This is a genomic window from Hyunsoonleella sp. 2307UL5-6 (assembly GCF_047345485.1).
Lineage (GTDB): Bacteria > Bacteroidota > Bacteroidia > Flavobacteriales > Flavobacteriaceae > Jejuia.
In genome coordinates this window covers 480002-595344 of sequence record NZ_JBLFEN010000002.1, presented here as the reverse complement: position 1 = coordinate 595344, position 115343 = coordinate 480002, and the positions used below count along the sequence as shown (strand labels likewise).

The 115343-nt window shown below is 32.8% G+C and carries 114 protein-coding genes, 1 pseudogene and 1 riboswitch (2 of these 116 running past the window's edge); of the genes and pseudogenes, 57 read left to right on the top strand and 58 right to left on the bottom strand.

The genetic code is table 11. The features are described from left to right. Positions 1–1093: the 3' portion of an Ig-like domain-containing protein gene (locus ACKGJY_RS06115; protein WP_413972974.1), read on the top strand. The gene continues 515 nt to the left of window position 1, outside the view; the window shows 1093 of its 1608 coding nt (coding positions 516–1608); the start codon falls outside the window, past its left edge; the stop codon is at positions 1091–1093. Positions 1094–1187: 94 nt separating this feature from the next. Then, positions 1188–1628, top strand: a complete 441-nt coding sequence (locus ACKGJY_RS06110; RefSeq protein WP_413972973.1) for a hypothetical protein — start codon at positions 1188–1190, stop codon at positions 1626–1628. A 54-nt stretch (positions 1629–1682) separates the two neighbouring features. Here ACKGJY_RS06110 and ACKGJY_RS06105 read toward each other — a convergent pair whose 3' ends face one another. Then, the gene (locus ACKGJY_RS06105) at positions 1683–2768 is read right to left on the bottom strand and encodes an endonuclease/exonuclease/phosphatase family protein (protein ID WP_413972972.1); all 1086 of its coding nucleotides are present in this window, start codon (positions 2766–2768) and stop codon (positions 1683–1685) included. A 115-nt stretch (positions 2769–2883) separates the two neighbouring features. Between ACKGJY_RS06105 and ACKGJY_RS06100 the strand changes: the two genes are divergently transcribed. From ACKGJY_RS06100 to ACKGJY_RS06090, 3 genes are all read left to right on the top strand, one after another. Next, positions 2884–5685, top strand: coding sequence for a carboxypeptidase-like regulatory domain-containing protein (locus ACKGJY_RS06100; protein WP_413972971.1), 2802 nt, complete (start codon positions 2884–2886; stop codon positions 5683–5685). Between the two features lie 210 nt (positions 5686–5895). After that, positions 5896–7329 (top strand): DUF5689 domain-containing protein, encoded by a 1434-nt coding sequence (locus ACKGJY_RS06095; RefSeq protein WP_413972970.1) that lies wholly within the window; start codon positions 5896–5898, stop codon positions 7327–7329. Positions 7330–7431: 102 nt separating this feature from the next. Next, entirely contained in the window at positions 7432–7734 is a 303-nt protein-coding gene (locus ACKGJY_RS06090) for a hypothetical protein (protein ID WP_413972969.1), read from the top strand. On the opposite strand, the gene ACKGJY_RS06085 is transcribed toward ACKGJY_RS06090, so the two are convergent. Beyond that, positions 7735–8703: an endonuclease gene (locus ACKGJY_RS06085; RefSeq protein WP_413972968.1), complete on the bottom strand. Its 969-nt coding sequence runs from the start codon at positions 8701–8703 to the stop codon at positions 7735–7737. A gap of 91 nt (positions 8704–8794) precedes the next feature. Here ACKGJY_RS06085 and hflX point away from each other — a divergent pair, with 91 nt between their 5' ends. Next, the gene (gene hflX / locus ACKGJY_RS06080) at positions 8795–9994 is read left to right on the top strand and encodes a GTPase HflX (RefSeq protein ID WP_413972967.1); all 1200 of its coding nucleotides are present in this window, start codon (positions 8795–8797) and stop codon (positions 9992–9994) included. 194 nt (positions 9995–10188) lie between these two features. Here hflX and ACKGJY_RS06075 read toward each other — a convergent pair whose 3' ends face one another. From ACKGJY_RS06075 to ACKGJY_RS05995, 17 genes are all read right to left on the bottom strand, one after another. Then, positions 10189–11115, bottom strand: coding sequence for a DUF3078 domain-containing protein (locus ACKGJY_RS06075; protein WP_413973003.1), 927 nt, complete (start codon positions 11113–11115; stop codon positions 10189–10191). A 117-nt stretch (positions 11116–11232) separates the two neighbouring features. Then, positions 11233–11742 (bottom strand): DUF2480 family protein, encoded by a 510-nt coding sequence (locus tag ACKGJY_RS06070; protein ID WP_413972966.1) that lies wholly within the window; start codon positions 11740–11742, stop codon positions 11233–11235. Position 11743: 1 nt separating this feature from the next. Next, a complete protein-coding gene (locus tag ACKGJY_RS06065) occupies positions 11744–12202 on the bottom strand; it encodes a hypothetical protein (RefSeq protein WP_413972965.1) in 459 nt (152 codons plus the stop codon). Between the two features lie 12 nt (positions 12203–12214). Continuing rightward, the gene (locus ACKGJY_RS06060) at positions 12215–12538 is read right to left on the bottom strand and encodes an SUF system Fe-S cluster assembly protein (RefSeq protein ID WP_413972964.1); all 324 of its coding nucleotides are present in this window, start codon (positions 12536–12538) and stop codon (positions 12215–12217) included. A 71-nt stretch (positions 12539–12609) separates the two neighbouring features. Beyond that, positions 12610–13032, bottom strand: coding sequence for a SufE family protein (locus ACKGJY_RS06055; RefSeq protein WP_413972963.1), 423 nt, complete (start codon positions 13030–13032; stop codon positions 12610–12612). Between the two features lie 40 nt (positions 13033–13072). Then, positions 13073–13867 carry an META domain-containing protein gene (locus ACKGJY_RS06050; RefSeq protein ID WP_413972962.1) on the bottom strand — a complete coding sequence of 265 codons (795 nt, stop codon included), beginning with the start codon at positions 13865–13867 and terminating at the stop codon, positions 13073–13075. A gap of 46 nt (positions 13868–13913) precedes the next feature. Further along, the gene (locus tag ACKGJY_RS06045; protein WP_413972961.1) at positions 13914–15128 is read right to left on the bottom strand and encodes an aminotransferase class V-fold PLP-dependent enzyme; all 1215 of its coding nucleotides are present in this window, start codon (positions 15126–15128) and stop codon (positions 13914–13916) included. Between the two features lie 112 nt (positions 15129–15240). Further along, complete coding sequence (sufD, locus tag ACKGJY_RS06040; RefSeq protein ID WP_413972960.1) at positions 15241–16554, bottom strand: Fe-S cluster assembly protein SufD; 1314 nt, start codon at positions 16552–16554, stop codon at positions 15241–15243. A 140-nt stretch (positions 16555–16694) separates the two neighbouring features. Further along, positions 16695–17447: a Fe-S cluster assembly ATPase SufC gene (gene sufC, locus ACKGJY_RS06035; protein WP_413973002.1), complete on the bottom strand. Its 753-nt coding sequence runs from the start codon at positions 17445–17447 to the stop codon at positions 16695–16697. A 92-nt stretch (positions 17448–17539) separates the two neighbouring features. Beyond that, a complete protein-coding gene (locus ACKGJY_RS06030) occupies positions 17540–17959 on the bottom strand; it encodes a hypothetical protein (RefSeq protein WP_413972959.1) in 420 nt (139 codons plus the stop codon). 12 nt (positions 17960–17971) lie between these two features. Next, positions 17972–19420, bottom strand: coding sequence for a Fe-S cluster assembly protein SufB (gene sufB / locus ACKGJY_RS06025; protein ID WP_413972958.1), 1449 nt, complete (start codon positions 19418–19420; stop codon positions 17972–17974). A gap of 15 nt (positions 19421–19435) precedes the next feature. After that, positions 19436–19765, bottom strand: coding sequence for a HesB/IscA family protein (locus ACKGJY_RS06020; protein WP_413972957.1), 330 nt, complete (start codon positions 19763–19765; stop codon positions 19436–19438). A gap of 616 nt (positions 19766–20381) precedes the next feature. Continuing rightward, positions 20382–20588: a hypothetical protein gene (locus tag ACKGJY_RS06015; protein WP_413972956.1), complete on the bottom strand. Its 207-nt coding sequence runs from the start codon at positions 20586–20588 to the stop codon at positions 20382–20384. A 90-nt stretch (positions 20589–20678) separates the two neighbouring features. After that, on the bottom strand, positions 20679–21743 hold the full coding sequence (locus ACKGJY_RS06010; protein ID WP_413972955.1) for a cytochrome-c peroxidase: 1065 nt from the start codon (positions 21741–21743) through the stop codon (positions 20679–20681). 6 nt (positions 21744–21749) lie between these two features. Next, positions 21750–22511, bottom strand: a complete 762-nt coding sequence (locus ACKGJY_RS06005) for an MbnP family protein (RefSeq protein ID WP_413972954.1) — start codon at positions 22509–22511, stop codon at positions 21750–21752. A 2-nt stretch (positions 22512–22513) separates the two neighbouring features. After that, positions 22514–23857, bottom strand: a complete 1344-nt coding sequence (locus ACKGJY_RS06000) for a hypothetical protein (protein ID WP_413972953.1) — start codon at positions 23855–23857, stop codon at positions 22514–22516. 20 nt (positions 23858–23877) lie between these two features. After that, positions 23878–25236, bottom strand: coding sequence for a choice-of-anchor B family protein (locus tag ACKGJY_RS05995; protein WP_413972952.1), 1359 nt, complete (start codon positions 25234–25236; stop codon positions 23878–23880). Positions 25237–25387: 151 nt separating this feature from the next. On the opposite strand from ACKGJY_RS05995, the gene thiL reads away from it, so the two are divergent. Continuing rightward, positions 25388–26434, top strand: a complete 1047-nt coding sequence (gene thiL / locus ACKGJY_RS05990) for a thiamine-phosphate kinase (protein ID WP_413972951.1) — start codon at positions 25388–25390, stop codon at positions 26432–26434. On the opposite strand, the gene ACKGJY_RS05985 is transcribed toward thiL, so the two are convergent. The 3 genes from ACKGJY_RS05985 to ACKGJY_RS05975 form a co-directional block, all read right to left on the bottom strand. After that, complete coding sequence (locus ACKGJY_RS05985) at positions 26424–26675, bottom strand: hypothetical protein (RefSeq protein WP_413972950.1); 252 nt, start codon at positions 26673–26675, stop codon at positions 26424–26426. The two genes, thiL and ACKGJY_RS05985, sit on opposite strands and share 11 nt — an antisense overlap. 75 nt (positions 26676–26750) lie before the next feature. After that, entirely contained in the window at positions 26751–27020 is a 270-nt protein-coding gene (locus ACKGJY_RS05980; protein ID WP_413972949.1) for a hypothetical protein, read from the bottom strand. Between the two features lie 71 nt (positions 27021–27091). Then, entirely contained in the window at positions 27092–27865 is a 774-nt protein-coding gene (locus ACKGJY_RS05975; protein ID WP_413972948.1) for an alpha/beta fold hydrolase, read from the bottom strand. 35 nt (positions 27866–27900) lie between these two features. On the opposite strand from ACKGJY_RS05975, the gene brnQ reads away from it, so the two are divergent. After that, the gene (brnQ, locus tag ACKGJY_RS05970; protein WP_413972947.1) at positions 27901–29172 is read left to right on the top strand and encodes a branched-chain amino acid transport system II carrier protein; all 1272 of its coding nucleotides are present in this window, start codon (positions 27901–27903) and stop codon (positions 29170–29172) included. On the opposite strand, the gene ACKGJY_RS05965 is transcribed toward brnQ, so the two are convergent. Further along, positions 29169–29825: a hypothetical protein gene (locus ACKGJY_RS05965; protein ID WP_413972946.1), complete on the bottom strand. Its 657-nt coding sequence runs from the start codon at positions 29823–29825 to the stop codon at positions 29169–29171. The genes brnQ and ACKGJY_RS05965 overlap by 4 nt on opposite strands. Positions 29826–29923: 98 nt before the next feature. On the opposite strand from ACKGJY_RS05965, the gene ACKGJY_RS05960 reads away from it, so the two are divergent. Further along, positions 29924–31246, top strand: a complete 1323-nt coding sequence (locus tag ACKGJY_RS05960; protein ID WP_413972945.1) for an aspartate kinase — start codon at positions 29924–29926, stop codon at positions 31244–31246. A gap of 36 nt (positions 31247–31282) precedes the next feature. Here ACKGJY_RS05960 and ACKGJY_RS05955 read toward each other — a convergent pair whose 3' ends face one another. Next, positions 31283–32575, bottom strand: coding sequence for an aminopeptidase P family protein (locus tag ACKGJY_RS05955; protein WP_413972944.1), 1293 nt, complete (start codon positions 32573–32575; stop codon positions 31283–31285). Positions 32576–32678: 103 nt separating this feature from the next. Between ACKGJY_RS05955 and ACKGJY_RS05950 the strand changes: the two genes are divergently transcribed. The 4 genes from ACKGJY_RS05950 (at position 32679) to ACKGJY_RS05935 (ending at position 38132) form a co-directional block, all read left to right on the top strand. Continuing rightward, positions 32679–34520, top strand: a complete 1842-nt coding sequence (locus ACKGJY_RS05950; protein ID WP_413972943.1) for a T9SS type A sorting domain-containing protein — start codon at positions 32679–32681, stop codon at positions 34518–34520. 174 nt (positions 34521–34694) lie between these two features. Next, positions 34695–35372 (top strand): succinate dehydrogenase cytochrome b subunit, encoded by a 678-nt coding sequence (locus ACKGJY_RS05945; protein WP_413973001.1) that lies wholly within the window; start codon positions 34695–34697, stop codon positions 35370–35372. A gap of 11 nt (positions 35373–35383) precedes the next feature. Continuing rightward, the gene (locus ACKGJY_RS05940; protein ID WP_413972942.1) at positions 35384–37381 is read left to right on the top strand and encodes a fumarate reductase/succinate dehydrogenase flavoprotein subunit; all 1998 of its coding nucleotides are present in this window, start codon (positions 35384–35386) and stop codon (positions 37379–37381) included. A 10-nt stretch (positions 37382–37391) separates the two neighbouring features. After that, complete coding sequence (locus ACKGJY_RS05935; protein WP_413972941.1) at positions 37392–38132, top strand: succinate dehydrogenase/fumarate reductase iron-sulfur subunit; 741 nt, start codon at positions 37392–37394, stop codon at positions 38130–38132. A 276-nt stretch (positions 38133–38408) separates the two neighbouring features. On the opposite strand, the gene ACKGJY_RS05930 is transcribed toward ACKGJY_RS05935, so the two are convergent. After that, positions 38409–41831, bottom strand: a complete 3423-nt coding sequence (locus tag ACKGJY_RS05930; RefSeq protein WP_413972940.1) for a hypothetical protein — start codon at positions 41829–41831, stop codon at positions 38409–38411. A 203-nt stretch (positions 41832–42034) separates the two neighbouring features. Between ACKGJY_RS05930 and ACKGJY_RS05925 the strand changes: the two genes are divergently transcribed. From ACKGJY_RS05925 to ACKGJY_RS05910, 4 genes are all read left to right on the top strand, one after another. Next, positions 42035–42796, top strand: a complete 762-nt coding sequence (locus ACKGJY_RS05925) for an exodeoxyribonuclease III (RefSeq protein ID WP_413972939.1) — start codon at positions 42035–42037, stop codon at positions 42794–42796. Positions 42797–42826: 30 nt separating this feature from the next. Continuing rightward, a complete protein-coding gene (locus ACKGJY_RS05920) occupies positions 42827–43789 on the top strand; it encodes an OmpA family protein (protein ID WP_413972938.1) in 963 nt (320 codons plus the stop codon). Positions 43790–44041: 252 nt separating this feature from the next. After that, the gene (locus ACKGJY_RS05915) at positions 44042–45079 is read left to right on the top strand and encodes an aldo/keto reductase (RefSeq protein ID WP_413972937.1); all 1038 of its coding nucleotides are present in this window, start codon (positions 44042–44044) and stop codon (positions 45077–45079) included. Positions 45080–45133: 54 nt separating this feature from the next. Further along, positions 45134–45601: a hypothetical protein gene (locus tag ACKGJY_RS05910; protein WP_413972936.1), complete on the top strand. Its 468-nt coding sequence runs from the start codon at positions 45134–45136 to the stop codon at positions 45599–45601. Between the two features lie 179 nt (positions 45602–45780). Here ACKGJY_RS05910 and ACKGJY_RS05905 read toward each other — a convergent pair whose 3' ends face one another. Both ACKGJY_RS05905 and ACKGJY_RS05900 read right to left on the bottom strand, forming a co-directional pair. Next, the gene (locus ACKGJY_RS05905) at positions 45781–47328 is read right to left on the bottom strand and encodes an Rne/Rng family ribonuclease (protein ID WP_413972935.1); all 1548 of its coding nucleotides are present in this window, start codon (positions 47326–47328) and stop codon (positions 45781–45783) included. A 318-nt stretch (positions 47329–47646) separates the two neighbouring features. Continuing rightward, a complete protein-coding gene (locus ACKGJY_RS05900; RefSeq protein WP_042242127.1) occupies positions 47647–47937 on the bottom strand; it encodes an HU family DNA-binding protein in 291 nt (96 codons plus the stop codon). 140 nt (positions 47938–48077) lie between these two features. Between ACKGJY_RS05900 and mutY the strand changes: the two genes are divergently transcribed. From mutY to gldD, 4 genes are all read left to right on the top strand, one after another. Then, complete coding sequence (gene mutY, locus ACKGJY_RS05895) at positions 48078–49124, top strand: A/G-specific adenine glycosylase (protein WP_413972934.1); 1047 nt, start codon at positions 48078–48080, stop codon at positions 49122–49124. Positions 49125–49322: 198 nt separating this feature from the next. After that, positions 49323–49772, top strand: coding sequence for a single-stranded DNA-binding protein (locus tag ACKGJY_RS05890; RefSeq protein ID WP_413972933.1), 450 nt, complete (start codon positions 49323–49325; stop codon positions 49770–49772). Between the two features lie 28 nt (positions 49773–49800). Beyond that, positions 49801–51105, top strand: a complete 1305-nt coding sequence (locus ACKGJY_RS05885) for a gliding motility-associated protein GldE (RefSeq protein ID WP_413972932.1) — start codon at positions 49801–49803, stop codon at positions 51103–51105. 1 nt (position 51106) lies between these two features. Beyond that, the gene (gene gldD / locus ACKGJY_RS05880; protein ID WP_413972930.1) at positions 51107–51697 is read left to right on the top strand and encodes a gliding motility lipoprotein GldD; all 591 of its coding nucleotides are present in this window, start codon (positions 51107–51109) and stop codon (positions 51695–51697) included. Between the two features lie 71 nt (positions 51698–51768). On the opposite strand, the gene ACKGJY_RS05875 is transcribed toward gldD, so the two are convergent. After that, on the bottom strand, positions 51769–52167 hold the full coding sequence (locus tag ACKGJY_RS05875) for a heavy-metal-associated domain-containing protein (protein WP_413972929.1): 399 nt from the start codon (positions 52165–52167) through the stop codon (positions 51769–51771). A gap of 101 nt (positions 52168–52268) precedes the next feature. Between ACKGJY_RS05875 and ACKGJY_RS05870 the strand changes: the two genes are divergently transcribed. The 6 genes from ACKGJY_RS05870 (at position 52269) to ACKGJY_RS05845 (ending at position 58893) form a co-directional block, all read left to right on the top strand. Continuing rightward, a complete protein-coding gene (locus ACKGJY_RS05870) occupies positions 52269–53144 on the top strand; it encodes a DMT family transporter (protein WP_413972928.1) in 876 nt (291 codons plus the stop codon). A 151-nt stretch (positions 53145–53295) separates the two neighbouring features. Further along, a complete protein-coding gene (locus ACKGJY_RS05865; RefSeq protein ID WP_413972927.1) occupies positions 53296–53748 on the top strand; it encodes a DUF4199 domain-containing protein in 453 nt (150 codons plus the stop codon). Between the two features lie 96 nt (positions 53749–53844). Further along, entirely contained in the window at positions 53845–54534 is a 690-nt protein-coding gene (gene rplU / locus ACKGJY_RS05860; protein ID WP_413972926.1) for a 50S ribosomal protein L21, read from the top strand. Positions 54535–54574: 40 nt separating this feature from the next. Beyond that, positions 54575–54835, top strand: coding sequence for a 50S ribosomal protein L27 (rpmA, locus tag ACKGJY_RS05855; protein ID WP_413972925.1), 261 nt, complete (start codon positions 54575–54577; stop codon positions 54833–54835). A 221-nt stretch (positions 54836–55056) separates the two neighbouring features. Further along, positions 55057–57885 carry a TonB-dependent receptor gene (locus tag ACKGJY_RS05850; RefSeq protein WP_413972924.1) on the top strand — a complete coding sequence of 943 codons (2829 nt, stop codon included), beginning with the start codon at positions 55057–55059 and terminating at the stop codon, positions 57883–57885. Further along, positions 57886–58893, top strand: coding sequence for a phytase (locus tag ACKGJY_RS05845; protein WP_413972923.1), 1008 nt, complete (start codon positions 57886–57888; stop codon positions 58891–58893). Between the two features lie 51 nt (positions 58894–58944). Here ACKGJY_RS05845 and ACKGJY_RS05840 read toward each other — a convergent pair whose 3' ends face one another. Then, positions 58945–59259 (bottom strand): DUF1569 domain-containing protein, encoded by a 315-nt coding sequence (locus ACKGJY_RS05840; RefSeq protein ID WP_413972922.1) that lies wholly within the window; start codon positions 59257–59259, stop codon positions 58945–58947. A 251-nt stretch (positions 59260–59510) separates the two neighbouring features. Between ACKGJY_RS05840 and ACKGJY_RS05835 the strand changes: the two genes are divergently transcribed. Continuing rightward, positions 59511–59780: a hypothetical protein gene (locus ACKGJY_RS05835; protein WP_413972921.1), complete on the top strand. Its 270-nt coding sequence runs from the start codon at positions 59511–59513 to the stop codon at positions 59778–59780. Positions 59781–59850: 70 nt separating this feature from the next. Here ACKGJY_RS05835 and ahcY read toward each other — a convergent pair whose 3' ends face one another. After that, complete coding sequence (gene ahcY / locus ACKGJY_RS05830; RefSeq protein WP_413972920.1) at positions 59851–61167, bottom strand: adenosylhomocysteinase; 1317 nt, start codon at positions 61165–61167, stop codon at positions 59851–59853. A 131-nt stretch (positions 61168–61298) separates the two neighbouring features. Here ahcY and ACKGJY_RS05825 point away from each other — a divergent pair, with 131 nt between their 5' ends. The 6 genes from ACKGJY_RS05825 to arfB are packed head-to-tail and all read left to right on the top strand — an operon-like array spanning position 61299 to position 65809. Then, the gene (locus tag ACKGJY_RS05825) at positions 61299–61925 is read left to right on the top strand and encodes a 4'-phosphopantetheinyl transferase family protein (RefSeq protein ID WP_413972919.1); all 627 of its coding nucleotides are present in this window, start codon (positions 61299–61301) and stop codon (positions 61923–61925) included. Further along, positions 61922–62647, top strand: coding sequence for a geranylgeranylglyceryl/heptaprenylglyceryl phosphate synthase (locus tag ACKGJY_RS05820; protein ID WP_413973000.1), 726 nt, complete (start codon positions 61922–61924; stop codon positions 62645–62647). Before ACKGJY_RS05825 ends, ACKGJY_RS05820 begins: the two co-directional genes overlap by 4 nt. A gap of 42 nt (positions 62648–62689) precedes the next feature. Continuing rightward, positions 62690–63322, top strand: coding sequence for a nicotinamide riboside transporter PnuC (pnuC, locus tag ACKGJY_RS05815; protein ID WP_413972918.1), 633 nt, complete (start codon positions 62690–62692; stop codon positions 63320–63322). Then, a complete protein-coding gene (locus ACKGJY_RS05810; RefSeq protein ID WP_413972917.1) occupies positions 63283–63852 on the top strand; it encodes an AAA family ATPase in 570 nt (189 codons plus the stop codon). The genes pnuC and ACKGJY_RS05810 overlap by 40 nt, the downstream gene beginning before the upstream one ends. Next, positions 63852–65399 (top strand): DUF4301 family protein, encoded by a 1548-nt coding sequence (locus ACKGJY_RS05805; RefSeq protein ID WP_413972916.1) that lies wholly within the window; start codon positions 63852–63854, stop codon positions 65397–65399. The genes ACKGJY_RS05810 and ACKGJY_RS05805 overlap by 1 nt, the downstream gene beginning before the upstream one ends. Continuing rightward, on the top strand, positions 65399–65809 hold the full coding sequence (gene arfB, locus ACKGJY_RS05800; protein ID WP_413972915.1) for an alternative ribosome rescue aminoacyl-tRNA hydrolase ArfB: 411 nt from the start codon (positions 65399–65401) through the stop codon (positions 65807–65809). The genes ACKGJY_RS05805 and arfB overlap by 1 nt, the downstream gene beginning before the upstream one ends. Before the next feature lie 36 nt (positions 65810–65845). Here the strand turns inward: arfB and moeB are convergent, their stop codons facing one another. From moeB to ACKGJY_RS05755, 9 genes are all read right to left on the bottom strand, one after another. After that, positions 65846–66910: a molybdopterin-synthase adenylyltransferase MoeB gene (moeB, locus tag ACKGJY_RS05795; RefSeq protein WP_413972914.1), complete on the bottom strand. Its 1065-nt coding sequence runs from the start codon at positions 66908–66910 to the stop codon at positions 65846–65848. 4 nt (positions 66911–66914) lie between these two features. Further along, the gene (thiH, locus tag ACKGJY_RS05790; protein ID WP_413972913.1) at positions 66915–68084 is read right to left on the bottom strand and encodes a 2-iminoacetate synthase ThiH; all 1170 of its coding nucleotides are present in this window, start codon (positions 68082–68084) and stop codon (positions 66915–66917) included. Positions 68085–68120: 36 nt separating this feature from the next. Then, entirely contained in the window at positions 68121–68891 is a 771-nt protein-coding gene (locus ACKGJY_RS05785) for a thiazole synthase (protein WP_413972912.1), read from the bottom strand. A gap of 12 nt (positions 68892–68903) precedes the next feature. Beyond that, positions 68904–69560: a thiamine phosphate synthase gene (thiE, locus tag ACKGJY_RS05780; protein ID WP_413972911.1), complete on the bottom strand. Its 657-nt coding sequence runs from the start codon at positions 69558–69560 to the stop codon at positions 68904–68906. Position 69561: 1 nt separating this feature from the next. Beyond that, the gene (locus tag ACKGJY_RS05775) at positions 69562–70344 is read right to left on the bottom strand and encodes a hydroxymethylpyrimidine/phosphomethylpyrimidine kinase (protein ID WP_413972910.1); all 783 of its coding nucleotides are present in this window, start codon (positions 70342–70344) and stop codon (positions 69562–69564) included. 6 nt (positions 70345–70350) lie between these two features. Next, entirely contained in the window at positions 70351–70941 is a 591-nt protein-coding gene (locus ACKGJY_RS05770; RefSeq protein ID WP_413972909.1) for a thiamine phosphate synthase, read from the bottom strand. Positions 70942–71162: 221 nt separating this feature from the next. After that, entirely contained in the window at positions 71163–73025 is a 1863-nt protein-coding gene (gene thiC, locus ACKGJY_RS05765; protein ID WP_413972908.1) for a phosphomethylpyrimidine synthase ThiC, read from the bottom strand. A gap of 88 nt (positions 73026–73113) precedes the next feature. Then, positions 73114–73317, bottom strand: coding sequence for a sulfur carrier protein ThiS (gene thiS, locus ACKGJY_RS05760; protein ID WP_413972907.1), 204 nt, complete (start codon positions 73315–73317; stop codon positions 73114–73116). 41 nt (positions 73318–73358) lie between these two features. Next, a riboswitch (TPP riboswitch) is annotated at positions 73359–73453 on the bottom strand. 48 nt (positions 73454–73501) lie between these two features. Continuing rightward, positions 73502–73930 (bottom strand): hypothetical protein, encoded by a 429-nt coding sequence (locus ACKGJY_RS05755; protein ID WP_413972906.1) that lies wholly within the window; start codon positions 73928–73930, stop codon positions 73502–73504. Positions 73931–74078: 148 nt separating this feature from the next. Between ACKGJY_RS05755 and greA the strand changes: the two genes are divergently transcribed. Then, positions 74079–74552, top strand: coding sequence for a transcription elongation factor GreA (gene greA / locus ACKGJY_RS05750; protein ID WP_413972905.1), 474 nt, complete (start codon positions 74079–74081; stop codon positions 74550–74552). 5 nt (positions 74553–74557) lie between these two features. Further along, complete coding sequence (locus tag ACKGJY_RS05745; protein ID WP_413972904.1) at positions 74558–74947, top strand: HIT family protein; 390 nt, start codon at positions 74558–74560, stop codon at positions 74945–74947. Between the two features lie 5 nt (positions 74948–74952). On the opposite strand, the gene ACKGJY_RS05740 is transcribed toward ACKGJY_RS05745, so the two are convergent. Together ACKGJY_RS05740 and ACKGJY_RS05735 are read right to left on the bottom strand one after the other, a co-directional pair. Continuing rightward, a complete protein-coding gene (locus tag ACKGJY_RS05740; protein ID WP_413972903.1) occupies positions 74953–75303 on the bottom strand; it encodes a hypothetical protein in 351 nt (116 codons plus the stop codon). Further along, a complete protein-coding gene (locus ACKGJY_RS05735) occupies positions 75303–76457 on the bottom strand; it encodes a sensor histidine kinase (protein ID WP_413972902.1) in 1155 nt (384 codons plus the stop codon). The genes ACKGJY_RS05740 and ACKGJY_RS05735 overlap by 1 nt, the downstream gene beginning before the upstream one ends. 293 nt (positions 76458–76750) lie before the next feature. Here ACKGJY_RS05735 and ACKGJY_RS05730 point away from each other — a divergent pair, with 293 nt between their 5' ends. After that, positions 76751–77128 carry a DUF3127 domain-containing protein gene (locus ACKGJY_RS05730; protein ID WP_413972901.1) on the top strand — a complete coding sequence of 126 codons (378 nt, stop codon included), beginning with the start codon at positions 76751–76753 and terminating at the stop codon, positions 77126–77128. Between the two features lie 160 nt (positions 77129–77288). Further along, positions 77289–77918, top strand: a complete 630-nt coding sequence (aat, locus tag ACKGJY_RS05725) for a leucyl/phenylalanyl-tRNA--protein transferase (protein WP_413972900.1) — start codon at positions 77289–77291, stop codon at positions 77916–77918. Between the two features lie 22 nt (positions 77919–77940). Here aat and ACKGJY_RS05720 read toward each other — a convergent pair whose 3' ends face one another. The 3 genes from ACKGJY_RS05720 to ACKGJY_RS05710 are packed head-to-tail and all read right to left on the bottom strand — an operon-like array spanning position 77941 to position 79739. After that, positions 77941–78621: a DUF2490 domain-containing protein gene (locus ACKGJY_RS05720; RefSeq protein ID WP_413972899.1), complete on the bottom strand. Its 681-nt coding sequence runs from the start codon at positions 78619–78621 to the stop codon at positions 77941–77943. Then, on the bottom strand, positions 78608–79207 hold the full coding sequence (locus ACKGJY_RS05715) for a hypothetical protein (protein WP_413972898.1): 600 nt from the start codon (positions 79205–79207) through the stop codon (positions 78608–78610). The genes ACKGJY_RS05720 and ACKGJY_RS05715 overlap by 14 nt, the downstream gene beginning before the upstream one ends. Further along, the gene (locus ACKGJY_RS05710; RefSeq protein ID WP_413972897.1) at positions 79173–79739 is read right to left on the bottom strand and encodes a DNA-3-methyladenine glycosylase I; all 567 of its coding nucleotides are present in this window, start codon (positions 79737–79739) and stop codon (positions 79173–79175) included. The genes ACKGJY_RS05715 and ACKGJY_RS05710 overlap by 35 nt, the downstream gene beginning before the upstream one ends. Positions 79740–79910: 171 nt before the next feature. Between ACKGJY_RS05710 and ACKGJY_RS05705 the strand changes: the two genes are divergently transcribed. Both ACKGJY_RS05705 and ACKGJY_RS05700 read left to right on the top strand, forming a co-directional pair. Then, positions 79911–80531: a thioredoxin family protein gene (locus tag ACKGJY_RS05705; protein WP_413972896.1), complete on the top strand. Its 621-nt coding sequence runs from the start codon at positions 79911–79913 to the stop codon at positions 80529–80531. Positions 80532–80684: 153 nt separating this feature from the next. Continuing rightward, positions 80685–81305, top strand: coding sequence for a thioredoxin family protein (locus ACKGJY_RS05700; RefSeq protein WP_413972895.1), 621 nt, complete (start codon positions 80685–80687; stop codon positions 81303–81305). Here ACKGJY_RS05700 and ACKGJY_RS05695 read toward each other — a convergent pair. The 3 genes from ACKGJY_RS05695 to ACKGJY_RS05685 form a co-directional block, all read right to left on the bottom strand. After that, the gene (locus ACKGJY_RS05695; protein WP_413972894.1) at positions 81289–81921 is read right to left on the bottom strand and encodes a hypothetical protein; all 633 of its coding nucleotides are present in this window, start codon (positions 81919–81921) and stop codon (positions 81289–81291) included. The two genes, ACKGJY_RS05700 and ACKGJY_RS05695, sit on opposite strands and share 17 nt — an antisense overlap. Positions 81922–82056: 135 nt before the next feature. Further along, complete coding sequence (gene truB, locus ACKGJY_RS05690; protein WP_413972893.1) at positions 82057–82749, bottom strand: tRNA pseudouridine(55) synthase TruB; 693 nt, start codon at positions 82747–82749, stop codon at positions 82057–82059. A gap of 125 nt (positions 82750–82874) precedes the next feature. After that, complete coding sequence (locus ACKGJY_RS05685) at positions 82875–83669, bottom strand: undecaprenyl-diphosphate phosphatase (RefSeq protein WP_413972892.1); 795 nt, start codon at positions 83667–83669, stop codon at positions 82875–82877. A gap of 79 nt (positions 83670–83748) precedes the next feature. Between ACKGJY_RS05685 and ACKGJY_RS05680 the strand changes: the two genes are divergently transcribed. Further along, positions 83749–84876: a glycerate kinase gene (locus ACKGJY_RS05680; RefSeq protein WP_413972891.1), complete on the top strand. Its 1128-nt coding sequence runs from the start codon at positions 83749–83751 to the stop codon at positions 84874–84876. A 13-nt stretch (positions 84877–84889) separates the two neighbouring features. Here ACKGJY_RS05680 and ACKGJY_RS05675 read toward each other — a convergent pair whose 3' ends face one another. From ACKGJY_RS05675 to ACKGJY_RS05665, 3 genes are all read right to left on the bottom strand, one after another. Beyond that, positions 84890–85144 (bottom strand): DUF3098 domain-containing protein, encoded by a 255-nt coding sequence (locus ACKGJY_RS05675; protein WP_413972890.1) that lies wholly within the window; start codon positions 85142–85144, stop codon positions 84890–84892. 280 nt (positions 85145–85424) lie between these two features. Next, positions 85425–86303 carry a cell division protein FtsX gene (locus ACKGJY_RS05670; RefSeq protein WP_413972889.1) on the bottom strand — a complete coding sequence of 293 codons (879 nt, stop codon included), beginning with the start codon at positions 86301–86303 and terminating at the stop codon, positions 85425–85427. Between the two features lie 84 nt (positions 86304–86387). Then, positions 86388–87305, bottom strand: coding sequence for a DMT family transporter (locus ACKGJY_RS05665; RefSeq protein WP_413972888.1), 918 nt, complete (start codon positions 87303–87305; stop codon positions 86388–86390). A gap of 473 nt (positions 87306–87778) precedes the next feature. Between ACKGJY_RS05665 and ACKGJY_RS05660 the strand changes: the two genes are divergently transcribed. The 6 genes from ACKGJY_RS05660 (at position 87779) to mgtE (ending at position 95004) form a co-directional block, all read left to right on the top strand. Then, a complete protein-coding gene (locus ACKGJY_RS05660) occupies positions 87779–91267 on the top strand; it encodes a leucine--tRNA ligase (RefSeq protein ID WP_413972887.1) in 3489 nt (1162 codons plus the stop codon). Between the two features lie 19 nt (positions 91268–91286). Then, positions 91287–91685, top strand: a complete 399-nt coding sequence (locus tag ACKGJY_RS05655) for a DUF302 domain-containing protein (protein ID WP_413972886.1) — start codon at positions 91287–91289, stop codon at positions 91683–91685. 17 nt (positions 91686–91702) lie between these two features. Continuing rightward, on the top strand, positions 91703–92029 hold the full coding sequence (locus ACKGJY_RS05650; RefSeq protein ID WP_413972885.1) for a DUF4286 family protein: 327 nt from the start codon (positions 91703–91705) through the stop codon (positions 92027–92029). A 16-nt stretch (positions 92030–92045) separates the two neighbouring features. Further along, positions 92046–92705: a hypothetical protein gene (locus ACKGJY_RS05645; protein ID WP_413972884.1), complete on the top strand. Its 660-nt coding sequence runs from the start codon at positions 92046–92048 to the stop codon at positions 92703–92705. Positions 92706–92737: 32 nt separating this feature from the next. Then, positions 92738–93517 (top strand): 16S rRNA (adenine(1518)-N(6)/adenine(1519)-N(6))-dimethyltransferase RsmA, encoded by a 780-nt coding sequence (rsmA, locus tag ACKGJY_RS05640; RefSeq protein WP_413972883.1) that lies wholly within the window; start codon positions 92738–92740, stop codon positions 93515–93517. A gap of 104 nt (positions 93518–93621) precedes the next feature. Next, positions 93622–95004 (top strand): magnesium transporter, encoded by a 1383-nt coding sequence (gene mgtE / locus ACKGJY_RS05635; protein ID WP_413972882.1) that lies wholly within the window; start codon positions 93622–93624, stop codon positions 95002–95004. Positions 95005–95402: 398 nt separating this feature from the next. Here mgtE and ACKGJY_RS05630 read toward each other — a convergent pair whose 3' ends face one another. Further along, positions 95403–95744, bottom strand: coding sequence for a hypothetical protein (locus tag ACKGJY_RS05630; RefSeq protein ID WP_413972881.1), 342 nt, complete (start codon positions 95742–95744; stop codon positions 95403–95405). Between the two features lie 551 nt (positions 95745–96295). Here ACKGJY_RS05630 and ACKGJY_RS05625 point away from each other — a divergent pair. The 8 genes and pseudogenes from ACKGJY_RS05625 (at position 96296) to ACKGJY_RS05590 (ending at position 103140) form a co-directional block, all read left to right on the top strand. Further along, a complete protein-coding gene (locus ACKGJY_RS05625; RefSeq protein ID WP_413972880.1) occupies positions 96296–96661 on the top strand; it encodes a cupin domain-containing protein in 366 nt (121 codons plus the stop codon). 35 nt (positions 96662–96696) lie between these two features. After that, positions 96697–97632, top strand: coding sequence for a 2-hydroxyacid dehydrogenase (locus tag ACKGJY_RS05620; RefSeq protein WP_413972879.1), 936 nt, complete (start codon positions 96697–96699; stop codon positions 97630–97632). Between the two features lie 588 nt (positions 97633–98220). Continuing rightward, positions 98221–98592, top strand: a complete 372-nt coding sequence (locus ACKGJY_RS05615) for a VOC family protein (protein WP_413972878.1) — start codon at positions 98221–98223, stop codon at positions 98590–98592. A gap of 232 nt (positions 98593–98824) precedes the next feature. Further along, entirely contained in the window at positions 98825–99283 is a 459-nt protein-coding gene (locus tag ACKGJY_RS05610; protein ID WP_413972877.1) for a DUF1801 domain-containing protein, read from the top strand. Positions 99284–99751: 468 nt separating this feature from the next. After that, entirely contained in the window at positions 99752–101005 is a 1254-nt protein-coding gene (gene metK / locus ACKGJY_RS05605; RefSeq protein WP_413972876.1) for a methionine adenosyltransferase, read from the top strand. A 172-nt stretch (positions 101006–101177) separates the two neighbouring features. Further along, positions 101178–101603, top strand: a complete 426-nt coding sequence (locus ACKGJY_RS05600; RefSeq protein ID WP_413972874.1) for a hypothetical protein — start codon at positions 101178–101180, stop codon at positions 101601–101603. A gap of 45 nt (positions 101604–101648) precedes the next feature. Next, positions 101649–102206: pseudogene (locus ACKGJY_RS05595) on the top strand (REP-associated tyrosine transposase). A 283-nt stretch (positions 102207–102489) separates the two neighbouring features. Further along, positions 102490–103140 (top strand): helix-turn-helix domain-containing protein, encoded by a 651-nt coding sequence (locus tag ACKGJY_RS05590; protein WP_413972873.1) that lies wholly within the window; start codon positions 102490–102492, stop codon positions 103138–103140. A gap of 118 nt (positions 103141–103258) precedes the next feature. Here the strand turns inward: ACKGJY_RS05590 and ACKGJY_RS05585 are convergent, their stop codons facing one another. The 3 genes from ACKGJY_RS05585 to ACKGJY_RS05575 form a co-directional block, all read right to left on the bottom strand. After that, complete coding sequence (locus tag ACKGJY_RS05585; protein ID WP_413972872.1) at positions 103259–105964, bottom strand: carboxypeptidase regulatory-like domain-containing protein; 2706 nt, start codon at positions 105962–105964, stop codon at positions 103259–103261. Positions 105965–106097: 133 nt separating this feature from the next. Then, a complete protein-coding gene (locus ACKGJY_RS05580; RefSeq protein WP_413972871.1) occupies positions 106098–106967 on the bottom strand; it encodes a GLPGLI family protein in 870 nt (289 codons plus the stop codon). Between the two features lie 118 nt (positions 106968–107085). Then, positions 107086–107925 (bottom strand): GLPGLI family protein, encoded by an 840-nt coding sequence (locus tag ACKGJY_RS05575; protein WP_413972870.1) that lies wholly within the window; start codon positions 107923–107925, stop codon positions 107086–107088. 280 nt (positions 107926–108205) lie between these two features. Between ACKGJY_RS05575 and ACKGJY_RS05570 the strand changes: the two genes are divergently transcribed. Next, a complete protein-coding gene (locus tag ACKGJY_RS05570) occupies positions 108206–108985 on the top strand; it encodes a hypothetical protein (RefSeq protein ID WP_413972869.1) in 780 nt (259 codons plus the stop codon). Positions 108986–108992: 7 nt separating this feature from the next. Further along, positions 108993–109607 carry a deoxynucleoside kinase gene (locus ACKGJY_RS05565; RefSeq protein WP_413972868.1) on the top strand — a complete coding sequence of 205 codons (615 nt, stop codon included), beginning with the start codon at positions 108993–108995 and terminating at the stop codon, positions 109605–109607. A gap of 7 nt (positions 109608–109614) precedes the next feature. Here ACKGJY_RS05565 and ACKGJY_RS05560 read toward each other — a convergent pair whose 3' ends face one another. The 4 genes in view from ACKGJY_RS05560 to ACKGJY_RS05545 are tightly spaced (at most 8 nt apart) and all read right to left on the bottom strand, a layout consistent with a single transcriptional unit that may run on beyond the window. Continuing rightward, the gene (locus tag ACKGJY_RS05560; RefSeq protein WP_413972867.1) at positions 109615–111357 is read right to left on the bottom strand and encodes a hypothetical protein; all 1743 of its coding nucleotides are present in this window, start codon (positions 111355–111357) and stop codon (positions 109615–109617) included. Positions 111358–111365: 8 nt separating this feature from the next. Further along, the gene (locus ACKGJY_RS05555; RefSeq protein WP_413972866.1) at positions 111366–112559 is read right to left on the bottom strand and encodes a DUF4249 domain-containing protein; all 1194 of its coding nucleotides are present in this window, start codon (positions 112557–112559) and stop codon (positions 111366–111368) included. Position 112560: 1 nt separating this feature from the next. Next, on the bottom strand, positions 112561–115332 hold the full coding sequence (locus ACKGJY_RS05550) for a TonB-dependent receptor (RefSeq protein WP_413972865.1): 2772 nt from the start codon (positions 115330–115332) through the stop codon (positions 112561–112563). 4 nt (positions 115333–115336) lie between these two features. Continuing rightward, on the bottom strand, positions 115337–115343 hold the final stretch of the coding sequence (locus ACKGJY_RS05545; RefSeq protein ID WP_413972864.1) for a hypothetical protein. 731 nt of this gene lie beyond the right edge of the window; 7 of the gene's 738 nt are visible here — the last part of the coding sequence; the start codon falls outside the window, past its right edge; its stop codon occupies positions 115337–115339.

Below are 115343 nucleotides of genomic sequence, written 5' to 3'. Positions count from 1 at the left end.
TGAAATTGTGATGTATATACCTAAAACTGATTTCGTTGGAGAAGATATTTTTACTTATACCATTTGTGATGATAACGGTAATTGCTCTTCAGCGCCTGTTAGGATAACCGTAGAAGATGGTATAAACGCCATAGATGATAATTATAATGCTTCAAATACTATGGCGCTTACAATTTCAGATCTTTTAGATAATGATGTTGTTATCGCTGGAACCACAATTTTGGAACTTGATACAAATACTATACAAGGTAGTGCAATATTGCAAGCTGATGGTAGTGTAGTATATACGCCTAGTAGTAATTTTATAGGAGAAGATACTTTTACCTATACAATATGCGATAATGATACTCAAAATCAAACATGTGCTACAGCTAATGTAACTATAAATGTAGTTGCAGGTATTAATTTTAATATCCCAATAGCTCTACAAAATTATTATAATGATGTTTTATTTGTAGAAGATGTAACTATAATGTTTGACGAAATAGAAAGTTTAACACAAACAAAACACACCACAATATTAACTTATGGGCAACGGCATAATTTCTTATATGATGCTGATGAAGATTTAAGTAATACGGCAAATGTTGTTTTAATGTATACTGGAGAGAGTAGAGATGAACGAGAATGGACGTCTGGTTCTAATTCTCATACGCCACAAACATTTAATACTGAGCATGTATATCCTCAATCACTATTAGCCGAAAGGGATGAAGGTGAAGCTTTTTCAGATTTACATCATTTAAGAGCTTGCGATGCTGCTGTAAATAGCAGTAGGTCTAACTTTAGATTTGTAGATAGCAGTGGTAGCAATGCCTTGATAAATGAGAATTCTTGGTATCCAGGAGACGAATGGAAAGGTGATGTAGCACGAATGATACTGTATTTAAATATAAGATATGGAGAAACGTTTACAAAAGTCGGTTCAATAGAGCTGTTTCTAAAATGGAATAGAGAAGATCCTGTGTCAGATTTTGAAGTACAGCGAAATACTGTAATTTTTGGTGCTCAAGGTAATCGAAACCCATTTATAGATAATCCTTTTATAGCTACTCTTATTTGGGGCGGTGATGCTGCAGAGAATAAATGGTAATAATTTATTGAATAATTTAAACCGCTTCTTACTAAGAAGCGGTTTTTTTATGAATTAAAATCATTATTTTTGAACTTCTAAAAACTATAAAATCATGTACGAAACTATTCAAGTATTACATTCCTATTGGGCTTATTTAGTGCTTTTAATACTTATTCTTGCAACTGGTAATGCGTTATTTAAATCTGTTACAGGAAAAGAATATAGCCCTAAAGACTTTAGAATTTCTTTATTTACTTTAATTGTTTCGCACATTCAATTATTAATTGGCTTGGTATTATACTTTGTTTCACCAAGATTAGCTTTATTTAGCGAACTAGGAATGGGCGGTGTTATGAAAGATGCTATTAACAGATTGTATCTTGTTGAGCACCCAACTATAAATATTATTGCCGTAGCTTTAATTACGATTGGCTACTCAAAACATAAAAAGAAGCTAACATCAGGTCCTAAACTAAAAATCATTGCTATTTTTTACACCATAGCACTAGTCTTATTTTTATCAAGAATTCCGTGGAGTGCTTGGTTAGGGTAAGACGTTTTTAAATAGTTTTAGACCTCACAGGTTTTTAAAACCTGATAGGTCTTTTTAATTTCTCCCCTTAGGGGAGATGTCCGATAGGACAGAGGGGATCTCTTTTATAACATACACATAAACAGGAAAGTGATCGCTATAGCCATTACTAAAACCACCATCACTCCAACTTCTAAAAGGGTAACCTTTATATTTCCCATTTGAAGTAATTAAATAGTTCTTGTTAAAAATACCAGCTTTATAGTATCTAAAGGATGAATACTCTTTTTCAAGAAGCGGTTTAGATACGATAATTTGGTCAAATAAACTCCAATTATCTCTGTAGGCAGTTGTGCCTAAGCCCTCCCGATAAAAGTTTTCGTAAGGATTATAAAGCTCCTTAAAATCGACTTTTTTGCGTTTCCTTTTAGTTTTTAAAGCATCCTTTAAACTTGGATTATTAGGGTTGTCATTCATGTCACCCATAATAAATATTTTAGCATAAGGGTCTTCGGTTTGAAGCGAATCTACAATTCGTTTATTCAATTTTGCAGCGGCTACTCGTTTAGGACTGCTTCTTGCTTCTCCACCGCGTCTTGATGGCCAATGATTTACAATAATATGAATCATATCATCCTCCAACTGGCCACTTACCACCAATTGGTCTCTAGTCGTGATACGTTTTCCATCTTGGTCGTCGTATATTTTTAATTCATAAGTATTAGTATGCGTGGGTGTAAATAGACTTTTCTGATATAATAGTCCTACATCAATACCTCGCGCATCTGGAGAATCATGATGTATAATACCATAATCTTTTTCAATCAAAAGGGAATCATTTACAAGATCTTCTAAAACAGTTCTATTTTCAACCTCACAAACACCAAGAATTACGGGAGTATTATGTGTATCTTTTTTACCAATTTCAGAAATTACACGTGCCATATTTCTTGTTTTTTGATCATAAGCTTCCGCACGATTGGTTTTTAATTCCATTATAGGGCTATATTCATCAAATTTTAAAGGATCGTTTATAGTATCAAATAAGTTCTCTAAATTGTAAAAGGCAATGGTGTGTATTTTAAATTTTTTTTCTTGAGCATTCAAGTGTATTGTGATACTCAAGAAAATAATAAATGTTGTAAGTTTAAAAAAATTCATCAATAAAGGATTACAGTTTGTATATTACAAAACCTAAGCCAAAGTTATAGTATTGACTCAAGTTTTTTAGAATCAATCAGTTACTTTTTGGTATTTTGGTGTCGTAAAGGTAAGTATGAATAAAATAACCCTCATTTTTTTATTCGGATTTTTTTCCATTTTCAGCTTTTCTCAGCAGACTATTGTAAGAGGAAGCGTTAAAGATGCCGTGTCTTTTCAGCCTATTTTGAATGTGACTGTTGAATTAGAAGGCACACAATTAGTAATGCTTACAGATGTTCAAGGGGAGTTTCTTTTTGATACAAATATGCCTTTTGGAGAGCAAATTCTTAAAATTTCAAAAACAGGATATACTACCAAACGTTTTCCGATTGTTATAAATGAAGCACAAACGGTTGATATAAGTGATATGACTTTAGAGCGGGATATATCTCAAAGTCAAGATTTATTTACTATTACACTTTCTGATGATGAGTTAGATAATGACGCCGTTGGAGCTGATAATATTACAGGTTTATTATCATCATCTTTAGATGTATTTCAAAGAACTGCTGCATTTGAATTTAGTCAGTCGTTTTTTAGATTACGAGGCTTAGATTCTGAAAATGGCTCTGTGCTTATCAATGGCATTCCAATGAATAAATTGTTTAATGGCAGACCACAATGGAGCAATTGGGGCGGTTTAAACGACGTAATGCGTAATCAAGAATTAACCACAGGTTTAGCGCCATCTGATTATAATTTTGGAGGTATTTTAGGAACTACAAATATTAACGTAAGAGCCTCTCAGGCTAGAGAAGGTGGGCGGTTAACGTATTCGTCTTCAAATAGAAGTTATACCAATCGTTTATTAGCAACGTATGCTTCAGGATTACTAAAAAATAATTGGGCATATACCATGTCTTTAGGAAGACGTTGGGGAAATGAGGGGTATCAAGATGTTACGATTTATGATGCTAACTCTTTCTTTTTATCTGTTGAAAAAAAATTGAATGATAGCCATAGTTTAAATTTTACAGCAATTTACGCGCCTAATCGTAGAGGAAAATCATCACCTAACACCCAAGAAGTTTTTGATTTAAAAGGCATTAGATATAATGAGTATTGGGGGTTTCAAAATGGAGAACAACGCAATTCGCGAATTAAAGAAGTTGAAGAACCAATTTTTATGCTGAACCATTATTGGGATATCTCTTCAAAAACTACGTTGAATACAAACGTAGCTTATCAATTTGGAAAACTAGGGAATAGCAGATTGGATAACAATGGTACCGATTTGGAAAATGGTGTGCCAGAAGGTGGTGGTGCAAACCCAAGTCCGGCATATTATCAAAATTTACCAAGCTATTTTGAACGGAACTTCCCTAACGATTTACAATTTGCATTTTTAGCCTTACGTGAATTTCAAAATGATGGTCAGGTAGATTGGAACACATTTTACGAAGCGAATATTTCAAATGCCCAAAACGGTGGTAACGCGAGATATGCATTATATGAAGACAGAGTAGATGATACTCAATTAACGTTTAATTCTATTTTAAATTCAGCGTTAAATGATAACATCATTTTAAACGCGGGTTTGAGTGTACAGGCCTTAAAATCAGAGAATTTTGCCGAGGTTTTAGATTTACTTGGGGCTGATACGTATTTAGATATCGATCAGTTTGCTGAAAATGTAACTGAAGCTCAAAACGATTTGCAAAATCCAAACCGACTGGTGGGTGTTGGCGATACATTTAAGTACAATTATAACCTGTTTGCCAATGTGATTAAAGGGTTTGCCCAAGCACAGTTTAGATATAATAAACTAGATTTTTTCTTGTCTGCTAGTGTTACCAATACGCAATATCAAAGAGAGGGTTTATACCAAAATGGAGCGTTTCCTGATAACTCTTTGGGTAAAGGTGAAAAACTAAACTTTACAGGTTTTGGAGCAAAAGGTGGTTTAACGTACAAAATATCGGGAAAACATTTATTGACGGCAAATGCTGGATTTATTACTAGAGCGCCATCGTTAAGAAATACATTTTCTAATTCTAGAGAAAACCATAATGTAGTACCAAATATTACAGAAGAAAAAATATTGTCTACAGATCTGAGCTATATATTCAGGTCGCCAATTATTAAGGCAAAAATTACAGGGTATTATACTAAAATTCAAGATGCAAATGAGATATCATTCTTTTTTGCAGATGGTATTGGTGGCGATAATGTGGCGTTTATTCAAGAGATTTTACAAGGAATTGATAAGCAACACATTGGCGGCGAATTGGGTATTGAGGCACAAGTAACACCAACAATTAAATTGAAAGGTGTGGCTTCTGTGGGGCAATTTACCTATGCCAATAATCCAAATTTATTTTTAACCACAGAAGCTGATGATGAATCGGTTGCTGCGGGTTTTGTAGATGGCTTTAAGGATTTTGGAACGTCGAATTTAAAGAATTACAAGATTGCGGCTGGACCACATAGGGCATATTCCATGGGATTTGAGTACCGCGACCCTGATTTTTGGTGGTTTGGAGCAACCGTAAATTTCTTTACTAATACGTATATTGATGTGAGTCCGCTAACACGTTCGTCAAATTTTACAACCGATTTTGATGGCAATACGTTTAATGATTATGATGAAAATTTGGCTAGAGAATTATTACGACAAGAACGTTTTGATGATTATATGGTGGTAAATTTAATAGGTGGTAAATCTTGGAAAATAGGGAATAAGTATATAAGCATTTTTGCAAGTGTGAATAACCTGTTGGACGCTGTGTTTAGAACTGGAGGTTTTGAACAAGGGCGAAATGCGAACTTTAGACAATTGCGAGACGACCAAGCTTTGGATATACCCGTTTTTGGCTCTAAGTATTGGTACGGACGCGGTGCTACGTATTTTTTAAATGTGAATTATAGGTTTTGACAATTCTGTGAATTGTCATCCTGAACTCGTTTCAGGATCTCAATACTACAGATAAGTTATTATAAAATGAATAAAAAAGCACTGGCGGATGAGACCGCGTTAGGGATTGAACGGCATGTTTGAAATCCCCGACGCAGGAGGGATTGAGTAGTGAAAGCCCGACCCTTTAGGGTAACGCCCAAAATATAAAATGTATTAAAAGTATATGTTATGAAAAAAGTGAATAACATTTTGATTGGAATATTGGGATTTTTAGCAATTTCCTGCGTAAACGACGACGATTTTGGTGTGCCAAATATTGAGACTGAAGATCCTGTAATTCCCAGAGAAAAGCTAACCACGTTTAAGGCTGTAAAGTCACTTTTTGAGCAAGCGGTAAACGGTGGAAATGGGATTGCGGTAATTCGAGATGATATTTATATTGAAGGTTATGTAGTGTCTTCGGATAAAGGTGGGAACTTTTTTGAGGAATTGATTATTCAGAATAAAATTGATGATAGCAGTCCTGATAATGATCCGCGTTTAGGTTTTAAAATTGATATTAATCAAAGTAGTTTGTCAGATACTTATCAATTTGGGCAAAAAGTACTTGTGAAATTGCAGGGATTGGCTGTGGGCGAATCTAACGGTGTGGTTACTATTGGAAGTGAAAATGGTGTAAATGTAGGGCAAATTCAGGCTTCAGAATATCGTGATATTGTGTTAAGAACCAATACTATTGCTGAGATACAGCCAAAAGTTGTGCGTATTCCTGAATTAACCCAAGCAGACGAAAACACTTTAATTCAGTTAGATAATATGCAACTGAATAGGTTTGAGTTAGGTGCTACATTTGCTAGTGAATCTTTTGATGAGTTTGATGGGTTGCGCTTAATGGAGAGTTGTAATTCTGGCGCACAAATTATCATGCAAACCAGCACATTTTCCGACTTTAAAACCTTGTTAGTGCCACAAGGAAATGGGAGTGTGATAGGGATTTATAGTCGAGATTTTAGGGATGATTTTAGTGTGTTACTTCCAAAAAGTTCATCGGATTTAAGTTTTGATAATACAGCGCGTTGCGATCCATTAGAGTTTTCATGTGGCATAGCATCTAGTTTTGGTACAGGAAACTTATTTTTTGAAGATTTTGAATCGCAGCGCAATAACCGCCCAATTGAAGGTAATGGTTGGACAAATTATATTGAAGTAGGCACAGAAGCATGGGAAGCGTGGACATCAACATCTACAGCCGTAAATTCTTCTTTAGGACGCTCGTGTAGATTTCAATCTGGAGGTTCCAGTGATGTGAGTAATATAGGTTGGCTTATTACTCCAGAATTTGATTTGGATGCTCAAGACGGTGAAACCTTACGTTTTAAAACCTCAAGTAGTCGTGCCGATAGTAGTTTTATGGAAGTATTTTATGCTGATGATTGGGATGGTACTGAAGATGGGGTTACAAGTGCCACATGGCAAATTTTAAGTGATGCCTATGTGGTAAAAGATTCAGATTCTTTTGTAGAGTGGTTCACCTCTGGAACTGTGGATTTGTCTTGTATTTCAGGAACTATTCATGTCGCTTTTAAATATACTGGTGGCGGGCAAGATAGTTTTGATGGGATTTATGAGTTGGATGATATTAGTGTGGATTTTGTAGAATAATGATACCTTTACAGTAACTTCAACTATATGACACTATTCGACTCTTTTTTTCTTAATATATTTCAATATTACAAAAAGAAGAAAAGCAAAAAAGCTATTAAAATGGCTACAGTATATGTTTCAGTATTGCAATGTAGTTTATTATTACTCTTAGGTGTTTTTTTTGCCGGCTTTTTTAGGCAAATGCATGTGGATACGATGTCTTCTTACAAAGCTTGGACACTATTAGTACTGTTAGCAGTCGCTACATTTTTTAAAAACTGGATGCAATACAGTGGCAAAAAGCGAAACTTACTTAACGCAAAACGATTACAACAAAAAAAACAAGCTTATAGTATTTGGATACTTTGGTTACTCCCTTTTACTGTTTTAGCTTTAGCATATATTCTATTTCAATCTATATAATTATTTTTTCAAAATAGTATAAACAGGAAAGTGGTCGCTATAACCACCTTTATATTTTTTTCCAGCATAAGTTCTATACGGCGCACCTTTATAATGCCCTTTAAACGTCTTTAAAAAATCTGCATCAAAAATATTTGCTTTAAAGAATTCAAATTCTTTTTTAGAACTTTTAAAAAAGTTAGTAGATATTAAAACTTGGTCGAATGTAAACCACTGTCTTCTGTGTTTAACTGTACCACGTGTAAAAGAGCGTAAGGTTTCAAAAGGATTAAATAAACCGTGGTCTGCTACTAAGCGTTTTAAGCTTTCATTTTGTGGCGTATCATTGAAATCGCCCATTACCATAATTTTTACGTTTTCATCTTTTTGAGTTAAGGCGGAAATAATTTCGCTCACCTTTTCTGAAGCTGCTAACCGTTTGGGCTCAGATTCTTTTTGTCCTTCACGTCTAGACGACCAATGATTTACTATAAAATACATTGTTTCACCATCTAAAATTCCTCCAACGAGTAAAATATCACGCGTGTAATCAGGTGTGCCGTTATCATCGGTTAAAGGCACAGTAAAAGTTTCAGTATGCGAAACTTTGAAAACAGAAGTATCATATAACATGGCAACATCAATACCGCGTTCGTCTAAAGAATCAAAATGCACATATTGATAATTACAATCTTCAAGGTGTTTAGAGTCTATCAAATCTTGTAACACTTTGGCATTTTCTACTTCAGCTAAACCAACTATCGCAGGATGTTTTCCAGTGTCTTGTTTCCCAATATTTGAAATAGCATACCCTAATTTACGTAACTTATTTTTATAGCGTTTTGGCGTCCATCGCTTTACCGATTCGGGTAAAAAATCGTTGTCATGCGTTAATTTACTATCTTTTAAATCAAATAAATTTTCAATATTATAAAACGCTACAGTTTGCATATCGTGGCGTATGGGTATATCATTAAAATCGTCTATCATGGGTCAAAAATAGGTTTAAATTTAGAAACTTTAAAATGCCAGCAATTGCGTAACTTTGTTAACGTAAAATTTTTATAATCGTAAGGCATATATGGGATTAGAGAAGGCAGTTTTAATAGGCATTGTAACAAAAGATCAAGACGAAACTAAACTTAAAGAGTATTTAGATGAGTTGGAGTTTTTAACATTTACAGCAGGTGGTTACGCCGTAAAACGTTTTACTCAAAAAATGGATATGCCTAATGCTAAAACCTTTATTGGTTCTGGAAAAATGGAAGATGTTCTTAAGTTTATAAAGGAAAATGATATCGATACTGCCATTTTTGATGACGAATTATCTGCAGCACAAGAACGTAATATTAGTAAAATATTAGATGTAAAAGTTTTAGATCGTACTAACTTAATACTCGATATTTTTGCGCAACGTGCCCAAACTAGTTATGCCCGAACACAAGTAGAATTGGCGCAATGTGAGTATTTATTACCACGATTAAGAGGTATGTGGACGCACTTGGAGCGCCAAAAAGGGGGGATAGGCATGCGCGGACCTGGAGAAACCGAGATAGAAACCGATAGACGTATTGTACGCGATAAAATTGCTTTATTAAAAAAGCGTATAAAAACTATTGATAAGCAAATGGCGGTACAACGTGGTAACCGTGGTAAAATGGTTCGTGTGGCACTTGTGGGTTATACTAATGTTGGAAAGTCTACTTTAATGAATGTTGTAAGTAAAAGTGAAGTTTTTGCAGAAAATAAGTTATTTGCTACCTTAGATACCACAGTGAGAAAAGTAGTCATTCAAAATTTACCATTTTTATTAAGTGATACGGTTGGATTTATACGCAAGTTACCAACCCAATTGGTAGATAGTTTTAAAAGTACGCTAGATGAGGTTAGAGAAGCTGATTTATTATTACATGTAGTTGATATTTCGCACCCAAATTTTGAGGAACATATAGCTTCTGTAAATAAAATTTTAGGTGAAATAAAAAGTAGCGACAAACCCACAATTATGGTGTTTAATAAAATTGACGCCTACCAACCTGAACCTATAGATGAAGATGAGCTAGATACCGAAAAAACCAAACGCCATTATACATTAGAGGAGTGGAAAAGTACCTGGATGAGTAAAGTTGGTAACAATGCCTTGTTTATTTCAGCTATTAATAAAAGCAATTTAGAAGATTTTAAAAAACGTGTATATGATGAGGTTAGAGAAATACATGTCACCCGTTTTCCATATAATCACTTCTTATATCCTGATTATAATTACGAGGATATGAAGTAATTTTACTTCGAGTATTTTATCTAAATTAGATACTTATCAAAATTTTGAGGTTGCTAGCTTTGTTTTTACAAGGGTTTTAAAAAGGATAGGTTTTATGCTAAGCTTAGAGAAGATCTACAATTCTAAACGCAAAAAAAAAGCACTTTCCATTTTTATTGGAAAGTGCTTTTTTTTTAAATTTTAGTTAAGCAAAATTAGAAATTGTAGCTTAAACCAAATGTGTAATATGTTTGTAAATCGTTATCTACAGAATCAAAAGTTTCACCAGCATTACCTAAAATATTTCTAGAATAGTTTAATGCTTCTTGCTTGTTATTTCTTAAACCAAAATCAAACCCAACACCAATCATTTTCCATAACGTGTAGCTAAAAGAGTTAGTCCAGGTCCAGTTTGATAAATCGCTAGATTCATAACTTTGGAAAGCTGATAAGTTAGTTTTAAACCCAACAGCACCAATTTGTCTTGTATAATCTGCAACAATTTTAGCACCAAGAGATGAGTTAAAAATAGTATTGTCATCAGCAAAAACAAAGTTGTAGTTTAATGGGTGTACTACTACTATTAAGTTTTCAATAGGCGTCCATGTAGCACCAATACCAACATCTAAATATCCAGGATCATTAAAGTTATTTAAAATAGTTGTTCTGTATTCCGCTAATGCTGATGCAGCAAGTGTTTTAGAAATGTTTCTACCATATAAAGATGAAATATTAAATACATCTGTAGTAGGCTCAAAACTATCACTATCCGTAGCGATATCTTTATTGTCTAATTTTACCCAGTTTAGGTTAGTTGTTAAACTGTTTCTCCAAAAGAATTTCTCTTGAATCAAGTTAGCAAATCCATTAACGGTAAAACCAATATTACCAGAGTTATTGTTTGGTGCACCTTGTGCAAACCAGTTATTAAAGCCAGATAAGCTACCACCAATAGTACCAAATGCACCTTTTCTCCACCCTGGAAGCGCATCTATTTTAGCTTGTAATGCATCAACTTCTGCTTTTGCAGCATCTGCAACAGCTTGTTTCTCAGCTTTTTGAGTTTCTAACTCTTCTTTTGTTTGTGCTTGAAAGGCAGAAACACTAAGTAATAAAATTGCGAAAAATAATAGTTTTTTCATCATTGTCAGTTTTTAAAATGTTGGCAAATATAAATTAATTTTTAACAAATGTTTATTGAATTCTTTTTAATAGAATTTTAAATAATACGTTTTTAAGACCCCGTAAATATATAAAGGTCACTTATTTTTTTTGTAAAGCGGTACAGAAGAACAAGCTTCACCATACATAATAGATTTTGCTATAGGTTTTAGCTTGGTAGACAGCATGATATATGCGTTTTGTGGTACAGGTTTATTGGCACACCCTTTAATTATTATGGGCTTACCTTCATATTCTAAAACCTCTAAATTATTAATAATGTCTTGGTAAATAGATGTTTCCAACTGTTTTAAATTACCAATAATTACTTTTTTAACATAAGGCTCTAGTTGAATGCTTAATAGCATATATGCCCACCCAGGAATAATAGCATCACTACTGCAAGTTAGTGCTACATATGCATTTTTATAGGTACTCCAATCAAAATCTAAAACGTTCTGTCTAAATTCTTTTTCTCTAAGTACAAAACCCTCAAAGAGCCAATCTTTAATATCGAATAACACACGTTTGCCCTCGGGATAATAATCCTCAAGATTTAAAGTAATTAGTTTACTTTTCGCTACGCGATTTATGATTTCGTCTGGCATTTTATTCTATAACAATTTTATTTCTTACACCAATATAAGTTCGTTTATCGAATTCAAAATCAAAGTAATTTGCTTCTCCATTAATTCCAGAAATATGCAATTTTGATCGTCCTATTTCTAAACCTTTTTTATCGAAAGCTTTAGCGTAAACTATTTTGTCAAAATCTTTATTAAAAATTAAATACAAGGTTAGTAGATTATTTTCTCCACCAGAACTCTTATTTTTAATAGCATAAGATCCTGTTTTTAATCCATCTTTAAGTAGATTTGAGGAGAGAATAATATCACACTCAAGTGTTTTATCAACTCCCTCTGTAACACCCTCAAAAAATTCTGTAGCAGTTTCGCCAATAACTTCACCACCTCTATTTACAGTATTTTTTGTTTTATGGGCAATTCTATTACAAGATATAAAACCTAATAGTATTATAATTAAAAAATAATTAATAGAAATTTTCATAATATGATAAAATTACAGCATTCCTAATTCCAACTTCGCCTCTTCACTCATTAATTCTTGTGTCCAAGGTGGATCAAACGTAATTTCAACTTCAGCATCTTTCACATCGTTTAAAGATTTCACTTTTTCTTCGACCTCTAAAGGTAATGTTTCAGCGACAGGGCAGTTTGGTGTTGTAAGCGTCATTAATATTTTTACATCATAATCTTCGTTTACAAAAACATCGTAAATTAATCCTAGTTCGTAAATATCGACTGGTATTTCTGGATCGTAAATCGTTTTTAAAACGTTTACTATTTTTTCGCCTAATTCGGCAGTATCTATAGTTTCACTCATTTTTTTAAATGTTTAATGTTTAGTGTTTAATTCGCTAGTCGCATCAACGATTACACGAATCAACAGATAAACTAATTGAGTTGTGTTTGGTATGCAATGGCATACATTTTTAATTGCTTCACCATGCTTACTAAGCCATTAGCCCGTGTTGGTGATAAATGCTCTTTTAATCCAATTTTATCAATAAAATCAGTGTCTGCATCAATAATGTCTTTTGGATGTTGGTTTGAAAACACGCGTATTAAAATAGCAATAATACCTTTAGTGATTATAGCATCACTATCTGCAGTAAATGCTACTTTATTTTCGTCCATTTCAGCATGTACCCAAACTTTACTTTGGCATCCTTTTATGATGTTGTTATCAGTTTTATAGTCATCGTTAATTAAGGGTAAATCTTTCCCTAAATCAATCATATATTGGTAACGTTCTTCCCAATCTTCAAACATTGAGAATTCGTCTATTATTTCATTTTGAATTTCTTCAATACTCATACATTCTTAATTTTACACAAAAATACAACAAGAAAAAATGCTATTCAATATTTTCGACTATTGATAAGATTTCTTTAACTAATCTAGCAATTTCTTTTGGAGGGTTTCCATGATCAAAAGGAGAAGATTCATAGGTAGTTCCATTTGATGTTATTTTGAAATGTGCTAAGTCTGCACCATCAAATAAAAATTTTTTGCTAGGTGCTTTTATATCAAATAGATTTTCAATTTCAATAGCATTTGATAGTTTTACTAATGTTTCCCATTGTATAACATTGCATGGTATTTCTAGTGATTTAGTACCTCTTTTTTTTGAAAGAGTAATAGTGTTCTCATCAACTTTTATATATTTATAAGCACTCCTTGAAGCGGTAGAATATTCAAAACTCATTTGAGGTGATTTAATATCCTTAGTTGCTAAGAGTAAAGGTCTTTTCTTATAGAATAATGAAAATCCGTTTTCTACAAAAAGAACACTATCGGCTTTATCAATGGCTTTAAGAAGTTTACGTTCTATTTCATTTTTATCTTCAGAACATAGTTTTTTAGTTGTACCTAAAGCATCAAATTTTAACGAATTTTCATTTAAAATATATGAACCAAAAAAGCGATTACAGCCAGAGAATCCTGATATTTTTTTTTGTGTATTATCAAAAGTAATGTTAAGTTTAAAAACGGATACATCTTCTTGATTTAATTCTGTTATTTTATAGGTACCGTTAAGTGTTTTCAAAATAGTATCATCGTTTTGTAGACTTTGCATTAATTGGTATTCTGTTGGTCCCCAACAACAACGTAATACAATCATGCTAAAAATGAGTAGCATTGTTTTCATGTAGTTTATAATTTACAATGAAATATACAAAAAGAACGCCAAAGTTTTAAGACAGCATCATTTTAGCTTTCTTAATACCTTCTACTAGTGTATCAATTTCTGCTTTGGTATTATAAAAGGCGAAAGATGCTCGGATAGTGCCAGGAATTTTATAGAAATCCATTATGGGTTGTGCACAATGATGTCCTGTTCTTACAGCTATTCCTAATTTATCTAAAATAGTACCAACATCATAAGGATGTATACCCTGTAGATTAAATGAAATGACTGATGTTTTGTGTTTTGAAGTGCCGTATATTTTTAATCCTTCTATTTCTAAAAGTTTTTTTGTGCCATACTCTAAAAGCTCATTTTCATACGTTGCAATATTATCAAAGCCAATACTGTTCATATAATCTATAGCTGCACCAAAAGCAATACCGCCGCAAATGTTTGGTGTTCCAGCTTCAAATTTATGAGGTAAATCTGCGTATGTGGTTTTTTCAAAAGTTACCTCTGCAATCATTTCACCGCCACCTTGATAAGGTGGTAACTTTTTAAGCCATTTTTCTTTACCATATAACATACCAACTCCTGTTGGTCCGCAGATTTTGTGTGCTGATGTTACGTAAAAATCTGCATCTAAGGCTTGCACGTCTGGTACTAAGTGTGGTGTTGATTGTGCACCATCTATAAGTACAGCTGCACCAACATCATGAGATTTATCGATGATATATTCAATAGGATTTATAGTGCCTAATGCATTTGAAATATGATTAACAAACACTAATTTTGTGGTTTTAGAGAGTAGTGCATCAAATTCTGAGAGCAGTAGTTCTCCATCTTCATTCATTGGGATCACTTTTAAATGAGCACCTGTGCGCTCGCATAACATTTGCCATGGTACAATATTACTATGATGCTCTAAAGCTGAAACAATAATTTCATCACCTTTTTTTAATAGTGATGAGAAACCGTTTGCTACAAGATTTATACCGTGAGTAGTACCCGATGTAAAAATAATTTCATGCGTATGTTTCGCATTAAAATGGGTTTGGATTTTTTGTCTTGCAGCTTCGTATAAATCAGTAGCTTCTTGACTTAATTTATGAACGCCACGATGTATGTTTGCGTTGTAATTTGAATAATAATCTACAATAACATCAATAACTTGTTGTGGCGTTTGTGATGTTGCAGCATTATCAAAATACACCAAAGGTTTTCCATTTACTTTTCTAGAAAGTATTGGGAAGTCTTGTCTTATGGTTTCTACATCAAACATGGCAGATAGGTTAACTCCGTAGTTGCCATTGGACTATTCTCATAGTCTTAACCTTTTTGCTTTTCTACAAAAAGATATAGTGGATAACTCGAAATAGTTTCAAATAAAAATTTTATAGATCAAATCCAATATTTACACCTAACTTATTGGCAATAATCTTGGTAATACGTTGCTTAAGTTCAGGAATTTTAACCGATTCTAAAACGTTATTACTAAACGCAAACATTAAAAGTGCACGTGCCTCCTTTTCTGGAATACCACGAGAACGCATATAAAACATAGCGCTTTCATCTAACTGCCCGATTGTACAACCGTGAGAACATTTTACATCATCTGCAAAAATTTCTAGTTGCGGTTTTGTGTTTATAGCAGCTTTATCGCTTAATAAAATATTGTTGTTTGCCTGAAATGCGTTGGTTTTTTGCGCTTCTTTATTTACAAGAACTTTTCCGTTAAATACTCCTGTAGATCTATCAGAAAAAATGCCTTTATAGTCTTGATGACTTTCGCAATTCGGTTCAATATGATGTACTAGTGTATTGTGGTCTACATGTTGTTTGTTGCCAATAATGGTGATACCTTTTAAGGTAGAATCCATACGCTCTCCTTCTTGGTAGAAGTTTAAATTATTACGTATTAATTTACCACCAAAAGAAAAAGTGTGTACCGATGCAAAACTTTCTCTTTTTTGTTTTACAAAGGTACTATCTATTAAAGAGGCATTTTCGTTATCGTTTTGAATCTTGTAATAGTCTACAATAGCACGTTTGTTTGCAAAAATTTCAGTAACGCTATTGGTTAAAACAGGGTTTTCTGTTAAACTTTGGTGACGTTCTATAATTTGTACATGAGAATTCTCATCAACCACAACTAAATTACGAGGTTGTAACATAGTTGCCGCTTCGTTACCTGTTGAGAAGTGTATGATTTGTATTGGTTTCTCAACTACTTTATTTTTTGGAATATGTATATAAGCACCTTCTTGAGAAAATGCGGTATTTAGAGCTGATAAACTGTCTTTTTCTGCAGCTTTATTAAAATAATTTTCAATAATTAGCTGATATTTTGGTTTGCTAAGTGCAGCAGACATTAAACAAACATCAATACCCTCGTGCGTGGTTTGTGAAAGGTGTGATGAGTATTTACCATCTATAAAAATTATTTTATAGGTATCAATATCGTGAATGAAGTATTTTTTTACCTCACTATATTCTAAAGCATTTTCTTGTTTTGGAAAAACGCTGTAATCTTCTTTTAAGATACTGTTTAATGAGGTATATTTCCAAGCTTCTTCTTTTTTAGAAGGAAAGCCTTTTTCTTCGAATATTTTGATAGCATCAGATCTTACATCGTGAGCATAGGCATCTACATCCACTTTGTTTTCAAATGCTAGAAAAGATGATACTAGTTTTTCTTTTAAATCCATTGTTTTCAGTTTTCAATATCAGCCTTAGTTTTCAGTGAAAGTAAAACTAGGGTGTGGACTGTTTACTATAATTTTAAATCTTGAGTGACCAATTTTGTATTGTGCTATTTGCAAGATGGGACTGAATACTATAACTATTATTAAGCGTTCACTTCTTCTTTAATCCAGTCGTACCCTTTTTCTTCAAGTTCGTGCGCCAGTTCTTTGCCTCCAGATTTTACTATTTTGCCATTATGTAATACGTGTACAAAATCTGGAACGATATAATCTAATAAACGTTGGTAATGTGTAATTACTACAACAGCATTGTCTTTACTTTTTAGCTTATTTACGCCGTTTGCTACGATACGAAGTGCATCAATATCTAAACCAGAATCGGTTTCATCCAAAATAGCCAATTTAGGCTCTAGCATAGCCATTTGAAAAATCTCATTACGTTTCTTTTCTCCTCCAGAAAACCCTTCGTTTAAAGATCGTGATAAAAACTTTCTATCTATTTCTAGCATTTCAGATTTTTCACGAATAAGTTTCAACATATCTTTAGCAGGCATATCCTCTAAACCTCTTGCTTTTCTAGATTCGTTAATTGCCGTTTTTATAAAATTTGTTACAGAAACACCTGGAATTTCGATAGGATATTGAAATGATAAAAATACACCTTTGTGTGCACGTTCTTCAGCAGCCAATTCTTCAATATCTTCACCTTCAAAAACGATGTTCCCTTCGGTGATTTCGTAGTCTTCTCTACCAGCAACAACAGATGCTAAAGTGCTTTTTCCAGAACCGTTAGGTCCCATAATAGCGTGTACTTCACCTGGGTTTACTTCAAGATTAATACCTTTTAAGATACTCTTGTCTTCAATGTTTGCGTGTAAATTATTTATTTTTAACATATGTTCTTCAAATTCTAAAATCAAAACTCAAAATTCTAAATTTTACCAGATTAGGCGTTTATAATTTATTATGAGAGGTTTGAAAATTATTATTAGCTTCCTAGTTTTACTGTATTATTTTCATCTTTAGAAATTGGTTTTACGTTTAAGATTTCAATAACCTCAACTTTATTTTCCCAAAGAATGATTTCGTGTTTTTCGTTTGTTATTTTGCCTCGAATCTCTATTTGAACCATATCCGTTGGTTCTGTTTTTAAAGCCTCAGCTTTTTTGTTAAGTTCATCGAAATTACCAGAAGGCAAAACTCCATAAATCTCTGCATGCGTTTGTAAAACAGCGGCACCGTTATGATATACAAAATCACCTTTTAAAAGGGTTAAGCCATCATTTTGTTTTGCAGTTTTTTCTGTGCTTTCAGTAGAAGTTTCAACTTCTTTTTTATCTGTTTTTGACTCGTTTTTGCAACTTAAAATTATTGTAAAAACTAGTAAAATAAAAACTATTTTTTTCATTTTTAAAATGGTTTAACCTACACTTCCTTCTAAGCTTATTTCTAATAATTTTTGAGCCTCAACAGCAAATTCCATTGGTAGTTTATTTAATACTTCTTTACTAAATCCGTTTACTATTAGAGCAATGGCTTTTTCAGTATCAATACCACGTTGATTACAATAGAAAATTTGATCTTCACCAATTTTACTGGTTGTAGCTTCATGTTCTATTTTTGCAGATGTGTTTTTAGCTTCAATGTATGGGAATGTATGTGCACCACATTCATTACCCATTAATAAACTATCACATTGCGAAAAGTTACGTGCATTTTTAGCTCTTGAATTTACTTGAACTAAACCGCGGTAACTATTTTGAGATTTTCCTGCTGAAATACCTTTAGAAATAATAGTTGATTTTGTATTGTTTCCTAAGTGAATCATCTTTGTTCCTGTATCCGCTTGCTGGTAATTATTGGTAACAGCTATGGAATAAAATTCACCTACTGAGTTATCTCCTTTTAAAATACAACTTGGGTATTTCCAAGTAACAGCAGAACCAGTTTCAACTTGTGTCCAAGAAATTTTAGCATTTTTCTCACATAAACCACGCTTGGTTACAAAATTATAAACTCCACCTTTACCTTCTGCATTTCCTGGAAACCAGTTTTGTACTGTAGAGTATTTTATTTCAGCATCATTTAAAGCAATTAATTCTACAACAGCAGCATGTAATTGGTTTTCGTCACGACTTGGCGCTGTACAGCCTTCAAGGTAACTTACATAACTACCCTCGTCGGCTATTACTAATGTTCTTTCAAACTGACCTGTTCCTGCTTGATTTATTCTAAAATATGTTGATAGTTCCATCGGGCATCTTACACCTTTTGGGATATAACAAAAAGAGCCATCACTAAATACAGCTGAATTTAATGCTGCATAAAAATTGTCTTTTTGGGGAACTACAGTGCCTAAATATTTTTTTACAAGTTCTGGATGCTCTTTAATAGCTTCAGATATACTCATAAAAATTATGCCTTTTTCGCCAAGAGTCTTTTTAAATGTTGTTGCAACAGAAACCGAATCTACTACAACATCCATAGCAACGCCTGCCAATTTTTTTTGTTCGTCTAAAGAAATACCAAGTTTCTCAAAAGTTGCCAATAATTCTGGATCAACTTCATCTATACTATCATATTTTGGCTTACTGTTAGGTGCAGAGTAGTACGAAATACCTTGAAAATCTGGTTTTTTGTAATGTACGTTTGCCCATTCTGGTTCGGTCATTTCTTTCCAAACACGAAATGCTTCCAAGCGCCATTCGGTCATCCATTCTGGTTCTTCTTTTTTCTTAGAGATTGCACGAACAATGTCTTCATTTAAGCCATTAGGAAAAGTTTCAGATTCAATATCTGTATAAAAACCATATTCGTATTCTTTGGTTTTTAACTCTTCTCTTAAATCATCCTCTGTGTATTTTGACATAATGCTTACTTAAATTTATAATGAAAATGATTCGCCACAACCGCACGTTCGGTTAGCGTTTGGATTATTAAAAACGAATCCTGTGCCGTTTAACCCACCAGAATATTCTAATGTTGTACCAATTAGATATAAAAAACTTTTCTTGTCAACAATAATTTTCACTCCATTGTCTTCAAAAACTTTATCGTCTTCTTGTTGTTGGTTATCAAACTTTAAATCATAAGATAAACCAGAACAACCTCCACTTTTTACACCTACTCGAACATAGTCAGTCACAGCATTATAACCCTCATCGGTCATAAGCTCAATCACTTTCTTTTTAGCCGTTTCAGAGACTTTTATCATATTATTATTTAAATTAAATTTAGTTTTTGACTTAATATTTTATTAAGACAGCGTCTAAATAGGGTACAAATATACAATATAAGTCCCTCAAACCTACATAACCTAACATTATATTAGCATATAGTTTTATAGGTTTTTATTATAATAATTTCAGGGTAAAAAATATAGGTTATATTGCTTTTTTGTCAAAGCTATAACCCGTAATATGATATTGTAATAAAGTGAATAAAATAAGATTATTAAAAGGTGATTTCTCTTATTTTAAAGTAGACGGAAAAAGATTTTGACTACTTGTTTATAGATAGACTTGTAATATTTCCGCTACTAGTTGATATAAAATGATTGTTGCAACACTTGCAAACCAGTTCAGAGGTTTCTTTGTTAATTTTAGATACAAGTTTATAATTGTGCCCAAAAACGGCACAAAATTTATTTACAGGGGTTTCAAAAGTCATTACGATACTAAATTTGGGAATATAAATATCGTAAATCGTTAATTAATTAACGATAAAATGTATTAATTTTCGACGAAATACACTTTTATAGTAATTTTTATTCTAAAATTAATAGACTTTATTTTAGAATATAAGTTCGTGTAGTGTTAAAAAATATACTATTAACTAATATCTTTAAATTTTTTTAAAAACTGTTTATTGTCTTTGCTACAGTCTTGGACTATTTCTCCTAAAGTGTTGTATTTAAAGGGTAATTTACAATTTTTACAAATTACTTTTGATGTTTTAAATGTGTTGTTATCATTTACACGAATAAAATTATGGCCAAATATCATACAAAATGGATGTAGTTTCATGGTAGGTTTCATTTACTATTCATCTTAACAGATAGTTAATATAGTAAATAAAAAGCTACAATTTTAATTTATTGTGATTAATTGTGTACAAAAATTTAGAAATCAATTTTTGAAATCAGGATTTGATATGAATTCTTGATCTGAAAGTGCTAACAGAAAGGCTTTTAAGTCAGATTTGTCTTTTTCAGACAAACCTACTCCTCCAAGAGACACTTTTTTCATTAAGGGGTCTATGGTTGAAGAATTTTGTAAACCTTCGCTGTAATGATTAATAACGTCTTCAATTGTATTAAATCTACCGTCATGCATATATGGCGCAGTATATTTTAAATTTCTAAGTGAAGGCGATCTAAATTTACCATTATCTGCGGGGTCGCCAGTAACTGCACCCAAACCTAAATCGGTAAACGATGCATCTAATCCATTATTATGAAAATCATTATCTGTCCAAAGCGGATTTTTATCACTACCGTGGCAATGAAAACAGTCTCCTCTAGCTTCGTCCATAAATACATCAAACCCATTTTGTTCTTCTATGGTGAGTTGAGCTTCACCTAAAAGAAATTTATCAAATTTAGAATTGGCAGAAATTAGTGTGCGTTCAAATTGCGCTATAGCCTTTGTTACTAGAGTAGAATCTATTAGTTGTGTTCCAAAGGCTTGTTTAAAAAGATAAGGATATTCTGGATGTTGCTGTAATTTTTGAGTTACATCATCCCAAGTGCTTTTCATTTCAATAGGGTCGGTAACTGGACTAAATGCTTGATGTTCTAGACTAAACGATTTGCCATCCCAAAAAAATTGTTCGTTATAATTCCAAGCAAGATTAAATAGTGGCATTGAATTTCTAGTACCCAAACTTCCATCTATACCATTACTAAATCTTGATACATCTGTGAATGCATTTTTTGGAGCATGACAATCAGCACATGCTATGGTGTTATTTCCCGATAAAATGGGATCAAAAAATAATTTTTTACCTAAGGCTACACCTTCAATTGTTTGTAGATTATCCTTAGGAATCACAGGAGGAATAATATTATCACTAAAAATTTTTGGTATATCTAGGTTAGATGCTGTAGGCTCGTATTGTTCTAAATTTTCATTAGAGCAAGCGCATAACATAAGTGTTACTATGATAGTGATATTTGTATACCAAGTTTTCAAAATCAATTAATTTACTGATTTTAAACTAAATACATTCTGTCCGTTTTCAAACATCATAATTTGAGCTGCAGAATTTGGCATAAGCATTTGATTAAGTTCATTCAAATCCCAAGTATTTGGAGTTTTAAACCATTCAGCTATATTCATTTCAATATGCAATATTGTTTCATTACCGATAATTACAGGGCCTAAATTAACTCTAAAAAAAGTATCCTTTGGGAAAGTAGGGTTACCTGGATTATCAACAGCGCGTATAGCGTGATAGTTGAAACCTTGTTCTTCATTTAAGTTATTTATAAACTTTCCATCAAATTGCATGTAGTGATAGCCACCACCTAACATTCCGGGAACATTGAATGATGCTGAATTTAGATCGGGATAACCACCATCTACATAATTATCTTCATTATCAAACCCAAATGTGAAAGAAACATTATTGTAAGTTCCTGATGGGATAGTACCAGTAGGATTAAATATTAGGTTTTGATTATTTGTTACATCAATTAGATTGTAAGCATTAAGTTCTAGGTTTTCGTTGTTTGATGATGTAAATGTTATGTCTGAAATTAGATATCGTAAGCGTTCAATACTCAGTTGTTCACCATTTTCATTGGTGAATTTTATGGTGTTGAAATCAGAATTTGTTACTGTAGTGCCATTCCAGGTATGTGTGAAGTTTAATGAGACATTTGTTTGAGTAGTGGTAGACTCACTTTCACACGCAAAAATTAGTAAACTAATTACAATTAGGTATGCAGTTTTTTTCATTTTTAATTTATTTTGAATATTAAAAGATCTGTAAATCCTTTGTTTTCTGTTATGTCCAGATTTGAGCTACTGGATTCTCCAACGGCAATAACAGAATCATCATTAAGTTCTACAACATCAAAAGCTAAATCTACGTTTGAGCCACCAATACTAGTTTGCCACTCTAAATTACCATTGTTTTTAATTTTAATTACCCAAGCATCATTTTGACCATTATTTTTTGAAATATCACCATCAGAACTTCTAGAACTTCCTGAAACTAAAAATCCACCATCGTTACTTTTTGAGATAGCACGTGCTGTGTCAAAACTAGTGCCTCCAAAAGTTTTATTCCATATAATATCTCCATTTGGTGTGATTTTGATGATAAAAATATCTGCAGCACCATTATTATTTGTAATGTCTTTATCATTACTTCTAGTGTCTCCAGCAATAATAAAATTACCATCATTGGTAGCTACAATTCCCCAAGCTTCATCTATTTGAGAACCGCCATAAGATTTCTCCCATATCAAATCACCAGTACTTGATATTTTAATTACCCAACAATCGTACGTGCCTTTATTGTTTTTAATATCTATATCGTTACTATCAGAAGCGCCAACAATTAAATAGTTATTATCTTCAGTTTGTAAGACATCATACGGTGTGTCTGTAAAAGAGCCTCCGAAAAATTTGCGCCATTCTAGTTCGCCATCACTATTTAACTTTATAGCCCAGTAATCTCCACCAGCATGAAGCGATGCTAATGTTTTGCTGTTGCCTTGACCATTAGAGGCAGATACATCTAAAACCCCCGTAATTAAATACCCATTATCGTTGGTTTCTGTTATGGCGTATCCAATATCGGCACCTAAAAACCCAAAAGATTTTTGCCAAATAATAGTTCCTGTTGCGTTAAGTTTTGCAATCCAAAAATCATTAGCCCCAGCATTTTTATCAATGTTACCATCTGTACTTTTAGTGTAGCCTAAAATAGCGTAGCCGTTGTCTTTAGTTTGAATAATGTCTAAACCTCTATCATCATCACTACCGCCATATGTTGTTTGCCATTCTAAGGTATTATTGCTATTAAATTTTAATAGCCAAAAGTCAAAAGATGTAGTTGTCTTATTTTCCACGTCACCGTCTATACTTTGCGTGTGTCCTAAAATAGCGTAGCCACCATCTGTAGTTTTAGTAATAGATTGTGCACTTTCATTTTGGCTTCCTCCAAGCGTTTTTACAAAATCAATGGTTTTAACAGTGGATACAGCAGAAATAGTATCATCACTTTTCGAGCATTTAAAAAAGATAACACATAATACCAACAAGACGCAGGTTTTATAGAATACTCTATTTTTCATTCAAAGTTTAGTAAAACAGGTTAGTTACTTTTTTTAACTACAAAAAGACCGCGATTAATATCACTAATTACAATGTTTCCGCTTTCAAAGAATGGGTATACATTCCAAGCACCATCAAAAGCGGTAGCGTTATCTTCGGGGTAAGTATCAAAAAAACCAACTTCTGTATAGGATTTATTATCTATGTTGCTGATATCTAAAATTCGAAATCCAGCTCTATAGCTAGCTTGAAAGTACCTGTTGTCTTTAATATAACCATTATGATCTACAGAAGGATTATTTGCCAAATAATCGAAATGGTTTAAAGGATTATCTAGATCAGAAAAATCAAAAGTGATAATTCTAGTGTTATTCCCCACGCGTACTTCATCAAGCTCATCGCCCAAAATAAAATAACGCATATCCTCTGTAAACCATCCTTGGTGTGCATACCTTAAGTTTGGGTATGTTATTGTTGAAATTTTTACAGGATTTGCTTTATCAGTAACATCAGCAATAACAACTTCATTTTCATTACTACCAATTAAAATTTCTCTACCAGTATAATCTGCATCTGGCCCATTGTAAGTTACTACTTGCGCATCATGAGAATAATTGCCTTCTGAAAATCCGCCTTCTATTATTGGGTTTTTTGGGTCTTGTATATTTATAAAAATAGGACCACCTGCAAAGGTAGAATTTCTATTACCGCCAACAGCATAGGCGTAACCACTTTCTTCATTTATTACAACATTATGAGCTCTTCCTATCTCGGTAAGTCTAACATCAACTGAAAATACTTCTGGAGGATTAGTAACTGTTCGTAATCGTGTTAAATCAAAAATTTGTAAGCCATGACTGTCTTCGCCTGTAACATTATCTGCTACAATAAACGCATGGTTTTTGTATACTTTTATATCACGCCAAGGGCTTATAATTGTAGCTGTAGGGATGTTTCCTAAGTAAATAGGTGAATTGGTGTTAGATATATCAACAAATACAGTGCTTCTATCTGTACCTACAATAGCATATTCCTTTCCTGTGTCAGGGTCAGTCCATCCCCAAGAATCATTAACTGCTTCTACATTAAATGTAGATAAGGGTATATGAAACATTAAATCGTAATCGTTACATGGATAAATATCGGCAAAACCATTAATACATGCAGCAAATGGATTGATTGTAGATGTATCACATACATCTCCAATACCATCATTATCTCCGTCCTCTTGGTTTGGATTTGGTGTGTTTATACAATTATCTAAATTATCAATTACACCATCGTTATCTGTATCTGTTATATTAACACGTTCTACAGGTTCGATATTACATGAAAATATAAGTGTGTAAATTACTAAAACTAAGGATGACCCTTTAGTAAGTTTTTTAAAAATTCGCATAAGCAACTATTTTTCTTTTTCAATGCTACAATTAAACGAGGTGTATGTATTTATTATTGCAACGTTTATTCAAAGCCCAACAAATTTAACGTATTAAAATTAAATGGATTAATTGATTAATTTAATTAAAAAGCCTTCTTATTTTTGCAGTATGATAAAAGATAAAAATCAATCGCGAACCGATTTAAACAATTTAGGTGAATTTGCTTTGATAGCGCATTTAACCAAGCATTTTAAAATTACTAATACATCTACAATTAAAGGTATTGGTGATGATGCTGCGGTTTTGAGTTTTAAAAATAAACAAATAGTGGTCACTACAGATTTGTTGGTTGAAGGTGTACATTTCGATTTGAGTTACGTGCCATTAAAGCATTTAGGTTATAAAGCAGTTATGGTAAATTTATCTGATGTATATGCTATGAATGCAAAAGCTTCACAAATTACGATTTCTATAGCAGTGTCTAATAGGTTTCCATTAGAAGCTTTAGAGGAACTATATGCAGGAATTGAGACTGCAGCAAGTTTGTATAATATTGATGTAATAGGTGGAGATACTACATCGTCTACCACAGGATTATTAATTTCTATTACTGCAATAGGTGAAGTAGCTAAAAATGATATTGTGTATAGAGATGGAGCAAAACCTAATGATTTATTGGTAGTTTCTGGCGATTTGGGAGGCGCCTACATGGGATTACAAATTTTAGAGCGTGAAAAAGAAGTTTATAAAGTTAATCCTAATAATCAACCAGATTTGGAGCCTTATACATACATTGTTGAGCGTCAATTAAAGCCAGAAGCCCGTAAAGATATTATTAAATTATTGAAAGATTTAAATGTAAAACCAACTGCGATGATAGATGTTAGTGATGGGCTTTCATCTGAAATATTACATATTTGTACGAGTAGTAAAGTAGGGTGTGATGTTTATGAAAATAAAATACCATTAGATCCTCAAGTAATTTCTACCTGTGAAGAGTTTAATATAGATAGTACAACTGTTGCTTTAAATGGAGGAGAAGATTATGAATTATTATTTACTATAGCTCAAGAAGACTTTTCTAAAATAAAAGCTAATCCTAATTTATCAATAATAGGCCATATTACTGATGCATCTTCAGGTACACATTTAGTTACTAGAGCTAATACTAAAATTGAATTGAAAGCACAAGGTTGGAAGAACTTTAGTGCGTAAAAACTAATAAGCCTTTTGTAGGTTGCGGTGTTTTTAGTCTAATTCTATTCTTTTTTAGGTGTATGCGTTCTAAAACGTCATTAATTTCTTTAAACTTAGGTGTAAGCTCTATTAAGTTCCCTTTACTATTTGTGGTAAGTTCTTTTTTGCAATTACAACATGTGTATTCTTTAACATGATAAGTTACATTACGCGACACTTTATAGTTGTGTCCAAATACTTTACAATGTATGTGTTTCATTTATTCGCATATTAATAGTTTTAAAAGAAGGGATTGTGAAAGTATTAAAAACGAGTTAAAAATGTTCTCAAAATGTTAATAAATCGACGAAGCGATGGTTTTTTTCTTTGAACGATTCATTCTTGTTTGGTGAATACGTGCTAAAATTGAATTAATCTCCTTAAATTTTGGAGTTAGTTCAACTAATTCTCCGTTACTACTTGTAGTTAATTGTTTTTTACAATGAGAGCATGTATACTCTTTTACATGGCGAGTTACTCTTTTAGTAATTTGATAGTTATGACCAAAAATATTGCAATACATTTTGGGAATAAAGGCATTAGTGTAATGAGCTTTGTTTGACATAGGTTAACTTTTAAGTTAGATTTGGGACTCTAAAATAGTAAATAATAGAAAAAAACCGTTGTAAAGTTAAATTATTCGATAAAATACATTATTTTGTGTAGTAATTCTTCCTTATTTTCTATGTAGCTCATATGTCCATCAGGAAATAGTACAATTTCAATATTAGTATTATAAGTTTCATTTACTACTGTATTATAATCTAAAACAGGGTCTTCTTTTCCTAAAATAATCATTTTTTTAAATGTATAATTTCTAAAATAAGAAGTATTATTTTTCCTGATTTTCATACCTTCCAATGCTGCAATTATTCCTTGCAGTGGAGTTTTTAAAGCTTCTTGCTTTATTGCCTTGATTTCTTCTGAAAAAACGCTATGATTTTCAGAATTAAATAAATTTGTAATTGCTATTTTAATAAATGTCTTGTGATTTTCTTTAACCGCTTTGATAGCTCTATCTCTATTTAGCTTTTTTTCCGTTGTATCAGCTCTTGCTGTAGAGTTTATCAAACATAAACCCTCAATGTTGTTTTGGTGTTTTTTTGCCAAAGCTAAAGCTACATAACCACCCATTGAGTGACCTAAAACATAGAATTTTTTAATTTTAAGATGGTCTAAAACTGTATATACAGCATCTGCCATTTTATCCATAGTGTTAATGTAGCCTAGGCAACCTGTTTTGCCGTGTCCTAATAAATCTATACAAATCACTCTATTTTTTTGTGATATCGTCGGGATAAATACACTCCAAATACTACTATTTTCTAAAAAACCATGAAGTAATACTACTGCAACTCCATTTCCAGTGTCTGTGTAAAAAACAGGGATGCCCTTGTGCTCTAAAACCATAATTAATTTATCTTAGGCAAATATAAAATCAAAGTATGAATAACACTAAGAAAACACTTGTATTTGGGTTTGCTTTATTTGCTGGTTTTTTTGGTGCAGGAAACTTAATTTTACCTCCTTTTTTAGGTTTTAATGCAGGACCTGATTGGTGGTTAGTAGCTATAGGGTTTTTGATTTCTACTTCAATAATTCCTCTATTAGCTATTTTGGCTCATGCTAAATTACAAGGCTCTATGTTTGATTTTGGAAAAAAAGTATCTCCACTTTTTAGTACTGTATTTTTTTTTTGTATGTTGCTTATTACTATAGCTTTACCTTGTCCTAGAACAGCAGCAGTAGCTCATGAAATTGCAATAGCTCCCTTTTTTGGTACTAGCGCGTTATCAACCAGTATTATTTATTTTTTATTGGTGTTTCTTTTTGTTATTAACAGATCTAGTGTTTTAACAATAATAGGCAAATATTTAACTCCAATTATTGTTTTCTTACTATTAACAATTATAGGTTTAGGGATTGCTTATCCCGTTACTGAAATAAGCCCTTCAAGCTATAAATACCCAGTAATAAGTGGGTTGTTAGAGGGGTATCAAACATACGATGCTATGGCTGGCGTTATTATGGGAGGTGTTGTACTAGTATCGTTAAACCGTTCTAGTAGCGTGATGTCTTTTGATGAAAAAAAGAAGATGATTATAAAATCTGGATTAATTGCAATGGCAGGTTTGTGTGTTATTTATGTCGGATTAATATCCGTCGGGGCCTTTTATAATTCAGAATTCGATTCAAGTGTTTCTAGAATAGAAGTTTTGTCTGGTCTGGCTACAAAAACATTAGGTAATTTTGGCGCTATATCTTTAAGTGTTTTGGTAGCTTTAGCATGTTTTACAACAGCAGTAGCAATCATAGTAAGTGTAGCAGATTTTTTTAAAACATATTTTAACAAAAATAATTATACTTACACAGTAACAGCTGTAGTATGCTGTTTAGTAGGTGTGGTAATGGGGCAAATGGATGTTAAATATATCATAGATATTGCACTTCCGGCACTTATGTTTATTTACCCTTTGTGTATTGTATTAATTTTATTAAACGTACTTCCAGATAAATTTGCTTCACCTTTAGTGTTTAAATGGGTCGTATTTGTAGCCTTTATTTTTAGTATTCCCGATGTTTTAGGGTTTGTAATTTCTACAGAAAAAATAATTGGGATTACATCCAAAATTCCATTAGCTAATGAAAATTTAGGATGGTTATTACCAGCAACTATTTCATTTATAGTCACTAATGTGTATGAAAAATTAAGCTAAGATTTCACTTTTTTGATCGCAGAAAATGCCTTGTCAACAAATTCATCTTCTACTAATATGGTAAATTCATTTGTGGTAGATAATACTTCGTATAATACTACACCTTCCCAGGCTAATCGTTTAAAAAAATGGTAATATAAACCTGCGATTTTAGAGTTATCTTGAGGTAAATTAATACTAATAGCCGAGAGTTGTTCTTGGATAGCAATAAAATATTCTTGCTTTAAATGTTCCTTTACAAAATCATTTAAGCTGCTAGACACTATAATATTACTTTCATGGATACCTCTGGTAAATGTATAAAACAGTTTGTCTTCTTGGTTTATTCGCTCAAGTATTTTAGCGTGATTATCTATAAGCGTGGTAGAATTTTTTACTGTAAAATCTGTTAAATTAGAGCGTACCGTAATATCTCCAAGGTTTTGAATAACACGTTTCATTTTTAAAGTGTTACCTAAAGCTGGTGGAGGATTGTAACGGCGTAATGCCATCATTATTGCTCCAGGTTTTACCTCTTTTTTTAACATTTTGCTAATGGGTTCTGTAAGTTCTACAGCAAGTGCACTGTAATTAATAATTTGTCTAGTTAATGCCTCTTCTAAGTAAGGTTGAGTAATAAGAATATCTTCTACACAGTTAGATACAGTCTTCATGTTAATTATTTAACAATTTGTGCAAAAATAAACTTTTTTTTAAATAAATATGCCCTATTTATAGATGTGTTCTACTTTTGCAATTCAAAATTGTAAAAATGAAAGTATTAAAATTTGGAGGAACATCGGTTGGATCAGTAGAAAATATGGCGAATGTGAAGGAGATAATTAATGATGGTGAAAGTAAGATTGTGGTGCTTTCTGCGATGTCTGGCACCACCAATAATTTAGTTGAAATTGCTAATAATATAAAAGCGTCTCATCCAAAAAAAGCATTAGAGATTATTAATGATCTGAGTCAAAAATATACTGTAGTTATAGATAAACTTTTGCAAAATGAGAGATTAAATACTAGTACAAAAAACTACATATCTAAACGTTTTAATTTCTTAATTGAATGCACTGATAAATTATTTTCGCAAGTTTTAGAAAATGAGATTTTAGCTCAAGGCGAGCTTATGTCTACATTTATGTTTAATGCGTATTTAAAAGAGCAAGGCATAAGTTCAGTAGTATTGCCTGCATTAGATTTTATGCGTATAGACAAAAACAAAGAGCCTTCGTTTGCGTATATAACTAAAAACATAAATAGTATTTTAAATGCAGTTGATACCGCACAAATATATATAACACAAGGTTTTATTTGTTTAGATGATACTGATAAGGTATCCAACTTACAACGTGGTGGTAGTGATTATACTGCCACTATTATTGGAGCAGCTATAAAAGCTGAAGAAGTGCAGATTTGGACAGACATTGATGGGATGCATAATAACGACCCAAGATTTGTAGAAGGTACTAAACCAATTTCAGATTTATCGTTTGACGAAGCTGCGGAGTTAGCATACTTTGGTGCTAAAATTTTACACCCTCAAACAGTGTTGCCAGTTAGAGAAGATGGTATTCCTGTAAGGTTAAAAAACACAATGGATCCACAAGCGAAAGGCACATCTATAACAAGCAGTCATTTTGAAACTGGTATAAAAGCAATCGCTGCAAAAGATAATATTACAGCTATTAAAATTAAATCGGGTAGAATGCTTCAAGCTCATGGCTTTCTAAAGAAAGTATTTGAGATTTTTGAGACGTATAAAACATCAATTGATATGATTACTACCTCTGAGGTAGCAGTGTCATTAACCATTGATGATGATAGTAGTTTAGATAAAATAATATCTGAACTAAAAACTTTTGCTAGCATAGAGGTGGATAAAAATCAAAGCATTATATGTTTAGTAGGGCATTCCATTGTTAATCATGAAGGTACATATAGATTATTTAAAATTCTAAAAGATGTGAAGGTGAGAATGATATCTTATGGTGGTAGTAATAATAATATCTCATTGCTAGTTGACACCAAAAATAAAATACCAACACTTCAAAAATTAAACAATTATTTATTTGAATTGGTAAGTTTATAACAAAATTAGTTTTGTTTAAAAAGGATAATTTATTTTTTAATTATGCATTAAACTCTCAATATGATCAACCTCTATTGGAATATTTTTCATGAGATTTATTGGCGCTCCTGTTTTTTGAATAACAATATCATCTTCTAAACGAATACCAAAACCTTCATTTGGGATATAAATTCCAGGCTCAACCGTAAATACCATGTTTGGTTGCATGGGCTCAGTTAAAATACCATAATCGTGGGTATCTAATCCCATGTGATGACTTGTGCCATGCATAAAGTATTTTTTGTAAGCTGGCCAGTCGGGGTTTTCATTTTGTATATCTGCCTTATCCAGTAGTCCTAAATTTAAAAGCTGAGACGTCATTATCTTACCAACTTCAATATGATATTCTGCCCATAGCGTTCCTGGAACTAACATTTTTGTAGCCTCATTTTTCACATGCAAAACTGCATTATAAACAGCTTTTTGTCTTTCAGAAAAACGCCCAGAAACAGGAATAGTTCGAGTCATATCACTAGCGTAGTTTGCATATTCAGCACCAACATCCATTAAAATTAATTCTCCAGCGTCGCACCTCTGATTATTCTCAATATAATGTAAAACATTAGCATTCTTACCTGATGCTATAATTGGCGTATACGCAAATCCTTTAGAACGATTTTTTATAAATTCATGTATGTACTCCGCTTCAATTTCATATTCTGTAACACCGGGTTTCACAAAGTTTAAAACACGCTTAAATCCTTTTTCAGTAATATCACAAGCTTTTTGTATTAAATCAATCTCAGTAAGCTCTTTAACTGAGCGTAATCGTTGTAAAATAGGATTACTTTTTGCAACAGCATGCGCTGGGTATTTGTTTTTAAGCCATTTGGTAAAACGATCTTCTCGTGTTTCTACTTCAACATTTGCTCTGTAATGCTCGTTGGTATTTATATATACAATATCACATTGCGTCATAATCTCAAACATCACCTTTTCTAAGTCTGTAAGCCAGTAAACTGTTTTAATACCGCTAATTTCAAAAGCTTTTTCTTTGGTTAGTTTTTCACCTTCCCAAATAGCTATATGGGCGTTAGTTTCTTTTAAAAAAAGAATTTCACGATGTTTCTCAATTGGGCAATCAGGGAAAATAACTAAAATACTTTCTTCTTGATCTACTCCGCTTAAATAAAAAATATCACGATGTTGTTCAAAAGGTAAAGTGCTATCAGCGCTTATGGGGTAAATGTCGTTTGAATTAAAAACAGCTAGACTATTCGGCATCATGTTTGAAGCAAATTTAAGCCTATTTCCTACAAATAAATCACTTTTTATCGGATTATATTTCATTTTATCGATAATTTAATTGAAGCATGACGTAAAAGTATGTTATTATTTGCTATATTTGACCGTTCCCTAATCATAATTATCAAATATTTAACCTTCAAATAAAATGAGAAATATTTCTATTACAAGCTTAAAATTCACTTTAGTATTGTGTTTTATTCTAAATTTAGGTTTGTCAGCACAAGTGCTTATTAAAAAAATACCTTTAGAGACTCAAATTAAAAACTCTAATTTAGTTGTAGAGGGTAAAGTTGTTGAAAAAAAATCGACTTGGGACGATAAACATGAGCTTATTTATACAATTAATACTATAGAAGTTTATAAAGTTTTTAAAGGCAGCCCTGTTTCTACCGTTGAAGTTATTACAATTGGTGGAACCGTAGGTATGCAAGCACTAGTAGCGTATCCTAGTTTAAAATTACGAAAAGGTGATATTGGTGTTTTTATTTTAGAAAACAATGCTACTTCTTTTTCCAAAACAGTGAGTTCAAAACATAAAAAATTTAAACCTCATGGTATAACTCAAGGTTTTTTTAAGTATAATTTAGTTGAAGATTTAGCTGTTACACCATTTGTAAAAAAGCAAAATATTTCTAGTAATTTTTATAATGAAATCCAGAGATATTCAAATTCAAATTATGTAGAGATAAAAGTATTTAATACTGAAAAAAAATCAAGAAAAAGTGATAATGGTAAGCTGTTTTTGCCGCCTAGTGCATTAGCCCTTAATAAAACAACTGTTACAGCAGGAACTGGAGATTTGCTAACTATTACGGGAACAGATTTTGGTACAGCCCCTGGTACAGTAAGTTTTAGAGATGCCGATAATGGAGGATCATCTTTTATTAACGCTTTAGATTCTCAAATTATAAGTTGGTCTGATACTCAAATAGAGGTTGAGGTACCTTCAGGAGCTGGAACTGGAACTATAAGGGTTCAAGATGCAAATGGAGATGTTTCTCCACTTTCTGAAACGTTAACAGTTTTATATGCAGAGATCAACGTTGAGACAGATCCTGATGGCAATGATCCAATTCCTCTTACAGCGTATCAAGTACAACACGTTGGGCAAAACTCTAGTGGCGGTATGACTTGGAGAATGCAAACCGATTTTTTTAATGACACAGAATTTCCTGGTGCAAAAGCAGCATTTATGAGATCTTTTGATAAATGGGTATGTGAAACAGGTATTAATTGGGAAGTAGCAGCTACAGCAACTACAATAGATACAGCAGGAAGTGGAACCGATGGTACCAATGTGATTAGATTTGATAATGGAAATGAATTAAATGCAAATACACTAGGGATATGTTACTCTTGGTTTGGTGGGTGTTTCGCTGGTGGAGGAACTATAGAATGGTTTGTGTCAGAATTAGATCTTGTTTTTAATGATAATGCAAATTGGCATACAGGGGTTGGGTCTCCTCCTTTTAGTCAGTTTGATTTTGAAAGTATAGCTTTACACGAATTAGGTCACGGACACCAATTAGGTCATATTATTGATCCAAACAATAACGCCGTTGGTGATGATGCTGAAGATGTTATGCACTTTGCGTTTTCCAACGGTGAAAGGCAAAGGGCTATAAGTGCAAATAATAGTACTGCAGCAAATGATATACAAGATAGAAGTACAGGATCAAGTGTTTGTGGCGAGTCTATCATGGTTGATGCAGCTTGTACTTTAAGTATAGGAGATTCAATTCTGGATAATAGCCTAAGTATTTATCCTAACCCTGCAACTAATAAATTATCTATAAAGAATTCATCCCATCTTGATCTAAAAAGCGCTACGCTTTATGATGTAAGCGGACGTCAAATTATTGAATTTGATATTTCTAATGGGTCAAAACTAAAAATCATAAATCTTGAGACTGTATCAAGTGGTGTTTACTTTATAAAAATAGCATCGGATGATGCTTCTGTTACAAGAAAACTTGTAATAGAATAAATAAGCTTTCAAATAAATAAAAAGAAAAGGCATTCTAAAATTTTAGAATGCCTTTTCTTTTTTTCGCCATAAGGGTTTTATTAAAAATCATTCTAAATAATAAAACAAAACCGCTGTTATTTGTCTAATACTGCTACCTTAGCTACCTTTGTTTATATAAATTTATACACACAAATGGGCGGATTTTTTAAATCTTCGATTGGAAGAAAAGTAGCCATGGCGCTTTCTGCATTCTTCTTAATGTTTTTTTTACTACAACATTTAGCAATTAATTTATTATCTGTATTTAGTCCAGATACTTTCAACGAGGTGTCTCATTTTATGGGTACAAATCCAGTTGTACAATTTGCATTACAACCAGTACTTATTTTTGCTGTAGTTTTTCATTTTATTATGGGATTCATTTTAGAATTGAAGAACAAAAAAGCCAATGGTGGTTCTTATGTAAAAAATAATGGTGCTGCTAATTCAACTTGGTTTAGCAGAAACATGATATATAGTGGCTTAGTAGTTTTAGCATTTATAGTATTACATTTTATAGATTTCTGGTTCCCAGAAATAAATACAAAATACATTGTTGGAGATATGTCTGGTTTGCATAACGGTGAGTTTAGATATTATCATGAACTTGTTGAGAAATTTCATAATCCTATTAGAGTAGCAGCTTATGTTATCTCATTTATCTTATTAGGGTTGCACCTAGCACATGGTTTTACATCTGCGTTTCAATCTGTAGGTTCAACAGCAGGACGTAAAAAAATATTACAAAATATAGGTAAAGCATATTCAATTCTAATCCCTTTAGGTTTTGTTGCAATTGCGCTTTTTCATCATTTAACACATAACCATTAATCTTAAATAGTATGGCTTTAGATTCAAAAGTACCAGAAGGTGCATTAAAAGATAAGTGGACAGATTATAAAAATAAAATTAACCTAGTTAATCCTGCTAATAAACGTCACATAGATGTTATTGTAGTTGGTACAGGTTTAGCAGGTGGTTCTGCAGCTGCTACGTTGGCAGAATTAGGATATAATGTAAAAGCATTTGCTTACCAAGATTCACCACGTCGTGCGCATTCTATTGCAGCACAAGGTGGTATTAATGCAGCAAAAAACTATCAAGGTGATGGTGACTCAACATATCGATTGTTTTACGATACCGTAAAAGGTGGCGATTACCGTTCGCGAGAAGCTAACGTATATCGTTTAGCTGAGGTGTCTACAAATATTATTGATCAATGTGTGGCTCAAGGTGTGCCTTTTGCTAGAGATTATGGTGGTTTATTAGATAATCGTTCGTTTGGAGGTGTTTTAGTATCTAGAACATTTTATGCGAAAGGACAAACAGGGCAACAATTATTATTAGGGGCGTATTCAGCAATGAATCGTCAAATAGCTCGTGGTAAAATTGAGATGTTTAACCGTCACGAAATGCTAGATGTTGTTGTTGTAGATGGTAAAGCTAGAGGTATTATTGCACGAAACTTAGTTACAGGTGAAATTGAGCGCCATTCAGCGCATGCCGTTGTAGTAGGCTCAGGTGGTTATGGTAATGTATATTTCTTATCAACAAATGCCATGGGTAGTAATGTTACTGCGGCGTGGAAAATTCATAAAAAGGGTGCGTATTTCGCAAACCCTTGTTACACCCAAATTCACCCAACGTGTATCCCGCGTTCTGGAGATTATCAGTCTAAATTAACATTGATGTCTGAGTCTTTAAGAAATGACGGACGTATATGGGTGCCAGCAAAGTTAGAAGATGCAAAAGCTATTAGAGAAGGTAAGAAGCGGCCAACAGATTTATCTGAAGATGAAAGAGATTATTATTTAGAACGTCGCTATCCTGCATTTGGAAATTTAGTACCTCGTGATGTGGCATCAAGAGCTGCAAAAGAAAGATGTGATGAAGGTTATGGTGTTAATGCAACAGGAGAAGCTGTGTATTTAGATTTTGCTGCTTCGTTTGAGCGTTATGGTGAAGAACAAGCTAAAATTCAAAATTTAGTAAATCCTTCAAAAGAAAAAATAATTGAATTAGGTCAAGCTATTGTAAAAGCTAAATATGGTAACCTATTTCAAATGTATGAGAAAATCGTAGATGAAAACCCTTATGAAACACCAATGATGATTTATCCAGCTGTACATTATACTATGGGAGGCGTTTGGGTAGATTATAATTTAATGACTACTATTCCTGGATGTTATGCTATTGGTGAAGCTAATTTTTCTGACCATGGTGCTAACAGGCTTGGTGCATCTGCTTTAATGCAAGGTTTAGCCGATGGTTATTTCGTGTTGCCTTATACTATTGGAGATTATCTTTCAGATGATATTCGAACTGGTAAAATTTCAACAGATACTAAAGAATTTGAAGATGCTGAAAAGGCAGTGACAGAACGCATAGACTTCTTTGTAAACAACAAAGGATCTAAATCTGTTGATTATTTCCATAAAAAACTAGGTAAAATTATGTGGGATAAATGTGGAATGTCTAGAAACGAAGAAGGCTTAAAACAAGCTATTAAAGAAATATCAGAGTTAAGAGCAGAGTTTTGGAAAGAGGTTTCTGTACCTGGAGAGGCTAATGAATTTAATGAGCAACTTGCAAAAGCAGGACGTGTAGCGGACTTTTTAGAGCTAGGTGAATTGTTTGCTAAAGATGCCTTGGTAAGAGAAGAATCTGCTGGAGGGCACTTTAGAGAAGAACACCAAACTCCAGAAGGTGAAGCAAAACGAATAAAAGAATTTCAATTTGTATCGGCTTGGGAATATAAAGGAGAGCCTAAAGATGCAGTCTTACATAAAGAAGCATTGGCATACGAGAATATAGAAGTAAAAGAAAGAAGTTACAAATAAAAAAGACGCTATGAATTTAACACTTAAAATTTGGAGACAAAAAGACTCAAATACCAAGGGTCAGATGGTCGATTATAACGTAACTGAAATTTCAGAACACATGTCCTTTTTAGAGATGATGGATGTTTTGAATGAAGAATTAATAACTAAAGGTGAAGATCCTGTAGCATTCGATCACGATTGTCGCGAGGGTATCTGTGGCATGTGCTCTATGTATATAAACGGAGAAGCTCATGGCCCAGATAGAGGTATTACTACTTGCCAATTGCACATGCGTATGTTTAATGATGGCGACACTATTACTATAGAACCTTGGCGAGCAGCAGCATTTCCAATAGTAAAAGATTTGGCTGTAGACAGAAGTGCTTTTGATCGTATACAACATGCTGGTGGTTATATTTCTGTAAATACATCAGGAAACACACAAGATGCAAACGCAATTCCTATTTCTAAGCATGCTGCAGATGAAGCTATGGATGCAGCAACATGTATCGGTTGTGGTGCTTGTGTAGCCACTTGTAAAAACTCAAGTGCAATGCTATTTGTTGGTGCCAAAGTGTCTCAATATGCTTTATTACCACAAGGACAAGTAGAAGCTGCAGATCGTGTAAAAAACATGGTAGCCCAAATGGATTTAGAAGGTTTTGGAAACTGTACCAATACTGGAGCTTGCGAGGTAGAATGCCCTAAAGGCATTTCTTTAGATAACATCGCGAGAATGAATAGAGAACTAATGAAAGCTTCAGTTTAAAACATATAAAAGGCTAGGGTATAAAAGCTCTGGCTTTTTTAAACGTATTAAATATTGTGATATTGCAATATTACGATATTTAAATTTAATTATTTGGGCGTTACCCGACTTAGGTCGGGTCAGGCTTTTCGTTTCAAGTCCTCGCTCGTGCCTCGCTGTGGGCTTTCCACTGCAATCCTTAACGCGGTCTTGTCTGCTAGCATAGCGTTTACACAAAATAAATTCCTCATTTAGTAGGGTTTCAGACAAAGATTAAATTTTTTTAAAAGCCAAAAGCTAAAAATACGCCTTCAACTGAATATTCCCCGTATGAATTGTTCGGCTAGTTTCCGTTTTTCTTCCAAAATAACTCAAATTTAAATCTAAAAATTTTGTTAGTTTTTTTTGAGCTAATAAGGTCCAAGTAAAATTATTTCCTGGTTGTAAACCTTCTAACATTTGGAATGCTACAGGTGTATTGGAACTACCATCAAAGGCATTAGAGATGTAATTTATTTCGCCGTTTATCGCACCTTTTTCATTTTTAGAAAAGTTAAACCCTAGTCCAAACCGCTGCTGCGATAAAGATTCTAATCCACCAATTGTATTGTCTCTAGTCGTGTATTGATAAAAGATATCAAAACGGCTGTTTTCACTAAATAAATACGACAACTTTTGGTTTAGTAAGGCTTCATCAAACTTAAAATTTCTACTTGTAAAATTTTCACTGGCACTTTCATTAGAGCCTAATGCAGATAGAAAGGTAATTAACCAACTTTCTTGTATTTTATGGTTAAAGTTAAGTTGATGACTTATCAAATTATTTTCTATTAAACCAACAGAAAGTGTATTGCTCGATTTGTTTGAGAGATAGGTGTATGATGTGGTATACTTTTGTTTTCCTCTATTAAAAAACAACACATTTCTTAAATTAAGTTGTAAACCTAATTGGTTTTCTGCACCACTTTCAAAAGGGTTTAAATTAAAATTACTACCATTTCTTCTAATTTTCCTGTCAATCAAATAACTGGTTTGGTTGTAAAAATGAGATAATAACTTTTTAGATTTTACTTCAGAAACATGCCATTGTGCTGGGTTTATAGTAAGTGTTTGACTAAACCTATTTTGATGTGTTCTAATAAATACACGATTAGGTAGCAAAACCCGAATATAAGCTCCTTGGTCTTGAAATTGTGCTGTCTCAAATTCCTCCAATTCTTGGATACCGTTGTTATTATAATCTATCCAAGTAAATGTACCTTGTCCTGCTTCTACTTCAACATAGGTAAAATCTTGCTGGGGTAAAAACCCAGAGTTCGTCTCAAAAACTGTATTACTTCGTACAATGTTTTTAAACAATTTCTGATTGTATTGTAGTCTAGAATTTAAGGAATTTTCGTCTTGAATCGTATCATTTTCATAAGTTAACGTTCGGTAATTTGCATATAAGGATAGGTTTGTATTTTTATTCTGAATAATACGAGAATCAACATAAAATGTATTTGAGGTATTTACTCTTTGTAATTGATTGTTACGTATACTATCATTTACACGGTATTTATAACCAATTTGCGCAAATACCTTGGTGCTATCACCAACACCAGTAAAAGCTTCGTAAGCTATAAATTTCTGACTTAATGGGGTTAAGGTTTCTGTGGCAACTTCGGTTTGTACGTTATCTTCAATTGAAAGTTTTGCACCAATCCAACCCTTATCCATACCATAATTTACAACATTATGAGACCTCAAAAACGTAGAGGTGTTAATACTAGATTCCGCATTCAAAAAACTAGTATTTGATATAATTTGTAGCTTATTTAAAAATAAATTAGCATTTGCAATATGCCTACTGCCGTTAAAACCAGAAGCAAAATTTAAGTATTCAAATTGGTAATTAATACGTCCTTTTTCAAAATGAGAAATATTTATGCCAGAGTTTAAAAATGTTTGTGTGCCTAAATCGCCTACACGTTGATTGCCTCTAGGCTGTTCCAAATTCCAATCGCGATTAAATTCTGCATTATATAATATTTCAATACTTCTAAAATTATCCTGAATGTAATCGGTATCAATGTAAGCGTTCAAATTCCACAAACTATCATTTTTAACAATACGTTGTTTTATTTTAAATTTCCCTGCAAAACCATCATTATTAGCATCATCTATGGCTGAAAATAAGTTTAAATCATTTTTACTTCCTGCCAATTCAAAAGCAATTTGTGTATTATCATTTGGAATATAATTTCCATTAACTACTGCTATTTGTAGTTTTACAGGTGCAACAAGCTGTATAATTGGCGCATAATTACCTTGAAGTTCACCTACATATTCAAAGATGTTATTTATAGCATTGGTACTACTCAAAACGTAATCACCTTGATTAGGACCAACAAGTGTAAAGGTGACTCTAAATAATTCATCATCTGGATTATTAGAAAATACAAAAATCTCATTACCGCCAATGTTATCTTTTCTATATAAAATCCGGTTTTCACTAAAAGATTCTTGAATTTCAGAAGGTGCAGTCATTAATGTTCTGTCATCTCCAGCGTTAGCTAAAATTTGAGTTTGAGCTTCAGATAAATTTTGTTGCAAAGGTTGATTTTTAGCATCACTTTCAGAGTATACCGAAACGCCAATATTTAGTGTTTCACTCTTTAAGTTTCCACCGCCATAAGCCACTAGTCTAGAATAATTTCTATCGCTAAATTGATAATCTACAGTAATTCGCATTTCTGAAGTAATAGGGAATGTGGTATTAAAGATGATTTCACCTGCATTATAATCGATAATATAATCTTTGTCTTCGCCACGTTTTAAGGGAATACCATTTACATAAACAGTTTCACTTCCTGAGACAATAAGTACAAACAATTCACCATTTTGTCCTTGTAATTTATACGGCCCTTGGTTACCTTCTTGCGCAATAAACTGGCTTGTTGTAAACTGCCCACGTACCAAAGCGCCTGCAGCAAATACCTGAGTTTGTGTATTTTCTCCACCTAAATTAGCGTTTATAGATAAGCCTTGTACGCGTTTAGAAAATGCACCAAAAAATGAATTATTATTTTGTAAATCGATATCACCAGCGCGAATATTCCAATGATCGCTAAACAGTTCTATAAAAACTTGATCAAATTCATCTAAGCGTTGACTAAAACCACTTTCTTGTAGTGGAATATTAGCATCTTGTATAGATGCTCTAAGCGATACTTTGTCATTTAGTTTCCCAGTAATTTGTAAATCTAATTCACTATTTAATACCGAGTTTTGGTTGTTACCTACAGTTACCCCTCTAGAGATACTTCCTGAAGTAGTTAAACCGTCAAACGGCACAAAATTTCTAGTGGCTTTGGGCTGAGAAAGTTGATATAGTTTATCTATACCATCGTTATTTTTAACAATAATACTTTCGTCTAATTGTTTATAGGTTTTAGTTAAAAACTCTGGAAATTTCAGATAATTTATAATGATAGAATCTGTTTCAACAGGCTTTTTAAACGTGAGTTTTGCAGTAGAAAAATCAATATTATAAAAGGTAGAATCTAAACGTATATTATCTTTTGTTTTAATAGAAAACCAACTAGAGTTTATACTTACACTATCCACATAAATAGTATTGTTAACGGCTACTTTTTTAGTATTATACTTGCTGTTCTGGTTTTGGGAAAAACCACCAAAACTTAACAACATAAACATAAATAGTAATACGTATTTCATTAGGTATTTAAACTATAATTAGCTTAAAATATTATGTTAATAGAATTCGTTATAACTCCTTTGGTTAATTATAGTGTAAAAGTAAGGTATTATTTATTTTAGCTAAAATGTATCTAAAAGACGTGTTAGGTTCTAAAAAACAAACACATCATATTGAAATTTAGCAAAAATTCCTTCTTTTTTTGAGAGGGTTATATATAGAAATGAAAATAATATCATACAACGTAAACGGCATTCGTGCAGCCATAAATAAGGGCTTTATAGATTGGTTAAAAAATGCAAACCCAGATGTAATTTGTTTGCAAGAAATTAAAGCCATGAAAGAGCAGCTAGATGTAAGTTTGTTTGAGGCAGCTGGCTACAACTATCACTATTGGTTTAGTGCTCAAAAAAAAGGGTATAGTGGTGTTGCAATTTTAAGTAAAACAGAACCTGACCATGTAGAATATGGTACCGGAATTGAATCTATGGATTTTGAAGGCCGCAATATAAGAGCCGATTTTGATGGTGTTTCTGTAATGAGTTTGTACTTGCCTTCAGGCACTAACGATGCGCGTTTAAATCATAAATTGGAATATATGGATATGTTTCAAGAGTACATTAATACGTTGAAATCAGATATTCCAAATTTGGTCATTTGTGGCGATTATAATATTTGTCATGAAGCTATAGATATTCACAATCCAAAAATGAAAGGAGTTTCAGGTTTTTTACCTGTAGAGCGAGAGTGGATAGGTAAGTTTATAGATAGTGGATTTATAGATTCATTCAGACACATCAATCCAGAGCGACAAGAATATAGCTGGTGGAGTTACCGCGCCAATGCACGTGCTAATAATAAAGGGTGGCGGTTAGATTATGCAATGGTTTCCAAACCACTACAAGAAAATATAAAAAGAGCCGTTATACTAACCGAAGCAGTACATAGCGACCACTGCCCAATTTTAGTAGAAATAGAAAATTAAACCAATAACATCAAATAAAAAACAACCCAAATGAGACTTAAACAAAGTTTAATAATAGCCATTACCTTAGTGTTTACAACCTCATGCGTATCACCAAAAGTGTATAAAGATTTAGAAAGTAAATACGCAAGTTTAAAGCAAGAAAACAGAAAACTTAATAAGGATAACACATCGCTGTTAAAAGAAAAAACAGCAACGCTAAATGAGTTAAAACAACTAAAGGCTGCTTACGATGAAGCCATTGCAGAACGCGACCAATTGAGAAGCGACTTTGCAGCAACTAAATCTAATTTAGATAATTTAAAAGCCTCTTATGCTGCGTTAGAAAAAAATAGTTCTGCTGCTATAACTAAAAATTCTCAAAAAAACAGAGAACTTTTAGCGCAATTAGAAGCCAAAGAGCAGGCTTTAGCAGCAGAAAACGAACGCTTACAAAAACTAAAACAAGCTTTAGAAGAACGCTCTGGCCGCATTGCAGAATTAGAAAATGTAATTGCTAGTAAAGATGCTGCCATGACACAGCTAAAAAACGCCATTTCTCGCGCATTAACCGATTTTGAAGGCAAGGGTTTAACCGTAGAGCAGCGCGGTGGCAATGTATATGTTTCTATGGAAAATAAGTTGCTTTTTCAATCCGGAAGTTGGGCCGTTGGCACCGACGGAAAAACAGCAGTAAGAAGCCTTGGTAACGTATTGGCCGAAAATCCAGATATTGCGGTACTTATAGAAGGCCATACCGATAATGTACCATATTCTGGTAATGGTGTGCTTACCAGTAATTGGGATTTATCTACCAAACGCGCCACAGCCATTGTAAATATTCTACGAGAAAATACAGCCATAAATCCAGAAAATTTAACTGCAGCAGGTCGTGGGCAACACGCACCAGTTGCTACAAACGATACAGAAGAAGGAAAAGCAAAAAACCGACGCATAGAAGTTATTCTTACACCAAAGCTAGATGAGTTATCTCGTTTGTTGAACGAACAATAGTAGGGCGTTACCACAAGGGTCGGGCTTTCCGCTATACCTGCCTGCTACACCGCAGGTAGGCAGGTCTTTTTAATACGTCATTGTTAGGAGTTAGCAACGTGGCAATCTGTTAAATTATAGTTTTAAAACCAGCTTAATACCTACCCAGCATTAAAAAGGATGCCGCTGCAATCCCTAACGCATAAAAAACCGTTAAAAGTTAAAAAGACTTTTAACGGTTTTTTATCTTTGTGCAGCACTTAAAAAATTAAAATGAAATACACAACACTCCCAAATACAGATATAAAAGTTAGTAAAATATGTTTAGGCTCTATGACTTGGGGTAACCAAAACACCGAAGCTGAAGGCCACGAACAACTAGACTATGCATTTGATAAAGGTGTAAATTTTATAGATTCGGCCGAATTATATCCAGTGCCAGCAAGTCCAGAAACACAAGGTAAAACAAGCGAAATTATCGGGACATGGTTAAAAAAAACAGGCCATAGAGACAAGGTGATTTTAGCTTCTAAAATAGCAGGCCCTGGAGATTATACAGCGCATATTCGTAAAACAGGATTTAGCCCACAATCTATCCAAGAGGCTATAGATTTAGAGTTAAAACGTTTACAAACCGATTATATTGATTTATTTCAACTGCATTGGCCAGAACGCGATACCAATACATTTGGGGTACGAGATTATAAACCAAGTAAGAATGATGTTTGGGAAGACAATTTTAATACAGTTTTGCACACTCTAGATGCACAAATTAAAGCAGGTAAAATAAGGCATATAGGTTTATCAAACGAAAAGGCATGGGGCACTATGCGCTATTTACAAGAAAGTAAAGCTAATAATTTACCACGGCCCATTACCATACAAAATGCATATTCTATGTTATGTAGAACGTTTGAAGGCGATTTAGCCGAAGTATCACACAGAGAAAATATAGGTTTGTTGGCCTATTCGCCAATGGCATTTGGGGTGCTTTCAGGAAAATACATAAAAGGAAATGCTAGTGATGATGCGCGCTTAAAGTTATTTCCAAGATTTGCACGTTACAGTGGAGCACAAGCTACAGAAGCAGCAAAACAGTATTTAAAACTAGCAGAAGATAATGCTATGACACTAGCACAAATGGCCTTAGCGTTTGTAAACCAACGCCCTTTTGTAACTAGTAATATTATTGGCGCTACAAACTTACAACAGCTTAAAGAAAACATAGATAGTGTTAACGTAAATTTAAGCAATGCGTTATTAGAAGAAATTAATGCAATACATAATGCTATTCCTAATCCTGCACCTTAATGAGTTCTAGTGAATAGAAAGTAAGAGAAACATAATCTTAACTACTTATTAATAATGAGAGCAATATGTAAACTAATTTTAGTCACATGTCTATTTTGTAGCAATTCTTGTAAAGAGAAGATTAAGGATTCAAAAGAGGTCTCGCAAAAAGAAACTATAAATCATAATGACAGTATACTAAAATTAGAAACAAATTATGTCAACATGTATATTAATACGTTTATGGCTGTACCCTGTGAGGAATTTGGAGAAAGCTTTTTTAAAGTAAAAAAGGAAAAACTATTAAAGGTTAATTCTTCAGATCACGCAAAAGATTTTATAATGTTTTTAAAAGAAGGATTGCTAGCTGAGGAAATTGAACAAGAAATTGACACTAGAGTTAAAGTGAAAATGTTCTATACAGATAATAGACTTGAAGAGGTTTGTCTTGGGTTGCATAGATTTGAGTTTAACGGGAAAGTGTATTTTATTGAAGATGATTTTAAAAAGTTTTTAGTAAACCTTACTGATTCCAGCCTATAGAAGTGAATTAAGTTTAGTTCTAAAAATTCAAATTTATTACTGCACCCGCGTTAGGGATTGAACGGCATGTTTGAAATCCCCGACGTAGGAGGGATTGAGTAGTGAAAGCCCGACCCCTTGAGGGGTAACGCCCAAAAAACAAAAAACCCGCAAACTTTGAAAGTAGCGGGTTTTCTTAATTATTTAATGCGATTACCATTTTGGTCATTAAAATGGTATTCTAAATATGTGTAAGCATCGCGGGGTGAAATTTTAACCCATTTTTTGTGTTCTAAAAACCATTTAGAACGTATAGATGGAAAGCCTTTAGTTAAAAAGGCTGCTATAAAGGGATGTGTGTTTAAAGTCACCTTTTTATAGTCTTTTTTAAATAGTGTTTCAAGATCGTGGTTGATTTTTTGCACCAAACTTATAGGTGCTTCTACCTCAGAACCGTTTAAATCGTTAGGATTTTCCTCACGAGTTTTTATATTCATTTCTGGGCGTGTACGTTGTCTTGTTATTTGTATCAAACCAAATTTACTTGGTGGCAGTATTTTGTGTTTTGCTCTATCGTCTTTCATTTCATCACGAAGATGGTTAAAGAGCTTCTGCCTGTTTTCAGACTTAGTAAGGTCTATAAAATCTATTACAATAATGCCGCCCATATCGCGTAAACGCAATTGGCGTGCAATTTCTGTAGCAGATATTAGGTTAACCTCTAAGGCTGTTTCCTCTTGGTTATTTGATTTGTTTGATCTGTTACCACTGTTTACATCAACAACATGGAGCGCTTCGGTATGTTCTATTACCAAATAAGCACCTTTTGTCATGGAAACAGTTTTTCCAAAAGAGGTTTTAATTTGTCGTTCTATTCCAAATTTTTCAAAAATTGGAACTTTAGAGGATTGATACAATTTAACTATAGATTCTTTTTTTGGTGCAATTTCTTGCAAGTAATCTTTAATTTGGTAGTACAGCGTTTCATCATCTACTGTTATTCCTGTAAAGGTATCGTTGAATATGTCTCTCAAAATAGATGAGGCTTTATTCATTTCTCCTAATACTTTACTAGGGTGATGTGCTTTGTACAATTTTTTACACATTGCATTCCATCGCTGGAGCAAATTTTGTAAATCGTTATCTAATTCGGCTACTTTTTTGCCTTGTGCTACCGTACGAACAATAATACCAAACCCTTGTGGTGTGATACTTTTTACCAATCGTTTTAAGCGGTCTTTTTCTTCGCGTGACTCTATTTTTTGAGAAATAGAAATTCGGTTGGAAAAAGGCATTAAAACAATATATCTACCAGCTACTGATAACTCTGAGGTTATACGTGGCCCTTTTGTAGATATTGGCTCTTTTACTACTTGTACTAATAGCGATTGATTGGATTTTAAAGCGTCGGCAATTTTGCCGTCTTTTTGAATATCCTTTTCAAATGGGAAATTTTTTAAATTAAAATCTCTTAATTTACCTGTGCTTACACGTTTTGTGAATTTTAAAAGAGAAGGTAATTTAGGCCCTAAATCATGATAGTGCAAAAATGCATCTTTATCATATCCTACATTTACAAATGCAGCATTTAGTCCTGGAACAGTTTTTCTAATTTTGGCGATAAACACATCACCAACCGAAAAATTGTTATCATCTTCATCCTTTTGTAATTCAATAAGTTTTCCATCTTTAAGTAAGGCAAAATCAACAGCTTCTGAATTAGATCGAATAATCAATTCTTTATCCATTGTGTTAATTTTAATCCATCACATTTTATAGTGACAGATGGATTATACATTATTTTTTCACAGGATTTAATCCGTGGAGTTCAAAATACACTAGTTAAAGTGTTAAAAATTTATGAACTCATTTCAAAGAACTTTACTGTTTTTTTTAAAATCAAAAAAAGTAGCTATCTCAACTACTTTTTTGATTTATTTTTTCTTTTTGTGACGGTTAGCGCGTCTGCGTTTTTTACGCTTATGTGTCGCTACCTTATGTCTCTTGCGTTTTTTACCACTTGGCATAAATAGTGTCTTTTTAAATTAATGATTTATCTTAATATTTTACTTAACTTCTACGTTAGTTTTAACGCCCTCAACAAAAACTTTTGCAGGTTTAAATGCAGGTATATTGTGAGCTGGTATTTTAATAGTAGTGTTTTTAGAGATGTTTCTTCCAGTTTTTTCTGCTCTTGTTTTTATGATGAAGCTTCCAAAACCTCTTAAATACACATTATCTCCACTTTCTAAAGAAGTTTTTACTTCTTCCATAAATGTTTCAACAGTTGCTTGTACATCTCCTTTCTCAATTCCTAGTTTCTCAGAGATTTTTGCTACTAAATCTGCCTTTGTCATTTTCCGTCTTTTTTATTTGGGTTATATAAATTTCTTAAAGGGTTGCAAATATATGCATTTAATATTCAATATTTCAAACCTAATTCATTAAAATTTAAGATTATAAACGTTTATTTTAGCACTTAGTAGAAAAATAATTCATGGCTTTTTCAAAAATTTTAACAAGCTGGTATTCAGCTAATAAACGAAGTTTGCCTTGGCGAGAAACTAAGAATCCATATTTTATTTGGCTCTCAGAAATAATTTTACAACAAACACAAGTAAAACAAGGTTTACCATATTATGAAACTTTTGTAAAACATTTTCCAACAGTTTTTGATTTGGCAAAAGCCGATGAAAGTAAAGTGCTAAAATTATGGCAAGGTTTAGGGTATTATTCTCGTGCCAGAAACCTACATTTTACTTCAAAATATATTGTAAATGAGTGTGAAGGTATATTTCCTGACACTTATAAAGGGCTCTTAAAACTTAAAGGTGTAGGCGATTATACAGCAAGTGCAATTGCATCTATTTGCTTTAACGAGGTTGCTGCTGTGGTAGATGGTAATGTGTATCGGGTGTTGTCTCGCTATTATGGTATTAATACACCTATTAATATTACAGAAGGTATTAAGACGTTTAAAGCTTTAGCGCAAGAATTGATTGATACTAAAGATCCTGCTACGTTTAACCAAGCTATTATGGAGTTTGGTGCTATACAATGCAGGCCCAAAAATCCAGATTGTATGTTTTGCCCGTTTAATGATTCTTGTGTGGCTTATAATAAAGGTATAGTTGCACAGTTACCTGTGAAGTTAAAAAAGTTGAAAGTAAAACAGCGTTATTTTAACTTTTTGGTGTTTTTGTCGCAAAACAAACAAACAGTTTTAGAGCAGCGTGAAGGGAAAGGCATTTGGCAAAATCTATATCAATTTCCTTTAATTGAGACAGATAATAATTTAGGATATGATGATTTTTTAAAGTTGACTAAACAACATGTAATTTTAAAGGGTAATACTTTTGAATTGAGCCAATATAATACTGTGCCTAAAGTTCATAAATTATCACATCAACATTTAAATACCACGTTTTGGGTTATTAATGTTGATAAAGTAGATAAAGGTGTTCCTTTTAAAAAAATAAATGAATATCCAGTTCCTATTTTGATTGGTAAGTTTATTGAGGGGTTTGAGGGCTTTGGTTTTTAGTGCTAAACCCTACTTAAAGATTATATTTTAATCTTAAAATGCATCAGTCGTAACTCCATCCTTTATCTATTCTTATAATTTGGCTGTGGAATTAAAATAGATACTTGAACAATATCTAGTTAAAATCCTTATTTTTTTATTAATTTTAAAACCATGACGTTGGATTGCGTATTTTTGTAATCTCTAAAAAATTAAATTATGGCTGGTTCATTAAATAAAGTAATGCTTATAGGTAATTTGGGTGATGATGTAAAAATGCATTATTTTGAAGGTGGTGGTTGCGTAGGGCGTTTTCCTATAGCTACTAGCGAAACCTATATGAGTAAGCAAACTAATGAGCGCATTACTAATACAGAATGGCATAATATAGTAGTTAGAAATAAGGGTGCGGAAATTTGTGAAAAATATTTAAGCAAGGGTGATAAAGTATATGTAGAAGGTCGTTTAAAGACCAGAAAATGGACAGATGATAAAGGGAACGATCGCTATTCTACTGAAATACAGTGTAACGAGTTTACATTTTTGTCTACTAAAAAAGAAAGTGAGGCTAATGCAACTAACTCAGCAACATCACCAGTAACCCCCACGGCTAAACCACCAGTTGCTAGTAAACCTGCTACTGAAGACAATGATGATTTACCGTTTTAATTTTTAAAAATAACTAAAACCAAAATAGGTGGAGCCTGAACCCCCGAGTTTATATTTTTTAATTTTAGCAATCAATATTCCAGTTGTTTTTGGCTTTGTACTGCTTTTTGTGCTGTTGTGTTGTTCTGCGCTAATTTCTGGAGCAGAGGTAGCTTTATTTTCACTTTCAAGAACTGATATTGATAATCACCCAGAAGTAGAAAATAAACCGTTTAAAATAATTCTTCAACTTTTAGAACGTCCTAAAAAATTACTAGCAACCATTTTGGTAGCTAATAATTTTATAAATATTGCTGTGGTATTATTGTTTGCCTATTTAGGAGATTTTATCTTTGAAAATGTTACAAACCCAACTGTAAAATTTGTACTAGAAGTTGTTGTAATTACCTTTTTAATTTTACTTTTTGGAGAGATTTTACCAAAAATATATGCCAGTAGAAACAACGTTAAATTTGCAAGTTTTATGGCGTATCCACTTAAGGTTTTAGATGTGCTATTATCTCCAGTTAGCTTGCCTATGCGAGGTATAACCTTAGGAATTCATAAAAAATTAGGTAAGCAAAAATCTAACTTAAGTGTAGATCAATTGTCTCAGGCTTTGGAATTAACGAGTCATGAAGACACCTCAAAAGAAGAAAAGAAAATTTTACAAGGTATAGTGTCTTTTGGAAACACAGATACTAAACAAGCAATGCGACCCCGTATTGATATATTTGCGCTAAATACTGAACAAAAATATACCGAGATTATACCAGAAATTATAGAAAATGGTTACTCTAGAATTCCTGTTTATAAAGAGCATATAGACCAAATAAAAGGGATTCTTTACGTTAAAGATTTGTTGCCGTATATTGATAGAAAGCAATTTGACTGGGTAAGTTTATTACGTGAGCCGTTTTTTGTGCCAGAGAATAAAAAATTGGATGACTTGATGGCAGAATTTCAAGAGAAAAAAGTACACCTAGCTGTTGTGGTTGATGAGTATGGTGGTACTTCTGGTTTAATTTCGTTAGAGGATATTATAGAAGAAATTGTTGGAGATATTAGTGATGAATTTGATGATGAGGGTATTAATTATTCAAAACTAGATGACCAAAATTTTGTGTTTGAAGGGAAAACAGCTTTAAAAGATTTTTATAAAATAATTAAGCTTGAGGATGATACTATTTTTGAAGATGAAAAAGGAGAGGCTGAAACGGTTGCAGGATTTGTATTAGAAATATCGGGAAGCTTCCCGAAAATACAATCTAAAATATTTTTTAGAGATTACGTTTTTACTATAGAAGCCATGGATAAAAAACGTATTAAGCGTGTAAAAGTGACGATTAATTAATATGAAATTACAATTAGGACTATTAGCAATTTTACTTCTCGTACTAACATCTTGCGGAGAAGATAATTATGTGCCTAAACCTAAGGCACTTTTAAGGTTAGATTTTCCAAAAGCTACATATAAGAAGCAAAATATTCCTAAGATGCCCTTAGCTTTTGAAGTAAGTAATTTAGTAGATGATTTAAAAGTAAAAACCTTGCCAAGTACAACCGAAAGTTATGGTGTTAACTTAGAATATAAACCTTTAAAAGCTACTATATTTTTAACATATAAGGCGATAAATGGGAGTCAACAAAACTTAGAAGACTATTTAAAAGATGCACAAAAATTAACCTTAGAACATACAAAGAAAGCAGACGAAATTCCTAGATACCCTTATGAAAACTTTCAAAACAAAGTTTATGGTATGTTGTCTGAGGTTAAAGGAAATGTAGCATCACCCGCGCAATTTTATGTTACTGATAGTATGAATCACTTTTTAACAGGATCGCTATACTTTAAAGTAAAACCTAATTACGATTCTATATTACCTGCAGCTAATTATTTGCAAAAAGATATCAAACGTATTATGGAAACTGTAGAGTGGCACTAAAAAAAGCTTCCCATTGCTGAGAAGCTTTTAATTATAAACACTTAATTATTAATTGATTTGGAGTTTATGATTTAGTTTGTATTTTTTTTAGAAAATTCTTCAACTGTTTGCATATCAATAACTTTATATAAATCGGCAACACTAGTTACGGTTTTCTCTAAACTATTGGGGTTAACTTTAGCTTCATCATACTCAACCATTGCTAGTTCATTTTCAAAATCAACTTTAGCAAATTTTACGCCATCCATATTGGCTATTTTCTTTTCAATACTTGCAGCACAACCAACGGCACATGTCATGCCTTTTACTGTAAATTCTGCTTTAGCATAGGTTGCATTTGGGTCTAATTCTTTTTTTGTAGCAGTAGTTTCAATCTCTATTGTTTTTACTTCGGGTGTTTTGTTGTTTTTACAACTTACCACCATTAGCGAGAACGATAGTATTCCAATAATATATTTTAAAGTTTTCATATAGAATCAATTTTATATAATTATGTTACAAAATTACTAAATAATGCGATTTATTGCTTTAAAAACTTGACTTTTGTGCTTTAAAAAATTATTGCACTATTATGGCTACAAATTCTCTAAAATGGGTATACCTTATCATATTATCCTTAATTTGGGGAAGTTCCTTCATATTAATAAAAAAAGGGTTAATTGGTTTAACGCCAATTCAATTAGGAGCCATTCGTATTATATTCACAGCATTTTTTTTATTTATAGCTGGTTTTAATCGCATAAAATCTATTAAACTTAAAGACTGGAAATGGGTTGTGCTTACAGGGCTTTTAGGTACATTTTTTCCCTCGTTTTTATTCGCTTATGCAGAAACTGAAATTGATAGCTCGGTAGCCTCAATACTAAACTCTTTAGTCCCTTTAAATACAGTTGTTTTAGGACTTTTAATTTTTAAAATAAAATCAACTAAAAGACAAGTTTTAGGTATTTTTATAGGGCTATTAGGTACGTTTTTTTTAATTATTAATGGTGCCTCTATAAATCCAAATCAAAATTATCAGTACGTTGTTTTTGTCATTATAGCAACTTTTATGTATGCTACAAGTGTAAATATTTTAAAACGCCATTTACAACATATGAGTGCACTTACTATAGCTGTTGGCAATTTTGTTGTAATTATAATTCCTGCACTTATAATTTTAGTAACATCGGGTTTTTTTAAAACCGAAGTTTTAGAAGCACCAACATTAAAACCAGCATTATTATACATGCTTATTCTTGCCTTATTTGGTACTGCTATTGCTAAAGTATTATTTAATAGATTGGTGCATATAGCTACGCCTGTTTTTGCATCTTCAGTAACATATCTTATGACCGTAGTTGCGGTATTTTGGGGTGTTTTAGATGGTGAGCGTTTTAGTGGCTTACAAGCCTTAGCCACAGTAATAATATTATTTGGTATATACTTAGTACACAAAAGACAATAATCTCACATAAGAATTAACTTGTATTTAAATTGGAATAATCTCTTTTTTTTCGTAAGTTGTAGTTAAGAAATTAAATGAACCAAACTTATCGTTAACTAGATATCGTATCTAGTGTTAAAGCAATTTACAAACAATAAAATTTTAATTTCTTATGAAAAATTTATTTTTACCAATCCGTTTTGGATTAATAACAGGTGCTTCGCTTATTTCTTATTTTTTAGTGTTATCCTTATTTGATATTCACAACAATCCAGTTTATAGCTTACTAAATGCACCAATAACCTTATTGGGCGTTTACGAGGTTATTAAAATTAGCAAATCAAGATTTTCTGAAACGTTTACTTACGCCGAAGGTTTCAAATTTGGAGTTATTACTGGTGCTGTAGCAACTATTTTATTTACAGCATTCTTTTTACTCTACAGTACTGAGATTAATCCAGGATATTTACCTGCTTTATTTGAAAATATGCATTGGGGCATAAAATCTCATGTTGGAATATTAGTATTTGTTGTGGCAATTATGGGGTTTTCAACCTCGGTAGTATCGTCTCTTACTGTAATGCAATTGTTTAAGACCAGTAATAATTACGTTGAAAGTGCATAAAACGTTTGTAGATTAATTAATTAGAATTATATTTGCACCCGCCTTAGAGAAATTTTAGGTGTTATAATTAAAAATAATTAATAAAAACGTTACGCTATGTACGCAATTGTAGAGATAGCAGGGCATCAATTTAAAGTTGAAAAAGACCAAAAAGTTTTTGTTAATCGTTTACAAACAGAAGAAGGTAAGACAATTTCGTTCGATAACGTTCTTTTAATTGGAGATGGTGACAAAGTAACTGTAGGCGCCCCAGCTATAGGCGGAGCACAAGTAAGTGCAAAAGTCTTAAAGCACCTTAAAGGAGATAAGGTGATAGTTTTCAAAAAGAAAAGAAGAAAAGGTTACCGTGTAAAAAACGGACACAGACAATCTTTATCTGAAATCGTTATTGAAAGCATTGTAGCTTCTGGAGCTAAACCGGCTAAAAAAGCTGCAGCTAAATCAGAACCTAAAAAAGTAGAACCTAAAGCAAAAGTAGAAGCAAAAGCAGTTGCGCCAAAAGCAGAAGCTAAAAAGCCAGCTACTAAAAAAGCAACAGGTAAAGCCGATGATTTAAAGAAAGTTGAAGGTATTGGACCAAAAATTTCATCTACTTTAATTGAAGCAGGTATTTCAACATTTGCTGAATTAGCAAATACTGATGCTGCAAAAATTTCTGAAATTATCGCTGGAGTTCGAGGTAACCATGTTACTGATACTTGGCCAGCACAAGCTAAATTAGCTGCTGAAGGTAAGTGGGAGGAACTTAAAAAATGGCAAGACGAATTAGACGGTGGTAAAGCGTAATAGCTAACTGCGAAGTTTAACAATATAAAATCGAAATAAAATGGCACATAAAAAAGGAGTCGGAAGTTCGAAAAACGGTAGAGAATCAGAATCGAAACGCTTAGGTGTTAAAATTTTTGGTGGTCAAGCTGCAATAGCTGGAAACATTATCGTAAGACAAAGAGGAAATACACATCACCCAGGTGAAAATGTATACTCTTCAAAAGATCATACATTACACGCCAAAGTTGATGGTGTTGTAAAATTCACAAAGAAAAAGAATAATAAATCTTATGTTTCTATTGAGCCGTTTGAAGCTTAAAAAACAGTTTTATTAAACGTATTTAAAAACCCTTTCTGGAAACAGAGAGGGTTTTTTTTACAAAAAACTCATCAATATGTCCTTAATTTATATTTAATGTTAATTCAATCTTAAATATATGTATTTACTGTTCCACTCATAACAAAAACTTAAAAATCACATAAACTGCTTCATTCATGTCTTTTGTTATTTCGTATCCATAACTAATCGATTAATCAAACATGAAAAGGTACAACGTATTTTTATTATTTACATTATTATTTTCTTTTACCAGTTTTTCTCAAAACGGTAATATTCAAGGACAAATTATTGACGAAAACGGTTTATCTGTTCCATTCGGTAATATCATTATCCAGTCAATAAACAAAGGGACTATCTCTAACGAAGATGGCAAATTTATATTATTAGATATACCAGCCGGTATACAACAGCTTAAAACAACATACATAGGGTATGGCGATAATTTAACCGAGGTAGAGGTGTTAGAAAACCAAACGGTTACCATAATAATAACTATTAGATCTAGCTCTGTAGAATTAGCAGATATTTTAATTACAGGTTACAATAGTGGGCAAGCAAAAGCTTTAAACACTCAAAAGAATAAGCAAAATATTACCAATATAGTATCAACCGATCAAATAGGTAAATTTCCAGATGCAAATATAGGTGATGCATTAAAGCGTATTCCTGGTATTACAATGCAAGTAGATCAAGGTGAGGCAAGAAATATTATTATTCGTGGTTTAGCACCACAATTAAACTCGGTTACTTTAAACGGAAGTCGTATTCCATCAGCGGAAGGAGATAACAGGAACATCCAAATGGATTTAATTCCTGCAGATATGATTCAACTTATTGAAGTAAATAAAGCCGTAACACCTGATATGGATGCCGATGCACTAGGTGGATCTGTTAATTTGGTTACCAGAACATCGCCCAACGGATTTAGAGCTTCTGCAACAGCGGGATCTGGTATAAATTTCATAACAAATACACGTATACTTAACGGGTCGTTCTTAGTTGGTAATAAGAGTGACAATGGCAAGTTTGGTTATATGCTTGCAGCATCTATAAACGATACTGAATTTGGGTCTGATAATGTTGAAGCCGAATGGGTAAACGAAGCTGAAAATGCATCGGGTGATGATATTGATGTTACGCCATTTGTTGAAGAATCTGATATTAGAACATATTTAATACAACGTGTAAGACGAAGTATTTCTGCTAACTTAGATTATGAATTTAATCCAAATAATAAATTGTATTTAAGAACAATGTACAATTGGAGAGACGATAGAGAAAATAGGTATAGATTACGCTACCGCTCTATAGAACCTATATTTACTGGTGATACTGAAGCTACAATTTCTGGTTTTCAAGGCGAAATAAGACGACAAACCAAAGGTGGAATTGATAATAACAGAAACCAAAATAGACGTTTAGAAGATCAAAGAATGCAAAATTACTCATTAAGTGGTGAGCATTTATTTGGGAAAATAAAACTAGACTGGATGGCATCTTATGCTGGCGCATCAGAAGAGCGATTAAGCGAACGCTATATTGAATACGAAATTGGAGATGCAATTCCATTCAATACTAATTTTTCTAATACTGAGTTTCCTGTGATAACGCCTCTAAATGAAAATGATGCGGCTTTAGATCAATTTGAACTTAGAGAAATTACAGAAGAAAATCAATTTACCGAAGAGCGCGATTTAAACTTTTTTGCAAATCTACAAATGCCCTTTAGCTTAATTAAAGAGCAAAAGGGTTTTATTAAGGTTGGTGGTCGTTTAAGATTTAAAGAAAAAGATAGAGATAATAACTTTTTTGAGTTTGATCCAACAAATAATAATTTCGAAGATTTTTCTGCATTACCACTAACCAATCAAACAGATCCAGATTTTTTAGCGGGCAGCCAATATGTAGCAGGTAATTATGTAGATCCTGTTTTTCTTGGGCAACTAGATTTACAAAACACTAATTTGTTTAGTAGCGAATCTGTGGTAGATGAGTTTCTGTCAGGTAACTATCTAGTTAAAGAAGATGTTTATGCAGGTTATGCCATGATTAACCAAAATATTTCAGATAAGTTTTCCATCTTAGCAGGTATTCGTATAGAAAATACAGAAATTGAAACTACAGGTAATTTAGTGGTGTTTGATGAAGACGGCGACTTTGACGAAGCTGCGTCTGGAGAAATTAAGGACGATAATTCTTATATTAATTTTTTACCAGGAGTTCATCTAAAATATAATATTACAGATAATACCGTTTTACGTTTTGCATGGACTAATACTTTAGCAAGATCAAACTATATAGATTTGGTACCTTTTAGAAACGTAGCAAGAGAAGATGAAGAGGTAAGTATAGGAAACCCAGAATTAAGTGCCACAACATCGATGAATTTTGATGTTATGGGAGAATATTACTTTAAAAATGTAGGTATTATTTCAGCTGGTTTTTTCCATAAAGAAATAGAAAATTTTATTTACACCTCTCAGTTTACCGATGCCTCTACAGGTTTTGATGCATTTCAACCTCAAAACGGAGATGATGCTTCTATCACTGGTTCAGAAATATCTTTTCAACGTCAACTAGATTTTTTACCAGGTTTTGCAAAAAACCTTAGTATATTTTTAAATTACACCTATTTAACCTCTAATGCAGAAGGTATTAGAAACGAAGACGGCGAAGAGCGAGACGATCTAGATCTACCACAAACCGCAGAAAAAATGTTTAATGGCTCTTTAGCATACGGAGATAAAAAGTTAAATTTACGGTTATCTGCCAATTTTTCTGATTCTTATATAGATGAAATTGGTGGAAATGCGTTTGAGGACAGATTTTACGACGAACAATTCTTCTTAGATTTTAATGCATCTTATGCTTTTAATAATAATTTACGATTATATGTAGATGTAAATAATATTACAGATCAGCCATTGCGTTTCTTTCAAGGTGTAAAAAATAGAACAATGCAAGTTGAATTTTATGGTAGAAGATTGTCTTTTGGTTTAAAGTACGACTTGTTTAAGCGTAGACAATAAATGCAAAAGCTTTTTAAAATTTTAGTTGGATTACTAATAGTATCATGCGGGAAAACGTTGCCTGTAATTGCTCCAGATGTTATTACAGAAAAGACATTGCATGATACTGATGATCCTGCTATATGGGTAAACCCACGCGATGCTTCTAAGAGTATCGTTTTTGGTACAGATAAAAATACCGAAGGTGCTATTTACGCCTTTAATTTAGATGGAAAAATCATCGAAGAGAAGACCATTAGAGGTCTAAAACGTCCAAATAATGTAGATTTGGAATATGGTTTCCAATTAAACGATTCTACCAAGGTAGATGTAATTGTTTTTACTGAAAGAGAGCGACATCAAATACGTCTTTTTTCTGTTCCAGATATGAAACCCTTAGATAATGGCGGTTTTAAAGTATTTGAAGATGCCAAATTACCCGAGCACAAACTACCCATGGGAATAGCACTTTATAAATCGCCTAAAACCAATAAAATTTATGCTATAGTTGGAAGAAAGTCTGGACCAAAATATGGATATCTGTATCAATATGAATTGTTTTCTGATAGTTCAGGAGTACATACAAAACTAGTAAGGCAGTTTGGTGAGTTTAGCGAAAAAAAAGAAATAGAAGCTATAGCTGTTGACGACAAAAATGGTATTGTATATTACTCTGATGAAATGCACTGCATACGTAAATATTATGCAGAACCTTCAAAAACTAAAGATGAAATATATTGTTTTGGTGCAGAAAACTTCAAAAGAGATATAGAAGGTATTGCAATTGCAGATTATGGTGATGATACTTTTTTAATCGTATCAAACCAACAAGCACATACATTTAATATTTTTAATGTAAAAACAAATGCCTTTGTTAAAACGGTAAATTTAGGAACACTTGAAACAGATGGGTGCGATGTTACAACCGTTGCTTTAGGAGATAAATTCCCTAACGGTCTTTTTGTAAGTATGAATAATGAAAAGAATTTCTTTTTTCATGATTTAGCAAAATTAAAATTAAAAGAGTAGCTATCTTTTTAAGATACTTGTATTACCCTTTCTGGAAACAGAGAGGGTTTTTTATTTTAAAATTTCACGTACAATTTTTAAATGGTGGTTTGTATGAATCACTAAAAAGCGAATGGTTTGTTTTTTAGAAAGCACACCAAAAAGAAAATGTTTAAAATGTGAGGTTTTGGGTAGTTCTTTTATGTTTTCAAGGTACTTTTTGGCCTGTGCTAATTGTTGTTTTAAATCGGCTTCAGTAACATCTTCTGGCGGTAAAACATGCTTTGGGGCTTTACCTTTTCCTCTTGGAATAAACCCTAAAGTGAATAAAACAGTTCGTATAGGTTTAAAATCTCGTTTATAATCGCTAGGGTTTGAGTGTATCATGTAATCACAAATACCATTAACCACTTTTAGAGCATGATCTAAATGCCAGCCGACTGGAGATTTAGAGATAACCAGTTTCTTTTTTGTCTTATTGGAAATAAGATACTCTATTTCCTCAAGTAAATGTTTTATTTTTTCGATACTAATAGTGCTTGTAATTTTATTTTTTTTAAAAGGTATTGATAAAATTCTTAACTTTAAACAATTAGGTATGTAAATTATTAAATGTCTAACTTCAAAAACACAACACTATGTTACCTTTTAGATCTGAAATTAGAAATTCTCCAACGCAACCTACCATCAAGATTTTTTTAAGTGATACATCTTTAGAAGACAAAATTAAAAACCATCTACAACACTTTAAGGAAATAGAAGCTATTGAAGTTTGTGATGGTATGGCCAGAAATAGAGCCTGCGAAAGCATTACCGTTTTCTTAAAAGACGACGCAGATATTAATAAAATGAAGACATCAATTGACTCTAGCTTATGGTGGTATTTTGAGGAGGACTTGGTGGATTAAACATAAAAAATCCCAAACATTTCTGTTTGGGATTTGAATTTTATGAGATTCCTTTTTTCAAAGGAATTTTTTAGTATCTATAATGCTCTGGTTTGTAAGGGCCTTCAATAGTTACACCTATATACTCTGCTTGGTCTGTTTTTAACTCTGTAAGCTCAACACCAATCTTTTCTAAGTGTAGTTTTGCTACTTTTTCATCTAAATGTTTTGGTAACATGTAAACCTCGTTACCATAAGCATCTGCGTTTTTCCAAAGCTCAATTTGTGCTAAAGTTTGGTTAGTAAACGAGTTACTCATCACAAAACTTGGGTGCCCTGTAGCACAACCTAGGTTTACTAAACGGCCTTCGGCTAGTATAATAATATCTTTACCATCTACAGTATATTTATCAACCTGTGGCTTAATGGTATTTTTTGTATTGCCATAGTTATCGTTTAGCCAGCCCATTTGTATTTCGTTATCAAAATGCCCAATGTTACAAACAATGGTTTTGTCTTTCATGGCTTTAAAATGCTCAGAACGTACAATATCTTTATTTCCTGTAGTCGTTATTACAATATCTGAATTACCAACTACAGTTTCTAGTTTTTTAACCTCAAAACCATCCATAGCCGCTTGTAATGCACAAATAGGGTCAATTTCTGTAATGGTAACAATACTACCTGCACCTTTAAATGATGCAGCAGTACCTTTACCTACATCGCCATAACCACAAACGGTTACACGTTTTCCTGCTAGCATAATATCAGTTGCACGACGTATGGCATCTACAGCACTTTCTTTACAGCCGTATTTATTATCAAATTTAGATTTTGTTACAGAATCGTTTACATTAATGGCAGGCATTGGTAAAGTACCATTTTTAACACGCTCGTACAATCTATGTACACCAGTTGTAGTTTCTTCACTTAAACCATTAATACCATCAGCTAATTCTGGATATTTATCTAAAACCATGTTGGTTAAATCACCACCATCATCCAAAATCATGTTAAGTGGTTTTCTATCTTCTCCAAAGAATAATGTTTGCTCTATACACCAATCAAACTCTTCTTCAGTCATATCTTTCCAAGCATAAACCGAAGTTCCTGCAGCAGCAATAGCGGCAGCAGCTTGGTCTTGTGTAGAGAATATGTTACAAGAACTCCAAGTTACCTCTGCACCTAAAGCTTGTAAGGTTTCAATTAAAACTGCAGTTTGTATAGTCATGTGTAAACATCCAGCAATTCTAGCACCTTTTAAAGGTTGCTCGTTTTTGTATTCTTCTCGAAGACTCATTAACCCTGGCATTTCTGCTTCGGCCAATTCTATTTCTTTTCGTCCCCAATCTGCTAAAGCAATATCTTTTACTTTACTAGCTACGTAAGGAATTGTTTTTGTACTCATAGTAACGTTTTTCTTTTGTTTAAAACCTAAAGTTGATTGGGATTACTGTGTAATTTGGTTAAATTAGCTAGCCAAAACATAGCATCCTTTTTAGGTGGTGCAAAGATAACTATTAAGTTTTAGAATATTAAATGCCTTTATATAAAACCATAAGTCCAAATTCACAAACTACTGTTAAAATCTGGAAGATTACAGAGACTTACGACGAATTAATGGCAGTAGTAGATTTGAAACCAAACTCTTTAGAGCGGGTTTTAGGTATGAAGAGCGAGTTGCACCAACGCGGATTTTTAAGTGTACGCTGGTTGCTTAGGGCATTTGGGTATACCGATAAAGACTTATTTTATGACGAATTTGGTAAACCTCATTTAAAAGATGGAAAACAAATTTCAATATCACACTCTTTTAATTTTTCGGCGGTAATAATAAGCGATTTAATTATTGGAATTGATGTGGAAAAACAACGCGAAAAAATTTCGATAATAGCACATAAATTTGTGGATTATGAGTTTGATTATTTAAGTGAAACGTCTCAAGATTACGTAAAGAAACTTACTATAATTTGGTGTGTAAAAGAGTCGTTATACAAACTATACTGTACACCAGGTTTGAGTTTTAAAGACCATTGTTTGGTTATTCCTTTTTCTGTTGAAGATGAAAATACTGTGGCCTGGGTAGATTACAAACAGAAGAAAAGTAGATATACTATTGAGTTTTTAGAATTTGAAGGTTTTACTTGTGCTTATGCCATTGCATAATGTCTATTTATAAAAACATATTTGATAAAATTGGTAAAGGCGAAAAACTATTTGCGGTTTTAATTGACCCAGATAAGTTTGAATTGGCTAATACCGAAAGTTTCACTAAAAAAATAAATACATCTATTGCTACTCATATTTTTGTAGGTGGCAGTATTGTGGATGCTACTGCTACTGAGGTTTTAGTATTGGAAATTAAAAAATACACTAATTTACCTATAGTATTATTTCCGGGTGATGTATCTCAAATTACTGATACAGCAGATGTACTACTATTTTTGTCCCTACTTTCTGGGAGGCATCCAGATTATTTAATTGGTAAGCATGTAGAGGCAGTTTCAAAATTAAGAGGTACTAATTTAGAAATAATACCTACAGGTTATATTTTGATTGAAAGTGGCGTGCCAACAGCTGTACAAAAAGTAACAAATACAAAGGCATTATCTAGAGACAATATTCAATTAATTGTTGATACTGCAAAAGCAGGCGAATTATTAGGAATGAAATTGATGTATTTAGAAGCAGGAAGTGGTGCTAAATTAGCGCTAACTAAAACTATTATTAAAGCTGTAAAAACAGAGGTGCAAATTCCAATACTTATTGGTGGCGGTATGCGCTCTAAATTACAAATTGAAGAAGCTTACGAGGCTGGAGCAGATATGGTTATAGTTGGGACTGCTTTTGAAGAAGACGAATCTTTTTTTGATATATTGAGTAAGTAATTTGTTATGTTATAAAAATCATTAAATCACAAATACACGGGTATGAACCTAATTTTTGATGTTCTATTTGGGCAATATTCAGAATACGACAGTGTAGATATTGTTCTAGAAATTATTGCCGTATTTTTTGGGTTTCTATCGGTTTGGTTTTCTAAGGAAAATAAAATACTAGTATTCCCCACAGGAATAATAAGTACTTTAATTTTTGTGTATCTACTTTTAAAATGGGAATTATTGGGCGATATGATGATAAACGTTTATTATTTTATAATGAGTATTTACGGTTGGTACATTTGGATGAAAAAAGTTGATGACACACAGGTAACACCAATTTCTAGAACTACGTTTAACGAAAAAAAAATAAGCATAGCCTTGTTTATTGCTACATTACTTTTTGTTTTTTTAATTTACCAAACATTTGATAAATGGACTAGTTGGGTGGCGTATGTTGATACTTTAACCACCGCTATATTTTTTGTTGGGATGTGGCTTATGGCTAAACGAAAGTTAGAAAATTGGATATATTGGATAATTGGTGATATTATATCTGTACCGCTATATTTTTACAAAGGCTTAACATTTACAAGTTTTCAATATTTTATATTTACGTTTATTGCCATTTTTGGCTATCTCGCATGGAAGAAAAACTTAAACAGCACCCTAGCAACTGCTTAAAAGTAGTTTTATTTGGTCCTGAATCTACAGGTAAAACTACATTATCTCGTCAGTTAGCACGATATTATAACTCTGTTTGGGTACCAGAATTTGCGCGTGCGTATCTTCAAAATAAATGGAATAACGAACGTAAAACGTGTCAACCAGAAGATTTGTTACCTATTGCAGAAGGCCAAATGAGATTAGAAAACGAGTTAGCACAAAAAACAGATTCAGTGTTAATATGTGATACAGATTTGTTGGAAACTAAGGTGTATTCTGAAGCGTATTACATTGGTAAATGCGATCCTGTTTTAGAAAAATATGCCTTAGAAAATACTTACAATTTGTATTTTTTAACTTATATTGACACGCCTTGGGAAGCTGATGATTTACGGGATAAACCTAATGAAAGAGAAGTGATGTTTAAAGCCTTTCAAGATGAGTTAATTAAACAAAATAAAACTTATATATTACTTAAAGGTAACAAACAAGAACGCCTTAAAATAGCAATTAGCAATATTGATAATTTACTTAAAACCAAACCCTAATGTTTACAGAAAACGACCTTAATCAAATTAAAAGTAAAGGTATTACTGAAGCTCAAGTTAAAGCACAAGTATCACTATTAAAAAACGGTATGTCTTATTCTAATTTGGTAGCTGCAGCAACCATAGGTAAAGGTATAGAGCAGTTTAGTGAATCAGAGTCAAAAGACTTAATTTCATACTATAATGATAAAAAAGAAAATAAAACTATCATTAAATTTGTGCCTGCTTCTGGTGCAGCATCAAGAATGTTTAAGTTTTTATTTCAGTTTTTAAGTAATTTCGACCCTTCAAAAGCTACGCTAGAAGACTATATAAAAGATCAAGATGATAATTTAATAAAAGTGTTTAGTGAGCATTTAAAAGATTTTCCGTTTTATGAGGAAGTACTTTTAAAAGTAAAAGATATACATCCTAATTTTCAAGATTTAGAAGAAGGACATCGCTTAGTCATTTTTGTAGAATTGATGTTACAGGAAAACGGATTAAATTATAGTTTTTTACCAAAAGGACTTTTGCCATTTCATAAATATCCCGATGCTGCTATTACAGCATTTCAAGAGCATTTGTATGAAGCTACATTGTATGCTTCGTCAAAAGGAAATGCAAATTTACATTTCACAGTTTCAGAGAAACATCATGACTATTTTAAATCTGAATTAAAACGTTTTAAAGATCGTTTAGAAACAGAAACCAATACTGTATTTAACATTTCTTATTCATATCAAAAGGAAACTACCGAAACATTAGCGCTTACAACAAGTAATGATGTGTTTAGAAATGAGGATGGCTCTATTTTATTTAGACCTGCAGGACATGGTGCTTTATTAGAAAATTTGAATGACTTAGATGGCGACGTAGTCTTTATAAAAAATATTGATAATATGGTTGTTGCAGAAAAAAATAAATATACTTCAGAGTATAAAAAACTGTTAGGTGGTGTATTATTAAAAGCACAAGACGCTATATTTTCACATTTAAATGCATTGGATGATGATGCTATCACTGAAGAAATGCTACAAGACATAGCAACATTTGTAAGCAACCGCATTAATGTGGTGTTAAATGATGATTTTTCTAGTTTTTCTAAAGATAAAAAGCGTGACTATTTAAAAGAAAAACTAAACAAACCTATACGTGTTTGTGGCATGGTTAAAAATGAAGGCGAACCTGGTGGCGGTCCGTTTTGGGTAAAAGATGATACTAATGTAACATCCTTACAAATTGTAGAATTTGCACAAATTGATACTGCTAATACGCAACAAGCAGACATAGCAAAATACGCTACCCATTTTAACCCGACTGATTTGGTTTGTGGTATTAAAAATTATAAAGGAGAAGCTTTTAATTTGTTAGATTATGTAGACCCTAACGCAGCGTTTATAACTATGAAAACGCAAAATGGAATAGATATAAAAGTATTAGAATTACCAGGACTTTGGAATGGTAGTATGGCACATTGGAATTCTATTTTTGTTGAGGTACCTGTAGAAACATTTAACCCAGTAAAAACGGTGAACGACTTATTAAAACCTGCGCACCAAAGTTAATGATGTTTGATGAAGATATTTTATTAAAAGAATTAGTGTTTAAAGCTGTTAGAAGTTCTGGCAGCGGTGGGCAGCATGTTAATAAAGTATCTTCTAAAATAGAATTGTATTTTGATGTAAATACTTCTAAGGTGTTTGATGAATCGCAGAAAAGCACTATCCAAACTAAACTTCAACATAGATTAACTAAGGATGGTGTTTTAATCCTGCAATGTGGCGAATCGCGCAGTCAACATAAAAACAAAACCATAGTTGTAAAACGGTTTTTAGAGTTGATAAAAGCTGTTTTTGTAGAAGAAAAACAACGTATACCAACAAAAATACCGAGAGCTATAATTCGTAAACGATTAAAAAATAAAAAGTACAATTCTGAAAAAAAGGCTAATAGGCGTAGGCCAGATGTTGATTGATCAATTTTATAGCGTTAGTTAATAAGAAAGAGACCATTAGTTTTCTTCTAGAATACCCTGTAATTTTAGTAATTGATTTTTAAATCCAAAATCAGATAATATCTCGATAGCTTTTGCACTTCGCATACCCGATTTGCAATACACCACTAAAGGTTTTGCGCTATTTACTTCTGTATAACGATTTTGTAATTCGCCTAAAGGAATATGTTGCCCTCCAATATGAAATATTTCACGTTCATTATCCTCTCTTACATCTAATAAGTTGTAGTAATCTGGGTGCTCTTTAATAGTGTCTAAAGCAATATCTTCAATAGTTTCATTTATTTTGATACCGCAAAAACTGTCGTAATTCGTTTCTAAAGTGGTGATATTCGCCTCATCCGTTTTTTCAAAATCTAATAAAAATTGACGATGTGTTAATGTATCGTAAGTAAGTAGTTTTCCAGAAAGTGGTATTCCAATCTCACAGATTATTTTAATAGCTTCATTAGCCTGTAGGCTGCCTATAATTCCTGGTAAAACACCAAGTACCCCAATATCAGAGCAGTTAGGTACCGCACCTGGTTGTGGCGCAGTTGGGTATAAACAGCGGTATGTTGGTCCGTTTTTATAATTAAATACACTTACCTGTCCTTCAAATTTAAAAATTGCACCAAATACCAAAGGTTTACCTGTAAGTACAGCTGCATCGTTTACCAAATACCGTGTTGGGAAATTATCGCTACCATCCACAATAATGTCATATGCTTTAAAAAGATCTAGCGCATTACTTTTAGTAAGCATTTCGATATAAGTGTTAAACTGCACAAACGGATTTAAACGTGCAAGTTTTGTAGCAGCAACTTGTGCTTTAGGTTTACCAATATCATCATGTGTGTATAGAATTTGACGTTGTAGATTACTTTGGTCTACCGTATCGTTATCTATAATGCCAATAGTGCCAACACCTGCTGCTGCAAGGTATTGTAAAATGGGGCAACCTAAGCCTCCTGCTCCAATAACTAAAACCTTAGCTGCTTTTAATTTTTCTTGACCTTCAATACCTATAGCATCTAAGATAAGGTGACGGTTGTATTGTTTTTTTTCGTCTTTACTCAGCATATATTTAGTGGCTAAATTGTTCCCAGTCTTTCCAAACCACTTCTAGTCCTTGAGCTTTTAATATATCTACAACAGCTTCGGTACTGCGCTCGTCTGAGATTTCAAACTGCTCTAAAGATTGCGGTTCTACAGCATAACCTCCTGGATTGGTTTTAGATTCTGCACTTATGGAGGTAATACCTAGTTTTACGATGTTATTTCTAAATACTTCACTTTCTCGGGTAGACATAGAGAGTTCTACATCTTCGTCTAATAAACGAAAGGCACATATGGTTTGTACCAAGTCGGCATCCGTCATTTCTACTTTAGGCTCTAAGCCGCCACTATGCGGGCGTAACCTAGGAAATGATATAGAATATTTGGTTTTCCAGTAGTTTTTTTGAAGATATTTTAAATGTAACGCCGTAAAAAAACTATCGGCTCTCCAATCTTCTAAACCAAAAAGTGCACCTAAACCTATTTTGTGAATACCTGCTTTACCTAAGCGGTCTGGTGTTTCTAAACGATAATCAAAATTCGATTTTTTACCTTTTGGGTGGTGTTTTTTATATTCTTCTCTATGGTAGGTTTCTTGGTATACCAAAACAGCATACAAGCCATGTGCTATAAGTAACTCGTATTCTTCTTGGTCTAAGGGTTGTACTTCTATAGTAATATTAGAAAAATTAGTACGAATAAGTGCTATCGCATTTTTTATGTAATTTACACCAACAGTTTTATTGGCTTCTCCTGTAACGAGTAAAATATGGTCGTAGCCTTTGGCTTTAAGAAAGGCAACTTCTTTTAAAATTTCTTTATCGGTAAGTGTTCTACGAGGTATTTTATTGGTTAAACTAAAACCACAGTAGGTACAAATATTTTGGCATTCGTTACTTAAATACATGGGGGCATACATTTGTATCGTATTGCCAAAACGTTTTTTTGTAAGCAGGCTACTTTGTTGCGCCATTTGCTCTAGATAGGGTTTTGCAGCAGGGGAAATGAGTGCTTTAAAATCTTCTAGATCTCGTTTTTTAGCAGAAAGGGCTCTTAAAACGTCACTTTCCGTTTTATTAAAAATACTTTTAAGTGTATCATCCCAATTATAAGTATTAAAAAGGGAGGTGAAGCTATTAGTATCTAAATTTTCACTATTCACTTTAGCTGATTTAATATCTGTTGTGTTTTGGCGCATCGTATTTTAATATTACGTATTACCTAATCTTAATGTTTAGCTTAAAAAGCTGGTTAATGGGCTACTTGCTTCTGCGTGTTGTTTTACAGGAGCTAGTTTTGCTTCGTATGCTGTACGACCAGCTTCTACAGCCATTTTAAATGCTCTCGCCATGGCTATAGGGTTTTGCGATACTGCTATAGCGGTGTTAACCAAAACAGCATCTGCACCAAGCTCCATAGCATAAGCAGCGTGGGATGGTGCGCCTATACCAGCATCTACAACAACAGGTACATTGGTTTGGTCTATTATAATTTCTAAAAATTCTTTTGTTTTTAAACCTTTGTTACTACCTATAGGTGCTCCTAAGGGCATGACGCATTGCGCACCTACTTCTTCTAAACGCTTACACAATACAGGATCTGCATGTATGTACGGCATAACTACAAAGCCCAATTTTACTAATTCTTCAGCGGCTTTAAGTGTTTCTATAGGGTCGGGAAGTAGGTATTTGGGGTCGGGGTGTATTTCTAGTTTTACCCAATTGGTTTCTAATGCTTCTCGCGATAATTGTGCTGCAAATACAGCTTCTTCGGCAGTACGCACACCAGAGGTGTTAGGTAGTAAATTTATAGTGTCGTGGGCAAGGTGTGTTAAAATGTCGTCTTCTATATTATCTACATCTACACGTTTTAAAGCCACAGTAACCAGTTCGCTTTCGCTTTCCAGAAGTGCCTCTCGCATGAGTGCTGAGGTACTAAATTTACCTGTACCTGTAAATAATCTAGATTGAAACGTTTTATCTGCTATTTTTAAAGTATCATTCATGGTATTTTGCTTTTATTTACTGGCTGTTTTAAAGGTGTAGCGTTGTTCTTGTGTTGCAGATGCGTTAAGCAGTTTGTGCAAAATTGTTATAGTGTTAAAATTTTTGGTTATGGTGCCAGAAATGGCTATTCCAGAAATTCCTGTGTTTAATATAGCGGCAACATCATCTATGGTAATCCCTCCAATAGCTAAAATAGGCGTGTTTGTTTTAAGGGTATCTATAATTTTAGTATAGCCTTCTAATCCTAAAATAGGACTAAGGTTTGCTTTTGTATTGGTGTATTTAAATGGGCCTAAACCTATATAATCTACTTCTTTCTTTAGTAGTGTTTGGCAGTCTTTAAGTGTATTTGCTGTACCTCCTACAAGTTGCCAACTGTAAAGTGTTTTTCTAGCGATGGAAGGGCAAGTATCGGTTTTACCTAAGTGTAAACCATCTGCTTTTATGGTTTTAGCAATTTTATAATGATCGTTAATGATGAGTCGGGTTTGAAAATGACTGGTAATTTCTCTAGCTTTTTCAGCATATTGTAATACCTTTTTTTCTGAAAGCCCTTTTAGTCGCAATTGTACCAATTCCGCACCAGAGGAACATGCTTTCTGTATATTTTCTAAATGATCTTTTGGCGTTTGCCCTTGCGATATGTAGTGTAGTTTTGGTATGATCATTTTACTTGGAATTTGATAGAGTGTGAATTGTATTCTGGGTATGAGTGCCTAAAAGCGAACGGTTTGAGTTTAAAAAAGTTTCAGTATAGGCCTTTGCTTCTATAGCGGCATCTTTTAAAGGGTATTGTGATTCAATATTACTAGCCAATGCTGCCGATAGTACACAACCGCTTCCATGTTTTTCTGAGATATGTGCTGTTTTTGGATGTATGTTTAATACCTGTGTTTTGTTGTAATACAAGGTATCCCAACCTTTTTTGTCTGTTCGATGTCCGCCTTTTAAATATACATTTGTAAAACTACTGATATGCGATATGGTATCTTGTATACTTAAATTAGGATACAATTGTTGTATTTCGTTGTAATTAGGTGTTACAATAAAACATTTTTGCCATATTTGGTCTAAGAGGTCTTGGTTTTCGGTAATGTGAAAATCGTACCCTGCTGTTGCTTTTAATACTGGGTCTAGAATAATAGTGACTTTCGGGTTTAATACATGTAATTGTTCTAAAATATTGAGTAATGTATGCCATGATTCTACAATACCAATTTTAACCGTGGTAATGCTAAAACGTTTAAATAGTGTTTTTATTTGTGAAAGTATTACTGGTGTTGCCGTCCATAAACAGTCTTTAAATTCAATGTCGTTTTGAATGGTTACTGCTGTACATACAGATAACCCATACAGTCCATGTGCTTGAAAGGTCTTTACGTCTGAAGTTAATCCTGCACCTGCACTAGGGTCATGGCCTGCAATAGTTAGTATGTAGTGGTTTTGATTCAATACGTTTTACTTGCTAAAATGGTGTTTCATTTTTTTGAATGTGGCTACTGGATGTTCTGCTTTCCAAATGCCTCCTAATACGCCAACGCCTTTATAGCCTAAGGCGTCAAATTTATCTAAATTATCTGGTGTTACACCGCCCATACCAATTATGGTTTTATCGATATGATTTACATCAAAACCTCGGCCTTCGTAGCCTTGTTTAGATATGGATGAAAATACAGGACTTAATAAATGATAGTCGAACTCAAAATCACAGCTAGTGAGATCTTCGGGTTCATGAAAGGAGGAGCTTATCGTTTTACCATACATGCTTAAACTTTTAAAATAGTGCCCTGGATTGTCAATATGGTCTTTACGTTTTTGCTCTTGAAAGTGTATGCCTTTTAAATTGTATGTATTAACTAGTTTGTGATGGTAATGCACTACGATACGATTGTGATATTGAACGTCTATTTGATTTAAATACGCGCAGTGTTGCTCGTAATTTTTATGAGGCTTACGCAAATGATAGTAGTATAAGCCTTCTTCGAACAAACCTGTTAAGATTTCTATTTCGTTAGCAACATCGTTTTCTGGAGCTATTACAACAATCATTTTTTTGTGTTTATATTATCCGTTTTTTATATAAAGTTAAGTCCTTGACTGTATTAAGTGGCTTTTTTTTATAATGAACAGATGTTTTATAAATTATACGTTCAGGTGTATCTTTCGAGTTAGGGATTGCAGTGTAAATCCTTTTGCTTTTTTGCAAAAGATTGCAACGGAAAGCCCGCCCACGCTTTTTTTCTAAGCGTGGGAACTCTCTAAATTTTATATTATAGGTAAACTTCGCTACCTTTTTCTTTAAATTCTTTAGATTTTTCTTCCATACCTTTTTGGATGACTTCGTTTTCGTCTGAAATTTTATTTTCAGCGGCAAAATCACGCACTTCCTGAGAAATTTTCATAGAGCAGAATTTAGGGCCACACATAGAGCAAAAATGTGCAATTTTTGCACCTGCTGCTGGTAGTGTTTCATCATGATATTCTCTTGCGCGTTCTGGGTCTAAACCTAAGTTAAACTGATCTTCCCAACGGAACTCAAAACGTGCCATACTAAGTGCGTTGTCTCTATGTTGTGATCCTGGGTGGCCTTTTGCTAAATCGGCTGCATGTGCTGCTAATTTATAAGTTACAACGCCTACACGAACATCTTCCTTATTTGGTAATCCTAGGTGTTCTTTTGGCGTTACGTAACATAACATGGCGCAACCGTACCAACCAATCATAGCGGCACCAATACCAGAGGTAATGTGGTCGTAACCCGGTGCGATATCTGTTGTTAAAGGGCCTAAGGTGTAAAAAGGAGCTTCGTCGCAAACTTCTATTTGCTTCTCCATATTTTCTTTAATCATGTGCATTGGCACGTGACCTGGCCCTTCTATAAAACACTGTACTTCGTGCTTGCGGGCTATTTGTGTTAATTCCCCTAAGGTTTCTAATTCTGCAAATTGTGCCTCATCATTGGCATCAGCAACAGAACCCGGACGTAAGCCGTCTCCTAAAGAAAAGGCAACATCGTACGATTTTAAAATTTCGCAAATATCTTCAAAATGCGTGTATAAAAAACTTTCTTTATGGTGTGCTAAACACCATTTTGCCATAATAGAACCACCACGAGATACTATACCTGTTACCCGTTTTGCCGTCATAGGTACGTAACGTAATAATACGCCTGCGTGTATGGTGAAATAATCTACACCTTGTTCTGCCTGTTCTATTAAGGTATCTCTAAAAATTTCCCAAGTTAAGTCTTCTGCTACACCATTTACTTTTTCTAGAGCTTGGTAAATTGGCACAGTACCAATTGGTACTGGAGAGTTACGTACAATCCATTCACGCGTTTCATGAATGTTTTCTCCAGTAGATAAATCCATAATATTATCAGCACCCCAACGGCATGCCCAAACGGCTTTTTCTACTTCTTCTTCAATAGAAGATGTTGTTGCAGAATTACCAATATTAGCATTTATTTTCACCAAGAAGTTACGCCCTAAAATCATAGGTTCTGCTTCTGGATGATTGATGTTTGATGGTATTACAGCACGACCTCTAGCAACTTCTTCGCGTACAAATTCTGGAGTTATTTTTGCTGGAATAGAAGCGCCAAAGTGCTCGCCTTTATGTTGCTTTCTAATTTCTGTCATTTCGTCGATTCGCTGGTTTTCACGAATGGCAATATATTCCATCTCTGGTGTAATAATGCCTTTTTTAGCGTAATGTAATTGGGTAACATTTTCGCCTTTTTTAGCGCGTAAAGGTTTATGTAGGTGATTAAAACGTAGGTGGTCTAAGCTAGAATCGTTTAAACGCTCATTACAGTATTTTGAAGAAAATGCATCTAGTTGTTCTACGTTATTACGCTCTAAAATCCACTGTTCTCTTATGCGTTCCAAACCGTTATGGATATCGATCTCTTTGTTTGGATCGGTGTACGGTCCAGAGGTGTCGTAAACGGTTACAGGTTCGTTAGGGGTTTTCTTTTTCGTCATAGAATCCACCGTATCGCTTAATGCAATTTCTCGCATAGCGACTTCAATTTGTGGATGTATTTGTCCTTTAATGTATACCTTTTTAGAATTAGGAAACGGGTGTCTTGTAATACCGTTTTGTTTAGGTGCAGTGTCTTTTTTCTTCATGTTTTTAAGCTATTTGTTTTTGGCTTTTGGCCATTAGCAATGTGTTATTAATATTTGCTACAAGCTTATGGCTAATAGCTACAACGTGTTATCCACCTTGTGTTGAGGTTATGATTAAAATGGCATCGTTTTGTTGTAAATGCTGTGCGCTCCAACTTGTTTTTTTTATAACGCGGTTATTTACAGCTATAGCAATGCCGTTGGTTTGGATGTTTAAATCGTTAACCAAATCGTTTAATGTTGTTTTTGGTGCAAATTGGTGCTTTTTTTGGTTTACTTCTACAGTAATCATAAAACTAATTTTACAGTAAACCAGGAATAGTGCAGTACTATTTAAAAATTTTAACTTTTTCCTACGTTGGTGTTAACCAAATCAGGTTCTAAGGATATGTCTCAAGCTAGTATATAAGCTACTCCTAAAGTTTACAATTACAAAGATAAGGAATAGTTAGCTTACGTCTTTAGTTTTTATAACACTAATTAAAAATGACCAACGTATTTCCATTTTGTTGAACTCTGTAACGTTTTAACGAACATCGTAAATTACCATTATTTAACGGTTGCCCAGTAAATAGGTTATATTCATTTTCGTCATCACAACCACATTTTGCAGTAAGACCTTCAATAGTTAAAACAGAACATGCCTCAAATATATGGTTTGGATCAGCAGCATCAAACGCTGCAAAATCGCTTCCTGTGTTGGTAATAATAATACCTCCATTTCCTGCATTGGGTATAAAAACAGGATTACTTGGGAATTGTAGTTGATTGAATTGCGGTAAATTAAGATTAACAGGTTCGTTTACGTTAATGTCTAATAAAAACTGACAGTTTTCATCGTTTAAGGAATTACTATCACAAGTAGTCAACATAAATAAACAAATAAAGGCAATAAGTATTCTCATAAAATCTTGGTAATTAAGGTGCAATTTACAATAATATACAATCTTCATTTAAATATTTTGTATATTTGTAATAAGATCTCGTGTAAGCGAGATTTTTTTTATTTTACCCCTGTAAGTAACAGGGTTTTTTAAGTTAAACGATGAAGTTATGAGTAAAGTATCTTACTATACACCAGAAGGGTTAAAAAAATTAAGAGCAGAACTGCAACAGCTTAAAGATGTAGAGCGCGTAAAAGCATCAAAAGCGATTGCAGAAGCAAGAGATAAAGGCGATTTAAGTGAAAATGCTGAATATGATGCTGCTAAAGAAGCTCAAGGTATGCTTGAAATGCGTATTGCAAAACTGGAAGATGCTTTAGCGGGCGCAAGAATAATTGATGAATCTCAATTGGATAATTCTAAAGTATTAGTGCTTTCTAAGGTGAAGATAAAAAACCAAACTAACGGGATGGAAATGAATTATACGTTGGTAGCTGATGGTGAGGCAGATTTGGCTTCGGGTAAAATTTCTGTAAACTCTCCTATTGGAAAAGGATTGTTAGGAAAATCTGTTGGTGAAGTTGCCGAAATTCAAGTACCTAACGGTGTGATGAAGTTTGATGTTATTGAAATTTCAAGATAATAAATATGGCCTCAATTTTCACTAAAATAGTAAACGGTGAAATTCCTTGTTATAAGGTTGCTGAAACAGATGCGTTTTTAGCATTTCTTGATGTAAATCCAAATGCTAAAGGGCACACTTTATGTATCCCAAAAAAAGAAGTAGATAAGTTGCTTGATTTAGATGAAGCTACTTATAACGGTTTAATGCAATTTTCTAGAAAAGTGGGTTTAGCTATTGAGAAAACAATACCTTGTAATCGTGTGGGATTATCAGTAATAGGTTTAGAGTTACCGCATGCACATGTACATTTAATTCCGTTACAATCTATGGATGATGCTCGTTTTGTTAAAAAGGTAAAAATGACTCCAGAAAATTTTAAAAATACTGCAGCTGCAATAAGCGCTAATCTTTAACTTTTTTAATAGTAAAACACTGCTAATCCTAGCGTTATTATAATCGCAAGTGTAATACTAATTACTAATATCCAGAAATTTTTTTTATAATATGTTGATGTTGTTTTTGGTGTAAAAGCTCTTTGCTGATATTCAAATACACGCTCTATATCATCCGTCCATCGTTCAGGATATATTATACTTTCGCATGTGTTACATACTATTTCATGACTTATATGATTGGTAATAGATTTGTAGAATGTGGTTTCAATACATTTTTGTTTAAACATGAGTTGTAAACCCTCATTACTAAAACATTCGGGGCAGTTGTTTTTTAAATCTACCTTTTTAACATCAATTAATGTTTCTGTTTTCATCAGTTTACACGCTTTAAACTAATTTGAAAAGTTGTACCTTCTCCAAGGGTAGAATCTAGTACTTTAATTTTGCCGTTATGGAAATCTTCTATAATACGTTTGGTAAGTGATAATCCTAAACCCCAGCCACGTTTTTTTGTAGTATATCCGGGTTCAAAAATAGCATTGAATTTTTTCTTTGGAATTCCCTTTCCAGTATCGGTAACACTTATTTTTACGTTGTTCTCTAATTGTGAAACTTTAATAGATATTTTTCCTCTACCCTTCATAGCATCAATACCATTTTTCACAAGGTTTTCTATCGTCCAACTATATAACTGTTTATTAAGCTTTACAGGAATTTCAGATTTAGGCATATCAATATCAAACTCAATTAAATCTGATGAACGTAGTTTTAAGTAATCATAGGTTTGTTTGGTTTCAGATACGATATCAGTAGTTTTTAAAGTCGGTAAAGAGCCTATTTTGCTAAAACGTTCAGTAATAGTTTGCAGTCTATCTATATCTTTTTCAATTTCAACAATGTAATCAGGGTTTACATTTTCCGTTTTTAATAACTCTGTCCATCCAATTAAAGAAGATAACGGTGTGCCAATTTGATGCGCTGTTTCCTTTGCCATTCCAGACCAAAGTTTATTTTGGCTAGCGTTTTTATTGCTCTTGTAAAAGAAAAAAATAACACCTGTAAAAAGAAAGATAATAAGTAATAATGCTAAGGGGTAGTATTTTAATTTATTCAATAACGGAGAGTTTCCGTAATAAATAGTTTGTAGTAGCTTATTATCATAAGTTATTTTTATCGGATTGTATTCGTTTTGAAATTTTAAAATTAGCTTTTGAATTTTAATAGAATCCTTAGCAATATTTTCAGCAATATTTTTAGTGTCATAGCTGCCTGTTTTATCAACTATAATCATTGGTGTTGTTTTATTACTTTGCAGTATTTCTATAGGAAGATTACCGATATCAACATCAAGATTATTAGTTTTTGATAATTCTTCTGAAGCGAAGGACCAATTTTTCATTTTTATGCGTTCTTCTTCTTTAAAATTCTGAAAAAACACATAAGTATTCCATAAAATTAGTGATACGATAATGAAAGATATGGTTATCATTATCCAGCGAAATGTATTAGAATATTTGGTAAAAAGCATTCAAATTTTGATTAGTCAGTAATATAATGCAAATCTGTTAATATTATTGTCTCAGTTGTTAGTAAATCTGTTTTTATAAGCGTATTAGAATAGTTACATTTGTTTTAAGTTAAAATTTAGATTACTTTATCTTTGTCAAATATATTGCAATGTTAAAGTGATGTAAACTAAGTCGTTAAACTTAGGTTGATAATAATGAAGAAGTAAGCCATTAGTTAAGCATAAAATTTACGAATTGCTTAAAAAATACTATTACAGGAGAAATTAGATTATATAATAAATACATAGATTACATGGAAGTTCAAGGAAGAATAAAAATGATTGGTGAAACCCAAACTTTTGGGAGTAACGGATTTAGAAAAAGAGAATTAGTGGTAACTACAGAGGAGCAGTATCCACAACATATTTTAGTAGAGTTTGTACAAGATAAGACAGACTTGTTAAATAGTTATAAAGAAGGACAGCAAGTAAAAGTTAATATTAATTTAAGAGGTAGAGAATGGGTTAACCCGCAAGGTGAAACTAAGTATTTTAACTCTGTACAAGGTTGGAGAATTGAAGCCTTACAAAGTGGGGCTGCTGGAGAAAATATACCACCAGTGCCACCAGCAGACGCTTTTGAGCCTGCAGGTGATTTAAAAGAAGAAGATCATGATGATTTGCCTTTTTAACGTAATAAAAGTTTTAAGCTGAATTTGATTCAGTTTCTTATAAAATAAACCTCAATGTTTTTTAAAAAACATTGAGGTTTTGTATTTTTAAAGAAAAAAAGAAAAACTATCGTTGCAAGCCTTTCTTGGGCTTTATTACTATGTTATTTTAACTTATATAATGAAATTTTTAACAGAAGATTTATGGTTTCCAGATGTTGAAAACGCATCAGAGGATGGTATTTTGGCTATTGGTGGCGATTTATCTGTTGCGCGCTTACTTTTAGCGTACCGCTCTGGTATTTTTCCTTGGTTTGAAAGTGATGAGCCAATTTTGTGGTGGAGTCCAGATCCTCGTTTTGTACTCTTCCCCGAAAAGCTTAAAGTGTCTAAAAGTATGCGTCAGGTATTACGAAATAAAGATTTTAAGGTCACTATAAATAAAGATTTTAAATCGGTAATTACTGCTTGTGCAGAAGCTAAACGCCAAGGGCAAACAGGTACATGGATTACTGAGAATATGATTAAAGCCTTTACAGAATTACATAAAATGGGGTATGCCAAATCTGTTGAGGTTTGGAGTGGTACCGAGCTTATTGGTGGTTTTTATGGTATAGATTTAGGTAATGGTATTTTTACTGGCGAAAGTATGTTTGCTAAACAAAGTAATGCGAGTAAAGTAGCATTTATCTCATTTATTCAGAATACAGATTACAAGTTGATAGACTGCCAGGTATTTACAAATCATTTAGCAAGCTTAGGTGCTGAAGAGTTACCTAGAGATACCTTTTTAAAACTTTTAAAAGGATGATATAATTATCCGCTAAAGCGTTTTAAATTTTTAAAATCCCAGTAGTTAATAAAAACAGTTGGTGGCTAGTGTTTACATTAAAGGCCTCTAAACGATATTCTAAACCCGTTTGTAGCTTTAATTGTTCAGTAATTTGCCAACCTATTTGTGATGATAATCTTATATCGGTTTCTGGTTTAATGCCTTCACTTAAACTTAATAAACTTTCTACAGCACTAACTAAATAAGCTTCGCTAATATCTAGTTTTTCTCCATTTAAAGGAAAATCAACAGCAAAACGATAGCGCTGTCTATATATAGTATTGGTATTTAAAATTCGCTGTTCGGTTCTAAAACGATGGCCGTAGCGCACACCTAATTTTTGTTTTGTATAGTTAAACTGTTGTGTAAAACGTATTTCGTTATCCCCAGATTTAAACCAATCTCTATGACGATAATACACCCCAAAACTTAATTTATGGTTGTAGTTTAAACTAAATGTAGAAAAATGAAAAACATCAATTTGTTGTTGTTGGTATTGTACTGCATTATCCCTATATAAAAAATAGCGGCTTCTAGCAGCAAAATTGATACTGTATGTTTGTGATACCTTATGATTTATAGAAACTGCGGTTTCTCCTAAAGACTGTATATTATCTTGAGCTAAAAGAACTGGACAGCACAAGTAAAATATAATAAATATAAGCGATTTAATATAGTGCATGCTCGTAAGACGATGAGGTTACTTTTCTTGAAGCTTTAAATTTACCATCTTTATCAAACGTAAATTCTTTTAGTTCGTGTATGTTATTGGTTTTTACTTCGGCTATTATTTCAAAGTGCGTGTGTGTATCGTTTGGGTGTTTAACAATATGGTGTATAAAAGTTTTGTCTGGTTGCTTTGTGTAATTAACGTATTGTTTTTGAATCTTTAAAAGTCTTGTTTTCTTAAAATTAGTGTCAAAATATGTAGAGATTTCTAAAAGCGTAGTTTTCGGGATATACTTTTCTTTAATTACAATTTCTATATCCTCTAATTTTCCCATTGTATCAAATTCAATACTGTAATACAGCTTTTTTATTTTAAATTTTGCTTCAAAACTGTGTTTCTCTCCATCGGTTTCACGATATAATTTTAGGTATTTAAGTTGATGAGAAAACTCGTTAAAATAGTTTCTAGCCACTTTAGGAAATTCAGACAGTGGTATACGTTCTTCTTTTTCATTTTTAGATTGCGAAAATGAGACAGAAACATATAAAAAAAATATAAAAATACTAAACCTCTTCATATCTAAAACAATGTATTTCATGGTCGTTTACCATACCAGTGGCTTGCATGTGGGCATATACAACTGTAGAGCCTACAAATTTAAATCCACGCTTTTTTAAATCTTTACTAATGGTGTCACTCAGCTCAGTATTAGCTGGTGCATCTCGGTAATTATCAAACTTGTTTTTAATAGGTTTTCCATCTACAAATTTCCAAATATAGGCACTAAAACTACCAAACTCTTCTTGAATTTCTAGAAATGCTTGGGCATTGGTAACCGTTGCATTTACTTTTAACTTATTACGAATAATACCAGCGTTTTGTAAAAGTGTATCTATTTTATCTTGTTTGTAATTTGCTATCTTATTATAATTGAAGTTATCAAATGCTTTTCTAAAATTTTCACGTTTTCGTAATATAGTAATCCAACTTAACCCTGCCTGAAACGTTTCTAAAGTTAAAAATTCAAAAAGTGTGTGATCATCATAAACCGGTACACCCCATTCTTGGTCGTGGTATGTTTCATAAAGTGTATCTCCAACACACCAACCACATCTGTGTTTTTTGGTCATAATTTTTGTATTAAAGCTTAAAGTTACTTTTTTTTAATCAATTTTTTAGATATAAAATTAACCCGTTTAGCTTTTTTAGTGCAACTTTTGTTACGCTATTTTAGCAAGTAAATGACTTATTTTGTAATGTATTTTAATTAAAGCAGACAAACATTACATAAACTATATAAAATGACACATCCAACAATAGCATCTAGTCTAGAAAAAGCGATCTCCTACAATACCTATAGAGACTTAATAAACAACTTAGCCGAAAATAATGGCACTACAGGTATAGAACAAGCCGAGGCGTTAATTACTTATACGAAGTTAAATGCGCGACGAATGAAACGATGGGATAAAACTTTAAAAGTTTCTGAAAAAGCACAACAAAAAGTAGCTGGTTTTTCCAGAAAAACAACATGGTTAGTTATTACAGAAAGTTGGTGTGGCGATGCGGCTCATGTAATTCCTGTTTTAAATAAGTTAGCGGAGTTGAACGATAATATTGATTTGAAATTTGTGATGAGAGATGAAAACATTGAGTTAATTGATATGTTTTTAACTAATGGTGGACGAGCAATAGCTAAACTTATTATGCTAGATACAGAAACGGGAGAAGTATTAAATACATTTGGGCCAAGACCAAGTGAAGCTACAACATTAGTGAATGCATATAAAGCAAAACACGGTAAATTAACACCAGAATTTAAAGAAGATTTACAGGTTTGGTACAATAAAAATAAAGGACAAAATATAATAGATGATGTGATACAAATGCAGTGCAGTTTTGAGGCAGAAACTTGTGTTTAGTATATAAACTTGTTTTATTTAAAACGTAAAGTAGCTCTATTTAGAGCTACTTTTTTTGTTTATATAAAGTCATTTTTCAAAATATGATAAAAGTCAGCAGATTGAGAGCGCTAACCTTCTAAATTTGTTGCATTCTCTTTTAAAGTATTTACTATGAAAACTATTATTCAATCTGGTATTAAAAAGAGTATGTCTTACGATGCATACCTGAATTTAGTTAAAGAGTTAGTAGAAAACAGGATGACTACTGGCAATGAACAAACAATTACATTAATTAATTATACCAAATTGAATGAAAGGCGTATGAGGCGTTGGAACAAAAATTTACAAATTTCGTCAGCTTTAAAAAATAAACTTTTAGAATTTAAAATTAAAATAACTTGGTTAGTTATAACAGAAAGTTGGTGTGGAGATGCAGCTCATATTTTACCGGTATTTAATAAGATAGCAGAGGTGAATTATAACATAAATTATCGTGTGGTTTTACGTGATGAAAACCCACAACTAATAAATGCATTCTTAACTTTTGGTAGTAAAGCGATACCAAAATTAATTGTTATTGATGATATATCGGGAGAAGTTCTTGAGACTTATGGGCCAAGACCAAGTGAAGCTGAAGGTTATGTAAATAGATTTAAGGCTAGTAATGGCGGACTAACAGATAGTTTTAAAACAGATTTACAGCATTGGTATAACAACGATAAAGGACAAAATATAATTAATGACATTATACAGTTGTTAAGCCATATAGAATCTGCTAGCGTTTACCAATAAAGTTAAAAGTAATAGAACCTATTTGAGTTTCTTTAGAGGCATCACTATTAAATCTAGCGTCTTTTGCATATTGTAGTGCATGCTCAATTAAACATGCATTAGATGATGTAGAAGAGGTGTTGGTATACGTGTCAATAACGTCACCATTAGTGTTTACCGTTATGTTTACTACTATTGTGCCACTAATTTCGCATAAATACACCGGAATTGGAATATAAATAGCGTTACGATTTTTTAGAGAATAACGTACTGTGCTTTTTGTATTAGCACCTTCACTTTGTTGTTTTTTAAGTAAATCGTTTACCTTACTAAAAGAAGAAAGATCTTTGTTTTTTAGTTTTTCAGGATTTGAATTTTTGTATTTAGATTTATAACTCGCAAGGGCATTAGAATTATCTATAGTTCTAGATTGAGGCTCATAATCTTCAGGAGGTGCTATGGTTTTGTATGCCCCAGCAAAATGTTTATTGGTATTCGATTGGTTAAAAGCTTTATTTGTTTCAGCTTTATTTAGTTTATCTAAAGCTTTAAGCGTCTTTATATCTTCGTTAGTAAGTGTCTTCTCTGGTTCTATTTCATAATAACTTTCAGAAATGAGCTTACTTTGTTGTTTCAAACTAAGGTTGAAAATAAAAAGTATTACCGTACCAGTAATAAGTAAGGTTAACAATAGGGCTTTATGCTGATTTGTTAGGGTCAAATCGATGTTTTAATAATGTTTTTACTTTAAATATACGTAAATATAAAGATTTTAGTTGTTAAGTCCTTTTATAAAGGTATCAATAGACATGCCATTATCTACATTAAAGTTGCCTATTTTAGTTCGCCTTAGTGCAGAAAGATGAGCGCCAGAGTTTAGTGCTTTTCCAAAATCGTGAGCTAAAGAGCGAATATAAGTGCCTTTGCTACACACCACTTTAAAATCTACTTGTAATGCTGAAATTTTAGTGATTTCAAATTCTGAAATAGACACAGTTCTTGATTTTATGTCAACAGTTTCACCCGCACGAGCAAACTCATACAAACGCTTGCCATCTTTCTTTATAGCCGAAAATACAGGAGGGAATTGTTGAATATCACCTACAAACTGAGACGTGGTTTTGTGAATCAAATCCTCTGAGATATGCTTAGTAGGGTAAGTATTATCAATTTCAGTTTCTAAATCAAAAGAAGGTGTAGTGCTACCTAAAACTAGCGTGCCAGTATATTCTTTAATTTGCCCTTGATAGATATTGATTTCCTTAGTTTTTTTTCCAGTACAAATCACTAATAAACCAGTAGCTAAAGGATCTAACGTGCCAGCATGTCCTACTTTTATTTTTTTAATGTTGAAGGCTTGCCGGATTTCCCAACGCAGTTTGTTTACCACTTGAAAGGAGGTCCAATGTAGAGGTTTATCAATTAACAAAACCTGTCCAGCAAGGTAATCTTTTTTATTTAGCATAAAAATTAAGTCAATTAGGATATCAAATCTATAATTTGAAGTATCGATAATAAATATTTTTCATAAAAATTTATTGATACTACTATGTCTTCATGTTTTAAATATCACTTAAAGAGACATGTAAATTAATTAAACAAAGTAAAAACAATGGCTATGATGCCAACAATTAGGCAGTAAATCGCAAAGTAGGATAATTTACTTTTTTTAACCAAGGCAATCATCCAAGTGCAAGCAAATAAACCTGCAATAAATGCTGCTATAAAACCAACGGTTAATGCAGTGATATTTTGACTTTCGGTAGAAATATCTCCACTTAAAATATCTTTAGCAATTTTTCCAAAAATTAAAGGCACTACCATTAAAAACGAGAAACGTGCTGCTTTAGTTTTATCATTACCCAATAACACCGATGTAGATATAGTAGCGCCAGAACGCGAAATACCTGGAAGCATTGCAATAGCTTGTGATATACCTATAACAAAGGCATTACTAAAACTTACTTTTTTATTGGTGTCTTTAGCCTTATCTGCTAAAAATAAAAGTAATGCGGTAACAATTAGCATACATCCCACCAGTAAAATATTACCACCAAAAAGTGCTTCTAACTGTTCTTCAAAAAATAAACCAACAACAACTGCAGGTAGCATAGATACTACAATTTTTGCTAAAAACTGCATGTCTTCATTCCATTTAAGTTTTAAAATTCCCTTAATAATGTCTAGAATATCTTTTCTAAACACCACTATGGTACTTAAAGCAGTGGCAAAATGAAGCACTACGGTAAATAATAAACTTTCTTCTGGAACAGAATTATCACCTAAAATAGCTTTTCCTAGTTCTAAATGACCACTTGATGATACAGGTAAAAACTCTGTAAGTCCTTGTATAATGCCTAAAATAATAGCGTCGATTATATCCATAGCGCAAAAATATTAAAATAGTGGTACAAATGAAGTTTAAAGGCGTAAACTTTATAGTAATGAATTGTATTTTAGTTAAATGAAAATAGTACTCGCACCAGATAAGTTTAAAGGTACTTTAACAGGGATACAATTTTGTGCAGCTGTAGAAGAAGGCATTAAAGAAGTGATACCAAATACCGAAATAATCAAACTGCCACTTGCTGATGGAGGTGATGGAACGATTGAAATTTTAGAGTATCATTTAAAAGGAAAACGCATAAAAGTTAAAGTCAACGACCCTTTATTCAGACGAATTGAAGCATCCTATTTATATATGGATACTATTGAAACAGCGTTTATTGAGATGGCTGAAACATCTGGGATGTACCTCTTAAAACCTGAGGAACAAAATTGTTATCACACGACTACTTTAGGTACAGGAGAACTTATTCTGGATGCCATTAGAAAAGGTGCGAAATCCATTATTTTGGGTATTGGCGGAAGTGCTACTAACGATTGTGGTATGGGAATGGCGACTGCTTTGGGTTATAAGTTTTATGATAAAAATGGTGTTGAGTTAAGCCCAATTGGAAAGAATTTACCAAACATTGATACGATTATTGGTGATAATGTTACTGGTGCTTTAAAAGCTATTGATTTTAAAGTAGCCTGTGATGTTACAAATCCGTTGTATGGAGAAAATGGGGCAGCATATGTTTACGGTCCTCAAAAAGGCGCTTCAAAAGAAGAAATAGCACAGTTGGATATTGGGTTGAAAAACATATCAAGTTTATTTAAAAAACAGTTCAATATTGATGTTCAAAATATAAAAGGAGCAGGAGCTGCAGGTGGTATGGGTGCAGGAACATCGGTGTTTTTGAATGCAACCTTACTCTCAGGAATTGATTTAGTAAAAGATTTAATCCATTTTGATGCTAAAATAGAGGATTCAGATTGGATTATTACAGGTGAAGGGAAATTAGATACACAAACTATGTCTGGAAAAACCATTCAAGGTGTATTGGCTTCTGCGAAAGCGAAACGGATAAAAGTAGCTGCGTTTTGTGGAGCGATTGATTTAGATAGCCAACAACCTGCAGATTTTGGAATACAGTATGCAGATGCTGTTATAAATTATGCCAAAGATTTAGATGATGCGATGCGTAATAGCAGCTATTATGTAAAAAAAATAGCGTCGGAATTTGCTAATTCATTAAAATCTTGATTTGCGTTGAGCACTACTTTTTATCTGGATTCAGCAAAATAGCATAAATCTGAATACCAAAACCAATAAGCACTAATGTTGGAGCTAAACGAATACGTCTCCAAGAAAATATTTCGGGATTAAAAACATTAGGGTCGTCGCTACCGCCGCCTGCCATTAGTATAAAACCAAGAGCAATACATGCTAAACCAATAAACATAAATTTATAGTTTTTTTTGCCAAATACAAATATTGGTTTTGCGTAGTCTTTACGTTTTTTCTCTCCCATAATTTAATAGAATTGATGCAAATTAAGTGATTTATTTAAAATGAAGTGTTAATATGAGTTTAAAATTTTTAGTTGCACTAGATGTTTGGTTTTGAAATAAATTTGATTTTATCGTAGCTATTTTGTGTTTTTCTAAGTAAGAGTGGTGTTCCCCTCCTTGGAGGGGTTAGGGGTGGGTTAGCGTTAGGGATTGCAGAGGAAAGCCCACAGCCCGACGAAGGAGGTGCGAGGACTTGCAACGTAAAGCCCGACCCCTTTTCGGGGTAACGCCCAAATTATTTTAATAATACAGCTCATCTGTTTTTAAATTCAAAAAACGTTGTGTGGCAAAAAATGTGCTTATCCAAGTAATTATGATGCCTAAGGCAAAAATAACAGCAAAAAGTACAACCATTAAAATGGGGTTGGTTAAAAGCTCGAGTTCTGGGAAGCTTTTGTTAATATAATACAGTACAATGGCCATACCAATGAGTGCTAAAACAGCACCGATAATACCAAGGCGGACACTTTTCCATACAAACGGGCGACGAATAAATTGTTTTGTAGCACCAACCATTTGCATGGTTTTTATAGTAAAGCGTTTGGAGTATACTGCCAACCGTAACGAACTATTTATTAATAAGAAAGCAATTAAAGTAAATAAACAGCTGATGACTAACACCCAAACACTTATTTTTTTAACGTTATCGTTCATAAGATTTACCAAATCGTTATCGTAGGTAACTTCGTCTACAAAGGTTTTGTTTAAGGCTTCGGCTGAAATTTTTTCTAAATGCTCTGATGTTACAAAATCGGCTTTTAAATGCACATCTATAGAGTTTTGTAAAGGGTTGTAGCCCACAAAATCCATAAAATCTTCGCCAGTTTCAGCCTTCATAAATGCAGCGGCATCTGCTTTAGAGACGTATTTTGTAGATTTTACATAATCTGCCATGGCCAAACTTTTTTCTAGCTGTTTGCGCTCTACATTTTTAGCGGTGTCTTTTAGGTAAATGGTAACAACGACTTGTTCCTTAAAATGGTCGGATACTTTTTTTGCATTTAGTACCAACATTCCTAATAAGCCTAATAAAAATAATACCAAAGCGATACTTATCACTACAGAAATATAGGAGGATACTAAGCGGCGTTTTTGATGTTTTTCGAAGGCTGAACTCATTAAGATATTAGATTGATGCTGTAAAAATACTAAAGTATATGATATGTGTATTTGTATAAACTAAAACATATCAACATTGTTGTTTTAAGGTGCGGTTTTCTTTGGTGTTTTACTAATTAAAAATACGCCAATTACTACCAAAAGGCAACAGATAATTTTTACCCAATTTACATCTTTAGTATAGGTGTCATTATCAAAAAACATAGATAAAATAAGTACAATTATAAAACTTACTGCGGGTTGAACATAAGTGTAACTTCCTGCTACAGATGGAGAGACTTGGTTTAACGCATAAATATTAAATAAAAACGTACCAAACGTGGTAAATAAAATGATATAAGCGATAACGAGATAGGTGTTTACAGTAAAACTAGCATAATTGGTACTAAAAACAGCTTCTTTAAGGCCAAAAGGGAGCGAAAACACAAAGCCGAATAAAAACACCCAACTTATAATGGTGATAAAATGATATTTGCGCATTAATGGTTTTGCAATAACTTGATATAAAGAAAAGAAAAACACATTAAGAAAAATAAAAAAATTACCCATTAGCGAGCTGTTTCCTTCAGCAACTTGTCCATACCACACCAAGCCAATAGCACCTAAAGCACCAATACTAAGTCCTAAAATTTTGTAAGTGGTTATAGTTTCTTTTAAAAAAATCATACTTAAGATAAAAACAACGGTGGGTGCCGATGTCATTATTATCGAAGTATCAATAGGTGATGTTAAATTTAGCCCGTTAAAAAAAGAAAGCTGGTTTAAACAAGCACCAAATAAACCACATAAGGCGAGTTTAAAAAGATCTCTTTTTGCTACAGATTCTTTTATAAAAAGTTTGATACCCCAAAATAATGCTCCAGCACCAATTAATCTAAAAATTACTATGGCGTTTGGGTTTATTTTTTCGGGCATGATGCCTTTAGCAATAAAATGATTTGCAGCATAAATAACATGACTTGCAAAAAGTGCTAAATGTGCTTTTATTATAGTAGCTCGCAATGCGTTTTGTATGGTTTTTAGATTAAAACTAATTTGCGAACAAAAGTAAACCTATTTTAGTTTATAATATTTAGAAATACCATTTTAAGTGCAGCAAACGCTTATAAATATTACAAACAAGTACTTTTAATCGAAGAGAATTCCTCGACGCTCTGCGTTGGAGTTTCCGTTGAAATTGTCATCCCGAACTTGTTTCGGGATCTAAATAACATAATTTCGGTTTTTTGACCAAAAAGTCAATAATGAAACGAGCAAATAACTCTATGGCTATGCCTCGAGGATAGTTCGTTTCAAGAAATTATTTTATTTACCAGCGTTTAGAGTTAATACCCCTAAACTTTTAATACTTATATAATAAGTTTAAATTTGCGCATTAAAATATGCTCCAAAAGGACGCTGTAATGAAATTTTAATGTAGAAATTATAAAATAGTTTCTTTGAGATTTTGCGCCCTAACGAGAAAATAACAGTATATGAAATATAATTTCAACGAGATAGAAGCCAATTGGCAAAAATATTGGGCAAATAGGCAAACGTTTAAAGCTGAAAACAATAGTGAGAAACCAAAATACTATGTGTTAGATATGTTTCCGTATCCAAGTGGTGCAGGGTTACACGTAGGGCATCCATTAGGGTATATTGCATCAGATATTTACGCGCGTTATAAACGCCACCAAGGCTTTAATGTGTTGCACCCACAAGGCTATGATTCTTTCGGGTTGCCTGCTGAACAATATGCGATACAAACAGGGCAGCACCCAGCAATTACTACTGCCGAAAATATAAAAACCTATCGCCGTCAGTTAGATCAAATTGGGTTTTCTTTTGATTGGTCTCGCGAGGTGCGTACCTCAGACCCTAGTTATTATAAATGGACACAGTGGATATTTATTCAGTTGTTCAATTCTTGGTATAATACGGATAGTGATAAAGCCGAAGATATTTCAGAATTAATCAAAATTTTTGAAGCTGAAGGAAACGCAAATATAAATGCCGTTTGTGATGATAATATTGCTCCTTTTTCTGCTGAAGATTGGATTGGTTTTTCTTCTGAAGCACAACAAAAAATACTGTTACAATACAGGTTAACCTATTTGGCAGAAACTGAAGTAAACTGGTGTCCTGCTTTAGGCACAGTTTTGGCGAATGACGAAATAGTTAATGGTGTGTCAGAACGTGGTGGACATCCTGTAATTCGCAAAAAAATGACGCAATGGAGTATGCGTATTTCTGCCTATGCAGAGCGTTTACTGCAAGGTTTAGAAAAAATAGATTGGACGGATGCTTTAAAAGAAAGTCAGCGTAATTGGATTGGAAAATCGGTTGGGGCAAGTGTGACTTTCCCCATCCTATCCTTCCCCACGGGGGAAGCTAAAGCGTTCTCGCATACTCAGGCGGGTTATATGACGGGAGGAAATAATTCCCATTTGTTATTAGAGCATGCCAAAGAGATGCGTGCTAACCCAACTGAGGCCGAAGCCATTTTGTGGGAACAACTGAGAAATAAAAAATTGAATGCTAAATTTAGGCAGCAACATTTGATTAAAGATTTTATTGTTGATTTTGTATGTCTCGATAAACGATTAGTCATTGAAGTTGATGGGAAAATTCATGAATCGCAAGTTGAAGAAGATGCAAAACGAACAGAAATTCTAGAAAATGATTATTTTAAAGTTATTCGTTTTAAAAATGAAGAAGTAATTGGTAATATAGACATAGTTCTAGATAGAATAGAAAAAGAATTAGCACAAAGAGAATCAATAAAAAATACACCGTCGAGCGAGTCCTACAAGAGTGAGCAAGCTCCCCCTTCGGGGGCTGGGGGGATTAAAGTCTTCACTACCCGCCCCGATACCATTTTCGGAGTGTCATTTATGACACTCGCCCCAGAACACGAATTAGTTTCTCAAATTACAACCCCAGAACAAAAAGCTGAGGTTGAGGCTTATATTGAGGCCACAGCAAAACGTAGCGAACGCGATAGAATGGCAGATGTAAAAACCATTTCTGGAGCGTTTACTGGCGCTTATGCTGAACATCCATTTACTAAGGAGCCTATTCCAATTTGGATTGGCGACTACGTTTTGGCAGGCTACGGTACAGGAGCTGTAATGTCTGTACCATGCGGCGATGAACGCGATTATGCTTTTGCGAAGCATTTTAATATCCCAATTCCCAATATTTTTGAAGGGGTGGATATTTCAGAAGAAGCATTCTCAGATAAAGCAAAAACCATTATAGGAAACAGTGATTTTCTAAACGGACTTAATTATAAAAAAGCGACCAAACGCGCTATTTACGAATTGGAAAAAATTGGCCAAGGTGAAGGAAAAACCAATTACCGTTTACGTGATGCTGTGTTTTCTAGACAACGTTATTGGGGTGAGCCATTTCCTGTGTATTATGTGAATGGATTGCCGCAGATGATTGCTGCAGAACATTTACCAATAAAACTCCCAGAGGTTGAAAAATACTTACCAACCGAAACAGGCGAGCCACCGCTAGGAAACGCTTCCGTATGGGCTTGGGATACCGAGAAGAACCAGGTAGTTTCTAACGATTTAATTGACAATAAAACGATTCATCCTTTGGAGTTGAACACCATGCCAGGGTGGGCAGGAAGCTCGTGGTATTTTAACCGTTATATGGATGCTAATAATGAAACCGAATTTGCAAGTAAGGAAGCCTTAGACTATTGGCAAGATGTAGATTTATACATTGGCGGAAGCGAGCATGCTACAGGGCATTTGTTATACTCTCGTTTTTGGCAAAAATTCTTGTTTGATAGAGGTGAGGTGCCCGTTGATGAGTTTGCTAAGAAACTGATTAACCAGGGGATGATACTTGGGACTAGTGCTTTTGTTTATAGAGCAGTTCCACACACAGTTGTTTCAAATACTGAAATTGATAGTAAGAAATTAAAATATGAAAGTCTAGAGAAAAGGTTACCTATGGTCTTTCATTCAAAAGATTTAATTGATGAATATTTTAAGATCGAAAAAATATCAAATTTCAAAAATGGAAAATTTTTAGAGTTAAAAGATTTATATAAAAATTTCAACGAAGACAATTTAGATTTAAGTGCTATTACAATTGAATGGCAAAAAATTCATGCAGATGTTTCATTCATAAACTCATCTGATGAATTAGATATTGAAGTATTTAAAAATTGGAGAGAAGAATTCAAAGATGCTGAATTTATAACTGAAAAAGATGGAACTTTTAAAGTATCTCGAGACGTAGAAAAAATGTCCAAATCAAAATACAACGTCGTCAATCCAGATGATATTGTTTCAGATTATGGAGCAGACAGTCTACGTCTTTACGAAATGTTTTTAGGCCCTTTAGAGCAATACAAACCATGGAATACTGCTGGTATCACAGGTGTACATTCCTTCTTAAAAAAATTGTGGAAGTTGTATGTGGATGATAACGGACTAAAAGTTTCAGATGCTAAACCATCAAAAGACAACTTAAAAACATTACATCAAACCATTAAAAAAGTAAAAGCAGATATTGAGAATTTTTCATTCAATACCTCAGTATCTACATTTATGATTACGGTAAATGAGTTGACAAAACAAGGCTGTACTTCAAAAGACATTTTAGAACCCTTATTGGTTTTAATTTCACCGTATGCGCCGCATATTGCAGAACATTTGTATGCTTGTATTCAATATAATAAAATTATTGATGTAGAACATTTACCTAAAGATTTTAAAGGTATTTCAACAGTAGCATTCCCAGAGTTTGATGAAAAACACTTAGTAGAAAGTAGTAAAAATTACCCTATTTCATTCAATGGTAAAATGCGTTTTACGCTAGAGTTACCGTTAGACATGAGTAAGGAAGATATAGAAAAAACCGTGTTAGCTTATGAGAAAACACAAGACCAATTACAGGGTAGAACACCCAAAAAAGTAATTGTAGTCCCCGGGAAAATAGTAAATATCGTAGGGTAAATTAATTAAAATGTGTGTTATGAGCGAAACAGGAATAATAAGTAAAATAAGCAAACAGGATTTTGAAACAACATACCAAACATTAAGGGGTGTTATTGAGAATAATCCTAATTTAAAAATTGTAGCAGAGTTAAACCATCAGGCTAATGCTACTTCTGTAGGATTAGATTTAAAACCTACACGCATTATTATGTTTGGCAACCCTAATTTAGGCACACCTTTAATGCAAAATGTACAAACTATTGGTTTAGACTTGCCTCAAAAAATATTAGTGCATCAAGATGAAGAAGGGCAGGTAATTGTATCCTACAACGATCCTCTGTATCTTAAAAACCGACATGGTATTACCGATAAAGACGCTGTTTTAGGAAAAATAGCTGGGGCGCTAAATAAGCTAACAGATGCAGCAATAGTATAACACTATAAATTTTAATAATGCAATTTATATATAACGTTACCGTAAATATAGAGGAGTCTATCCACGAAGAATGGCTTACATGGATAAAAGCACATATTCCAAAAGTTTTGGGTACAGGTAAGTTTGAAAAGGCTACCTTAACCAAAGTTTTGGTTGAAGAAGATATGGGCGGTGTAACCTATTCCATTCAATATAGAACTTACTCGAGAGAAGCGCTAGACGCATATCATCGTGAAGATGCTGATAGATTGCAACAAGAAGGTTTAAAAAAGTTTGCCGATAAAATGTTAGCGTTTAGAACCGAGTTGCAGATTGTTGATGAGTACACCGTCAATTTTACATAAATTAAAAAGGCTTGCTATGCATTATCCAGAATACTTAAAAGATACTATAAAAATATTTGTTTTGAGTTTGATATTTTTTAGCGTGTCTTGTAAAAAAGATCCAAACAAGCAAGTTGATGAGGGAAAGGTAGAAGCTGGGTTTTACCATAGTGATGATATTGGTTGGACTATGGAAATTCCTAAAGGTTGGGAAGTAATGCAACGAGATGATGTGCAAAATCAATCAGATAAAGGACTAGAAGCGATTAGTGAAACAATAGGAGGAGAAATTGATTTGTCAGGGTTAAAGCAACTTATTAATCTAAAAAAGGATAGACTTCACATTTTTTTATCTACCTCTGAAAAATTTGATTTAACCTACGAAGGCGAGTGGGAAGAGAATAACGAAGCTTTGAAACAAATACTTTATGAAACCTACACAAGTAAGGGCATTAAAGTAGATACATTATCATCAAAGTCAACTGTAGATGGTTTAGATTTTAATGTTTTTAGTATTAGATTATACGGGCCAGATGGTGCAGTTATTCTTTATCAAGATATGTATAGTAAATATATAAACGGCTTTGATTTTGCTGCAACGCTAAACTATCTAAAACCGAAGGAGAAGAATGAGATAATGAGAGCTTGGAAGAGCTCAAAGTTTAACCAAAAGGTCTTACTTAATAATAAAAGCTAGCTCCTAAAAACCAATAGTAAAAGCCAGGACTAATGAGCGTAAACCCAAAAAAACACCTAGGTCAGCATTTTTTAAGAGATGAAAACATCGCTGAAAAAATAGCAGATACGCTTTCTTTCACGGGTTATAAAAACGTTTTAGAAATTGGTCCGGGTATGGGTGTGCTTACCAAGTATTTACTCAAAAAAGATATTAAAACCTATGTGATTGAGATTGACTCAGAATCGGTAGAATATCTCCAAGCCAATTACCTCAATTTAGCACCAAGAATCATAGAAAAAGATTTTTTGAAATATGATTTAAATGACGTTTTTAAAGGCGAGCCTTTAGCCATAATTGGTAACTTTCCTTATAATATATCAACACAAATCGTTTTTAAAACTTTAGAAATGCGCCATCAGATTCCAGAATTTTCAGGAATGTTTCAAAAGGAAGTAGCACAACGTATTTGCTCCAAAGAAGGCAATAAAGTGTATGGTATTATGTCTGTATTAACCCAAGCTTTTTATGATGCAGAATATTTATTTACGGTGCCACCATCTGTATTTATTCCGCCCCCAAAAGTAGAGTCGGGTGTGTTACGACTCACAAGAAAAGAAAACTACACCTTGCCTTGCGACGAAAAACTATTTTTTAAAGTTGTAAAAGCAGGATTTCAACAACGCCGAAAAACATTGCGTAACAGTTTAAAAACATTTGATTTGTCTGATAATTTAAAAGCAAATGTTATATTTGACAAGCGCCCAGAACAATTGAAAGTACAACAGTTTATAGAATTAACACAGTTGATTGAAACCGACCGTAAACTATAGCGACTTAGTCTGGTCGAGCGATTTTAATTTGAGTATTTACTCAAATTAAAATTTTACCAAGACTATCTGTTAAGGTGGTTTAAATTTATAACATTTCCATAGCAATGGAAGAAGAAGAAAAAGAAAACATACAATTTGAGCTTACTAATGAACTTCTAGAAGAGGTAGAAACACTGGTTACTGCACAAGAAGATAAAACCCTTCAACATTTACTTCAGGAGTTTCATTACGCCGACATTGCCGAAATTTTAGATGAACTTAATCTAGAACAGGCCATTTATGTCATTAAATTGTTGGATTCTGAAACCACTTCAGATATCTTAAAAGAACTCGATGAAGACAATCGAGAAAAAGTACTTAAAAACCTTACGGCCAAAGAAATTGCCGAAGAGGTAGAAGAGCTAGATACCGATGACGCTGCAGATATTATTGCAGAACTTCCAGAAGAACGCCAGCAGGACGTAATTTCTAGAATAGAAGACGAAGAGCATAAAGAAGAAATTCAAGAACTTTTAGCTTACGATGAGGATACCGCAGGTGGCTTAATGGCAAAAGAATTGGTAAAAGTTTACGAAACGTGGACGGTTGCTGGGTGCATGCGCCGCATACGCGGGCAAGCCAAAGAAGTAACTCGCGTACATTCCATTTACGTGGTTAATAAAGAAGAAAAATTGATTGGCAGGCTTTCTTTAAAAGATTTGATTACTGCTAAAAGTGATCAAAAAATTTCTGAATTAGTAAAAGTTAATGTAGATTTTGTAAACGTTAATGAAGATGTAGAAGAAGTAGCCCGTTTAATGGCAAAGTACGATTTAGAAGCCATACCCGTAATAGAAAGCGATGATAACAAAGTGCTTTTAGGCCGTATTACTATAGATGATATTGTTGATGTAATGAAAGAAGAAGCCGAAAGAGACTACCAAATGGCTGCAGGTATCACGGGCGATGTAGATTCAGACGATAGTATTTTGCAACTTACCAAAGCACGTTTACCATGGCTATTTTTAGGTTTGGTAGGCGGTATCGGTGCCTTTTTAATCATGGAAGAATTTAAAGGTCTATTTACAGGTAAAGCCATAATTCTCTTCTTTTTTACGCCGCTAATAGCAGCAATGGCGGGTAATGTAGGCGTACAATCTAGTGCTATAATAGTACAAGGTTTAGTAAACGATGAGGTAAAAGGCAGTATAAACGGTCGCTTATTAAAAGAAATGCTACTGGCAGCATTAAATGGCATTGTACTCGCCATAGTGTTATTCCTGTTTATATGGGCTGTAGAGAAAGATGTTACCACCGCACTTGCCATATCTGTATCTCTAGTCGCCGTTATTATCGTAGCAGGCCTTATAGGCACATTCGTCCCGTTATTTTTAGACAAACGCGGTATAGATCCCGCCATAGCCACAGGGCCATTCATCACCACAAGTAACGATATTTTAGGTATTTTACTCTATTTCTGGATAGCAAAAATGATTCTTGGTATTTAACCTTTCGTCGTACTGAATTTGTTTCTGTCTCTCATTATTTGGGCGTTACCCACAAGGGGTCGGGCTTTTCGCTATATCTTTCTGCGAAGCAGTCCCAGGCTTGTTTTGGGATCTCATCTTTTAAAAGCACTTTTAGTTTTAATAGTACATCTTTTGTCCATTAATACTCGCAAAAAGGATGCCGCTACAATCCCTAACGCGGGTGTATTTGCTAAGTGCACTTCAATTTCTGGGGATTAGGTTTTTTTGGAGAGGTTTGTTTGACGGTTAATTATATGAAATATTGCGTGTTAGTGTGCGAGGATTTTCCGAAGTAAAATAAGATGTAGCAAACACGCACCTGCCTTTTTTAGCACTAAACCGGAATTGTTTTTATACATTTTTGGCTACAGTATTTTTTAATTTTCAGCCAATTCTTTTTCATCAGTTTCTTCTGGTGAGAATCGTGCAATCAACATTGGCGTTAAAATGCAAACAATTCCAATTATTGATTTTAGTCCGAAATCTCCTATAATATTCATTGCAATCAAATAAATTCCGCAAACCAGAAAAATAATATTAATCAGTTTATTATCCCAAACAAAACCTCCAACCAAGTATGCAATTCCGATTAGAGTGAACATTCCTGCGTTTAGAATTTGATTCGTTTCGTCATTATAATTCAGAAACCAATTCGATATTTTTCCGATTAAAACAATTCCAATAAGTATAAGAAAAATTTTCTGTAATATTTTTTTCATTTCGATTACGTTTTATTCTGATATTGCAACCAATAGAGGTTTATCCGCAATTTGTTTTGCTCTTTCAGAGACGAGTTTTACTAATTTTTTCGAGTAAGCGTTGGATTTATTTCGCTTAACCCAATATTCTAAAATTCGAAGAACTGAATGTCGACAATTCTTGTCCAAATTACATTGTGTTAAGCCACTCCAGATTTCTATTTATTCCTTAGTTAATTCAACTATTTCTGATTCGGAAGAACTGGAAGTAATTAACTTATCAAGAGCTACCAAAAAATCTCTATTTCTAATGGATAGTATTTTGTTAATCAGTCCATTTCGTATATTATTTACTGTAGCCACTTTATTCAAATTTGTTATAAATATCATAAAATCTACTCGTTTTTCCTAATGTTGACCAACGTGTCATCGAATATGCGTTGTTTTAATAACTTATATCCGAAGGTATTGTTTATTTATGACATAGTTAACTAGAAAAAATGGTATTGATACTACTTTAATTTATAAAAGCTTTGTATTATGTACAAACGAAAACTTCGTAATTTTGTAATATGAAAGCAATAAATATCAAACAAAAACTAACCAAGTTCAATAGCCATTGGCATCCGCAACAAATTACTACTGTAGATAATATGCAGGTAATTTTAGCAAAACTAAAAGGTGAATTTGTATGGCACAGTCATGATGATGAAGATGAACTTTTTCAAGTTATAAAAGGTACACTTTACATGCAATTTAGAGATCGTACAGAGGTTGTAAACGCTGGCGAACTTATTGTGGTGCCAAAAGGTGTAGAGCATAACCCGTGTACTAAAAACGATGAAGAAGTGCATGTACTACTATTTGAAAAATTAAATACAGCACACACTGGGAATGTAGCACACGAAAGAACCCAAACCACGTACCCAAAAATTTAGTTATTATACAGAACTTATTTTACAAGTCCCCTCACATGAAAATACTCCATTTAGATACAAATCACGAATTACTTATCAATCAACTTACAGATTTAGGATTTATAAATCATGAAGATTATACCGCTACAAAAGACGCGATTGAAGCCAAAATCGCAAATTATGATGGTATTGTACTTCGTAGTAGATTTACCATCGATAAACAATTTTTAGATGCTGCAACCAATCTAAAATTTATTGGCCGCGTGGGTGCAGGTCTAGAAAATATTGATTGCGATTATGCCGAAGCTAAAGGCATATATTTAATTTCAGCACCAGAAGGCAACAGAAATGCTGTGGGCGAGCATACTTTGGGGATGCTATTATCTCTTTTTAATAAACTAAACAAAGCAGACAGCGAAGTAAGACGTGGTAAATGGCTGCGCGAAGATAACCGTGGTATTGAGTTGGATGGTTTAACGGTGGGTTTAATTGGCTATGGCAACATGGGAAAAGCTTTTTCAAAAAAACTTAAAGGGTTTGATGTAAACGTGTTGTGTTACGATATTAAAGATAATGTTGGTGATGCTAATGCTACACAAGTATCGTTAGAAGAATTTCAAGAAAAGGTGGATGTGGTAAGTTTGCACACGCCACAAACACCGCTAACACTTGGTATGGTAAATACAGTATTTATCAATCAATTTAAAAAACCATTTTGGTTGTTTAACACGGCAAGAGGCAAAAGCGTAGTAACGGCAGATTTAGTTAGAGCGTTAAAATCCGGGAAAATTTTAGGTGCAGGATTGGATGTTTTAGAGTATGAAAAAAAATCTTTTGAAAGTTTATTTGCGTCTAAAATGCCCGAAGCTTTTGAGTATTTAATTACTGCAGAAAACGTATTATTATCTCCTCACGTAGCAGGTTGGACTGTGGAGAGTAAAGAAAAATTAGCCCAAACTATTGTAGATAAAATTAAGGCTAAATTTTGCTAGTTCTCGATACAATGCTCCTTTGTTCGCATCACTCGACTTCTACAGAACTGACATAGATATATTAATTTAGTTTTGCGCATGTTTAAGATTACAGCATTTAAACTGTAAGATCAGGTTTAGATTAAAAATCAATACACAATGTCACTTCTACAACTTCGAATGTTTTCGATTTTTTTGTCGAAATTGTATCGAGAAGCATCCTTAAAGATGATTTATAATTGAGTTATCAATACAAACTTAAATGTCACCTAGAGTGGTTTTTCGTAGAGCAACGAAGAAAAATTGTATCGAGAAGATTTTATCATAACAGCGTTAAATAATTTTGCTAATTTTAAACCATGAGAAGAATTATTTTTTTAGGGTTGATTAAAGTGTTAATGCTTTTGTTTTAAATTAGAGTCTATTCAATTTATATAGGGTATCTTAAAACTAATTACTAAAAAACTGTGTATAAGTGTTACAAATAGCTAATTATTCAAAAATTTATATATTTAAACTAAAGTATTAATTATTTGGTACTTAAGTATGACCCTCATTTCTGCCTGCATTCCTAGTTTTGTTTTGTAATAATAACTAAAATCAATATATATGAAATTAGGAGCGTTTTCAATTAGTTTAGCTGTAAAAGACATTCATAAATCTAAAGCATTTTATGAGAAAATAGGTTTTAGTGTTTTTGCTGGAGATATAGAACGTAATTATCTCATCATGAAAAATGGCAATGCGTTAGTAGGTTTGTTTCAAGGTATGTTTGAAAACAATATTTTAACCTTTAATCCAGGTTGGGATGAAAACGCTAATGCAGTAGCGAATTTTGATGATGTACGATCCATACAACAACATCTAAAAAGTGAAGGCGTAGCTTTAGAAAAAGAGGTAGATGCAACTACTTCTGGACCAGCTAGTATGATGTTTTATGATCCTGATGGTAATTCTATTTTAATAGACCAACATGTGTAAAACTATAACTTAAAAACATATGAAGACTTCAATTGTTAAATACGGAGGAAATGTGCTGTTTAAATATTTATTCACTGAAGAATTATAAATTTAAAAGCCAGAATTTATACAGCAAATGAAGGATTATGGCGGTTCTGGATTTATGGCGTTTTTAATGTTTTTTACTGTTGTACGTATTGGTTTTATTATGGCTATAATTTCAGGGTTAATATTACAACGCAAATAAATTACTATGCATTACAACGCTTCATCACCAAAAGAATATATCAGTCAAGTTCCCAAAGAACGACAACCTGTTTTAGAAAAACTAAGACAGGTTATAAATTCTAATTTACCAAAAGGATTTGAGGAAGGGATAATTTATAAAATGATTGGGTATTATGTGCCACATACTGTATATCCTGACGGTTACCACTGTGATCCCAAAACGCCATTACCATTTATGAGTTTTGCGTCTCAAAAAAATTCTGTGAATTTATACCATAGCGGTATTTATGCCAACCCAGATTTACACGACTGGTTTGTAAACGAATACCCCAAACATTGTAAACGTAAACTAGATATGGGTAAAAGTTGTATTCGGTTTAAAAAATTAGATGAGATTCCGTTTGAATTGATTGGTGAATTAACTGGAAAAATGACTTGTGACGAGTGGATCAAAATCTACGAAATTGCTATAAAAAAAGCTTAGATTTTGTATATTAAATAAACTGCGTTAGGGATTGCAGTGGCATCCTTTGTGCGAGCATTAATTGACTAAAGATGTAATATTAAAACCAATAGTTCTTTAAAAGATGAGATGTTGAAACAAAAGTAGGGACTGCTTCGCAGAAAGATATAACGGAAAGCCCGACCCGAGAACGCTAGTTTTATGGGCTATTCTTGTAAAACATCTCGGGTAACGCCCTAATACTTTTTTTAAGAATAACGAACCCTTATATTTTTAACTAATTGGTATATATTTCTCTTATTTTTTTTACTTTTGTAGTTCATAAAAACAGAGGAAAGATTTGACTGATTGCAACCTCTTAATGTTGAACGAAAACATCTCGAAATCATAAAGAGATATTGAGATAAGTTCAGTATTAAAAAAAATGCTAAAGGCAGTGTAAACTCCTGCGACGTTTTCCGTCAAATCTTGCTTCATAAATAAAATAATATGTCGTATTTATTTACTTCAGAAAGTGTTTCTGAAGGACATCCAGATAAAGTTGCTGACCAGATTAGTGATGCTTTAATTGATAACTTTTTAGCGTTTGATACAGACTCTAAAGTGGCTTGTGAAACCCTTGTAACAACAGGACAGGTGGTGCTTGCAGGCGAGGTGAAATCTAATACGTACCTAGATGTGCAAAAAATTGCAAGAGATACTATTAATAAAATTGGCTATACTAAAGGTGAATATATGTTTGATGGTAATTCGTGCGGTGTATTTTCGGCAATCCATGAGCAATCTGAAGATATAAATCAAGGTGTAGATCGTGCTACTAAAGAAGAGCAAGGTGCGGGAGACCAAGGGATGATGTTTGGTTATGCCACCAATGAAACTGAAAACTACATGCCTTTGGCATTAGATTTATCGCATCGTATTTTAATTGAATTGGCTGAGTTAAGACGCGAACATAAAGACATTACGTATTTAAGACCAGATTCTAAAAGTCAGGTTACTATTGAATATAACGATGATAATGTGCCACAGCGTATAGATGCAATTGTAGTTTCTACACAACATGATGATTTTGCTGAAGATGACGAGATGTTAGCAAAAATTAGAAAAGATATTGTGGAAATTTTAATACCGCGTGTGGTTGCTAAACTTCCTGAGGCTATTCAAAACTTATTTGATAACGCTATTACCTATCACATTAATCCAACCGGAAAATTTGTAATTGGTGGCCCACATGGCGATACAGGACTTACCGGACGTAAAATTATAGTTGATACTTACGGTGGTAAAGGTGCTCATGGTGGTGGTGCTTTTTCTGGAAAAGATCCTAGTAAAGTAGATAGAAGTGCTGCGTATGCAACGCGCCATATTGCTAAAAACTTGGTTGCAGCAGGTGTTGCTGATGAACTATTAGTACAGGTAAGTTATGCCATTGGCGTTGTGGAGCCTATGGGTATTTTTGTGGATACCTATGGTACTGCAAACGTAAATATAAGCGATGGCGCTATTGCTAAAAAAGTTTCTGAAATTTTTGATATGCGCCCTTTTGCTATTGAAGAGCGCCTAAAACTACGCACACCAATGTACAGCGAGACTGCGGCTTATGGGCACATGGGGCGTACCAACAAAACAGTTACAAAAACATTTTATCAGCCTAATGGCGATAGCAAAACTTTAAATGTAGAATTGTTTACTTGGGAGAAGTTGGATTACCTAGATGCCGTAAAAACTGCTTTTGGTTTATAAATAAATTACAACTTTATAATTTTGAAAAGACCGCTTAATAGTGGTCTTTTTTGTTTAAAATCAAATTGAATTTGTAGAAATTTTCTACTACCTTCGCTTATCGAACTATATAGTTCATTGAAACGGAACTATATCTCAACATTAGCAAGAAGCGAAAAACCGAAACGTAAAAATGAAAATAAAATTCAAAAGGAAAAGACTAATCGTGAATTTAGTTCTCGGAATATTTTGGATTATTCTCGGAATCTTAAGCATCGTGACTGATGATAAAATTCGTTGGACAGATTACGGATATTTAGTAATCGGAATTTTATACGTTGGACATTATTTGTACGATTTGTCAAATCAATATCTGACTATTGAAAATGGAACTATTCGAAAAAATAGACTTTATGGTTTCGGGAAGAAAATTAATCTGAATGAAATAAATTGGATTAAAAAGTTTGCGGGAGATTATACGCTGAAAACGGAAAAAAGTGAATTGAAAATCAATACGGAATTGATTGACAAATATTCGCTTATGGAATTGAATAAAATTTTGGCGGAAGTGAATTTGCCATCTGAAAAAACTCCTTGGCTACCGCTAAGCTCCGCTTAGTGGCGGCAACAGTAAAAAAACAAAAGCTTTTTGTATTTTAGACTAATGAGTAGAAATTATAAATATTACAATAAGTCTGGATTATACTTTGTATCATTTGCTACTGTTTATTGGTTGGATGTTTTTACAAGACAAATCTACTTTGATATTTTAACAGACAGTGTAAATTATTGTAGAGCAAATAAAGGAATGGAGCTATATGCGTTTTGTTTTATGCCAAATCATTTACATTTAATATTCAGATCAAGTAATAATGAACCAGACGGATTATTAAGAGATTTTAAAAGTTTTACTGCTAAGACATTAATTGAAGCTATCGAAACTAATCCTCAAGAAAGCAGAAAAGAATAATTGTTATGGTTTTTTGAACGTGCAGCAAAAAAGAAAAGTAATAGTTCTAAATATCAGTTTTGGCAACATCATAACAAACCGATAGAACTTTGGACAGATACCGTTATAAATCAGAAAATAGATTATATTCATAATAACCCTGTTAAAAGTGGCTTAGTTACTGATCCGACGCATTGTAAATATTCTAGCGCTAGAAATTTTCATGGCGACCATACCGTTTTAAAGATTGATGATGCAGGCTTTTTGGGTTGAGTTTTTACAACCTGTGACGCCACTAAGCGGAGCTTAGCGGTAGCGAGAGATTTATAGTGGTCTTTTTTGTTTAACATCAACTTGACTTTGTAGAAATTTTCTGCTACCTTCGCTTATCGAACGATATAGTTCATTAAAACGGAACTATATCTCTACATTAGCACCAATTTAAACCCAGCAATAACAACAAATTCCGAAAATGCCGTATAAATGTCGTTGGAAAGTCACTATAAATTGAAAATTTAAAGAATATTTTTATGCGACAAATTAAACTGAATTAATAATGACTGAAATTGGAAAAAGAATAAAAGAAATAAGATTGAAAAAAGGATTATCTCAAGAGGAATTAGCTGAAGCCTCTAAAGTAAATCTAAGAACAATTCAACGAATTGAAAATAATGAAACTAAACCCAGAGAAAAAACACTTCAATTAATTTTTAACGCATTAGAAATTGAAATAATTGAGCGAGAAAAAAAAAGGATTGATAAATATTTAATTTGGTCAACTTTTTTGACATTACTAATTATTATTGGCTCATTTATTGGGTGGTTTCAGATTAAATCAGAATATGGAATAGATTTTGAAAAAACTGGACCAGTACTAATTACCCCAACAGGTTGGGTTGGCAACATAAGTTTTAATGGAATTAATTTATATAATTGGTTAGTAAGTATAACTGCTTTATCTATTGGAATTATAGCAATAGCTTATTCGCTAGGATTAATTAAAAACAAAATAAGATTTATCTTAGGACAATTAATATTCATTTCTTTTTACTTGATTAGTATAATTTATTTATCTATTGAATTCAGCAAGTATTCAAAATATTTTAGGTTTAAACCAGGATTATTCATTGTTGCAGCCGCTACTATTTTAATAACAATTTTGTACATCAAAAAAGAAAAAAAAGGTGCTAACACCGTGTATAATTAATTGCTTGGTTCTAGCCTACTTACGAAAATTCCGCTGGAATTTTCTATCTGTGATTTGTTTGCTAACTTAGTTGCTTAACCACGCAACTAACCATACACAAAAACGATAAGCGAACCCCCTAAATCTCATACCTCAACCGAAACGTTACAAACCGCGGCTGAATAAAATATTCTGAAGCAAAAACAGATACGTTGTTATTTCCGTTTTGTATCAGCGAGGTTGTGTTTAATAAGTTGGTGGCATTAAGCGTATATTCTAACTTTGCATCTTTATCTTTTCTGTAAGACAATGACGCATTCCATATTTCAAATTCTTGAGGCGATCCATTGGAATTACTTTGTCGGTTATACGAATAATCAGTTAAAAATGTAAACTTCTTCCAGATGTAGGCATCAAACTTTATAGATGGCGCATTCGTTTTAAACGTTGTTGTGCGCCCGCCTTGTTGGTTGCGATTCACGGCATACCTGTAAGCGATCCTCACATTTGGTGCTTCTCTAAAATTGGTGCGTAATTCTGGGGTGTAGGTTTGCTGAAAACTTTCGTTTATAGAACGTTCGCCTTGTATAAACTGATTAAACTTACTGTAATTAAAACGTGTATTGATACTCGCTCTTAACTTTCCAAACGTACGCTGAAAACGTCCAAATGCTGTAACTGTTTGATCTGCAAATCCTGAATTAAAAAAATTATTAGTACGTACTACACTGTCAAAATTAGAAATTGAACGTATCTGGTCTACCGCATTACTGTAATTTACAACCGCAAACACATTGGTATAATTAAAGAGGTTAAAACTTCTGTAAATAAGACTAATATTATTTGTTAACGCATTTTGTAACTCTGGATTACCAACTTGAATGCTATTAAAACCGTTTAACACAATACCGCTTGCTAATCGTGTAACATCAGTAAATTGATTTCGCATGTTATATCTTATGGTTAAACTTTCGCTCTTTTTAAATTGAATGCGTGTTTCAAAATTTGGAAGCACTAATCCAAAATTGTCTTGAAATTCTTGTCCAAATTGGTCATTACCATATCTATACGCATGTGCCGAAAGTCCTGGTGTGAATGTAAAAATTCCAGCCTTTAACATATACTTTACACCTAAATAATAGTCGCTAAAATTATATCGAATATCATTTACATCTAGGCCATTATTAAATGTTGGCGTTGGGTCTAAACTAGAAGCATCATCTAAAATTTGAAATAAATTAGAATTAAAATCTTGCCTACTAGTAATGGCACCTAACGTAAAATTGATATTACTTTTATCATTGAGTATGTTCCAATAATCTAATTTAGCATCTAGTTGATTGGTTTCTACGCGTCTGGTTTGGTTTACATTATATCCTATTTGATTAGGATCTAGACCTAAAGCATCAGCTGTATTTTCATAGTTATCTTTATCATCTAAAATGGCATTGTAAAACGGATCTTCATCTTGTAATAAATGCTGTACTTCAAAAGCGAATATATTTGTCTCATTCAACGTATAATAATAATTTAAGTTTTGATTGATACTGTATGGCGTATTATCTTCAAACTCATTTGTATTTCCAATAACCGATGAAAATAAGTTTTGCACTTGCGATTCTTTTGTAACGCGCCCCAAAAGATCATAATCCATTTGATTATTCACATTTGGTTTGTAGGATGCACTTAATTTTAACAACCCAATATCAGAGCGTTGCTGTGTTGTTTGGTCTGTATCTTCATCAGGAATACTTAGTTCTGGATTTGTAAATTGTACGGATCGTTTTTGACGAATATCTATACGGCTACTATTAAAAATCCCAAAACCGCTAATATCTAAAGCCTTATTAGGCGAGTAGCTAAAATTACCTGAAGCTAGTTTATTCTCAATATTCTGTGCACGATTGTTTTGCGTTGCAAGAAACCCTAAATCGTTATTGCCTAGATTTAAACTAGTGCCACTATCTCTACTAGGGTTTCTAAAGCCACCACCAAAACCACGCAAATCTCTTCTTGTAAGTGCGGGTTCTCCAGTATTATTTAAATCGCCAATAAGATTAACACTGTATTTGGGGCTGTAATAAAATAACTTAGGCTGTACGAGATACAATTCGTCATCTGGCGATGTACCCGCTCCCGCAGTAACATTACCGAACCAAAAATTCTTTTTACCTTCTTTTAGTTTAATATTGATGGCGTAATTATCCTGATTGTTGGTAACACTACTTAATTGCCCTACCTCGGCATAATTTTTTAAAACCTGAACTTTATCTACAGCATTTGAGGGAATATTTTTAGTTGCCAATTTAGAATCGCCATCAAAAAAATCTTTACCGTCCACCATTACTTTTGTAACCCGCTGCCCTTCAACTTCAATTTGCCCTTCATCATTTACCTCAACTCCTGGAAGCTTTTCGAGAATATCCTCTAGTTTCCGTTCTGTTCCATTTTTAAATGAATCGGCATTATAAATTAAAGTATCACCACTAATGGTTACAGGCATTTCGTAAGTAAGCTCAACAGCATCAAGCGCATTATCAGAAAACATTGTAATAGGCTTATCAATATTCTCAGTAGTTGTTGCAATTACCTCTTCGTAGGTTTTCATTCCTATATAACTTACTTGCAATTTATAAGTTGTGTTTTTACTTAGGTTAAGGATGAATTTGCCTTTGTCGTTGGTAATTCCATAAGACTCTAAAGCACTTGTTGCTTGGTTAATAGCTACAACATTTGCAAGTTCTAGTGGCGCTCCAATACTATCTTTTACAACACCTTGTAGTTTAATTTGCGCATAGGTCATTGACACTACAAAGGCGAAGAGTATGGTTAGTTTTAGTTTCATGTGGTTGATATTTTTCCTGAGTGAGTGATTCGTTTACACGCTTTCAATACATCAGATGGATTTATGTCATTCTAAATTCAAATAAAGAGTGAGATAGAAACATATTTATTTTGCTTTAGGTTAATGGGTAGTATTAGCGTCTTCCGCCACCGCGTTGACCACCTCTTCTGAAATTATCACGCATTTCTTTAAATTTCTGGGTAGCAACTTCAACATAGGCTTCTTTGGTGATTTCTTTACCTTTTGTAGGCTGTTTAATGGTTGCTTTATCTTCTGGGTTGAGTACAATTTTTGTGCACAATATGGTTGTTTTATCTGAATTAACCTCCAGAATTAAACCCGGTAATCCCCAATAATCTCCAGGGCCTTGATTTATTGGAATTTGCATGGTATACCAAGCTGTAATTTCTATTTCAGGCTGCTCTTCTTTTTCCGTGTTTTCCTCAGTTGCGTCTTTGCTTTCATCAGCTCCATCTCTATTAGGTGGTCTTCTTAAAGCAGTCATATCAAAATCTTTCCAAGTTTTAATTGCAGTTGCTTTATAACAGGTGTATCCACCTATTTGCTTGGTTTCTCCAGTAATTTTCCAGTCTAGTTTGGGTAAATCTTCTTTTACTAAAAACAATTTTCCGAAGAGTTCTAATTCATTTAAAGAAGCTTTGGTTTGTACATTTTTATACTTCACACCATCAACCGCACCTCCCATAATTGCTGTAAACCTGCCGCCACCGCCTTGACCAGGTGCTTCTAGCTTCTCTTCTAACTTGTAAATCGATTCTGTTCTATTAAACGTCAAAACATAGTTTTTTTGAAACATATTTTTTAAGCGACTTTCCATGCGCTTTCGTTGTTCTTCACTCATGTTAGGTCTTCCAAAATTGCTCATATCTACAGAAGTTTTAGACATGTAGTACGCTTTACCTTGAAATTCTTGACTGTTTAAAACAAAGGATGAAAAGATAAAAACAAATAAAACGAGTTGTTGCAGTTTACTAGAGATCATAATGAATGCTATAAATTAATGAGATTATAAAATCCGAACACAGATTATCGGATGTTGATTAGACATCTATAGGGCAAGATGGTTTAACCCCAAACTATTAAAAATATGTTAAAATTAACTATGATCTACCATACCGTCTACCCACTCTATTATCTCTAAATTCCTTCATCTTTTTAAAGATGATATCCTTATACTCTTGTTTTGTTACTTCAGTACCTCTTTTTGGGGCTACCACCTCTGTTTTTTCTTCTGGGTTAATGGTTAGTTTAGAACATAATATGGTTGTGGTACCAGAACTTACTTCTAATATTAAACCTGGCAATCCCCAAAACTCTGATGGCCCTTGGCTTACCGGAATTTGAGGGGAATACCATGCAACAACTTCAGTCATTGGTTCTTCTTGTTTCTCAGTTTCCTCTCCATCTTCATTTTCACCTTGCTCTTGTCTCATTTGGCTCCAAGAGAATTCCCAAAATGCCATTTTGGAACTAGGCACCATTGCCGTAGCCTTAAAACATGTATAATTCCCAATTTGCTTGGTCTCTGTACCCATTTTCCAATCTATTTTTAATAGGCTGTCTTGTATTAAAAATTTTTTACCGTAAAACTCCTGTTCCTGTACAAACGTATTTGTTTTTACATTCTTGTACTGCTCGCCAGGTGTGAAATTTTTGCCCCAAGAATCTGTTGCTCCAGACATAGCATCTAACTTCTCGTATTCATTATAAACCGATGCTTCTTTATTAAAAGCTAGAATATATTTTTTTTCTAAACGATTTTTTAAACGCGCAGCGATTTGCTTTTTTTGAGCTTCACTCATTTTTGCGCCCCAGCGTCCTAAATTCATTTGAGCTTTATATACATACTCTGCTTTACCTTGAAATTCTTGTGCATGTAAAGTTTTAGTAGTTATTATGCTTAAACAAAATACAATTGCGGTTATAATTAGTGTTTTCATAATGAATATTTTATGTATATTTTGTTTAACAAATATAAATAATTATTAAACAACAATGATCGATTTAACAAAAACACTACTAATTTATATTTAAAAAACTTAGTTATTATCCTGTATAAATACTTAAAATGCAATGTACTTTATTGTATATAAATTGTTTTACTATTTCTTTTTTACAACAAACGAAATTTAAACTATTAATTGGGTGTTTGTAAAAGATCATTATAGGTTTACATCAACTTCTTAAAAGTGGTTTGATTTTTGTACTTTTCAAATTGAAATGAAATCGTTAGTCTATATTATATATTTTATTGCTGTTTTAATAGGTGCTCAAGAATCTGTTGCCATTTCACACACAAAGTCCTCAACAATCATTGGAGATAACATCATCGGAATTGATAATTTTGGTACTATTTTTTACACTAAAGGAAGTACCATTTACAAAAAAGATAAAGACACTACCATTAGTTATAATAACTTACAATTAGGAAAGTTAACCACTGTAAATAGCTTTAATCCACTTAAAATCAATGTGTTTTATCAAGAGTTGAACACGGTGATTATTCTGGACAATAGATTAGCTGAAATTTTTAAAATAGATTTTAATACTATCGATAATTACAAAAATGTTTCACATATTTCTACAGGATATGATAATACCATTTGGTTGTTTAATCAAGATACTCAATTATTAGAAGTATTTGATTACAAAACTAGAAGCACCAAAGCACAAACATTTAAACCTATAGATAGCCCTATTTTAGATTTAGAAAGCAACTATAATTATGCATACTTGCTTACAGAACATGAACTTTTAGTTTACAACTATTTTGGCAGTAGCGTAAAAACATTAAAAAACGAAGGATATACCGAAATCGCAGAAGTTAATGAGCATTTATATTTTAAAAAAGGAGATAATTTGTTTTATCTAGCCGAAGATTCAAAAACAATAATTCCTGTGAAAACCAATAATATTTTAATATCTCAGTTTTTTGTAACGAATGAAACCTTGTATATTTACAACGATGAAACTCTCCAAGAATTCCAAATAAAAAAATAATTAAATTATGCATATTGCTGTTGCTGGAAATATTGGCGCTGGAAAAACAACGCTAACAAAACTACTTGCAAAACATTATAAATGGGAAGCACAACTGGAAGATGTGGTAGATAATCCTTATTTGGATGATTTTTACAATCAAATGGAGCGTTGGAGTTTTAATTTACAAGTATACTTTTTAAATAGTAGATTTAGGCAAGTACTACAAATTAGAAAAAGCGGCAAGGATATTATCCAAGATAGAACTATTTATGAAGATGCACATATTTTTGCACCCAACCTACATGCAATGGGTTTAATGACCAATAGAGATTTTAGCAACTATAGTTCTTTATTTGATTTAATGGAATCTTTGGTGCAAGGTCCAGATTTGTTGATATATTTACGAAGTTCTATACCTAATTTAGTGTCGCAAATTCACAAACGTGGTAGAGATTATGAAAACTCTATTAGTATTGATTATTTAAGCAGATTGAATGAACGTTACGAAGCTTGGATACATGGTTACGATAAGGGTAAGTTGCTTATTATTGACGTTGATAATTTAAATTTTGTAGATAAGCCAGAAGATTTAGGTCATGTTATTAATACTATTGATGCAGAAATAAATGGCTTGTTTTAAAATGTTTTTATAAAACTTCTATATATTTCTTAAGTTCTACTGTCTGTCCGTTTTCTAAATTACCTTTTAATTTTATTTCAAAAACGCCTTTAATATCAGATGTAAAGCACTCCAATTCTATGGGTTCTGAATGAAGTTCTATATCAGGTTTCCATAATAATTGATATCTGTAATCAGGAATCCTCTTTAATTTTTCAAAGTTTTCCGAGTAATTTGGCTGAAAATATATCTTTTTCTGCTCTGGCATAAGTAAGTTAAATACCGTTGCGTGTTCATCATAAAGTGGTATATCAGTAGTATTTTCTTTTGTAGATATATCAACTATACCATTAAATGTTTTTGAACCATAAAAATAAATCCCCCTAATTAAATCTATCTTTTTAATATTATAAGGATCGTAACCAATGATATTACTAAAATCTTTGATGTAAATCCCGTTAAATAATACAAGTGGTGCATTGTTAGAATATTCATTTACATTAAATTCATCGTATCTATATACTATAAGCCTACTTTTATTATTTTCTGTTCTAATACCTGCACCCTCAACAACCTCTACGAAGGTTTCTTTTAAGGTTTTAAATCTTTTGTAATCATCTAAAACATAGGATACGCTTGGGTTACCATAAAATGGTTTTGGTGCATTGTAAGGCTTAATAGTATCTGTTTTTAAAGTACTATATGCGTTTTCAATTTGGTTACTTATATTTTTAGTTACTATCCAATTTTTTATAGTTTCATTTAAATAAACCTCTTTAAAATTTAGGTATTGATAATACGGAAATATTAAACTGTCAAGATTAATTTTATAAGATTCGTAATCAGAATCGATAAGTTGTAATATCGCTTTTGGGGTTGAATAATTACTTTTAATATTGAAATAGAATTTGCCTTGAGTATCTGATACAATGTTTTTATAAATATAGGTATTGCTAGGAATGGATAATGCAATAGTTTTTTTTGCTGCCTTGGATTGGTCGTTTTTGTTTACTATGGTACCCGAAATAATTTCACCTCTCAGCTCAGGTAGATACATTTTATTGTTAATTAAATTAATGGGTGTTTCCAGTTTATTAAAATTATCGCTAGGGCTTATGCTGTTTAATTTTCTTATAGATATAGCTAAGTTAGCATTAAGGTTTGTTTTTTTAATAGCTTTTATTTCTATGTTTATTTTGGTTCTTGTTTTGTAGGTATTAAACTCAGTTGTTAGTGTTATACCATTATCTTGTTCTACATTATCTGGTTTTATAATTTTATGAGGTTGTATAGTAAGCTGCTCTTTAATATTATCAGTTAAAATTTCTACTTTAGAAAGCTTATTTGGTATGTATGGATTTATAATGACGATATCTTTTTGTAAGAATGGTTTATCACTATTATTAAGCATCCATTTAGTAAATCCCAGTAATTTGTAGTGCCCAGTTTTTATAGAAGCAGGAATGAAAAAATCTGAACTAGCCACTCCGTTTTCTAGTACTAATTTATGCCTAAAAAGTACTTTTCTGTTTTTATCAATAAGTTCTATATATCCAATTTTACTCAGTACGCTTGGTGTTTTATTTTCGTTGTTTAATATATGCGTTTTATAATAAATTGTTTCTCCTGAAAGGAATATGTTATCGTTAGTATATAATACAATATCTTCTTTTGGTATTGCATTTAATAGATTGTTTTCCATAAGGTCTTGCACCTGAGAAAATACAATACTTTGGATAAAAAGAAATATTATAATAATTGCTTTTGCCATGTTTGTGCTTAATCTTCCCAAAAAGAGGGTATTTCACTTGATGAGAATATTGTACAATCACCACAAGGCGGATTTACAATAAATAAACCTTCATCAGATTCTTCTATATATTTAAAACCTACGTCATTAACTAATCGTAATAATCTTATTCTCTGGGTGCTATTAGTACTGAGTTCATCAAAATTAATAACATCACAATCGAAAAAATATGGAGGCAGATCAATATTAAAATCTTCATGATTAAAGTAAATTCTTTCTGAATCTACTGACGATACATCAAAAAACCCTAATACTTTTTCTTGAGTACTTTGTTGAGAAAATATATTTCCTTGAACAAAACCGGGTTGGATATCTATTAGAAGGCTCTCATCAGATGAAAGTTCTTTTAGAACTTTATAGAAGTTATTAGCATTTGCTGATTGTGTGAATTGCTTAACTAAAATACTGTAGCGAACCCTAATTATAGGGTCTTGTTCAGTTATAAATCTTACAGGAAATCTTGATACTGAATTTTCATCTAAACCATTTATACTTGTAATTATTATTTCGTTAGATTTGGTTGTTGTATAACATGTTTGCTGTTCTATAGGTCTTGGTTCCAGTCTAGTAGTATAGGTTAAACTCTCACCACTACCCATTATATTGTCAAAAAATAAATCTTCTAGTGAAAAAATAGGAGCTACAATCTTATACGTCTCTTCATATTCATATCTAAAAAAACGTGGATTGCTTGAGTTTTCTTTACTATCTACAAATACTGTAATACCATTTTGTTCACCATTATTAACGAGTTCAGCATATATGCTATCAATTTCAGAATTAGATACTAATACTTCTTCATTTGAAACATATGAGTTGCCATTTGAAGTTTGTACAAACAAAGTATAACTTTCATCATCTACAGCTTGAAATTCTTGATTAGAAGTATATATGCCTTCGCCTTGATAAGCAAATTCATAAGTTGTGCCATTGTTTGTTTCTACACGCACTTGGGCATTCGCTTCAAAATTAGGTGTATTTTCTTCAAGCCTAATCGTTCGGGACAACTTTATTTGTTGAGTTTTAAGTTCGTCTGTAATAGTAGCTTCAATAACTATGGTATCTTCAAAATTCTCTGTAACTAGAGGTAATTCTTCCACACAAGACATATTCACCAGTATTAGTAGCGCAGATATAATGCTATATAATTTTTTTAAATCCATGCTAAAACTTAAAATTATAGGTTATTGTTGGTATTGGTATCGCAAATATTGAAGATTGAAATCCTCTTATTTCTCCTTGTTCATTTACAAAAAACACAGAAAACGGATTATTTCTTCCAAGAACGTTGTACACCGAAATATTCCAGAAACTATGAGCTAGTTTAACGTTTTTATGATTTCCTTCGATATTAACACCTAAATCTAATCTGTAATAATCTGGTATTCTAAATTTATTCCTGTCGCTATACAATACTTGTTCAGAATTATTAAAAGTAAATTTTCCAATAGGGTAGGTAATAGGCCTCCCTGATTGGTAGTTAAAATTAAGAGAAAAACTGTATCGCTTAGTTAATTTGTAATTAGTTATAACACTAATATCATGAGGTCTGTCTTGGTTAGCTGGAAAGAAGTTGCCATCATTAACTCTATTGGTTATAAACTCACTGTCTAGTTTTACAAAAGTTCTAGAGTAGGTGTAAGATAGCCAACCATTAAATTTACCTTTTGTTTTTTTTAATAAAAACTCTAACCCGTAAGCTTTACCTTCGCCTTGTAACAATTCTGTTTCAATATTTTCATTAAGTAATAATTCGGCTCCTACTTTAAAATCTAGAAGGTTTCTTATTTTTTTGTAGTAGCCTTCTAAACTAGTTTCATATAAACCAAAATCAAAGTTTTTAAATAATCCTAAAGACAGTTGTTCAGCTCTTTGTGGTTCTATATTTAAATCTGATAATTTCCAAGAATCAACAGGTGAAGCAGTTGTATTAGATGATAATAAATGAGAATACTGAATGGTTTTATTGTAACCTGCCTTAATTGATAAACTTGGTGATAAAGCGTATCTAGCAGATACCCTAAATTCTGGCCCGCCGTAAGTTACTATAGGTTTGTTTCTCGTAAATTCTCTTGTTTCTACTACAGATTCTTCGCTTCTAGGCGCATCATCAGTATATATGTTTTGAGAACTTGGTCCTAATGCGGTAAACGTGGAGTATCTAAATCCTAAATTAAGTAATATATTTTTGTTTATTTCATACTCGTCTGAGATAAAAACGGCCGACTCTAAACCTCTTTCTTTAGCAACACGTTTGGATTCAACAACAGATGCATCATCTAATGGTGTTATTTCTCCGGGGTTTATAGCGTATAATTTAGAACTCGCTCCATAAGAAAATTTATGCTTTTTACTATGAATATAAGATGCTTTTAATTTAAGTTGAGTTTCATTAATGGTATACCCAAAATCAAAGTTCCTATTTAGTTGGCCATCAAATATAATGTTAAACTTATATTCAGTAGTTGCTAGTTGAAGTGCTGCTCTGTTTTTATCATTAAAGGTGTGGTTCCATTTTATGGATCCTAATCTATTACTGTAGTCAAAAACTGAATCTGATGTGATGCTAAATGTATCATTACTTAAATAGCCCGTAGCTTGAAGCGTATTTTTTTTGTTTAGTTTATGATTGTATTTTACTAGTACATCATAAAATGAGGCTTTACTATTTTTAATTGAAGGTTCAGAAACAGATTTTAAAACCCAATCAGAATACGTAGCACGACCACCAATTAAAATTCCTGCTTTATCTTTAATAATAGGTATTTCTAATAGTAAGTTCCCTGTAACAGGACCAATATTACCTTCGCCAGCAAACTCTTTTGTATTTGCTTCTTTTGTAGATATATCTATTACAGAAGATAATCTACCGCCAAATTCTGAAGGTATAGTGCCTTTATAAATATTTACACTGCCAGTAGCAAAAGGGTTTATAGCAGAAAATATACCAAAAAAGTGAGAGGGATTATATAAAACTGCATCATCAAATAGAATTAAGTTTTGGTCTACCTTTCCTCCTCTAACATTGTAACCTAAAGCACCCTCTCCAGCTGTTTTAATTCCAGGTAATGTTGTAGCTACCTTTAAAATGTCACGTTCTCCTAAAACAAGCGGAATGTTTTTTATACCCTTTACATCAATTTTAGTTACACCTACTTCAGCACTTCTAATATTATCATCTCTGTTAGATGCTATAACAACTTCATCTAGCGCTTCTAATTTTTCATACAGATTGAAACTAAGCGTACCATTACCATAAACCACTAATTTTTTTATAGGGTTGCCATATCCCATCGAAGCTATTTTAAGAATGTTAAGCCCTTTTGGAATGTTAAGGCTATAAAACCCTTTACTATTTGTAACAGTGTTAATACTAGTGCCAGCAATATAAACGCTTAAATTCTCTATAGGTTTTAGTGTTTTAGCGTCTTTTATATATCCTGAGAGTGTATAGTTTTTTTTAAGTGACGATGGATTTTCTTTGCCTATATAATAAGTTTTTCTATTTATATAAGTGTTTCTTTCGGTATACTGCTTCTGTAATACAGGTATATTTGTTTCGTTTTGTACAATGTTATTATTAGAACTTTCATTGGTTATAGATTGAAAATAATTTTCAGGAATTTCACCTCTTATTGCATTATTCTTAGAAAGAATAATTTTATTATCAATTATAAAATAGTTTATGTCGGTATTTTCTAAAATGGTTTTCAATACATCTTCAATACTAGTGTTAGTGAAGTTATTTGATATTAAAATAGTAGTATCAAGCCAATTTTCATCAAAATAAAAAGAATATTCAGTACGTTTCTCTAATGTCAATAATACATCAATAACAGTAGCTTCCGTAAACGAAATAGATATATTATTGCTTGTTTGACATAAACAGATATTCGAAAACAAAAGAAACATTAAAACAGTTTTTATTATTTTCATAAACTTATAAC

Coding starts and splice junctions, on each gene's coding strand:
- ACKGJY_RS06100 (WP_413972971.1), top strand. CDS start 2,884: ATGAATAAAATAACCCTCATTTTTTTATTCGGATTTTTTTCCATTTTC.
- ACKGJY_RS05650 (WP_413972885.1), top strand. CDS start 91,703: ATGCAATTTATATATAACGTTACCGTAAATATAGAGGAGTCTATCCAC.
- ACKGJY_RS05745 (WP_413972904.1), top strand. CDS start 74,558: ATGGCCTCAATTTTCACTAAAATAGTAAACGGTGAAATTCCTTGTTAT.
- greA (WP_413972905.1), top strand. CDS start 74,079: ATGAGTAAAGTATCTTACTATACACCAGAAGGGTTAAAAAAATTAAGA.
- ACKGJY_RS05555 (WP_413972866.1), bottom strand. CDS start 112,559: ATGGATTTAAAAAAATTATATAGCATTATATCTGCGCTACTAATACTG.
- ACKGJY_RS06050 (WP_413972962.1), bottom strand. CDS start 13,867: ATGAAAACAATGCTACTCATTTTTAGCATGATTGTATTACGTTGTTGT.
- ACKGJY_RS06015 (WP_413972956.1), bottom strand. CDS start 20,588: ATGAAACCTACCATGAAACTACATCCATTTTGTATGATATTTGGCCAT.
- arfB (WP_413972915.1), top strand. CDS start 65,399: ATGATGTTTGATGAAGATATTTTATTAAAAGAATTAGTGTTTAAAGCT.
- ACKGJY_RS05810 (WP_413972917.1), top strand. CDS start 63,283: ATGGAAGAAAAACTTAAACAGCACCCTAGCAACTGCTTAAAAGTAGTT.
- ACKGJY_RS05560 (WP_413972867.1), bottom strand. CDS start 111,357: ATGGCAAAAGCAATTATTATAATATTTCTTTTTATCCAAAGTATTGTA.
- thiC (WP_413972908.1), bottom strand. CDS start 73,025: ATGAAGAAAAAAGACACTGCACCTAAACAAAACGGTATTACAAGACAC.
- ACKGJY_RS05915 (WP_413972937.1), top strand. CDS start 44,042: ATGAAATACACAACACTCCCAAATACAGATATAAAAGTTAGTAAAATA.
- ACKGJY_RS05575 (WP_413972870.1), bottom strand. CDS start 107,925: ATGAAAACACTAATTATAACCGCAATTGTATTTTGTTTAAGCATAATA.
- ACKGJY_RS06085 (WP_413972968.1), bottom strand. CDS start 8,703: ATGATAGACGATTTTAATGATATACCCATACGCCACGATATGCAAACT.
- ACKGJY_RS05685 (WP_413972892.1), bottom strand. CDS start 83,669: ATGGATATAATCGACGCTATTATTTTAGGCATTATACAAGGACTTACA.
- ACKGJY_RS05955 (WP_413972944.1), bottom strand. CDS start 32,575: ATGAAATATAATCCGATAAAAAGTGATTTATTTGTAGGAAATAGGCTT.
- ACKGJY_RS05590 (WP_413972873.1), top strand. CDS start 102,490: ATGACTGAAATTGGAAAAAGAATAAAAGAAATAAGATTGAAAAAAGGA.
- ACKGJY_RS05655 (WP_413972886.1), top strand. CDS start 91,287: ATGAGCGAAACAGGAATAATAAGTAAAATAAGCAAACAGGATTTTGAA.
- ACKGJY_RS05835 (WP_413972921.1), top strand. CDS start 59,511: ATGTTACCTTTTAGATCTGAAATTAGAAATTCTCCAACGCAACCTACC.
- rsmA (WP_413972883.1), top strand. CDS start 92,738: ATGAGCGTAAACCCAAAAAAACACCTAGGTCAGCATTTTTTAAGAGAT.
- ACKGJY_RS06005 (WP_413972954.1), bottom strand. CDS start 22,511: ATGAAAAAAACTGCATACCTAATTGTAATTAGTTTACTAATTTTTGCG.
- mgtE (WP_413972882.1), top strand. CDS start 93,622: ATGGAAGAAGAAGAAAAAGAAAACATACAATTTGAGCTTACTAATGAA.
- ACKGJY_RS05945 (WP_413973001.1), top strand. CDS start 34,695: ATGGGCGGATTTTTTAAATCTTCGATTGGAAGAAAAGTAGCCATGGCG.
- ACKGJY_RS06070 (WP_413972966.1), bottom strand. CDS start 11,742: ATGCCAGACGAAATCATAAATCGCGTAGCGAAAAGTAAACTAATTACT.
- ACKGJY_RS05805 (WP_413972916.1), top strand. CDS start 63,852: ATGTTTACAGAAAACGACCTTAATCAAATTAAAAGTAAAGGTATTACT.
- ACKGJY_RS05620 (WP_413972879.1), top strand. CDS start 96,697: ATGAAAATACTCCATTTAGATACAAATCACGAATTACTTATCAATCAA.
- ACKGJY_RS05840 (WP_413972922.1), bottom strand. CDS start 59,259: ATGATACACTCAAACCCTAGCGATTATAAACGAGATTTTAAACCTATA.
- ACKGJY_RS06055 (WP_413972963.1), bottom strand. CDS start 13,032: ATGAGTATTGAAGAAATTCAAAATGAAATAATAGACGAATTCTCAATG.
- ACKGJY_RS05710 (WP_413972897.1), bottom strand. CDS start 79,739: ATGACCAAAAAACACAGATGTGGTTGGTGTGTTGGAGATACACTTTAT.
- ACKGJY_RS05565 (WP_413972868.1), top strand. CDS start 108,993: ATGCATATTGCTGTTGCTGGAAATATTGGCGCTGGAAAAACAACGCTA.
- ACKGJY_RS05675 (WP_413972890.1), bottom strand. CDS start 85,144: ATGGGAGAGAAAAAACGTAAAGACTACGCAAAACCAATATTTGTATTT.
- aat (WP_413972900.1), top strand. CDS start 77,289: ATGAAATTTTTAACAGAAGATTTATGGTTTCCAGATGTTGAAAACGCA.
- ACKGJY_RS06090 (WP_413972969.1), top strand. CDS start 7,432: ATGGCTACAGTATATGTTTCAGTATTGCAATGTAGTTTATTATTACTC.
- thiE (WP_413972911.1), bottom strand. CDS start 69,560: ATGATCATACCAAAACTACACTACATATCGCAAGGGCAAACGCCAAAA.
- ACKGJY_RS05960 (WP_413972945.1), top strand. CDS start 29,924: ATGAAAGTATTAAAATTTGGAGGAACATCGGTTGGATCAGTAGAAAAT.
- ACKGJY_RS05755 (WP_413972906.1), bottom strand. CDS start 73,930: ATGAGAATACTTATTGCCTTTATTTGTTTATTTATGTTGACTACTTGT.
- ACKGJY_RS05785 (WP_413972912.1), bottom strand. CDS start 68,891: ATGAATGATACTTTAAAAATAGCAGATAAAACGTTTCAATCTAGATTA.
- sufD (WP_413972960.1), bottom strand. CDS start 16,554: ATGGATTTAAAAGAAAAACTAGTATCATCTTTTCTAGCATTTGAAAAC.
- rpmA (WP_413972925.1), top strand. CDS start 54,575: ATGGCACATAAAAAAGGAGTCGGAAGTTCGAAAAACGGTAGAGAATCA.
- ACKGJY_RS05645 (WP_413972884.1), top strand. CDS start 92,046: ATGCATTATCCAGAATACTTAAAAGATACTATAAAAATATTTGTTTTG.
- ACKGJY_RS05940 (WP_413972942.1), top strand. CDS start 35,384: ATGGCTTTAGATTCAAAAGTACCAGAAGGTGCATTAAAAGATAAGTGG.
- ACKGJY_RS05850 (WP_413972924.1), top strand. CDS start 55,057: ATGAAAAGGTACAACGTATTTTTATTATTTACATTATTATTTTCTTTT.
- ACKGJY_RS06045 (WP_413972961.1), bottom strand. CDS start 15,128: ATGTTTGATGTAGAAACCATAAGACAAGACTTCCCAATACTTTCTAGA.
- ACKGJY_RS06075 (WP_413973003.1), bottom strand. CDS start 11,115: ATGAAAAAACTATTATTTTTCGCAATTTTATTACTTAGTGTTTCTGCC.
- ACKGJY_RS06020 (WP_413972957.1), bottom strand. CDS start 19,765: ATGATAAAAGTCTCTGAAACGGCTAAAAAGAAAGTGATTGAGCTTATG.
- ACKGJY_RS05770 (WP_413972909.1), bottom strand. CDS start 70,941: ATGATTGTTGTAATAGCTCCAGAAAACGATGTTGCTAACGAAATAGAA.
- ACKGJY_RS05600 (WP_413972874.1), top strand. CDS start 101,178: ATGAAAATAAAATTCAAAAGGAAAAGACTAATCGTGAATTTAGTTCTC.
- ACKGJY_RS05670 (WP_413972889.1), bottom strand. CDS start 86,303: ATGAGTTCAGCCTTCGAAAAACATCAAAAACGCCGCTTAGTATCCTCC.
- ACKGJY_RS05730 (WP_413972901.1), top strand. CDS start 76,751: ATGGAAGTTCAAGGAAGAATAAAAATGATTGGTGAAACCCAAACTTTT.
- ACKGJY_RS06095 (WP_413972970.1), top strand. CDS start 5,896: ATGAAAAAAGTGAATAACATTTTGATTGGAATATTGGGATTTTTAGCA.
- ACKGJY_RS05875 (WP_413972929.1), bottom strand. CDS start 52,167: ATGAAAACTTTAAAATATATTATTGGAATACTATCGTTCTCGCTAATG.
- ACKGJY_RS05720 (WP_413972899.1), bottom strand. CDS start 78,621: ATGCACTATATTAAATCGCTTATATTTATTATATTTTACTTGTGCTGT.
- ACKGJY_RS05610 (WP_413972877.1), top strand. CDS start 98,825: ATGCATTACAACGCTTCATCACCAAAAGAATATATCAGTCAAGTTCCC.
- ACKGJY_RS05625 (WP_413972880.1), top strand. CDS start 96,296: ATGAAAGCAATAAATATCAAACAAAAACTAACCAAGTTCAATAGCCAT.
- ACKGJY_RS06110 (WP_413972973.1), top strand. CDS start 1,188: ATGTACGAAACTATTCAAGTATTACATTCCTATTGGGCTTATTTAGTG.
- ACKGJY_RS05985 (WP_413972950.1), bottom strand. CDS start 26,675: ATGAAACACATACATTGTAAAGTATTTGGACACAACTATAAAGTGTCG.
- pnuC (WP_413972918.1), top strand. CDS start 62,690: ATGAACCTAATTTTTGATGTTCTATTTGGGCAATATTCAGAATACGAC.
- ACKGJY_RS05700 (WP_413972895.1), top strand. CDS start 80,685: ATGAAAACTATTATTCAATCTGGTATTAAAAAGAGTATGTCTTACGAT.
- ACKGJY_RS06000 (WP_413972953.1), bottom strand. CDS start 23,857: ATGAAAAATAGAGTATTCTATAAAACCTGCGTCTTGTTGGTATTATGT.
- metK (WP_413972876.1), top strand. CDS start 99,752: ATGTCGTATTTATTTACTTCAGAAAGTGTTTCTGAAGGACATCCAGAT.
- ACKGJY_RS05715 (WP_413972898.1), bottom strand. CDS start 79,207: ATGAAATACATTGTTTTAGATATGAAGAGGTTTAGTATTTTTATATTT.
- ACKGJY_RS05580 (WP_413972871.1), bottom strand. CDS start 106,967: ATGATCTCTAGTAAACTGCAACAACTCGTTTTATTTGTTTTTATCTTT.
- brnQ (WP_413972947.1), top strand. CDS start 27,901: ATGAATAACACTAAGAAAACACTTGTATTTGGGTTTGCTTTATTTGCT.
- ACKGJY_RS05920 (WP_413972938.1), top strand. CDS start 42,827: ATGAGACTTAAACAAAGTTTAATAATAGCCATTACCTTAGTGTTTACA.
- sufB (WP_413972958.1), bottom strand. CDS start 19,420: ATGTCAAAATACACAGAGGATGATTTAAGAGAAGAGTTAAAAACCAAA.
- rplU (WP_413972926.1), top strand. CDS start 53,845: ATGTACGCAATTGTAGAGATAGCAGGGCATCAATTTAAAGTTGAAAAA.
- ACKGJY_RS05865 (WP_413972927.1), top strand. CDS start 53,296: ATGAAAAATTTATTTTTACCAATCCGTTTTGGATTAATAACAGGTGCT.
- ACKGJY_RS05570 (WP_413972869.1), top strand. CDS start 108,206: ATGAAATCGTTAGTCTATATTATATATTTTATTGCTGTTTTAATAGGT.
- ACKGJY_RS06060 (WP_413972964.1), bottom strand. CDS start 12,538: ATGAGTGAAACTATAGATACTGCCGAATTAGGCGAAAAAATAGTAAAC.
- ACKGJY_RS05680 (WP_413972891.1), top strand. CDS start 83,749: ATGAAAATAGTACTCGCACCAGATAAGTTTAAAGGTACTTTAACAGGG.
- ACKGJY_RS05910 (WP_413972936.1), top strand. CDS start 45,134: ATGAGAGCAATATGTAAACTAATTTTAGTCACATGTCTATTTTGTAGC.
- ACKGJY_RS05660 (WP_413972887.1), top strand. CDS start 87,779: ATGAAATATAATTTCAACGAGATAGAAGCCAATTGGCAAAAATATTGG.
- ACKGJY_RS05870 (WP_413972928.1), top strand. CDS start 52,269: ATGGCTACAAATTCTCTAAAATGGGTATACCTTATCATATTATCCTTA.
- ACKGJY_RS05995 (WP_413972952.1), bottom strand. CDS start 25,236: ATGCGAATTTTTAAAAAACTTACTAAAGGGTCATCCTTAGTTTTAGTA.
- ACKGJY_RS05705 (WP_413972896.1), top strand. CDS start 79,911: ATGACACATCCAACAATAGCATCTAGTCTAGAAAAAGCGATCTCCTAC.
- ACKGJY_RS05845 (WP_413972923.1), top strand. CDS start 57,886: ATGCAAAAGCTTTTTAAAATTTTAGTTGGATTACTAATAGTATCATGC.
- ACKGJY_RS05615 (WP_413972878.1), top strand. CDS start 98,221: ATGAAATTAGGAGCGTTTTCAATTAGTTTAGCTGTAAAAGACATTCAT.
- ACKGJY_RS05935 (WP_413972941.1), top strand. CDS start 37,392: ATGAATTTAACACTTAAAATTTGGAGACAAAAAGACTCAAATACCAAG.
- moeB (WP_413972914.1), bottom strand. CDS start 66,910: ATGCTGAGTAAAGACGAAAAAAAACAATACAACCGTCACCTTATCTTA.
- ACKGJY_RS06105 (WP_413972972.1), bottom strand. CDS start 2,768: ATGAATTTTTTTAAACTTACAACATTTATTATTTTCTTGAGTATCACA.
- ACKGJY_RS05890 (WP_413972933.1), top strand. CDS start 49,323: ATGGCTGGTTCATTAAATAAAGTAATGCTTATAGGTAATTTGGGTGAT.
- ACKGJY_RS05965 (WP_413972946.1), bottom strand. CDS start 29,825: ATGAAGACTGTATCTAACTGTGTAGAAGATATTCTTATTACTCAACCT.
- ACKGJY_RS06065 (WP_413972965.1), bottom strand. CDS start 12,202: ATGAAAATTTCTATTAATTATTTTTTAATTATAATACTATTAGGTTTT.
- thiL (WP_413972951.1), top strand. CDS start 25,388: ATGATAAAAGATAAAAATCAATCGCGAACCGATTTAAACAATTTAGGT.
- ACKGJY_RS05950 (WP_413972943.1), top strand. CDS start 32,679: ATGAGAAATATTTCTATTACAAGCTTAAAATTCACTTTAGTATTGTGT.
- gldD (WP_413972930.1), top strand. CDS start 51,107: ATGAAATTACAATTAGGACTATTAGCAATTTTACTTCTCGTACTAACA.
- truB (WP_413972893.1), bottom strand. CDS start 82,749: ATGCTAAATAAAAAAGATTACCTTGCTGGACAGGTTTTGTTAATTGAT.
- mutY (WP_413972934.1), top strand. CDS start 48,078: ATGGCTTTTTCAAAAATTTTAACAAGCTGGTATTCAGCTAATAAACGA.
- ACKGJY_RS06030 (WP_413972959.1), bottom strand. CDS start 17,959: ATGAAAAAAATAGTTTTTATTTTACTAGTTTTTACAATAATTTTAAGT.
- ACKGJY_RS05585 (WP_413972872.1), bottom strand. CDS start 105,964: ATGAAACTAAAACTAACCATACTCTTCGCCTTTGTAGTGTCAATGACC.
- thiH (WP_413972913.1), bottom strand. CDS start 68,084: ATGCGCCAAAACACAACAGATATTAAATCAGCTAAAGTGAATAGTGAA.
- ACKGJY_RS05740 (WP_413972903.1), bottom strand. CDS start 75,303: ATGAAAACAGAAACATTAATTGATGTTAAAAAGGTAGATTTAAAAAAC.
- hflX (WP_413972967.1), top strand. CDS start 8,795: ATGGGATTAGAGAAGGCAGTTTTAATAGGCATTGTAACAAAAGATCAA.
- ACKGJY_RS05925 (WP_413972939.1), top strand. CDS start 42,035: ATGAAAATAATATCATACAACGTAAACGGCATTCGTGCAGCCATAAAT.
- ACKGJY_RS05735 (WP_413972902.1), bottom strand. CDS start 76,457: ATGCTTTTTACCAAATATTCTAATACATTTCGCTGGATAATGATAACC.
- ACKGJY_RS05930 (WP_413972940.1), bottom strand. CDS start 41,831: ATGAAATACGTATTACTATTTATGTTTATGTTGTTAAGTTTTGGTGGT.
- ACKGJY_RS05980 (WP_413972949.1), bottom strand. CDS start 27,020: ATGTCAAACAAAGCTCATTACACTAATGCCTTTATTCCCAAAATGTAT.
- ACKGJY_RS05900 (WP_042242127.1), bottom strand. CDS start 47,937: ATGACAAAGGCAGATTTAGTAGCAAAAATCTCTGAGAAACTAGGAATT.
- thiS (WP_413972907.1), bottom strand. CDS start 73,317: ATGATTACTGTAGAAGTAAACCAAAAAAAGCACCAATTTGCACCAAAA.
- ACKGJY_RS05825 (WP_413972919.1), top strand. CDS start 61,299: ATGCCTTTATATAAAACCATAAGTCCAAATTCACAAACTACTGTTAAA.
- ACKGJY_RS05975 (WP_413972948.1), bottom strand. CDS start 27,865: ATGGTTTTAGAGCACAAGGGCATCCCTGTTTTTTACACAGACACTGGA.
- ahcY (WP_413972920.1), bottom strand. CDS start 61,167: ATGAGTACAAAAACAATTCCTTACGTAGCTAGTAAAGTAAAAGATATT.
- ACKGJY_RS05905 (WP_413972935.1), bottom strand. CDS start 47,328: ATGGATAAAGAATTGATTATTCGATCTAATTCAGAAGCTGTTGATTTT.
- ACKGJY_RS05550 (WP_413972865.1), bottom strand. CDS start 115,332: ATGAAAATAATAAAAACTGTTTTAATGTTTCTTTTGTTTTCGAATATC.
- sufC (WP_413973002.1), bottom strand. CDS start 17,447: ATGTTAAAAATAAATAATTTACACGCAAACATTGAAGACAAGAGTATC.
- ACKGJY_RS05630 (WP_413972881.1), bottom strand. CDS start 95,744: ATGAAAAAAATATTACAGAAAATTTTTCTTATACTTATTGGAATTGTT.